The organism is Oceanobacillus sp. FSL K6-2867 (assembly GCF_037963145.1).
GTDB lineage: Bacteria > Bacillota > Bacilli > Bacillales > Amphibacillaceae > Oceanobacillus.
The window spans coordinates 3,919,756-4,035,098 of the sequence record NZ_CP150144.1 but is presented as its reverse complement, the minus strand read 5'-3'; the positions used below and the strand labels follow the sequence as shown (position 1 = coordinate 4,035,098).

The 115,343-nt window shown below is 37.8% G+C and carries 118 protein-coding genes (2 of these 118 only partly in view); 6 read left to right on the top strand and 112 right to left on the bottom strand.

Annotated elements, in window-relative coordinates; translation table 11 throughout:
• From rimP to smc, 66 genes are all read right to left on the bottom strand, one after another.
• Positions 1 to 94, bottom strand: partial view of a ribosome maturation factor RimP gene (gene rimP / locus NSQ77_RS19520; protein ID WP_339231101.1) — the beginning only. Its footprint begins 377 nt before the window's first position; the window shows 94 of its 471 coding nt (coding positions 1–94); its start codon is at positions 92 to 94; its stop codon lies off the left edge, out of view.
• A gap of 255 nt (positions 95 to 349) precedes the next feature.
• On the bottom strand, positions 350 to 4,639 hold the full coding sequence (locus tag NSQ77_RS19515) for a PolC-type DNA polymerase III (RefSeq protein ID WP_339227741.1): 4,290 nt from the start codon (positions 4,637 to 4,639) through the stop codon (positions 350 to 352).
• A gap of 427 nt (positions 4,640 to 5,066) precedes the next feature.
• Positions 5,067 to 6,341 carry an RIP metalloprotease RseP gene (gene rseP, locus NSQ77_RS19510; protein WP_339227740.1) on the bottom strand — a complete coding sequence of 425 codons (1,275 nt, stop codon included), beginning with the start codon at positions 6,339 to 6,341 and terminating at the stop codon, positions 5,067 to 5,069.
• A gap of 162 nt (positions 6,342 to 6,503) precedes the next feature.
• A complete protein-coding gene (locus NSQ77_RS19505; protein WP_339227739.1) occupies positions 6,504 to 7,295 on the bottom strand; it encodes a phosphatidate cytidylyltransferase in 792 nt (263 codons plus the stop codon).
• Between the two features lie 15 nt (positions 7,296 to 7,310).
• The gene (locus NSQ77_RS19500) at positions 7,311 to 8,069 is read right to left on the bottom strand and encodes an isoprenyl transferase (RefSeq protein WP_339227738.1); all 759 of its coding nucleotides are present in this window, start codon (positions 8,067 to 8,069) and stop codon (positions 7,311 to 7,313) included.
• A 247-nt stretch (positions 8,070 to 8,316) separates the two neighbouring features.
• On the bottom strand, positions 8,317 to 8,874 hold the full coding sequence (frr, locus tag NSQ77_RS19495; protein ID WP_339227737.1) for a ribosome recycling factor: 558 nt from the start codon (positions 8,872 to 8,874) through the stop codon (positions 8,317 to 8,319).
• A gap of 3 nt (positions 8,875 to 8,877) precedes the next feature.
• Positions 8,878 to 9,600 carry a UMP kinase gene (pyrH, locus tag NSQ77_RS19490; RefSeq protein WP_339227736.1) on the bottom strand — a complete coding sequence of 241 codons (723 nt, stop codon included), beginning with the start codon at positions 9,598 to 9,600 and terminating at the stop codon, positions 8,878 to 8,880.
• Between the two features lie 133 nt (positions 9,601 to 9,733).
• Entirely contained in the window at positions 9,734 to 10,618 is an 885-nt protein-coding gene (gene tsf, locus NSQ77_RS19485) for a translation elongation factor Ts (protein WP_339227735.1), read from the bottom strand.
• A gap of 97 nt (positions 10,619 to 10,715) precedes the next feature.
• On the bottom strand, positions 10,716 to 11,495 hold the full coding sequence (gene rpsB, locus NSQ77_RS19480) for a 30S ribosomal protein S2 (RefSeq protein ID WP_339227734.1): 780 nt from the start codon (positions 11,493 to 11,495) through the stop codon (positions 10,716 to 10,718).
• A 184-nt stretch (positions 11,496 to 11,679) separates the two neighbouring features.
• Entirely contained in the window at positions 11,680 to 12,105 is a 426-nt protein-coding gene (locus NSQ77_RS19475; protein WP_339227733.1) for a hypothetical protein, read from the bottom strand.
• Between the two features lie 31 nt (positions 12,106 to 12,136).
• Positions 12,137 to 12,919, bottom strand: a complete 783-nt coding sequence (locus NSQ77_RS19470) for a FliA/WhiG family RNA polymerase sigma factor (protein WP_339227732.1) — start codon at positions 12,917 to 12,919, stop codon at positions 12,137 to 12,139.
• A 251-nt stretch (positions 12,920 to 13,170) separates the two neighbouring features.
• Entirely contained in the window at positions 13,171 to 13,668 is a 498-nt protein-coding gene (locus NSQ77_RS19465) for a chemotaxis protein CheD (protein ID WP_339227731.1), read from the bottom strand.
• Positions 13,661 to 14,296 carry a chemotaxis protein CheC gene (locus NSQ77_RS19460; protein WP_339227730.1) on the bottom strand — a complete coding sequence of 212 codons (636 nt, stop codon included), beginning with the start codon at positions 14,294 to 14,296 and terminating at the stop codon, positions 13,661 to 13,663. The genes NSQ77_RS19465 and NSQ77_RS19460 overlap by 8 nt, the downstream gene beginning before the upstream one ends.
• 3 nt (positions 14,297 to 14,299) lie before the next feature.
• Positions 14,300 to 14,770: a chemotaxis protein CheW gene (locus NSQ77_RS19455; RefSeq protein ID WP_339227729.1), complete on the bottom strand. Its 471-nt coding sequence runs from the start codon at positions 14,768 to 14,770 to the stop codon at positions 14,300 to 14,302.
• A 22-nt stretch (positions 14,771 to 14,792) separates the two neighbouring features.
• Positions 14,793 to 15,836, bottom strand: a complete 1,044-nt coding sequence (locus NSQ77_RS19450) for a chemotaxis response regulator protein-glutamate methylesterase (RefSeq protein ID WP_339227728.1) — start codon at positions 15,834 to 15,836, stop codon at positions 14,793 to 14,795.
• Positions 15,837 to 15,841: 5 nt separating this feature from the next.
• A complete protein-coding gene (locus NSQ77_RS19445) occupies positions 15,842 to 16,702 on the bottom strand; it encodes a MinD/ParA family protein (protein ID WP_339227727.1) in 861 nt (286 codons plus the stop codon).
• Positions 16,692 to 17,795 carry a flagellar biosynthesis protein FlhF gene (flhF, locus tag NSQ77_RS19440; RefSeq protein ID WP_339227726.1) on the bottom strand — a complete coding sequence of 368 codons (1,104 nt, stop codon included), beginning with the start codon at positions 17,793 to 17,795 and terminating at the stop codon, positions 16,692 to 16,694. Before flhF ends, NSQ77_RS19445 begins: the two co-directional genes overlap by 11 nt.
• Entirely contained in the window at positions 17,792 to 19,828 is a 2,037-nt protein-coding gene (gene flhA / locus NSQ77_RS19435) for a flagellar biosynthesis protein FlhA (RefSeq protein WP_339227725.1), read from the bottom strand. Before flhA ends, flhF begins: the two co-directional genes overlap by 4 nt.
• A gap of 87 nt (positions 19,829 to 19,915) precedes the next feature.
• Positions 19,916 to 20,995, bottom strand: a complete 1,080-nt coding sequence (flhB, locus tag NSQ77_RS19430) for a flagellar biosynthesis protein FlhB (RefSeq protein ID WP_339227724.1) — start codon at positions 20,993 to 20,995, stop codon at positions 19,916 to 19,918.
• 1 nt (position 20,996) lies between these two features.
• The gene (gene fliR / locus NSQ77_RS19425; protein WP_339227723.1) at positions 20,997 to 21,776 is read right to left on the bottom strand and encodes a flagellar biosynthetic protein FliR; all 780 of its coding nucleotides are present in this window, start codon (positions 21,774 to 21,776) and stop codon (positions 20,997 to 20,999) included.
• Between the two features lie 3 nt (positions 21,777 to 21,779).
• The gene (gene fliQ / locus NSQ77_RS19420) at positions 21,780 to 22,049 is read right to left on the bottom strand and encodes a flagellar biosynthesis protein FliQ (RefSeq protein ID WP_339227722.1); all 270 of its coding nucleotides are present in this window, start codon (positions 22,047 to 22,049) and stop codon (positions 21,780 to 21,782) included.
• 32 nt (positions 22,050 to 22,081) lie between these two features.
• Positions 22,082 to 22,747: a flagellar type III secretion system pore protein FliP gene (gene fliP, locus NSQ77_RS19415; protein WP_339227721.1), complete on the bottom strand. Its 666-nt coding sequence runs from the start codon at positions 22,745 to 22,747 to the stop codon at positions 22,082 to 22,084.
• Complete coding sequence (locus NSQ77_RS19410; RefSeq protein ID WP_339227720.1) at positions 22,740 to 23,408, bottom strand: flagellar biosynthetic protein FliO; 669 nt, start codon at positions 23,406 to 23,408, stop codon at positions 22,740 to 22,742. Before NSQ77_RS19410 ends, fliP begins: the two co-directional genes overlap by 8 nt.
• 7 nt (positions 23,409 to 23,415) lie before the next feature.
• Positions 23,416 to 23,778 carry a response regulator gene (locus NSQ77_RS19405; protein ID WP_339227719.1) on the bottom strand — a complete coding sequence of 121 codons (363 nt, stop codon included), beginning with the start codon at positions 23,776 to 23,778 and terminating at the stop codon, positions 23,416 to 23,418.
• A gap of 18 nt (positions 23,779 to 23,796) precedes the next feature.
• Positions 23,797 to 24,969, bottom strand: coding sequence for a flagellar motor switch phosphatase FliY (fliY, locus tag NSQ77_RS19400; RefSeq protein WP_339227718.1), 1,173 nt, complete (start codon positions 24,967 to 24,969; stop codon positions 23,797 to 23,799).
• Positions 24,959 to 25,954 (bottom strand): flagellar motor switch protein FliM, encoded by a 996-nt coding sequence (gene fliM, locus NSQ77_RS19395; protein WP_339227717.1) that lies wholly within the window; start codon positions 25,952 to 25,954, stop codon positions 24,959 to 24,961. The genes fliY and fliM overlap by 11 nt, the downstream gene beginning before the upstream one ends.
• Before the next feature lie 33 nt (positions 25,955 to 25,987).
• The gene (fliL, locus tag NSQ77_RS19390) at positions 25,988 to 26,407 is read right to left on the bottom strand and encodes a flagellar basal body-associated protein FliL (RefSeq protein ID WP_339227716.1); all 420 of its coding nucleotides are present in this window, start codon (positions 26,405 to 26,407) and stop codon (positions 25,988 to 25,990) included.
• Positions 26,400 to 26,618 carry a flagellar FlbD family protein gene (locus NSQ77_RS19385; protein WP_339227715.1) on the bottom strand — a complete coding sequence of 73 codons (219 nt, stop codon included), beginning with the start codon at positions 26,616 to 26,618 and terminating at the stop codon, positions 26,400 to 26,402. Before NSQ77_RS19385 ends, fliL begins: the two co-directional genes overlap by 8 nt.
• Before the next feature lie 44 nt (positions 26,619 to 26,662).
• Positions 26,663 to 27,454: a flagellar basal body rod protein FlgG gene (gene flgG / locus NSQ77_RS19380; protein ID WP_339227714.1), complete on the bottom strand. Its 792-nt coding sequence runs from the start codon at positions 27,452 to 27,454 to the stop codon at positions 26,663 to 26,665.
• A gap of 83 nt (positions 27,455 to 27,537) precedes the next feature.
• Positions 27,538 to 27,909 carry a TIGR02530 family flagellar biosynthesis protein gene (locus NSQ77_RS19375; protein ID WP_339227713.1) on the bottom strand — a complete coding sequence of 124 codons (372 nt, stop codon included), beginning with the start codon at positions 27,907 to 27,909 and terminating at the stop codon, positions 27,538 to 27,540.
• Positions 27,910 to 27,922: 13 nt separating this feature from the next.
• On the bottom strand, positions 27,923 to 28,393 hold the full coding sequence (flgD, locus tag NSQ77_RS19370; RefSeq protein WP_339227712.1) for a flagellar hook assembly protein FlgD: 471 nt from the start codon (positions 28,391 to 28,393) through the stop codon (positions 27,923 to 27,925).
• Between the two features lie 9 nt (positions 28,394 to 28,402).
• Positions 28,403 to 29,743: a flagellar hook-length control protein FliK gene (locus tag NSQ77_RS19365; RefSeq protein WP_339227711.1), complete on the bottom strand. Its 1,341-nt coding sequence runs from the start codon at positions 29,741 to 29,743 to the stop codon at positions 28,403 to 28,405.
• 27 nt (positions 29,744 to 29,770) lie between these two features.
• Positions 29,771 to 30,346 carry a hypothetical protein gene (locus NSQ77_RS19360; RefSeq protein ID WP_339227710.1) on the bottom strand — a complete coding sequence of 192 codons (576 nt, stop codon included), beginning with the start codon at positions 30,344 to 30,346 and terminating at the stop codon, positions 29,771 to 29,773.
• A gap of 17 nt (positions 30,347 to 30,363) precedes the next feature.
• On the bottom strand, positions 30,364 to 30,810 hold the full coding sequence (gene fliJ / locus NSQ77_RS19355; RefSeq protein ID WP_339227709.1) for a flagellar export protein FliJ: 447 nt from the start codon (positions 30,808 to 30,810) through the stop codon (positions 30,364 to 30,366).
• Positions 30,810 to 32,132, bottom strand: coding sequence for a flagellar protein export ATPase FliI (fliI, locus tag NSQ77_RS19350; RefSeq protein WP_339227708.1), 1,323 nt, complete (start codon positions 32,130 to 32,132; stop codon positions 30,810 to 30,812). The genes fliJ and fliI overlap by 1 nt, the downstream gene beginning before the upstream one ends.
• Positions 32,129 to 32,887 (bottom strand): flagellar assembly protein FliH, encoded by a 759-nt coding sequence (gene fliH / locus NSQ77_RS19345; RefSeq protein ID WP_339227707.1) that lies wholly within the window; start codon positions 32,885 to 32,887, stop codon positions 32,129 to 32,131. Before fliH ends, fliI begins: the two co-directional genes overlap by 4 nt.
• Positions 32,880 to 33,893, bottom strand: a complete 1,014-nt coding sequence (gene fliG / locus NSQ77_RS19340) for a flagellar motor switch protein FliG (RefSeq protein WP_339227706.1) — start codon at positions 33,891 to 33,893, stop codon at positions 32,880 to 32,882. The genes fliH and fliG overlap by 8 nt, the downstream gene beginning before the upstream one ends.
• Before the next feature lie 10 nt (positions 33,894 to 33,903).
• Entirely contained in the window at positions 33,904 to 35,493 is a 1,590-nt protein-coding gene (fliF, locus tag NSQ77_RS19335) for a flagellar basal-body MS-ring/collar protein FliF (protein WP_339227705.1), read from the bottom strand.
• An 80-nt stretch (positions 35,494 to 35,573) separates the two neighbouring features.
• Positions 35,574 to 35,879: a flagellar hook-basal body complex protein FliE gene (fliE, locus tag NSQ77_RS19330; RefSeq protein ID WP_339227704.1), complete on the bottom strand. Its 306-nt coding sequence runs from the start codon at positions 35,877 to 35,879 to the stop codon at positions 35,574 to 35,576.
• Between the two features lie 19 nt (positions 35,880 to 35,898).
• A complete protein-coding gene (flgC, locus tag NSQ77_RS19325) occupies positions 35,899 to 36,348 on the bottom strand; it encodes a flagellar basal body rod protein FlgC (RefSeq protein ID WP_339227703.1) in 450 nt (149 codons plus the stop codon).
• A 3-nt stretch (positions 36,349 to 36,351) separates the two neighbouring features.
• Positions 36,352 to 36,747 carry a flagellar basal body rod protein FlgB gene (flgB, locus tag NSQ77_RS19320; RefSeq protein WP_339227702.1) on the bottom strand — a complete coding sequence of 132 codons (396 nt, stop codon included), beginning with the start codon at positions 36,745 to 36,747 and terminating at the stop codon, positions 36,352 to 36,354.
• Between the two features lie 439 nt (positions 36,748 to 37,186).
• A complete protein-coding gene (gene codY, locus NSQ77_RS19315) occupies positions 37,187 to 37,966 on the bottom strand; it encodes a GTP-sensing pleiotropic transcriptional regulator CodY (protein WP_339227701.1) in 780 nt (259 codons plus the stop codon).
• A 27-nt stretch (positions 37,967 to 37,993) separates the two neighbouring features.
• Positions 37,994 to 39,388 (bottom strand): HslU--HslV peptidase ATPase subunit, encoded by a 1,395-nt coding sequence (hslU, locus tag NSQ77_RS19310; protein WP_339227700.1) that lies wholly within the window; start codon positions 39,386 to 39,388, stop codon positions 37,994 to 37,996.
• A gap of 21 nt (positions 39,389 to 39,409) precedes the next feature.
• On the bottom strand, positions 39,410 to 39,955 hold the full coding sequence (gene hslV, locus NSQ77_RS19305; RefSeq protein WP_339227699.1) for an ATP-dependent protease subunit HslV: 546 nt from the start codon (positions 39,953 to 39,955) through the stop codon (positions 39,410 to 39,412).
• A gap of 10 nt (positions 39,956 to 39,965) precedes the next feature.
• Positions 39,966 to 40,883: a tyrosine recombinase XerC gene (xerC, locus tag NSQ77_RS19300; RefSeq protein WP_339227698.1), complete on the bottom strand. Its 918-nt coding sequence runs from the start codon at positions 40,881 to 40,883 to the stop codon at positions 39,966 to 39,968.
• A 307-nt stretch (positions 40,884 to 41,190) separates the two neighbouring features.
• Positions 41,191 to 41,508: a hydrolase gene (locus tag NSQ77_RS19295; RefSeq protein ID WP_339227697.1), complete on the bottom strand. Its 318-nt coding sequence runs from the start codon at positions 41,506 to 41,508 to the stop codon at positions 41,191 to 41,193.
• A 148-nt stretch (positions 41,509 to 41,656) separates the two neighbouring features.
• Complete coding sequence (gene topA / locus NSQ77_RS19290; RefSeq protein WP_339227696.1) at positions 41,657 to 43,735, bottom strand: type I DNA topoisomerase; 2,079 nt, start codon at positions 43,733 to 43,735, stop codon at positions 41,657 to 41,659.
• A gap of 123 nt (positions 43,736 to 43,858) precedes the next feature.
• Entirely contained in the window at positions 43,859 to 44,521 is a 663-nt protein-coding gene (gene dprA / locus NSQ77_RS19285) for a DNA-processing protein DprA (protein ID WP_339231098.1), read from the bottom strand.
• A 318-nt stretch (positions 44,522 to 44,839) separates the two neighbouring features.
• Positions 44,840 to 45,742, bottom strand: a complete 903-nt coding sequence (gene sucD, locus NSQ77_RS19280) for a succinate--CoA ligase subunit alpha (RefSeq protein WP_339227695.1) — start codon at positions 45,740 to 45,742, stop codon at positions 44,840 to 44,842.
• A 45-nt stretch (positions 45,743 to 45,787) separates the two neighbouring features.
• Entirely contained in the window at positions 45,788 to 46,948 is a 1,161-nt protein-coding gene (gene sucC, locus NSQ77_RS19275; protein WP_339227694.1) for an ADP-forming succinate--CoA ligase subunit beta, read from the bottom strand.
• A 249-nt stretch (positions 46,949 to 47,197) separates the two neighbouring features.
• Positions 47,198 to 48,052: a peptidoglycan-binding protein gene (locus NSQ77_RS19270; protein WP_339227693.1), complete on the bottom strand. Its 855-nt coding sequence runs from the start codon at positions 48,050 to 48,052 to the stop codon at positions 47,198 to 47,200.
• 116 nt (positions 48,053 to 48,168) lie between these two features.
• Positions 48,169 to 48,456 carry an EscU/YscU/HrcU family type III secretion system export apparatus switch protein gene (locus tag NSQ77_RS19265; protein ID WP_339227692.1) on the bottom strand — a complete coding sequence of 96 codons (288 nt, stop codon included), beginning with the start codon at positions 48,454 to 48,456 and terminating at the stop codon, positions 48,169 to 48,171.
• Positions 48,453 to 50,201: a hypothetical protein gene (locus NSQ77_RS19260; protein ID WP_339227691.1), complete on the bottom strand. Its 1,749-nt coding sequence runs from the start codon at positions 50,199 to 50,201 to the stop codon at positions 48,453 to 48,455. The genes NSQ77_RS19265 and NSQ77_RS19260 overlap by 4 nt, the downstream gene beginning before the upstream one ends.
• A 21-nt stretch (positions 50,202 to 50,222) precedes the next feature.
• Positions 50,223 to 50,993 (bottom strand): ribonuclease HII, encoded by a 771-nt coding sequence (locus tag NSQ77_RS19255; protein ID WP_339227690.1) that lies wholly within the window; start codon positions 50,991 to 50,993, stop codon positions 50,223 to 50,225.
• Positions 50,994 to 51,124: 131 nt separating this feature from the next.
• Positions 51,125 to 51,976 carry a ribosome biogenesis GTPase YlqF gene (gene ylqF, locus NSQ77_RS19250; RefSeq protein WP_339227689.1) on the bottom strand — a complete coding sequence of 284 codons (852 nt, stop codon included), beginning with the start codon at positions 51,974 to 51,976 and terminating at the stop codon, positions 51,125 to 51,127.
• Positions 51,977 to 51,979: 3 nt separating this feature from the next.
• Positions 51,980 to 52,549: a signal peptidase I gene (gene lepB, locus NSQ77_RS19245; protein ID WP_339227688.1), complete on the bottom strand. Its 570-nt coding sequence runs from the start codon at positions 52,547 to 52,549 to the stop codon at positions 51,980 to 51,982.
• A gap of 151 nt (positions 52,550 to 52,700) precedes the next feature.
• Positions 52,701 to 53,045, bottom strand: coding sequence for a 50S ribosomal protein L19 (gene rplS / locus NSQ77_RS19240; RefSeq protein WP_339227687.1), 345 nt, complete (start codon positions 53,043 to 53,045; stop codon positions 52,701 to 52,703).
• A gap of 172 nt (positions 53,046 to 53,217) precedes the next feature.
• Positions 53,218 to 53,961 carry a tRNA (guanosine(37)-N1)-methyltransferase TrmD gene (gene trmD / locus NSQ77_RS19235; protein WP_339227686.1) on the bottom strand — a complete coding sequence of 248 codons (744 nt, stop codon included), beginning with the start codon at positions 53,959 to 53,961 and terminating at the stop codon, positions 53,218 to 53,220.
• Complete coding sequence (gene rimM / locus NSQ77_RS19230; protein WP_339227685.1) at positions 53,961 to 54,473, bottom strand: ribosome maturation factor RimM; 513 nt, start codon at positions 54,471 to 54,473, stop codon at positions 53,961 to 53,963. Before rimM ends, trmD begins: the two co-directional genes overlap by 1 nt.
• Positions 54,474 to 54,488: 15 nt before the next feature.
• Positions 54,489 to 54,878 (bottom strand): YlqD family protein, encoded by a 390-nt coding sequence (locus NSQ77_RS19225; RefSeq protein ID WP_339227684.1) that lies wholly within the window; start codon positions 54,876 to 54,878, stop codon positions 54,489 to 54,491.
• Between the two features lie 169 nt (positions 54,879 to 55,047).
• Positions 55,048 to 55,275, bottom strand: a complete 228-nt coding sequence (locus tag NSQ77_RS19220) for a KH domain-containing protein (RefSeq protein WP_149476284.1) — start codon at positions 55,273 to 55,275, stop codon at positions 55,048 to 55,050.
• 9 nt (positions 55,276 to 55,284) lie between these two features.
• Positions 55,285 to 55,563, bottom strand: a complete 279-nt coding sequence (gene rpsP, locus NSQ77_RS19215; RefSeq protein ID WP_339227683.1) for a 30S ribosomal protein S16 — start codon at positions 55,561 to 55,563, stop codon at positions 55,285 to 55,287.
• Positions 55,564 to 55,722: 159 nt separating this feature from the next.
• Positions 55,723 to 57,066, bottom strand: a complete 1,344-nt coding sequence (gene ffh, locus NSQ77_RS19210) for a signal recognition particle protein (protein ID WP_339227682.1) — start codon at positions 57,064 to 57,066, stop codon at positions 55,723 to 55,725.
• A gap of 13 nt (positions 57,067 to 57,079) precedes the next feature.
• Positions 57,080 to 57,397: a putative DNA-binding protein gene (locus tag NSQ77_RS19205; RefSeq protein ID WP_339227681.1), complete on the bottom strand. Its 318-nt coding sequence runs from the start codon at positions 57,395 to 57,397 to the stop codon at positions 57,080 to 57,082.
• 80 nt (positions 57,398 to 57,477) lie between these two features.
• Positions 57,478 to 58,479, bottom strand: a complete 1,002-nt coding sequence (gene ftsY, locus NSQ77_RS19200) for a signal recognition particle-docking protein FtsY (RefSeq protein WP_339227680.1) — start codon at positions 58,477 to 58,479, stop codon at positions 57,478 to 57,480.
• A 13-nt stretch (positions 58,480 to 58,492) separates the two neighbouring features.
• Complete coding sequence (gene smc / locus NSQ77_RS19195; RefSeq protein WP_339227679.1) at positions 58,493 to 62,059, bottom strand: chromosome segregation protein SMC; 3,567 nt, start codon at positions 62,057 to 62,059, stop codon at positions 58,493 to 58,495.
• Between the two features lie 248 nt (positions 62,060 to 62,307).
• On the opposite strand from smc, the gene NSQ77_RS19190 reads away from it, so the two are divergent.
• On the top strand, positions 62,308 to 62,529 hold the full coding sequence (locus NSQ77_RS19190; protein ID WP_339227678.1) for a DUF1128 domain-containing protein: 222 nt from the start codon (positions 62,308 to 62,310) through the stop codon (positions 62,527 to 62,529).
• Positions 62,530 to 62,573: 44 nt separating this feature from the next.
• Here the strand turns inward: NSQ77_RS19190 and rnc are convergent, their stop codons facing one another.
• The 9 genes from rnc to sdaAB form a co-directional block, all read right to left on the bottom strand.
• A complete protein-coding gene (gene rnc / locus NSQ77_RS19185) occupies positions 62,574 to 63,260 on the bottom strand; it encodes a ribonuclease III (RefSeq protein WP_339227677.1) in 687 nt (228 codons plus the stop codon).
• A 98-nt stretch (positions 63,261 to 63,358) separates the two neighbouring features.
• Positions 63,359 to 63,592, bottom strand: coding sequence for an acyl carrier protein (acpP, locus tag NSQ77_RS19180; protein ID WP_149476277.1), 234 nt, complete (start codon positions 63,590 to 63,592; stop codon positions 63,359 to 63,361).
• A gap of 426 nt (positions 63,593 to 64,018) precedes the next feature.
• The gene (gene fabG / locus NSQ77_RS19175) at positions 64,019 to 64,759 is read right to left on the bottom strand and encodes a 3-oxoacyl-[acyl-carrier-protein] reductase (RefSeq protein ID WP_339227676.1); all 741 of its coding nucleotides are present in this window, start codon (positions 64,757 to 64,759) and stop codon (positions 64,019 to 64,021) included.
• Positions 64,759 to 65,697: an ACP S-malonyltransferase gene (gene fabD, locus NSQ77_RS19170; protein ID WP_339227675.1), complete on the bottom strand. Its 939-nt coding sequence runs from the start codon at positions 65,695 to 65,697 to the stop codon at positions 64,759 to 64,761. The genes fabG and fabD overlap by 1 nt, the downstream gene beginning before the upstream one ends.
• Positions 65,698 to 65,701: 4 nt before the next feature.
• Positions 65,702 to 66,700, bottom strand: a complete 999-nt coding sequence (gene plsX / locus NSQ77_RS19165) for a phosphate acyltransferase PlsX (protein WP_339227674.1) — start codon at positions 66,698 to 66,700, stop codon at positions 65,702 to 65,704.
• A complete protein-coding gene (gene fapR, locus NSQ77_RS19160; RefSeq protein WP_339227673.1) occupies positions 66,697 to 67,278 on the bottom strand; it encodes a transcription factor FapR in 582 nt (193 codons plus the stop codon). Before fapR ends, plsX begins: the two co-directional genes overlap by 4 nt.
• A 93-nt stretch (positions 67,279 to 67,371) precedes the next feature.
• Positions 67,372 to 69,405, bottom strand: coding sequence for an ATP-dependent DNA helicase RecG (recG, locus tag NSQ77_RS19155; RefSeq protein WP_339227672.1), 2,034 nt, complete (start codon positions 69,403 to 69,405; stop codon positions 67,372 to 67,374).
• A 15-nt stretch (positions 69,406 to 69,420) separates the two neighbouring features.
• The gene (gene sdaAA, locus NSQ77_RS19150; RefSeq protein ID WP_339227671.1) at positions 69,421 to 70,296 is read right to left on the bottom strand and encodes an L-serine ammonia-lyase, iron-sulfur-dependent, subunit alpha; all 876 of its coding nucleotides are present in this window, start codon (positions 70,294 to 70,296) and stop codon (positions 69,421 to 69,423) included.
• A gap of 21 nt (positions 70,297 to 70,317) precedes the next feature.
• Positions 70,318 to 70,980, bottom strand: a complete 663-nt coding sequence (sdaAB, locus tag NSQ77_RS19145) for an L-serine ammonia-lyase, iron-sulfur-dependent subunit beta (protein WP_339227670.1) — start codon at positions 70,978 to 70,980, stop codon at positions 70,318 to 70,320.
• A gap of 197 nt (positions 70,981 to 71,177) precedes the next feature.
• Between sdaAB and NSQ77_RS19140 the strand changes: the two genes are divergently transcribed.
• Positions 71,178 to 72,434, top strand: a complete 1,257-nt coding sequence (locus NSQ77_RS19140) for an NCS2 family permease (protein WP_339227669.1) — start codon at positions 71,178 to 71,180, stop codon at positions 72,432 to 72,434.
• A 58-nt stretch (positions 72,435 to 72,492) separates the two neighbouring features.
• Here NSQ77_RS19140 and NSQ77_RS19135 read toward each other — a convergent pair whose 3' ends face one another.
• From NSQ77_RS19135 to NSQ77_RS19075, 13 genes are all read right to left on the bottom strand, one after another.
• Positions 72,493 to 72,957 carry a HicA family toxin-antitoxin system gene (locus NSQ77_RS19135; RefSeq protein WP_339227668.1) on the bottom strand — a complete coding sequence of 155 codons (465 nt, stop codon included), beginning with the start codon at positions 72,955 to 72,957 and terminating at the stop codon, positions 72,493 to 72,495.
• 245 nt (positions 72,958 to 73,202) lie between these two features.
• Entirely contained in the window at positions 73,203 to 74,021 is an 819-nt protein-coding gene (locus NSQ77_RS19130) for a polysaccharide deacetylase family protein (protein ID WP_339227667.1), read from the bottom strand.
• 89 nt (positions 74,022 to 74,110) lie between these two features.
• The gene (locus NSQ77_RS19125; RefSeq protein ID WP_339227666.1) at positions 74,111 to 74,986 is read right to left on the bottom strand and encodes a DUF3298 domain-containing protein; all 876 of its coding nucleotides are present in this window, start codon (positions 74,984 to 74,986) and stop codon (positions 74,111 to 74,113) included.
• The gene (locus tag NSQ77_RS19120) at positions 74,970 to 75,506 is read right to left on the bottom strand and encodes an RNA polymerase sigma factor (protein ID WP_339227665.1); all 537 of its coding nucleotides are present in this window, start codon (positions 75,504 to 75,506) and stop codon (positions 74,970 to 74,972) included. The genes NSQ77_RS19125 and NSQ77_RS19120 overlap by 17 nt, the downstream gene beginning before the upstream one ends.
• A gap of 336 nt (positions 75,507 to 75,842) precedes the next feature.
• Positions 75,843 to 76,667, bottom strand: a complete 825-nt coding sequence (locus NSQ77_RS19115; protein ID WP_339227664.1) for an urease accessory protein UreD — start codon at positions 76,665 to 76,667, stop codon at positions 75,843 to 75,845.
• Positions 76,660 to 77,280: an urease accessory protein UreG gene (ureG, locus tag NSQ77_RS19110; protein WP_339227662.1), complete on the bottom strand. Its 621-nt coding sequence runs from the start codon at positions 77,278 to 77,280 to the stop codon at positions 76,660 to 76,662. Before ureG ends, NSQ77_RS19115 begins: the two co-directional genes overlap by 8 nt.
• A 32-nt stretch (positions 77,281 to 77,312) precedes the next feature.
• Positions 77,313 to 77,999 (bottom strand): urease accessory protein UreF, encoded by a 687-nt coding sequence (locus NSQ77_RS19105; RefSeq protein ID WP_339227661.1) that lies wholly within the window; start codon positions 77,997 to 77,999, stop codon positions 77,313 to 77,315.
• Positions 77,992 to 78,447 carry an urease accessory protein UreE gene (gene ureE, locus NSQ77_RS19100; protein WP_339227660.1) on the bottom strand — a complete coding sequence of 152 codons (456 nt, stop codon included), beginning with the start codon at positions 78,445 to 78,447 and terminating at the stop codon, positions 77,992 to 77,994. Before ureE ends, NSQ77_RS19105 begins: the two co-directional genes overlap by 8 nt.
• 10 nt (positions 78,448 to 78,457) lie before the next feature.
• On the bottom strand, positions 78,458 to 80,170 hold the full coding sequence (gene ureC, locus NSQ77_RS19095) for an urease subunit alpha (protein ID WP_339227659.1): 1,713 nt from the start codon (positions 80,168 to 80,170) through the stop codon (positions 78,458 to 78,460).
• A complete protein-coding gene (locus NSQ77_RS19090) occupies positions 80,167 to 80,490 on the bottom strand; it encodes an urease subunit beta (protein WP_339227657.1) in 324 nt (107 codons plus the stop codon). Before NSQ77_RS19090 ends, ureC begins: the two co-directional genes overlap by 4 nt.
• Positions 80,491 to 80,503: 13 nt before the next feature.
• Positions 80,504 to 80,806, bottom strand: coding sequence for an urease subunit gamma (locus NSQ77_RS19085; protein WP_339227655.1), 303 nt, complete (start codon positions 80,804 to 80,806; stop codon positions 80,504 to 80,506).
• A gap of 692 nt (positions 80,807 to 81,498) precedes the next feature.
• Complete coding sequence (locus NSQ77_RS19080; RefSeq protein ID WP_339227654.1) at positions 81,499 to 83,157, bottom strand: DAK2 domain-containing protein; 1,659 nt, start codon at positions 83,155 to 83,157, stop codon at positions 81,499 to 81,501.
• Positions 83,158 to 83,187: 30 nt separating this feature from the next.
• Positions 83,188 to 83,550, bottom strand: a complete 363-nt coding sequence (locus NSQ77_RS19075) for an Asp23/Gls24 family envelope stress response protein (RefSeq protein ID WP_339227652.1) — start codon at positions 83,548 to 83,550, stop codon at positions 83,188 to 83,190.
• A 350-nt stretch (positions 83,551 to 83,900) separates the two neighbouring features.
• Here NSQ77_RS19075 and rpmB point away from each other — a divergent pair, with 350 nt between their 5' ends.
• Positions 83,901 to 84,089, top strand: a complete 189-nt coding sequence (gene rpmB, locus NSQ77_RS19070; RefSeq protein ID WP_095308553.1) for a 50S ribosomal protein L28 — start codon at positions 83,901 to 83,903, stop codon at positions 84,087 to 84,089.
• 128 nt (positions 84,090 to 84,217) lie between these two features.
• Here rpmB and spoVM read toward each other — a convergent pair whose 3' ends face one another.
• The 15 genes from spoVM to NSQ77_RS18995 all read right to left on the bottom strand — a co-directional run bounded on the left by spoVM (position 84,218) and on the right by NSQ77_RS18995 (position 101,748).
• Positions 84,218 to 84,301 carry a stage V sporulation protein SpoVM gene (gene spoVM / locus NSQ77_RS19065; protein WP_095308552.1) on the bottom strand — a complete coding sequence of 28 codons (84 nt, stop codon included), beginning with the start codon at positions 84,299 to 84,301 and terminating at the stop codon, positions 84,218 to 84,220.
• 39 nt (positions 84,302 to 84,340) lie between these two features.
• Complete coding sequence (locus NSQ77_RS19060; RefSeq protein ID WP_339227651.1) at positions 84,341 to 84,991, bottom strand: thiamine diphosphokinase; 651 nt, start codon at positions 84,989 to 84,991, stop codon at positions 84,341 to 84,343.
• 5 nt (positions 84,992 to 84,996) lie between these two features.
• A complete protein-coding gene (rpe, locus tag NSQ77_RS19055) occupies positions 84,997 to 85,653 on the bottom strand; it encodes a ribulose-phosphate 3-epimerase (RefSeq protein WP_339227650.1) in 657 nt (218 codons plus the stop codon).
• A gap of 2 nt (positions 85,654 to 85,655) precedes the next feature.
• Positions 85,656 to 86,537, bottom strand: coding sequence for a ribosome small subunit-dependent GTPase A (gene rsgA / locus NSQ77_RS19050; RefSeq protein WP_339227649.1), 882 nt, complete (start codon positions 86,535 to 86,537; stop codon positions 85,656 to 85,658).
• Between the two features lie 4 nt (positions 86,538 to 86,541).
• Positions 86,542 to 88,725, bottom strand: a complete 2,184-nt coding sequence (gene pknB / locus NSQ77_RS19045) for a Stk1 family PASTA domain-containing Ser/Thr kinase (protein WP_339227648.1) — start codon at positions 88,723 to 88,725, stop codon at positions 86,542 to 86,544.
• Positions 88,722 to 89,480: a Stp1/IreP family PP2C-type Ser/Thr phosphatase gene (locus NSQ77_RS19040; RefSeq protein WP_339227647.1), complete on the bottom strand. Its 759-nt coding sequence runs from the start codon at positions 89,478 to 89,480 to the stop codon at positions 88,722 to 88,724. Before NSQ77_RS19040 ends, pknB begins: the two co-directional genes overlap by 4 nt.
• 106 nt (positions 89,481 to 89,586) lie before the next feature.
• Positions 89,587 to 90,930: a 16S rRNA (cytosine(967)-C(5))-methyltransferase RsmB gene (gene rsmB, locus NSQ77_RS19035; RefSeq protein WP_339231093.1), complete on the bottom strand. Its 1,344-nt coding sequence runs from the start codon at positions 90,928 to 90,930 to the stop codon at positions 89,587 to 89,589.
• Position 90,931: 1 nt separating this feature from the next.
• A complete protein-coding gene (gene fmt, locus NSQ77_RS19030) occupies positions 90,932 to 91,876 on the bottom strand; it encodes a methionyl-tRNA formyltransferase (protein ID WP_339227646.1) in 945 nt (314 codons plus the stop codon).
• A 259-nt stretch (positions 91,877 to 92,135) separates the two neighbouring features.
• Positions 92,136 to 94,544 carry a primosomal protein N' gene (gene priA / locus NSQ77_RS19025; RefSeq protein ID WP_339227645.1) on the bottom strand — a complete coding sequence of 803 codons (2,409 nt, stop codon included), beginning with the start codon at positions 94,542 to 94,544 and terminating at the stop codon, positions 92,136 to 92,138.
• Positions 94,545 to 94,546: 2 nt separating this feature from the next.
• Positions 94,547 to 95,749 carry a bifunctional phosphopantothenoylcysteine decarboxylase/phosphopantothenate--cysteine ligase CoaBC gene (coaBC, locus tag NSQ77_RS19020; protein ID WP_339227644.1) on the bottom strand — a complete coding sequence of 401 codons (1,203 nt, stop codon included), beginning with the start codon at positions 95,747 to 95,749 and terminating at the stop codon, positions 94,547 to 94,549.
• A 448-nt stretch (positions 95,750 to 96,197) separates the two neighbouring features.
• The gene (gene rpoZ / locus NSQ77_RS19015) at positions 96,198 to 96,401 is read right to left on the bottom strand and encodes a DNA-directed RNA polymerase subunit omega (RefSeq protein ID WP_339227643.1); all 204 of its coding nucleotides are present in this window, start codon (positions 96,399 to 96,401) and stop codon (positions 96,198 to 96,200) included.
• Positions 96,398 to 97,018, bottom strand: a complete 621-nt coding sequence (gene gmk, locus NSQ77_RS19010) for a guanylate kinase (protein WP_339227642.1) — start codon at positions 97,016 to 97,018, stop codon at positions 96,398 to 96,400. Before gmk ends, rpoZ begins: the two co-directional genes overlap by 4 nt.
• A 40-nt stretch (positions 97,019 to 97,058) precedes the next feature.
• On the bottom strand, positions 97,059 to 97,319 hold the full coding sequence (locus tag NSQ77_RS19005; RefSeq protein ID WP_339227641.1) for a DUF370 domain-containing protein: 261 nt from the start codon (positions 97,317 to 97,319) through the stop codon (positions 97,059 to 97,061).
• 363 nt (positions 97,320 to 97,682) lie between these two features.
• Positions 97,683 to 98,561, bottom strand: a complete 879-nt coding sequence (locus NSQ77_RS19000) for a YicC/YloC family endoribonuclease (protein ID WP_339227640.1) — start codon at positions 98,559 to 98,561, stop codon at positions 97,683 to 97,685.
• Between the two features lie 532 nt (positions 98,562 to 99,093).
• Complete coding sequence (locus NSQ77_RS18995; protein WP_339227639.1) at positions 99,094 to 101,748, bottom strand: calcium-translocating P-type ATPase, PMCA-type; 2,655 nt, start codon at positions 101,746 to 101,748, stop codon at positions 99,094 to 99,096.
• A gap of 94 nt (positions 101,749 to 101,842) precedes the next feature.
• On the opposite strand from NSQ77_RS18995, the gene NSQ77_RS18990 reads away from it, so the two are divergent.
• Both NSQ77_RS18990 and NSQ77_RS18985 read left to right on the top strand, forming a co-directional pair.
• Positions 101,843 to 103,549 (top strand): NFACT RNA binding domain-containing protein, encoded by a 1,707-nt coding sequence (locus NSQ77_RS18990; RefSeq protein WP_339227638.1) that lies wholly within the window; start codon positions 101,843 to 101,845, stop codon positions 103,547 to 103,549.
• A gap of 138 nt (positions 103,550 to 103,687) precedes the next feature.
• Positions 103,688 to 104,236, top strand: coding sequence for a hypothetical protein (locus NSQ77_RS18985; protein ID WP_339227637.1), 549 nt, complete (start codon positions 103,688 to 103,690; stop codon positions 104,234 to 104,236).
• A 253-nt stretch (positions 104,237 to 104,489) separates the two neighbouring features.
• On the opposite strand, the gene NSQ77_RS18980 is transcribed toward NSQ77_RS18985, so the two are convergent.
• The 4 genes from NSQ77_RS18980 to NSQ77_RS18965 form a co-directional block, all read right to left on the bottom strand.
• Positions 104,490 to 105,272: an alpha/beta hydrolase gene (locus NSQ77_RS18980; RefSeq protein ID WP_339227636.1), complete on the bottom strand. Its 783-nt coding sequence runs from the start codon at positions 105,270 to 105,272 to the stop codon at positions 104,490 to 104,492.
• Between the two features lie 355 nt (positions 105,273 to 105,627).
• Positions 105,628 to 106,563, bottom strand: coding sequence for a hypothetical protein (locus NSQ77_RS18975; protein WP_339231090.1), 936 nt, complete (start codon positions 106,561 to 106,563; stop codon positions 105,628 to 105,630).
• A gap of 835 nt (positions 106,564 to 107,398) precedes the next feature.
• On the bottom strand, positions 107,399 to 107,821 hold the full coding sequence (locus tag NSQ77_RS18970) for an organic hydroperoxide resistance protein (protein ID WP_339227635.1): 423 nt from the start codon (positions 107,819 to 107,821) through the stop codon (positions 107,399 to 107,401).
• A gap of 106 nt (positions 107,822 to 107,927) precedes the next feature.
• On the bottom strand, positions 107,928 to 108,791 hold the full coding sequence (locus NSQ77_RS18965) for a LysR family transcriptional regulator (RefSeq protein ID WP_339227634.1): 864 nt from the start codon (positions 108,789 to 108,791) through the stop codon (positions 107,928 to 107,930).
• A gap of 124 nt (positions 108,792 to 108,915) precedes the next feature.
• Here NSQ77_RS18965 and NSQ77_RS18960 point away from each other — a divergent pair, with 124 nt between their 5' ends.
• On the top strand, positions 108,916 to 109,680 hold the full coding sequence (locus tag NSQ77_RS18960) for a class I SAM-dependent methyltransferase (RefSeq protein WP_339227633.1): 765 nt from the start codon (positions 108,916 to 108,918) through the stop codon (positions 109,678 to 109,680).
• A 425-nt stretch (positions 109,681 to 110,105) separates the two neighbouring features.
• Here the strand turns inward: NSQ77_RS18960 and pyrE are convergent, their stop codons facing one another.
• The 5 genes in view from pyrE to carB are tightly spaced (each overlapping or abutting the next) and all read right to left on the bottom strand, a layout consistent with a single transcriptional unit that may run on beyond the window.
• Entirely contained in the window at positions 110,106 to 110,720 is a 615-nt protein-coding gene (gene pyrE, locus NSQ77_RS18955) for an orotate phosphoribosyltransferase (protein WP_339227632.1), read from the bottom strand.
• Positions 110,704 to 111,417: an orotidine-5'-phosphate decarboxylase gene (gene pyrF, locus NSQ77_RS18950; RefSeq protein WP_339227631.1), complete on the bottom strand. Its 714-nt coding sequence runs from the start codon at positions 111,415 to 111,417 to the stop codon at positions 110,704 to 110,706. Before pyrF ends, pyrE begins: the two co-directional genes overlap by 17 nt.
• Complete coding sequence (locus tag NSQ77_RS18945) at positions 111,414 to 112,331, bottom strand: dihydroorotate dehydrogenase (RefSeq protein WP_339227630.1); 918 nt, start codon at positions 112,329 to 112,331, stop codon at positions 111,414 to 111,416. The genes pyrF and NSQ77_RS18945 overlap by 4 nt, the downstream gene beginning before the upstream one ends.
• On the bottom strand, positions 112,328 to 113,080 hold the full coding sequence (locus NSQ77_RS18940; RefSeq protein WP_339231088.1) for a dihydroorotate dehydrogenase electron transfer subunit: 753 nt from the start codon (positions 113,078 to 113,080) through the stop codon (positions 112,328 to 112,330). Before NSQ77_RS18940 ends, NSQ77_RS18945 begins: the two co-directional genes overlap by 4 nt.
• Positions 113,080 to 115,343: the 3' portion of a carbamoyl-phosphate synthase large subunit gene (gene carB / locus NSQ77_RS18935; RefSeq protein ID WP_339227629.1), read on the bottom strand. 937 nt of this gene lie beyond the right edge of the window; only the last 2,264 of its 3,201 coding nucleotides appear in the window; its start codon lies off the right edge, out of view — the gene reads right to left on this strand; the stop codon is at positions 113,080 to 113,082. The genes NSQ77_RS18940 and carB overlap by 1 nt, the downstream gene beginning before the upstream one ends.

The window sequence follows — 115,343 nt, the reverse complement described above, 5'->3', positions numbered from 1 at the left end:
CTTTCACATATTCGATATCGACGAGTTCAAGGTTTTTTTCTTCTACAATTGGAAGTACCAATTCCTCTGTTGTTTTAATTACATGGGAGCTCAATTTCCATCCTCCTTTATTAACTTCAATTGTATTACTCATTATGAACTATCTTCTCCAACTTCATCTGAGCGCATCCAAATCAATATAAAACCCCTGCCTAAAATTGGGGCGAGGGGAATTGTACGGGTGGATAATCAGATATGAAGAAAGAGTGGGTGTGCACCCACTCTTTAGACCGTTCGTATCCTTACTTTCCAAAAAATAGTATAGCATAAAGTGTTAGCTTGTGCAAGAATAACAGCGCAGGCTAGACTGCTAAAACAACGAAAGCTGGTTTTTTTCTTCCATTCCTTCAAGGCATCCGTGATTATCAAGATATTCTAATACAGTTTTAGAGATTTTACTTCTTTCTCTTAAATCTTCTTTTGATAAAAATTCTCCCTCTTCACGTGCTTTTACTATATTCAATGCTGCATTTGTTCCTAATCCATCTACAGCATTAAATGGAGGAAGCAGCGAGTTGCCATCTACAATAAAGTCTGTTGCGCTTGACTTGTATAGACCTACTTTTTGGAATGAAAAACCACGCTCACACATTTCAAGTGATATTTCCAATACTGTAAGCAAACTTTTTTCCTTAGGTGCAGCATCATTGCCTTTAGCAACGATAGTATCTATCCGATCCCGAATTGCCTGAGAGCCTTTAATCATTGTATCTAATTCAAAATCATCTGCACGTACCGTAAAATAAGCAGCATAGAACAGAATAGGGTGATGCACTTTAAAATATGCTATGCGAACTGCCATCAATACATATGCAGCTGCATGGGCTTTCGGGAACATATATTTAATCTTCTTACAAGATTCAATATACCAGTCCGGAACACCATGCTTCTTCATTTCTGTAATCCATTCGTCTTTCAGCCCTTTTCCTTTACGTACGAACTCCATAATATTAAAAGCAAGGGAAGGTTCCAAACCTTTGTGCATTAAATAAACCATAATATCATCTCGACACCCAATAACATCTGGCAACTCACATATGCCATCATTTATCAAGTCCTGAGCATTGCCTAACCATACATCCGTGCCATGCGATAGACCTGAAATAATTAGCAGCTCCGCAAATGTACTCGGCTTTGTGTCCTCTAGCATTTGCCTTACAAACTTGGTCCCAAATTCCGGAACTCCAAGTGTACCGGTCTTACAATTAATCTGCTCTGGTGTAACTCCGAGTGTCTCTGTTCCTGAGAATATTTTCATTACTTCATCATCATCTGTCGGAATCGTCATTGGATCAATGCCACTTAAATCCTGAAGCATACGGATAACTGTTGGATCATCGTGTCCGAGAATATCTAGTTTTAACAAATTATCATGAATGGAATGGAAATCAAAGTGTGTTGTTCGCCATTCACTGTTACGATCATCTGCTGGGAACTGTATTGGTGTAAAATCAAAAATTTCTTTGTCTTCAGGTACAACAATAATACCACCCGGGTGTTGTCCTGTAGTCCGTTTTACACCAGTGCACCCTTGGACAAGACGGTCCACCTCTGCATTTTTATAAACTAATTGTTTATCAGAAGCATAGCCTTTTACGTAACCATAGGCAGTTTTTTCAGCAATTGTACCAATCGTTCCGGCGCGATACACGTAATCCACTCCGAATAATTCCTTCGTATAGTTATGCGCACGAGGTTGATATGCACCAGAGAAGTTTAAGTCGATATCCGGAACTTTATCTCCCTTAAATCCAAGGAATGTTTCAAATGGGATGTCCTGTCCATCTTTTTTCAGAGCTGCATCACATTGCGGGCAGTTTTTATCTGGCAAATCAAAACCACTCGCAACAGAGCCATCTGTAATAAATTCATGGTAATGGCAGCCCCCGCATACATAATGCGGTGGCAGAGGATTTACTTCTGTAATTTCTGTCATCGTTGCAACAAAGGAAGAACCTACAGAACCCCTTGACCCTACAAGATAACCATCATCTAATGACTTTTTAACAAGCTTGTGAGAAATTAGATAAATAACAGCAAATCCGTTACCTATAATACTTTCCAGTTCTTTTTCAAGACGATCGATTACGATTTGTGGCACAGGGTCCCCATAAATTTTCTTGGCTCGTGTATAACATAAATCACGCATTTCCTGTTCTGCACCTTCGATTGTTGGTGTATATAAACCATCTTTCACAGGTGAGATATCCTCTAGTTCATCTGCAAGTGCATTAGTATTCGTTATAACAATTTCGCGTGCTACTTCCTCCCCTAGAAATTTAAAGCAATCTAACATATCATTTGTCGTACGAAACGGTGTATCAGGTAATGTTTGTCTGTTCAAAGGATTACCAGCCTGTGATGCAATCAATATTTGCCGGTATAATTTATCATGGTCATCCCTATAATGTACATTTCCTGTAGCAACGACAGGTTTGTCCATTCTCTTTCCAAGATCAACAAGCTTTTTAATAATGTCAATAATTTGCGACTCGTTTTGCACAAGGTCTTTTTCCACGAGATGTGCATAATTGGCCGGCGGCTGAACTTCAATATAATCATAAAACTCAGCTACCTCTTCTGCTTCCTCCGTAGATTTTTGCATCATTGTTTCAAAAACTTCACCTTTATCACATGCTGTTCCGACGATAAGCCCTTTGCGAAATTTTTGTAAAAGGGATCTTGGTATCCGTGGTACTCGGTAAAAATAGTTAATATGTGCATAGGAAACAAGTTTATATAAGTTTTTCAGACCCTCTTGTGTCTTAGCTAGAAGCGTAGCGTGAAATGGGCGAGAACGCTGGTAAGCATTCCCCTCACCCATATGATTATTTAATTGGTTATGATTCCGAATGTCTTTTTCTAATAATTTTTGAACAAGCTTCCATAGTAAGTAACCGGTAGCTTCCGCATCATAAATAGCACGGTGATGCTGAGTTAGTTCAATATCTAAATGCTTGCACAGTGTATTTAATCGATGATTTTTTAATTCGGGCAGCAGGAATCTAGCAAGCTCCAGCGTATCCATAACTGGGTTTGCAGCCTTTTCATAATTAATTCGTTTCAGACCCTGGTTTAAGAATCCCATATCAAAGCTTGCATTATGAGCAACAAGTATGTCTTCTCCCATCCAAGCATGGAAATTCATTAAAACATCTTCGACTTCTGGTGCATCTTTAACCATATCATCCGTGATACCAGTTAATTCAATGGTCGTTTGCGATAATGGATGGTGCGGGTTTGCAAATGCCTCAAAACGATCAACAATTTCACCTCTATGGATTTTTACTGCTGCAAGTTCAATAATCGTATCATATACAGCTGATAGCCCCGTTGTTTCAACATCAAAGACAACGAACGTATCGTTCTCTAAGTCTCTATCTGAGTCGTTGTATGCTATCGGCACACCATCATCAACAAGGTTCACTTCAACCCCATAAAGCACTTTAATATTATTTTTCTTTCCTGCCGCATGTGCTTCTGGGAATCCCTGTACACCAGCATGGTCAGTAATTGCAACTGCACGATGTCCCCATTTTGCAGCTTGTGTGACTAATGCTTCTGCGGAAATAACAGAATCCATTTGGCTCATCGTTGTATGTGCATGCAGCTCTACTCGCTTTTCATCAGCAGGAGCGCTATCCATCCGTTCGTCTACTTTGATTTCATGGATATCATTAGCCATCATTGCAAGTTCATTCGTATACATATCTGTCTGAATACTGCCTCTTGCTTTAACCCACATCCCTTTCTTAACAGCTGCAAATTTTGCTGCGTCCTCATCGTTTTTAGAGAACATTTTTATTTGTAATGAATCTGTATAGTCAGTTGCCTTAATAATTAAAAGACTTCTTCCTGAACGCAATTCACGAACTTCTGCTGAGAAAATATAACCTTGTACTGTAATTCGGCGCTCTTCTTCCAAAATCTGCTCCATCGTAATTGCTTCATCTTTAATGTTATATCCAATCATGAAAGGTCCATTATCTTCAGTATCTTTTTGCTTGTCACGTTTTACTTTCTCCTGTACGGTTTTTTGAACTAGCTGTTGGTCTTCAAGTGCTTTTTGCTCTCTAAACTTCTGCATATCCATCGCATCCGCTTTTACTTGAACATCAAGACTATAGGAGAGTGAACCAATTCGTGAACAAAATGTTTTGAACTCTGGTTCTAATTTTCGTTTAAGCGCAGTTGCTTCAGCATCATTTCTTGCGGTTAACATAATCTTGTTATTGTTAACTTCAGGAGTTTGCGTTTGTACAAGCTCTTTATAGGCCGGTGATATTTGTGTCATTGAGGTAACAAAATGCTTCCAGTAGCCGGTAATCGTATTGCTATCACAAGCTTGTTCATTTGTAATCAATGTCAGCTCCACTTTAGCTATCTGCTGGAACGATTCTCTTAGCTTAACTGTAAAAATTTGATATACTTCAATTGGCAAAATACGTGCTACACAAATATAAAAATGCCAAGTCTTTGTTTTTTTGTAGACTTCTAATTTATCTAGGTAGCTATCTTGAAAATAGTTTACTATGTAATCATCGGATAATTGCAGCTGCTTCAATAATAAACTCATTTTCTCTTTTTTCGATATATCCATTTATTATGCCTCCTTCAGCTAAACAATTACATAGGTCGTATACACTTACAGTAACAATGTAAACCCTTGTCAGAAATAAGACAAGGGTTTTAATTCGTGACGTACCTATTTATTTTATCATGCATTAAGAGGCTGGGACAAAAATATTTTTATGAAGTAAAAACCGAACATGATTGGTGTAAATAATTCGCACCGGAAAATATACTCCGCGCATCAAATAGCAGCTGGTAAGACCCCTTGTTCTATCGAACTACGTTGTCTCACCTATGCTTTTCCTCTCGCAGGGGTCTACGTATATTTCTACACTAAGTTTGTGCATCGTTCGTCTTTAACATGAAACACTTTCGATACGTCCCAACCTCCTTCTAATCGCTTAAAAACTTAAAAACATGGATAGGGATAAGAAATCCCTACCATAAAAGTTATTTTATAAAAATAATCTTTGGATGTCATTCCAGGTTACCACAATCATCAGAAGCATTAGAAATGCAAATCCAACGAAATGGAATATACCTTCCTTTTCTGGTGCAATTGGTTTTCCACGTACAGCTTCCAAACCAACGAACAATAGTCTTCCACCATCAAGCGCAGGCAATGGAACAAGATTTACAATTCCAAGATTGACACTTAACATTGCAGTCCACAATAAGAGGTTCATAAAACCTGTCTGTACTACTTGATCTGTTGTATCATAAATTCCTACTGGACCTGATAGTAAATCAAGCGAAACCTGACCTGTTACAAGCATCAGTAAATTCGTTAAAATTAATCTTGTTATTTCATAGGTTTGTTCAAAGCCATATGTCAGTGTTCCGAGAACTGTTTTTTCAAACGCCTGATAGACTCCTATTTGACCAACAGTAATCGGTTCCCCCTGCTGATCTACTGTCTCAGCTGAATTTGGAACAACGGTTAACTGTTCTTCAGCTCCATTACGCAATACAACCATGCTTAATTCTTGGCCAGGATTTTCTCTAACGATTGAGGTAAACTCTTCCCATGTTGAAACTGAGGTCTCTCCAATCCGAATCACTTCATCATTCGCTTGAAAACCTGCTTCTGCAGCTGGGGAGTCAGCCTGGATCTCTCCCATTTGTGCTTCATCAACTGGAGTACCTTGTACGACCCCTAAGATAATAAAAATAACAATCGCTAAAATAAAGTTCATCATTGGCCCTGCAAATAATTGCATTGCTCGCTGACCGATGGACTTCGAAGCAAACTGACGATCATACGGTGCAATTTGCGTTTCTCGCTCGTCCATAATAAAAAATGCTTTTTGGTCAACTTCAAAGTGCAGTTTCTCATCTTCTTCACCGATTTCATATCCCTCAATAAACAAACGATGATCAAGATCAACATGCTCTACTTCAATCACTCTGGCATTTGGATGTTTGGATTTGTTATTGACGATTATTTTGTTTACCTTACCCTCATCATTAAACTCAAGTCCAATATGATGTCCTGGCTTTAACTCAATGATTTCTGGGTCTTCGCCTGCTACTCGTACATAGCCACCTGCAGGAATAAGACGAATCGTGTATAACGTTTCATTCCTGACAAATGAGAAAATCTTCGGTCCAAATCCAATTGCAAATTCACGAACAAGCATACCTGCTCGTTTTGCAAAAATCATATGTCCCCATTCGTGGATAAAAACGAGTAATCCAAACATAAAAATAAATGCAATTACAGTCGTCAATAGAAGCACCTTCCTTTATTGGAGCAAATCTATTTTTACACATTTGTAATGTTACTTGTACTCCGATAAAATTATATTCTTACTTTTAGTTAAGTTTAACCTCTTTTTCACAAGTTGTACAAGTTTTTCTGTGAAACATGCTTGCTCTTTACTCCATTCCGCCTAAACAAAATGAATAAAATGAAGCAAAGGAATAACAAATAACATGCTGTCAAACCGGTCTAGTATACCACCATGTCCAGGTAATATGTTACCAGAATCTTTAACGCCATAATTACGCTTGAAGGCAGATTCAACAAGGTCACCAATCTGTCCAAAAATAGAAGCGAGAATCGTAACACCTACAACTGTCACCAACGAGTGTCTAAATGGTTCCACAAGGTGGAAAACGATAGCGACAGCACATGCAAGCACAATTCCACCTAATGCACCTTCAATCGTTTTATTTGGGCTGATTGTTGGCCATAATTTACGCTTTCCAAAAGCACGGCCAAATAAATAAGCGCCTGTATCAGTAGACCAAATAATGAAAAATGCGTAAAGAATATTGCTTAAAGCATGATTTCCATCTCTCGTTTCCAGTAAATAATAGAAACCGAGTCCTACATAAAAAGAGGCTAAAAGAATAAAACCTACATGATCAAATGTGAATTGGTTTTTAACTAATACCGTATACGCCAGCAACAACAAAATGATTAATGCAATCATTTCAAATTTAGAAAACCAGCCTATTGTTAGCAAGATTGACGAGCCAGGTATTAAGATTAGCCACAATAATAGAACAGCTAGTAGGTAAGGAACAATATAGCCTCCTATGTTGCGCATCCTAATTAACTCCACTAGCCCTACTGATGCCATCACATACACAAGTATTGTAAAAGGAAGTCCGCCAAAAATGACGAAGGGCAAAAATATAGCTAGTGCAATTAATGCGGTTATCGTTCGTTGCTTCATAAACCTTTCATCACCTTAAATACCTCCATATCGTCTTTTCCGCTGCTGATATTCATACAGTGCGTTAAAAAAGGTTGTTTCATTAAAATCCGGCCATAGGGCATCTGTAAACCAGAATTCAGTATATGCCAGCTGCCAAAGAAGGAAATTACTCAATCTTTGTTCGCCACCAGTGCGAATAAGCAAATCAGGATCTGAAAGACCATTGGTATATAAATATTTTGAGAATAGATTTTCATCCAGTGAGTCAATCGATATTTTAGAGCAATCTAAATCATTCATTATTTGCTTAACGGCATGCATGATTTCAAACCTGCTTCCATAATTCAAAGCAAAGTTTAAAAGCAGTCCATCATTATCTTTAGTTTTTTCCTTCGCATACTGAACTGCATCTCTCGTATGTTTAGGCAGTGCATCAAAATCACCAATTGTTTCAATACGAACATTGTTTTCGATAAGCCCCGGTAAGTATATATGTAGAAACTCTTTTGGAAGCTTTAAAATAAAATCAATCTCCGATTTTGGCCTTTTCCAATTTTCTGTGGAAAACGTATATAACGTAAGGATTTTAACATTGGCTTTCACTGCTGCTTTTACAATTTTATTAACTGTACTAACGCCTTCTTTGTGTCCTGCTATTCGTGGAAGCCCGCGTTTTTGTGCCCAGCGTCCATTTCCATCCATAATAATTGCAACATGATCCGGAGCGCTTTCCAGATTTGCCATTTCTGTTTCTTTCAATTGTTTATTAAAAAAAGGAATTTTCATCGACATAGTCTGTCCCCCGAATGTTGTTCATCTATACAATCCTTTTAACATCATTATTACGAATGAAAAGGAATAATTACATAGTTCCAACAGGTTGAATCTACATTATAACATGATAATACTTTTTTATTATACCGATAATCAAGCCAGAATACAAAAGCTCTCTTAAATAAGAGAGCTTTTATACCTTACTCTGAAATTTAATAAATCATACATCCAAAGAAAATGGATTAAAATGTCTAACAGACAACCATTAAACTTCCATAATTTCTTTTTCTTTGTTTTTTGCCAGCTGATCAATTTGTTTAATATGATCATCTGTTGATTTTTGGACATCATCCTGTAGACCTCGCAGATCGTCTTCTGTAATTTCACCATTTTTCTCTGATTTTTTTAAGTTATCATTTGTATCACGACGAATATTACGAATTTGAACACGAGATTCTTCCGCATACTTACCAACAACTTTTACTAAATCTTTTCTTCTTTCTTCCGTTAGAGGCGGAATGCTTATACGAATCATATTTCCATCATTGGAAGGTGATAAGCCAATGTCAGCAATCTGAATTGCTCGTTCAATATCAGCTAGTGCTGTTTTGTCATAAGGAGTGATTGTTAAGAGTCTTGCTTCTGGAGCTCCAACATTCGCTAACTGGTTTAATGGTGTTGACGCACCATAATAGTCAACATAAATACTGTCTAATAGACTTGGGTTTGCTCTTCCAGCTCGAACAGATGCTAGATTTTTGGAAAACGCTTGGACAGCTTGTTCCATCTTTTCTTCCATTTGATTTAATATTGTTTTTGACATATTCTATTTCCCCCTTATTGTCGTGCCGATGGTTTCCCCTTCGACAACTCGTTTAATATTTCCTTCTTCCGTTATAGAAAATACAATTAATGGGATATCATTATCCATACATAATGAAGAAGCTGTAGAATCCATTACTCCAAGACCTTCATTAAGCATTTCCAAATATGTTAGGCTATCATACTTTTTGGCATCCTTATTTGTTTTTGGATCAGCTGTGTACACTCCATCAACATTATTTTTAGCCATAAGAATCACTTCTGCTTCGATTTCAGCAGCTCTTAATGCTGCAGTTGTATCAGTTGAAAAATAAGGATTACCTGTTCCTGCCGCGAAAATGACAACACGCTTTTTCTCTAAATGGCGAATTGCTTTTCTCCTTATGTATGGTTCAGCAACTTGACGCATTTCAATGGAAGTTTGCACTCTTGTCTGAATCCCAATTGTTTCAAGACCGTCTTGCAATGCAAGTGAGTTCATAATTGTTGCTAACATTCCCATGTAGTCAGCCGAAGCACGATCCATCCCCATTTCGCTTCCTACTTTTCCGCGCCATATGTTTCCTCCACCGACGACAATAGCTACCTCAACACCGAGTTCTGCTACTTCTTTAACTTGTTCTGCGATGGACCCGATTGTTTTTGGGTCAATTCCATAGCCTTGCTCACCACTTAAGGCTTCACCACTTAATTTTAACACAATTCTACGGTACCGTGCTGTTGTCATAATAACCTCCATAGAAAATTAATAATTATTTTGCTGATTATGTCTAAAAATGTTTGTAAAACGGTTGTAAAATAGGGAACACATACATGTTCCCTATTTTAACCTTGTCCTTGTATAGTAAATCATTTAAGCCTTATTTTTTAATTTGGCTCATTACTTCATCCGCAAAGTTTTCTTCGCGTTTTTCCATTCCTTCTCCTACTTCATAGCGAACGAATGATTTAACTGTTGCACCTTTATCAGCAACATATTTTTTCACTTTTTGATCTGGATCTTTAACAAAGCTTTGCTCTAATAGAACGATCTCTTCAAAGAATTTCCCTAAACGGCCTTCAACCATTTTTTCAACGATATTTTCAGGTTTTCCTTCGTTAAGTGCTTGTGTTTTTAATACTTCACGCTCACGATTTACTTCTTCTTCAGAAACTGCATCACGTGACACATAACGAGGATTTACAGCTGCAACATGCATAGAGACATCTTTTCCAACTTGCTCATCTGTTGTTCCCTCAATTAATGATAGTACTCCAATACGGCCACCCATATGAAGGTATGCACCAAATGCATCGTTATCCGTTTTTTCTACAACTGCAAAACGGCGTAGAGAAATTTTTTCTCCAATAGTAGAAACTGCAGTATTGATGATTGTTTGCAATGTTTCTCCTTCACCATTTAGCTTTTGTTCTAAAGCTTCTTCAACATTTGCTGGTTTTTCTTTCACAATATGCTGTCCTAATTGTGTTAGAAGGTTTTTGAATTGATCATTTTTCGTAACAAAGTCTGTTTCACAGTTGACTTCAAGGATTGCTGCTGTATTGTTATCAATCTCAATATGTGTTAATCCTTCAGCTGCAATACGGTCTGCTTTTTTTGCTGCTTTTGCAATACCTTTTTCACGCAGGTAGTCAATTGCTTTATCTATGTTACCATCAGTTTCCTGAAGTGCCTTTTTACAATCCATCATCCCAGCACCTGTTTTTTCACGTAATTCTTTAACCATTTGAGCAGTAATAGCCATTGCTTTGTCCTCCTTCGAATAATAACCCTTTTAATTTCAGTCTTTAAAAAAGGTGATAAAAGGTTTCCATCCTCTTATCACCCCACCTTTTCTAAGATTACTCTTGAGTTGATTCTGCAGTTGCTTCAGCAGCTTCTGCTACTCCTTCAGTAGCTTCCTCTGCTTTTGCTTCCTCTACTACTTCTTCTGTTTCTTCACCCTGTTTCACTTCTAAAATAGCATCTGCCATTTTTGAAGTCAAAAGTTTAACCGCACGGATTGCGTCATCGTTTGCAGGGATAACATAATCGATTTCATCTGGATCACAGTTAGTATCTACAATTCCGATGATAGGAATGTTCAATTTATGTGCTTCGGCGATAGCGATACGTTCTTTACGTGGATCAATCACAAACAAAGCATCTGGAAGCTTTGTCATTTCTTTGATTCCACCTAAGAATTTCACTAAACGATCTTTTTCTTTTAATAAATTAACAACTTCTTTTTTCGGCAGAACTTCGAAAGTTCCATCTTCTTCCATACGTTCAATTGATTTCAAACGATTGATACGTTTACGGATAGTTTGGAAGTTAGTAAGTGTACCACCTAACCAACGTTGGTTAACATAGTACATTCCAGAACGAATTGCTTCGTCTCTCACAGAATCCTGTGCTTGTTTTTTTGTACCTACGAATAGAATAGTACCGCCATTTGCTGCGATATCTTTCACGTAGTTATATGCTTCATCAACCTTTTTTACAGTTTTTTGTAGGTCAATGATATAAATGCCGTTACGCTCTGTGAAAATATATTTTTTCATTTTCGGATTCCAACGGCGTGTTTGGTGTCCAAAGTGTACACCCGCTTCTAACAATTGCTTCATAGAAATTGCTGACATGTTAATTCCTCCTAATGGTTTTTTTCCTCCGTTCAGATCATCTTCGCATGTAGACCATTTTTAATAGCACCAAACATACAAATTACTGAACGTGTGTATTATAAAACTTGTTCATTCTATGAAAATGGACATAGTATTTACACCAAAAGTTACTATACCATAATGATTTGTTGATATCAAGCTTTTACTGCATTTTTTCATGTAATTTTATAATTATTTCCGCCTCTGTTTTACCACAATTTAATTTCCTAGCTATTTCACCAACAGGAACACCTTGATTATGCAATTGCAAAACTCTCGATTCCAGCGATGCTTCCACTGTATCGCCAGCATCTTCAGGAATGGGGAATATTTCAGGTTCCTCCATTGTATCTGCCTCTGTTCTTGCCTGTCCCATATTCGAGTTTTCATTTGTTTTTTCATTATCCCGTAATACTCTTTGTAATCGGTTATTTTCAGCTTTTACTTCTTGTAAATACGTATCAAACAGTTTGATTATCTCATCCATATCTTGTTTCTTTACGTTTTGCAGCTGTTGAAATAGCATATAGATTGCAAAAAATGCAATAAAGTGCAATAAAAAACTAATGATGATTAAGAGTGAAATCATATACTTTCTCCTTTAGAATACTTCCCTATTTTTAATTAGCAAATACTTGCATTTTATTGAGCGTTTTTCGCAGCTTAAAGATAGATCTTTTATGTATTTGCGATATTCTTGAGGTTGTTAACCCGAGAACCTGTCCGATTTCAGTAAACGTTAATTCTTCATTATAAAAGAGGCTGACAACAAGCTGTTCATTTTTATTTAACATCTTTATTCCTTGAATGAGTTCATTGTTAAGTTCGTTTTTCATGATATGACTTTCAGGTAATATTGAGGAATTATCGGGGATCGAATAACCTACCCCTTCTTTCAATTCACTTGAACTACCTTTTGGTTTTTCTTCAATTGAGAGAACATTGCTGAAAAGAGAATCTTTAATCGCTGTTTCTACTTCCTCTGCTTTAATTCCCAGCATTACAGCTATTTCGCCTGAAGTCGCTTCTCGCTGATGCGTTTGTTCGAATTGTTCTGCTGCCTGTTCTACTTTTTTAGCTTTTTCTCGTATTGATCTAGGAAGCCAGTCTTCTTTTCTTAATCCATCAATTATCGATCCTCTTATTCGAAAGGAAGCATACGTATCGAATTTCAAATCACGAGTTGGGTCAAACTTCTTCAACGCGTCATAAAGCCCAAGCAGCCCAAGGCTTCTAACATCTTCTTTACTTACACTTTTGGGGAGTTGGCTTGAAATACGTTCTGCATGAAAATTGACAAGATACATGTAATTGACAATTAATTCGTTCGCTGCTTCACTGCTTTTATTCATTATCCAGTCATCCCAAAGCTTGTCTTCAAGAGGAGAATTCCCTGATTTCATTTTGTTTGCCCCTCCTTTTCCGTTAATATATAAGTATTTACTCAATCATTTTGTGCAATAAAATAAGATGAAACAACTCGTTCCGCCACACTTCAAATGGTTTATCAGCAGATATACGCTCCATCCATAATTGACACTAGTTCGGAGTTTCTTTCAAATACGAATTTAAAAAGTTAACCGAAATCAAGTGAAACTGGAATTGGGTATTGTTTTGCGTACTTAGTTTGTTTACTCATTAAGATAGTTGTGTTTTAAATATAGAATTCTTCTTTATTTACTTTACGTATTTTTAATTGGCCTGTTTCTGGATCAAATTCAATTGTTCTTCCAGCGTTTCCACCAACATCAGAGGCGATAACAGGAATCCTGAATTCCGCTAGTTGTTTCTCAACTGCTTCCACATTTCTTGGACCGATTCGCATAATATCTGAACCAGAATTCATTTGAAACATTTGTGCACCGCCTGCTATTTTCGCCTTTAGTGCATATTTTCTTGCACCTTTTTCAAGGAGCAGATTAATTAAATAAGGAATTGCTGTATCCGCATATTTATACACATTCAGTTTAGATTGCTTTGCCAATGCTGAATCTGGAAGCAAAACATGGGAAAGACCCGCAATTTTTTTTGAAGGATCGTACACGATTACACCAACACATGAACCAAGGCCTGAAGTTCGAATTAAATCGGGAGCTATTATAACTTTTAAGTCAGCAATTCCCACTTTCACTACTAAGCTTGTTTCATTCATAATCGTAAATTCCTAACGCACTAAATATTTTGGCGAAAGACTCTGGGTCTGGTAACAAAAAGAAATTTCCTTGTATATCTTTATTTGTTCCATCATGACTAATTTCTGTATTTATGACAATGGCGTAATCTGAAATCTGAGAGAGTTCCAGTAAACCAACTGTTAATACAGCTCCTGCCATATCAATTCCCAAATATGGCACAGAAGGCTTCATATTAATACTTGTAAAATCTGATAAAGCGGTAAGATAAGATCCTGTAACAATATTCCCGATTTCCTGTAGTGCTGATAATGCCATCTCATTTTCTTGTTCAGAATGAAACAAAGAAAAGTCTGGATCATTTGTCAATTCACTAACAAAATACTCAGCTTCTTCAATTGTAAATATTAAATAAACTGTTCCTGGAGCTTCTCCTTGAATACGAAACAATAAACACACAATTGTATTCTCAGAACCACCTGTTAATTCCATAATTTCATCAAATCCAGCAATACTTACAGAAGGAACGTTCATTTCAATTTTCTTATTTAATAATGCGGATAGGGAAGTAGCTGCATTCCCTGCACCTATATTTCCGATTTCTCTAAGCACATCTTTCTGAATCGTTGTTAACTGTACAAATTCCATTGTTTAGCCTTCCACAACGTTCATTGCATTTTTTTCCTGTGATGATAATACTTTTTCCAAATCAAGCAAAATGAGTAATCGGCTGTCAATTTTAGCAACACCTTCAATATAATCCGCATTAACCGTTCCAATAACTTCTGGAGCCGGTTCAATCAGTTCTTTCGAAATATCGATTACATCATTTGCTGCATCAACAATCAAACCTACTTCTATTTCGTTCATTTGAGCAATAATAATCCGTTTCTTCTCATCAAAATCCGTTTCTTTCATCCCGAATCTTAAACGTAAATCAATTATCGGAATGACAATTCCACGCAGATTTATTACACCTTTTACATATGGTAAGGTTTGAGGCACTCTAGTTATTGGCTGGTGTCTCTCAATAGATCCAATTTGACTAACCGGAACCGCATATTCTTCATCTTGCAATTGAAACACAATCATTTTTTGATTGGATGACAATCCGTTTTCCAATTCAATTCCCCCTTATAAACCTTTATTTTGTTAATTTATTAAGCATTGATCCAAACTGATTTAATAAAAGCTCCTGGTTAACATATCCTGTTTGGACAGCTGCTTTTGGCATACCATATACAATTGATGTTTCCTCCGCTTCAGCGAGAACTATTGTATTGGGATCCTGTTTTTTCATTTCGACAATCCCGGCTGATCCATCATTGCCCATTCCGGTTAATACAATCGCAATCTTGTTTATTCGTTTTAAACCAGCTGCCGAGCAAAATAATGTATCTACTGATGGCCTGTGTCCTTTTACAGGCTCGTCCTTTGATAGACTGATAGCATGAGCAGTACCAATTCCATTAATTGACATATGAAAATCTCCAGGAGCAATATAAGCAGTACCATTTTCAATAATTTCACCATGCTCAGCCTCTTTCACACGAATCGGGCTAAGAGTATTTAAACGTTCCGCTAACGATTTTGTAAATCGAGCTGGCATATGCTGAACAATTAAGATTGGTGCAGTAAAAGAATCGGATATATTAGTAAGTACTTGCTGGAGTGCTCTAGGCCCTCCAGTCGATGTGCCTATCGTAATGATTGTCTTATCAAAGTTTTTTGGAACTGGAGTTTTTATATGATAATCAGCCGCTTTGCGCAATGGCTTTTTATGCAATTTAACTTGTGAAGCTGTAATTACTTTCGATATAATTTCTTGTTGGATTTTCCGTATATCTAATGAAATTGATCCAGATGGTTTTGCAATAAAATCTACCGCTCCATTAGATATTGCCTGAATCGCCTTTGTGGTACCCTCTTTCGTTTCACTTGAAAGCATCACAACTGGAGTTGGCTGTTCTTTCATAATGATTGAAAGTGCTTTAATCCCATCCATTATGGGCATATGCACATCTAATGTTACGACATCTGGCTGAAGTTTTTGTATCTTCTTTATTCCATCTTCTCCATTACGCCCTGTTGCAATCACGTTCACTCGTGGATCGCTTGCGAGGATATCAGAAATTATTTTTCTCATAAAGGCAGAATCATCGATAACGATAGCACGAATTTGTTTCATAATAACTACATCTCCATCAATTGTTTTAATCGCTGAACGAAGGAAGAAGTTGTTCGATTCACTTGTTTTGTTTGCGTTACATAATTGTATGTAATCTCTTTTAATGCTTTAGCTGCTTTAGATTTTTCATTGTATAACGTATAAGGTATTTGTCTTACAATCGCCTGTGCAACAACCTTATCATCAGGAATAATCCCCATTGAATGAATTTTCACATGTAAAAATTTAGTCACAACAGCTTTAAAACGTTCTAATGATTTCAGCCCATCTTGATAATTCGGAGCACGATTTAGAATGACATGGAGCCGCATATCGTGCTTGCGATTAACAACGTGCTTAATCATGCCATAAGCATCTGTTACAGAGGTCGGTTCCGGTGTTGTTATAACAATACATTCATCTGAAGCTAGAATAAAAAATAAACTCTCCTCTGTAACACCTGCCCCCATATCAAACAAAATATAATCATAAGTCTGAGCTAACTCCATGTATTGTTCGTAAAAATAGGAACGGTCCGATTCATCCATTTGGAAGAAATTTGATAATCCGGAACCTCCAGCTATGTAAGACAGACCATTTGGTCCTTGTTCAATAACTTCGTGAATGGATAAACGTTCTTCAAACAGATTAACAATTGTTTTCTCTGCACGGTTACCTAACAAAATATCAATATTCCCCATCCCTACATCCAAATCAATAAGCAATATTTTTTTGCCATTGTTTATAAGCTGCAGGGAAAAATTCAAAGCAAAATTGGACTTGCCTACACCGCCTTTTCCGCTAATAACTGCCAGTGTTTTTGCTTGCCCTGATTGATTGCGGCGATCAAGCTTTCGTCGCAGTCCCTCTGCCTGATCATGCTTCAACATAATCACCTACCACAAGCTTGCGAATTACTGGATTATCTGCTTCAAGCAAATCATCAGAAACATCTTGACCATTTGTTAAATAAGCAATTCCAATCTGCTTTTCCAATGCAATATTTAGTAAACTTCCATATTGTCTCGTTTCATCAAGTTTTGTGAAAATAACACCTGATATCGATAGATGCTCGAATTGCTCATATATTTCTAGAATGTCTTTTGGCTTTGTCGTTAAAGATAAGACTAGATAGGTTTCCATTATCGACATATCAATGGTTGCTTTCAGCTCATTTATATATTTCGGATTACGGAAGTTTCTGCCTGCTGTATCAACAAAGATTGCATCATAGCTTGAAAGTTTAGTAATCGATTGGTGATAATCATCGATACTGTAGGCAACCTCAAGTGGGACATTTAAAATCCGTGCATATGTCTTTAATTGCTCCACTGCAGCAATTCGATACGTATCAGCTGTTATAAAAGCAACCTTTTTATTGTTTTCCAGCATCATCTTCGCTGCAATTTTTGCAATGGTTGTCGTCTTTCCCACCCCTGTCGGCCCAACAAATTGAATTATCTTCTTTTCTAATGGTTTAGGTGCTAAAACGCTATTTAACTTCTCCTCTATTTCTAAACCAATAGCATTCATAACAGAGTCAACTTCAATACCATCTTGTTTTTCTAATACTGATTCCACAATCTCCTGAGCCAGCTTAGGGTTAACCTCTTGTTCAATCAAATGCTCATAGGCAACTTGATAGGAAGGAGAAAAGTTTAACTCTTCCTGTCTAGACTGCACTTCAATCATTTTTTTCAAATTTTTAATTTCCTGCAGCACGTCATCGTTTTTTAACTTCATTGCAGTTGTTTTATTTATTCTAGGCAATTCTTCCACTTTTTTAGGATGTTTTTTCGGCATTATCAGATTAGGATCAAGAGCTGCAACAACTTCAATCTGTTTCTTTTTAAAAATACCAAACATCCCACGCTGCTGGATTTCTTTGGAATTAAGAATTACTGCATCAGAACCTAATTCTTTTCGAACCTGATTCATCGCTTCAGGCATAGTGGCAGCTATATATTTTTTTACCTTCATGCTACATTCACCACCCCAACACTTTGTACCTGAACATCTGGTTCAAGTTCGTTATAGGAAAGCACAATTACTTGCGGTAAGAATCTATCAAGCAATTGCTTTAAATACATTCGAACAGCAGGTGAGCAAAGTACAATGGTAGACTCTTCTTGAAGTGCAAGCTTCTCTGCTTCTGTATGAATCGTCTTAATAATCTCCTGCTGGGAGTCTGGATCAAGCGCTAAGTAATTGCCATGTTCCGTTTGTTGTATATGATCAGCAATTAACTTCTCAACTTTACCCGAAACTGTAATTACCTTCATCTGCATATCATCACCCGCAAACTGCTTCGTAATCTGTGAAGAAAGTGCTTGTCTCACATATTCCCCCAGAAGCTCAGTATCATTCGTCATTTTTGAAAAATCAGCCAATGTCTCAAAAATAATCGGCAAATTACGTATGGAAATATTTTCTCTCAGCAATTTAGCAAGCACTTTTTGTATATCACCAATTGCTAGTGGTTCAGGCGTTACTTCATCAACCAAAATTGGATAGCTTTCCTTCATATGATCGATTAATTGTTTCGTTTCCTGTCTGCCCAGCAATGTATGTGCATGTCGTTTAATCACTTCAGTTATATGCGTAGACACTACGGAGGGTGGATCTACAACCGTATAGCCTGATAGCTCTGCTTCATCCTTATGTTCTTCACTAATCCATTTTGCAGGTAGTCCGAATGCCGGTTCTTTCGTATCAATTCCTTCCATCTCATCATCACTGAAATCTGGTGCCATTGCTAAATAATGATCTAATAAAAGTTCACCGGCGGCGACTTCATTACCCTTAATTTTTAACCGATATTCATTTGGGTTTAATTGAATATTATCTCGAATCCGGACCACTGGAATAACAATTCCTAGTTCAATAGCCAGCTGTCTTCGAATCATTATAATTCGATCCAATAAATCGCCACCTTGATTTGTATCTGCCAATGGAATAAGTCCATAACCGAATTCGAATTCAATTGGGTCCATGCTTAGAAGACTGACTACATTTTCAGATGACTTCATTGCAGAGCTCTCTGTCTGATCCTCTTCTTCTTCTGTTTGTATTTCCGGCGGCGCTTCAGATTGCTTCTGCAGGAAGTATCCACTGAATGCTAATATAGCAGCTAACAATGTGGTTAAAAAGAAATTGATTGGGGTTAGACCGAGAAGGAAAATCGTACCCGCTGCTATATATAATAATTTTGGGTATTGGAGTAATTGTCCTGTCACTTCTGTGCCAAGATTTCCATTACCAGCTGATCGCGTAACAACAATTCCAGTAGCTGTTGACATGAGCAATGCTGGAATCTGGCTCACTAAACCATCCCCAACAGTTAAACGGATAAAAGTATTAACAGCTTCTCCAAAAGGCATGCCCATTTGTACAATACCAATAATTAATCCAAAAACAACATTGATTAAGACGATAATGATTCCCGCTATTGCGTCACCTTTAACGAATTTGCTCGCACCATCCATCGAGCCATGAAAATCTGCTTCACGTTCCACTTTTTCACGACGTTCTCTTGCTTGACTTTCGGAAATCAAACCAGCATTTAAATCTGCATCAATACTCATTTGTTTACCTGGCATCGCATCTAGTGAAAATCGTGCAGCTACTTCGGAAACACGCTCCGACCCTTTTGTAATAACAAGAAAGTTTATTATTACTAATATAATAAATACAACAAAACCAACAAGTGGATTATCTCCAATTACAAATGATCCAAAAGTATCGACAACCCCACCAGCTTCTGCATCTGCTAAAATCGATCTTGTAGTCGAAACATTTAACGCAAGGCGAAATAGTGTTACGAGTAAGATAATCGTTGGAAATACAGAAAACTGTAATGGCTCCTGTGTATTCATTGCTACTAAGATAACCATTAGCGCTAATGTGATATTTATTAAAATCAGCACACTTAACAGCCATCCCGGAAGTGGAATGACTAACATGATAATTACTAATATAACTGCTAAAAGTACTGATAAGTCCCGCGCTTTCATTTATGTCTCTCCTTACTTGTTGTTTCGACTATTCTCAACTTTAAAACTGTATATTCTAGGACATCAGTAGCTGTCCACTTATAATGTTTAAATCTTTTTCTCTAATCGGTACACGTATGCCAAAACTTCTGCAACCGCTTGGAAGAATTCTTCTGGGATAACATCGCCGATCTCTGCTGCACGATAAAGTCCTCTCGCTAATGGTCTGTTTTCTACAGTAATAACGTCATTTGCTTTTGCTATTTCTTTTATTTTCAATGCTGTTTGGTCAGTACCTTTTGCAAGAATATATGGGGCATTAGCCTTTTCTTCATCATATTTAATTGCTACTGCATAATGCGTAGGGTTTGTAATGATGACATCTGCATTTGGTACCTCACTCATCATTCTCCTCGTTGCAATTTGTCTTTGTTTTTCCTTGATTTTCGATTTAATTAAAGGATCCCCTTCAACATTTTTATATTCATCTTTTATGTCCTGCTTTGACATCCGCATGTTTTTTTCAAAATCAAACCGTTGATATGCATAATCAAATACCGCTAATAATAATAGAGCAATAATTGCAGCAAACGCCATGACACTTGTAACTCTTCCGAAAAATGCTAATGCATTTTCAGCGTTCGTAAATGCTGTCATCAGCATTTCATCTTTATACAGCCAGATAACAGAGAATGTTATCGCACCTATACAAACGATTTTCAATAAAGACTTAAGCAGCTCTACAAGTGCACGGATTGAGAAAATCCGTTTTGCTCCTTGAATTGGATCTATTTTCTTTAAATCAAATTTTAAGGGTTCTGCTGTGAATAAAAACCCTACTTGCATCAAATTAGAGGCAAAACCTCCAACAATAGCAATTAACATAATAGGAGCAAGCATTTTTGCTGCTTCTATTGTTGCACTGTTAAGTATTTGCTGAACAGTATTCTCGGTTAATTCCCAATTTATATACTCAATAAATGTACGTTCATATATACCAGTCATATGCTCTAAAATAAACCTGCCAAATAAAAAAACGCTAGAAAAACAAAATAATAATAAAATTGCAGTATTTACATCTTGGCTTTTGGCTACCTTTCCTTTTTTTCGTTCATCAAGGCGCTTTTTGGGGGTAGCTCTTTCTGTTTTTTCACCTGCAAAAAATTGTAAATCCAGTTTCAAGTGCAAATTAAGCACCTCCAAAAAGCTGCATTAGCCCGCGCATTGTTTCAAACATCGATGTAAATAAGGTTTTTGCCAGCGTCACATACAGAGCTAGAAACACTAGGATTGCGAGAAAACTAACTAATATTTTAAGTGGCAGCCCAACAACAAACACATTCATCTGTGGCACGGCACGAGCAATAATTCCAAGCGCCACATCAACTAAAAACAAACAGCCGACAATTGGAATCGCAATTTGAAAAGCAATAATAAACATGCTATTAAAAGAAGTAATGACAAATTCTGCAATTGAATCATCGTGAAATGGAATAAATGTTTCCAGCGGAATAAAACGATAACTATTAAATATCCCATCAATAATCAAATGATGCCCATCAACTGCTAATAAAAATAATAGTGCAATCATATATAAATACTGTCCCGTTAATGGACTTTGCGCCCCAGTTTGCGGGTCCATCACATTCGCTATCGCAAATCCCATTTGGAAATCAATAAAACCACCAGCTACCTGTATTGCAGATATGATAATAAATGATATAAGTCCAATTAGCACACCAACTAATACTTCTTTAACCAATAAAAAAATATACATTTCATCGACAGCTATTTGAGAGGAATCGACTGTATAAAACATAATCATCGCTAGAAAAAAGCTGAAACCTATTTTAAAAGGCAGTGGCACTGTTCGATAAGAAAATAACGGCATCGTAACAAAAAATGCCAATACTCGTACTAAAATAAGCAAAAAAACGGGAAGACTTGTAATAGAAATTAAATCAAGCATGCTTTACCCTACAAACTGATTAATATTTTGAAAAATAGATGATGCAAATTCAACCATTGTTGTAAGCATCCACGGCCCAAAGAAGATAAGTCCTAAAAAAACAGCAACAATCTTTGGAATAAAAGCTAGTGTTTGTTCTTGTATTTGCGTCGTTGCCTGAAAAATACTTACCAATAAACCGACCGCAAGAGCTAATATAAGCAATGGGCCTGTAACAAGTAATATTGTAAAAATACCTTGCTGAGCCAAGGTCAATACGAATTCACTGCTCATAAAAAGAAGCTCCTTTCCTTCCTATACTTGTACTAAAAACCATTTAATAAGGATTGTGTTATTAAATACCACCCATCGACCAACACAAATAGTAATATTTTAAACGGCAGCGAGATCATAACTGGTGGAAGCATCATCATACCCATTGACATCAATATACTCGCAACAGCCATATCAATAATCAAAAATGGGATAAAAATCATAAATCCCATTTGAAAAGCTGTTTTTAACTCACTGATCGCAAAAGCAGGAACTAATGTCGTCAGCGGAATGTCTTGAATCGTTTCAGGTGTCTCCGTCTGCGTATAGTCAAGAAACAGAGCTAAATCCTTTTGCCTCGTATGTTTTGCCATAAAATCCTTTAAAGGTGCACTCGCATTCTCATATGCCTCATCCAGTGTGATTTCTTCATCAAAAAGCGGCTGCAATGCTTCCTGATAAACCTCACTGAATGTAGGAGCCATAATAAAAAAGGTAAGAAATAACGCTAAACCAATGAGTACTTGGTTTGGCGGCATCTGTTGCGTGGCTAAAGATGTTCGAACAAATGAAAGCACAATTATAATTCGTGTAAAGCTTGTCATTAAAATCAATATCCCTGGCGCCAGTGAAAAAATGGTAAGTAAAAGTATTAACCGAACAGACGTGGATACATTAGTTGGATCTGAACTAGAAAATATATCGATAAATTCATTCATGTGTATCTTCCTTGTGCTTATTGATCATATTTTTTCGGTTTTGCTTCAGATTGTTAAGTTCGTTCGAGAATAAATTCTTAAATTCGCTTCCAGAAGATTTATTTGTCTGATCTTTTTTGGAAGAAACAAATGATAATAACAAAGAACCGATTGGAAAATTATCCTGTGATTCCTCTTGATGTCGTAAAATATCTTGTTTGACGTCTTCGTCTGTAATCTCTTGAAGCATTTCAACGTTTTCGCCTACACCCACTAAATAAAGTCTGTCTCCAATTCGAATGATTTGAATGGATCGATTTTGCCCTACTGATATACCGCCTAAATTTTCGAGTGCTTTTACCTGATTAAAGATCTTGTTTCTTTTCTTGAGAAATTTAAGCAGCACATAAATTAAGCCAAGAACAAGTAATAATGCAAAAAACATTTTAACCAATTCAAATGCCATGGAACTGGGCCGATTATTATTTGCTAGTAAATCACTTTCATTTTCATTTTCTTCCAATTCATTATTGGTAATTTCATCTTCTTTACAATCATTTTCACCCCCCAGACAGTCCATCACACTGTTTGGTGCTGCATCTGTCTGGCAGGGAAAAAATGAAAGAGTAAGAAGAATGCTCAAACAGAGACTGTAAAGAACTTTTTTCTTCAACCCGCTCACTCGTTTCTTAGTTTAAAGCTTTTTGAATTGCTTCGATTACTCTATCTGCTTGGAATGGCTTTACAATAAAATCTTTTGCTCCAGCTTGAATTGCATCAATTACCATCGCCTGCTGCCCCATTGCAGAGCACATTATGATTTTAGCATCTGGATTAACTTTCTTTATTTCTTTTAAGGCTGTAATTCCATCCATTTCTGGCATTGTAATATCCATAGTCACTAAGTCCGGCATCACTTCTTTATATTTTTCAACCGCTTGTGCTCCATCCTGTGCTTCACCAACTATTTCGTAACCATTCTTGGTAAGTATATCCTTGATCATCATTCGCATAAAAGCTGCATCATCTACAATTAAAATTCGTTCTGCCATTTTGGTTATTCCCCCTAATTATTTTAAATTCCTGATCCTGTCAGACTGACTAATGATATCTGTAACACGAACGCCGAAGTTTTCTTCAATTACAACAACTTCTCCTTCAGCTACTAATTTATCATTTACTAAAATATCAACCGGTTCTCCTGCTAATTTATCAAGCTCAATAATAGACCCTGAGGCAAGTTCAAGAATATCGTTTATTGATTTTTTCGTTCGACCTAGCTCAACAGTTACTTTTAGTGGTATATCCAATAACATATCCAGGTTACGCTGCTGACCGGAATTCAACTCAACTTTCTCAAAATCAGAGAAAGCCGCTTGCTGTGCCTTTGCATCTGTGCTTGTAACTCTTTGACCCAAATATTGTGGTCCAGATGTTTCATTTCTCGTCTCTGTTTGGGAGGAGTCATAATATGCAATCTGTTTTTGCTGATTCGTCAGACTATCCTGCAAAACAGGACTTTCAGCTGCAAGTGTCGCAGCTGCCTCATCATTATTTTCATCGGCGCGATCGTCCGAATCCTTTAAAAGCTCATTAACCAGCTCTTTTGCAAAGCGCAATGGAATTAATTGCATCATATTGGAATTGATTAGTGTTCCAACAGTTAGTTTAAAAAACACCTTTATATAGACTTCTTCATCAAAAACGACTTCATTATCAGCTCCAGAAACTTCCTCATCTAAAATTGAAGGCGGAGATATGTCAACACGTTTATTAAACACAGTAGACATACTTGTTGCAGCTGCACCCATCATTTGATTCATTGCTTCCTGAACCGCACTTAAATGGATTTCATTCAATTCACTATCTGGATTTGTTCCATCACCGCCAAGCATTATATTTGCAATAATCGCTGCGTCTTTAGCTTTTATAACAAACACATTTTTTCCTGTAAATCCCTCTATGTAATTCACTTGAATACTTACAGGTTCAAAGGTAAATTCATCACCAATTTGATTTCTTTCAATGATGTCTACTACTGGTGTCGTAATTTCCACCTTTTGGTTTAATAAAGTGGAAAGCGTGGTGGCGGAGCTGCCAAAAGAAATATTGCCGATTTCTCCTAGCGCATCAATTTCAATATCGGAAAGATAGCTTTGCTTATTTTCTTCTGACGTATTATCATCAGAAATATTCAATAGCGCATCAATTTCTTCCTGTGAAAGCATGCCATCATTCATCATATTGCTCACCCCTTTTTAATTCATCTAATATTTGTACAGACATTTTATTTTTATACTTGCCTGGTTGCACTAGAAATTTAACTTCATTATTAATAGCAAGTTTTAATGGTAGATCGATTTTCTGATCCAGTGTAATAATATCATCTTGTTTCAATGTTAAAAACTCATTGATAGAAATCTCGCCCTCACCAAGCAATGATTTTACTTCAACTTCAGTTTGCTTTAAATTTCTTGACATTTTATTAAATGCTGTTGCGTCCCGGTTTTTTTTCTCTGCTTGCATCCAATAATGGGCAGAGAGCTTTGGAATAATTGGCTCCAATATAATATGCGGGATACAGATATTAATCATGCCAGTTGTTTCCCCAATTGCAGCTGTCATCGAAACGACGACAACCGTGTCATTTGGTGCAACCATTTGTAAAAATTGAGGGTTTTCTTCAAACGCCTCTAACCGTGGATCTATTTCTGCTACAGAAGTCCAGGATTCTTGCAAAGTATACACAGCTTTCTCGAAAAATTGACGGAGCAGCAGCTTTTCAATTTCCGTTAAATTGTCGTTTTTATTAATTGTGTTACCTTTTCCTCCGAGAATTCGATCAAGCAATGCATAAGCAATATTAGGATTAACCTCCATGATTAAATTGCCATCTAACGGTTCTACACTATATATATTTAATACTGTCATTTTTTGAATCGAGCGCACAAACTCTTCAAATGGCACCTGATCAACAGATGTTACCGAAATATTAACATATGTTCTTAGCTGCGATGAGAAATAGGTTGTTAGCATTCTTGCATAATTTTCATGAATTCGAGAGATACTTCTTATCTGATCTTTTGAGAAACGCAATGCCCGTTTAAAATCATACACACGCACTTTTTTCTCTTGTTCTTCTTTTTTTAATTCTTCAGCATCCATTTCACCTGATGTAATCGCAGATAATAATGCATCTATTTCATTTTGTGAGAGAACTTCATCCATTAATCACACCACCTCCTGCTAGGAGCTTTCATTCTATTGAAGTATCTTATTGATAGTATATACTTCTGTAATTTGTCCTTCTTCCATTAGTTCATTTAATCTTGTTTTTATAACTTCCTCTAGCTCAGAAAGTCCTGACTTAAAATCTTCCTCTGTTTTCGTTGCAAGCTCTTTAATAATAATATTTTTCAGCTGAAAATCACGTTTTTCAACCTCTTTTAATGCTGATTTCCCGTCTGTTACAATCTGAAACTGAATTCTAACAAAAACTCCGTCTTCTAAATCAGTAGTAACTTCAGGTGATTCATAGGAATAGTTTGCAATGTCATCAATCGATTGTGCATCACCTGATTCATTTTCGCCTGCCACATTGAGTACAACTACTAGTGAAGCAATTGCAATAACTAATAATACAACAAGTGATGTGATCATTGTCTTTACTAACTTACTCATCCTCTTCACCAGCCTTTACTTGAACCCGTGCCAATCCTATATCCTGGTAGTAATCCGTAACCATCTGTATAACATCACTGGCATTGTCTTTTACAACAATTTTCTTTCCATTAATTAAGGAGATCGTTGTATCCGGCAGCGACTGAACCTGTTCAATTAAAATGGCATTTAGTACAAATTCATCGTCATTCAGCCTTTTTAAAGTAATCATGTATATGGCGGGAGTACGACTTAGGTGTACCCCCTACCTCCTTATTATCGTTTTAAGTTTACTAGCTCCTGAAGAATCTCATCAGAAGTTGTAATAATTCTAGTATTCGCCTGAAAACCGCGCTGTGCCGTAATCATTTCTGTGAATTCTTCTGAAAGGTCTACGTTTGACATCTCAAGTGAACCACTAATAATGGATGCAGCACCATCCTCCTCAGGTGTAACGGTACCGTTATAACCAGCGTTTGGTGAATCTAAGTATAAGTTGCTGCCATTCTTTAATAACCCGGCAGGATTCGAAAAGCTTGCAAGCGTTATTTGCCCAGCTTCTTGTGTGGCGCCTGCAGCATCAATGTAATTTATCGTCCCGTCTGTTTGAATACTGAAGCTTTGTGCATCAGTTGGTATTGTTATATTTCCATTAGCACCTTGAAGATATAATCCATTAGGGTTAACAATCGCTCCATCATCATCTAAATAGAAATTTCCAGCTCTTGTGTAATAGGTTGTACCCCCTTCTTCCTGTAATACAAACATTCCATCACCTTCAATTGTCAAATCAAGCGGGTTATTTGTCACCTGCTGAAACCCTTGCGTATGGATATTGCTAATTGTACCGAGCTGAGAACCAAGCCCAACCTGTATTGCATTAACTCCTCCGCGCGCGTCAGTTGCACCTTGCGCACCAGATGTTGTCTGACTCATTAAATCTTGAAAAGTCACGTTTGCTTTTTTATATCCTGTCGTATTTACATTAGCGATATTATTTCCGATAACATCTAATTTTGTTTGAAAGTTCTTCATTCCTGAAATTCCTGCATACATTGAACGTAGCATGTTTTTATCCCCTTTTTATGGTTATTGTAGTTAGCTGTATCTATCAGTCAACAGCTTATATTGGCTTCCCATTAGGGTCCAGCCTACTCATTAATCAAAATAGTTCCATTTATATTGGTAAAAATTCTACTCGTTGCTTCCTCGCGGTCCATTGCTGTCACTACAGTGTGATTCTTCGCATTAACAAGAAGTGCCGCATTGTTCATGACGACAAGTGAATCAGTTATCCCCTTATTCCTAGCCTCTTGCATTTTCTCACTGATCAATTTCCATTGCTGATCATCAATTTGAATATTTCTTTCTACTAATCGCTGTGATGCATGTTTACTAATCTTTAAGCCCTGTTCTTGTGATAAAATATCCTTAAAAGAAATTGATGATTGTTTCGGCCTGTGTTCTTTTATTGTTGGAAACTGTAATGCATGCTGCGGGATTTGATGAATTCGGTGATCCATATCATTCCCTCCCTTATTCCGCTATACCATCACCTGTGTCTTTTTTTGTATCTGGATCACTGACTTGAATAATTGCATCCGCATATATTTTTTCTCCATTTTCAAGCTCCAATATTGCCCATCCTTCATGTTGACTAACAGCCACTACTTTGCTTGTGACTTTACCTAGTTCCTCACCTGTTTCTTGATTAACATCCATATAAGAGACTTCCTGCCCTATCATATTACTATATTGGATTACAGGAGAGACCAATTGACTTTGTACTAGCATTTCAATTGAATTAGACATATTCATCATTTGTTCCAATGATGAAAAGGTAGCCATCTGTGACACAAATTCACGATCATCCATAGGATTAGTAGGATCCTGATTCTGTAATTGTGTCATTAATATCTTTAAAAATTCTTCCTTGCCAAGGCTAGCGCTCGGTGTTCTAGTTTTTGGCTGGTTGCTTAAATATAACGATGGATCAATTGTTGTCATTTCCTCCACCTACACTTTCTCATTCAGAAGCAGCTCTTTAAACTGTTTTTCAAAGCTTTCTTCAGTTTGTTTTTGATTATTCTCATGATTGGACTGATTCGAATGCTGTTCTTCCTGTTCTTTTAACTGTCCATTCCCTTGCTCTTTCTGCAAATCTGACGCTGACTGAGCAATTGCATCCTGCTTTTCCACAACAACTTGGTGTGGCGAAAACATATTCTTCAGCTGATGAATGTTTGATTCTAACATCTCTTTTGCAGCAGCAGTGGTTACTAATATTTTCACCATTATCTCGCCGTTTACCTGTGTAAACCGAACCATTAATTCCCCCATATTATCGGGTCTTAAAGTAATTGTTAGATGATTTCTTTGATTCGGCAAAACCGACAGTTTTGCTGATTCCATAATTTTTTCTAACTGGTTCATGAATTGCTGATCCTGGCTATTCGACGGCTGTGGTTGATTAATATGAATGACATGCTGCTCCAATTTAGAAATTGGTACGGTCTGATTCGTCTGAACGGTCGTAACAGTCAGGCCTTCTTGTTCAACTGCGTTTCCAAGCCACTTTGCTACATCCTTAATGGTTACGTTCGATTCTGTATTATACCGTTGCTTTCCGGAAAGTTGTTCTCTTTTTTGGAACGTATCCAATATGGTATGCCACATTCTTGCTTCTCTTGTTTCTTGTTTGCGCCACGCTTGTAATCCATTCATTTCATCACTATCCACCGGGGTTAATCCTGCTATTTTAGCATGTTGACTTTGATGCTTAATAACTGTTGGATTTTCATTAGTATCCGACATTGAATTTAATGGCACCAGCTTAGCTTGTGGCTTCGTCAATTTCTGCCAATGATGAAGTAGCTCTAATATCTTTGGCGATGCATTCCGAATATCTTCCTCTGTTTTCAACTGTGAAAAAAGGGGTTGAATCTGAGTAAATAATTCGGCTAGTTCTTTATCAATATTTGGACTACTGATTCCATTTTGTTCGGCACCTAGTACGAAGCCCTCAAAGTGAAGTAAATCATGCATTAATTCAACATTATTCACCACATCAGAAGAAGTTAAGCCTATATGATCATCTTGATTTTTCATCTCATTTTGAACAATTGCTTTTAATAAAGCCTCTTCATCACTGCTAAACTGTTGTATCACATCGTCAATCCCAGCCCCGTTTTTCAACACACCTTGTTCAGGATTTTGAAAATCGGATACATTAACTATGTTCTCATCTAATAATTGGTGAAATGATTCTGATATTTCCTCTCGTTTATTGGACTTTAATGGTGTATTTGTCGAATTGGATGACTGTACGTGTTGCAAAAACATCGCGACACCATTCATTTTCTCCCCCCTTTCGGTGAATCAATTTTAATTCGCGCTCGAAAAAAGCAATTGTGTTAGCTTGGCTGCCTTTTCCGGGTCCATCGAACTGAGTATTGATGCTCGATGATCTTTAGATAGTTCCTGCAAAATTGCCACTGCCGTATCTGTTTCTAGATTTTCAACAATAGGCGCCGCTTTAGAGCCTTTCATTTCTTCAAATGAATCAATAATGGAAGTAAGCGAATCATCTGGAGAATTTTTTTCTGATGATTCTCCATCCTCAAGAGCTGTTTCCAGACTATTCTCCAGACGGACAATATCCTGTTTCTGCTCGTTTATTGTTGCTTCCAACTCACGAATTGTTTCATTTAAACTTGTAATCTCCCCATCCTTCTCATCTACAATTGCTTGTTCGTGCGAATCATTTTGGACAGGTGCTGCCTTTTCTGAAGCTACTAGATTCGATATAACAGGTATTGTACTAGCTTGGTGCTTTGTCCAATCCATAACATTAAAGCCAGCAACCTCCATAATAGTAACTACTATTGCAACAATGATAATCAGCGGGATTACTACTGCAAATAAAAGTCGAAGGATCGGATTCTTTTTTTTCTTTTTCATATTATCAACCATTTACTTCACCTATTTTTATGGTTTAAAAATTGTGTAATTGATATTTCATCCATAAACGCATTTTCCATTTTTTTTTGTAAATTTGCTTTTGTTTCGTTTCTCATTTCAATTATTTTCTCAAATTTCTTTACTTCTACATGGGCATCTGAAAGTTGATGCTGTTTCGATTCCATTTCTGATCTAGCCTTCTGAACACGGAACTGCAAGTGATTAATTTGTCTATTTAATTGTTCAATGTAAACAGCTTGCTCTTTTATCCGATCAATCGGTGTTACGGAATAAAGAAATTGATTATACGAATCCTCGGCTCGCTCTTTTTTCTGTAAGATGTGATACAGTTCCGTTGCTACTTTTTCAAAAGAATCAAGCGACTGATTATACGCTCTCTGTGCAATTTGCTTTTCATTTTCACGAATGTCCAATATTTTGGATAATGCAATCATCTCGGCCATCAATCAATTCCTCCATTAAGAAGTGATTTCATTAACTGAATCGTTTCATTTAGCGTATTTGTTTCATATACATCTTGTCTTAAAAATTCCTGTATTTTTGAATAATAGGAAATAGCTCGATCAATCTCTTGATTGGTACCCCGTTTATAAGCACCAATGTTAATTAATTCACGATTATCCTCATAAACAGCCATCAGCCTGCGAAGTTCCTGTGCAATTTGCTTTTGTTCAGGAGTTGCAACCATATTCATGACTCGGCTGACGGATTTTTGCACATTAATTGCCGGAAATTGACCTCGTTCCGCTAACTTTCTATCCATCACAAAATGACCATCTAAAATACCGCGAACTGCGTCTGCAATCGGCTCATTCATGTCATCTCCATCAACAAGAACCGTATAAAAGGCGGTGATTGATCCAGCCTCATTTGTTCCTGTTCTTTCTAGCAATTTAGGAAGGATAGAAAATACGGATGGTGTATAGCCTTTGGTGGTTGGTGGCTCACCAATCGCTAAACCAATTTCTCTTTGCGCCATTGCAACTCTCGTAACAGAGTCCATCATTAAATTCACATCATAACCAAGATCCCTGAAATACTCACTAATTGAAGTTGCAGTATACGCTCCTTTAATCCGCATTAATGCTGGCTGGTCTGAAGTCGCAGCTACAACAATTGATTTTTTTAAGCCTTCTGGCCCAAGATCGTGCTCGATAAACTCGCGGACCTCACGGCCACGTTCACCTATTAATGCAATAACATTAATATCAGCACCACTATTTCTTGCAATCATTCCTAATAATGTACTTTTCCCAACACCACTACCAGCAAAAATCCCAACGCGTTGTCCTTTTCCCATTGTCAAAAGAGAATCAATTGCTTTGACTCCTACTTGAATCGGCTCGCGTATTGGCGGCCGTGTCATTGGATTGGGCGGAGCTTGATCGGTCAGGCAGTTAGACAGTCCCTTTGGCAGTGAAGATTGATCATCCAAAGGTTGACCAAGAGAGTTCACAATGTTACCAATCAACGACCTTCCAATCTTAACAGTTAATGGTTTTCCGGTTGCTTCGACCAGGCACCCAGAACCAATCTCTGTTACTTCTGCATATGGCATCAGAAGGATTTTTTCATTATTAAAACCTACCACCTCTGATACAATTGGTGGTCGATTTTTGGAAGCAGAATGAATGTAACAGACTTCTCCTATGTTGGCTGCCGGGCCTTCTGATTCAATCATCAGCCCTACAACTCGCAATACTTTACCGTAATGTTTATATGTAGCAGCATTTTTTATAACAAATTTGTAATCGGATATATTCATTGCCTTTTCTCCATTAGGTAATCCTGCAATGCTTCCCGGATTTTTAATAATTGCGTGTCAACACTGGCATCAATTTGCCCAAATGCATGCTCAATCAAGCACGTATTCTCCTGTAACTTTTCATCTAAGTAGATAGATAGTGCTGAATCATCTTCTAAAATCCGCATTAATTCATCCTTTTGACTTATCACATATTCATAATTTACAGGGTGTAAATAAATCGTTACAGTCGATTGATCTTTCAATTCTTGAATAGCATGTCGAATAATTCCCAGAAATGTTTCTGGTTCTTTAGAGACTTTATCACCAATAATTTTCTCTGCGATAGCAAGTGAAAGCTGTAAAATCGTTTCCTTGCTTTTTTCAATCGTTGTGTGATAATCATTTGTTGTTGCATCAATAATTAAGTTGGCTTGATTCAGCTTTTCTTCATATGAAGCTTTACCTGCATGTTCACCTTGACTAAACCCTGCTTGAAAGCCTTCATGCTTTGCATTGTCAATCAATTGCTGTTTCGTTTCTTCCCAATTTCTTTTTTCATCTTCAATGGCTAGATTAGTTTGTTTAAGTAACAATTCTTTTTGCTGAGCTAGATTCTTCAATTCCTGTTGCATTTGTTCAATTTCCAGCTGAATTGTCTCTATCTCTTTATTTCTTTCAGATGGTTCATCTTCGATAGCATGCTGTATCGATTGAATTGGTTTAATTTTTATCAATTTCTGATTAAAGGGCTGCTTATTTTCTAAATCAGACAATGATATCGTCTCCTCCACCTCTGGCGATGACAATTTCTCCAATATCTTCGAGTCTGCGAATAATAGCTACAATTCTCATTTGCGCTTCCTCTACGTCTCTTAGACGAACTGGCCCCATATATTCCATTTCTTCTTTGAAGGTTTCTGCCATGCGCTGTGACATATTTGTGAATACAACGTCTTTAACCTCATCACTTGCAACCTTAAGTGCCAGTCGAAGATCTTCATTTTCCACTTCACGAATGACACGTTGTATCGCTCGATTATCGAGAATGACAATGTCTTCAAACACAAACATCCGCTTTTTAATTTCATCAGCCAGTTCTGGGTCCTGGATTTCAAGCGAATCAAGAATTGTTCGCTCCGTACTGCGGTCCACTCCGTTTAATACTTCAACAACCGCCTGAATACCACCGGTTTGTGTATAATCTTCAGAGACGGAAGCGGAGATATTTTTCTCCAATACCTGCTCTACCTGACTTATAATTTCAGGAGAAGTAGAATCCATTGTAGCTATCCTTCTAGCTACATCAGCCTGCAGCTCCTGTGGCAATGAAGATAAAATCTGCCCCGCCTGTTCTGAGTCAAGATAAGAAAGTACTAACGCAATTGTTTGCGGATGTTCTCCTTGAATAAAGTTTAAAACTTGTTGAGGATCCGCTTTTCTTGCGAAGTCAAACGGTCTTACCTGCAGGGATGAGGTCAGACGATTAATTATATTCGATGCTTCCTGTTTGCCGAAGGCCTTTTCCAAAACAGTTTTCGCATAACCAATACCGCCCTGTGTAATATAGTCTTGCGCTACTGCAATTTGGTGAAATTGCTCCATCACATTTTCTTTTAAATTTGAATCTACTTTTTTTACAGAAGAAATCTCCAAGCTCAGCTTCTCAATTTCTTCCTCTGATAAGTATTTATATACTTGCGCCGATACATCTGGACCTAGTGAGATTAAAAGAATTGCTGCTTTTTGTTTTCCAGTTAAAGCGCCCTTTTGCCTTACCATTTTTCCCCTCCTAATCTTCTCCAATCCAGCTTCTCAGCAGTTTAGCAAATTCCTCTGGTTTTTCTTTCGCAATTTTTTCTAACTGCTTCCTTCTTACAACTGCTTCTGATTCTTCTTCCTGCGGTAAATCTGGAACTTCTAGAGCTGGACTTTCCGTAACCATTTCTTCTATTATTTCCTCATCACTATTCCTATTTCGGATTAATAGAATGATTAGAATAATAATCGCTGTCAATAGTGCTCCACCGACAATATACATCCACAATGGAATAACAGAAGTAGTGGCACTAACTGTTGCAGGAGTTTCTGTGAATTCCTGGAACACAATCGAAATCTTATCTTCTGGAATTACTTCACCATAGTCTTCATCAATTGTCGCTCCTACAATTGAATTTAAAATCGAAGAAACCCCTTGTTCAACTGCACTCTGTTCCTGCTGACTCAAAAGCTCTGCATTATTACCATCCGTACTTCGTGTGCTATCAATGGCAACTTGAATTCCAAGATCACGAACTTTATATGGACTCTCAACAATCTCTTTACGAATTCGATTATATTCATAATTAATTGTTTCCTTATCTAGTTCATAGTCACCAGCTCCAGCATCTCCAGCAGGATAGTTGGTTACATCCTCATCAGTGGCTCCGCCGATACCGCCTGTGGCATTTTCTCCACTATAGGATTCCTGTATAGTTTCGAGACTGACAGGTATTCCTTCTACATTTTCGATATCAACTGGGTCGACAAGTTCCTCTGTGCGATTCTCCTGAGTGAAATCAATATCTGCAGTCACAGAAACAATGACATTATCCATTCCTACCATTGTTCCGAGCATTTGCTGTAATCTCTTTTGAATGTCACGTTCGGTATCTTTCTTCACAGTCTGCTGATACGTATAAGCATCCTGAACTCCAGAAGCAGTTTGTGAATTCCGGTCAAAGTACTCAAAATATTGATTCATAATAACAATATTTTCAGCAGGTAAATTCGGTACCGCTTTTGAAACAAGGTGATAAAGTGATTCTATTTGATTGCCTTGAAATTGGTAGCCTGGCTGTGTATTTAATACAATTGATGCACTAGCTTCTCCAGTCACATCACTTACAAATACCGGTTCTTCTGGCATATTAATCATTACTTGTGCATTATTGATACCTTCAATACTCTGCATTAAATTAGCAAGCTCTGTTTGCATAGCATCAAGTTTCATAATATTAAATTCATTATCTGTTATTCCCCAAGATGTGTTCTCACTAAAAAAGGAATAATCAATATTCCCGCTGTTTGGCAAACCCATCCCCGCTAGATCAACGAGCAACGATTCTACTTGCCCTTCTGGTACCGTAATACTTGTACCACCATTATTTAATTCGTAGGGAATCCCCCTTGTATCCAGCTCTGCTTTAATCTGTCCAACCTCTTGAATAGTCAAATTATTATATAATGGAACGAATCGTGTATTGGAACTGAAAAAAGCAATACCTACTATAAATAAAATTACGATAATAATAGATCCAGCAAAGAGACCTTTTTGGCTTTTTGATCGATTCTGCCAGAACAAAATTACCGATTCTTTCCATTTTAACAATGTTTCCTTCATAATTTCCCCCACCAAAGTGCATTAAGTAATCGATATTTACTACTGAACTACTATTAATTTTCCGTTGCTGGATTATCCATTTATATCGACATTCTCATTATTTCGTTATAAGCATCGATAACTTTTTTCTGAATTTGCACTGTAGTTTCGAGCGTAATACTTGCTTTTTGTGCAGTAATCATCACATCATGAAGATCATCGATATTCCCGTTAGCCAATGCCTCTGTTTTATTATCTGATTCCATCTGAATGGAATTAAGGTTGTCAATTGCCCCTTTTAACGTTTCCGCAAAATTTGCTTGCGCCTCTCCAGGTGTTATCTGCGCATTCGAAACTTTCGGTAAAGATTGTATAGGCTGCGACACATTATTTATGAAAAAATCCATTTTTAAAACTCCTTATTATCTATTTACCAATCTCTAATGCTTTCATTAACATACCTTTACTAGCGTTTAAAGCAGTAACATTTGCTTCATACGATCTCGTTGAACTCATTAAATCCACCATTTCCTGCAGAGGATCCACATTTGGCATCTCTACATAACCAGCTTCATTTGCATCTGGATGAACAGGGTTATAGACAAGTTTAAACGGCTCCTCATCTTCAACGATGGCAGCAACTCGTACGCCACTATGGTTTGTTCCGCCAGATGCATGTTGCAGCATCGTTGTGAAACGGTTGTCCCGCGCTTCTAAAACAGTCATTTTCCTCTGATACGGTTCAAATTCGCCATTCTCATTTATAACCGCTCTGGTTGATTGGGCATTCGCAATATTGGAAGAAACCACATCCATTCGAAGTCTTTGCGCAGTTAACGCACTGGCGCTTGTATTAATTGAATTAAATATTGACATCGACTAGTTACCTCCTCTAATAACCGTTTGTAAGCTACCAAACTTTCCATTAATTCGATCAACCAAACCATTATAATAGATTTGATTCTCCGCTAATTCTGCCATTTCCTTATCAATATCAACATTATTTCCATTATGGCTGTACATCGTATTGGGCTGTGAAACGACACGATAAGATGAATTTAGGTTTGAGTTAAAGGGGGTGTGCTTCTCATTCGTACGCTTAGCTTGAATTGAGGAAGTGAGTGTATTATGTAATATGCTTTTAAACTGAACATCCTTCGCTTTATACCCAGGTGTATCTGCATTTGCAATATTATTTGATATAGCATTATTCTTTGCTGCAGCATAGTTGATAGATTGTTCTAATCTGTTTATTGTACCTCCAAATAAATTCATTACAAGCACTCCTTATGTAAGTTGTAAAAAGTCCGGTAAAAATGACATGTCGAGAACATTGGACTTCTATCCTATTTGTACTTGCAGTTCTATGTAATTTCCAATCGACAGTCATATTTACATCCTGTTCTACGAACATTGTAAGTTATAAATTAGACAAAGTCTATTACTTTTCGACATTTTCTCCTAAAAGAAAATAAAACAGTAAAAAAAGACTAGGTATTTAGTAATATGAATGTACTATTTTATGGAATTAACTAGCAATTCAAAAACATTTACATACCGTTTACAATTGATTTTTAGCCTATTTATGTATTTCACTCCTTCCTCACATACAAAAGTCCCACGTTTGATTATAAGTATAATTAACTAGAAAAAGACACAAAAAAAGCCAATTTATTTGGCTTTTTTGTGTCTTTTTTCGTATCGTTTTATGAACTTATCTTGAACGAAGTTTTTCTAGCTCAACTAGGAATTTGTCATTCAAGACTTTAATGTAAGTACCTTTCATACCAAGTGAACGAGATTCAATAACCCCTGCACTCTCTAACTTTCTTAGCGCGTTTACAATTACAGATCTGGTTATTCCTACGCGGTCTGCAATTTTACTTGCTACTAATAATCCTTCATGTCCGTTCAGTTCTTCAAAGATATGATCGATTGCTTCCAATTCACTGTAAGAAAGTGAGCTGATTGCCATTTGAACGACAGCTTTACTACGTGCTTCCATTTCAATTTCCTCAGTCTTTTCATGAAGGATTTCCATCCCTACAACAGTTGCACCATACTCTGCAAGTAATAAGTCATCATCGTTAAAGCTTTCGTTCACTCTTCCAAGAACTAATGTACCAAGACGCTCTCCACCGCCAATAATCGGAATAATAGTAGTCAAGCCATCTTTAAATAAATCTTTATTTTCCACAGGGAACACAGAATGTTGACTATTAATATCAAGGTTTGCAGTTGTTTCATAAATATTGTACAGCCCTTGTGTATACTCTTCCGGGAATTGTCTTTGTTCAAGCATTGTTTTCATACGCTCATTTTCAATTTCCTGGTTTACAGCAAATCCTAGTAACTTCCCGCGTCTGCTAACAATATAAACATTTCCTCTGATTACATCTCTTAGAGAAGCAGACATTTCATTAAAGTTTACTGATTTACCTGTTGCTTTCTGTAACATTGCATTAATTTTTCTTGCGCGATTTAATAGATCCATGATGATCCTCCATTTCATTATTATGAATTATAGTATAAACTGGCTTAAGTCTTTGTTTTGTACAATTGTCTTGAGTTTTTGATCTACATAAGCAGGAGTAATTTCTATTTCCTCCAACGTAATATCCGGTGCTTCAAACGACAAATCTTCCAGAAGCTTTTCTAATATTGTATGAAGTCTTCTTGCACCAATATTATCGGTATCCTGATTCACCTGAAAAGCAATCTCTGCAAGCCTTTCTATAGCATCGTCTGTAAAAACAACATTTATACCTTCTGTTTTCAACATTAATTGATATTGTTTAATCAATGCATTAGAAGGCTCGGTAAGTATTTGTTTAAAATCCTCTACAGATAACTTTTCTAATTCTACCCGAATTGGAAATCTTCCTTGTAATTCAGGAATCAAATCAGAAGGTTTCGCCATATGGAATGCTCCGGCCGCAACAAAAAGCATATGATCTGTTTTCACTGGTCCGTGTTTTGTAATAACTGTTGAACCTTCTACAATGGGCAAAATATCACGTTGTACACCTTCTCTGGAAACATCTGCAGTTCCTTCTTGTTTCCCGGCAACCTTATCAATTTCATCGATAAACAGTATACCTGTTTGCTCAGCCCTTTTAACAGCTTCTCCTGCAACTTCATCCATATCTACTAACTTCTGGGCTTCTTGCTGTTCCAGCACTTTTCTAGCTTCAGATACAGTTAGCTTGCGCTTTTTCTTCTTAGTTGGCATGAACTGTCCGAGTGCATCTTGCATATTCATCCCCATCTGTTCCATGCCAGAACCCTGCAGCATATCAAACATAGAAGGAGGGATTTCCTCAATTTCAATCGTAACCATTCGGTCTTCCAGTTCACCTAAAGCTAATTGATGTTCAATTTGCTGCCGTTTGCTTCTTACTTCTTCATCTTTTTCGATTTCGTTATCGGTACTATCACTTGCCGATTGATTTTGGAAAAGCATTTCAAATGGATTTTTAACACCGGATTGCTTTTTGGCTTCTGGCACAAGCAACTTAATGAGGCGTTTGTTCGCTTCTTTTTCCGCTGTTGCCATTACTTCACTCATCTTCTCTTCCTTAACCATTCGAACAGCCATCTCTACTAGATCCCTTACCATCGATTCCACATCTCTGCCGACATAACCAACTTCGGTAAACTTAGTTGCTTCAATTTTCACAAATGGAGCACCAACAAGTTTTGCCAGTCTTCTGGCAATCTCCGTTTTCCCAACCCCGGTCGGTCCAATCATTAAGATATTTTTTGGAACGATTTCTTCTTTCATTGAATCTTCAAGCTGCATCCGCCGATAACGATTTCTTAAAGCGACTGCTACAGATCGCTTTGCCTGTTGCTGACCAATAATATATTTATCTAGCTGACCAACAATTTGTTTTGGAGTGTAGTCAATTCCCATCCTTAGGAAAAACCTCCCTTATTAATCAAGTACTTGCAATGTAATATGATTATTTGTATATACACAAATTTCACCTGCAACCTCCAAGGCTGTTTGAGCAATTTCCTTTGCAGTCAGGTTACCAGAATGTCTAACCAAAGCTCTTCCTGCACTTAATGCATAGTTACCACCTGAACCAATAGCCAAAATACCATCATCTGGTTCGATAACTTCACCAGTACCAGAAACCAAGTACATATTTTCTTTATTCATGACAATCAGCATTGCTTCCAATTTGCGTAGCACCTTATCTGAACGCCATTCCTTGGCTAGCTCAACCGATGCCCGGGTCAAATTTCCATTATAGGCTTGAAGCTTACTTTCAAATTTCTCAAAAAGCGTGAAAGCATCTGCAACAGATCCAGCAAAGCCCGCCAGCACTTTACCATTGTACAAGGTTCTTACTTTTTTAGCTTTATGCTTCATTACAATGGCATTCCCTAATGTTACTTGCCCATCTCCACTCATGGCGCACTGTCCATTATGCTGGATAGCAAAAATTGTAGTAGCGTGCATTTCAGTAGCCATTCCCCTCACCTCACTCATTACGGTTTTGACCATTCGCTCTCGGATGGCTTTTCATGTACACTTCACGTAAATGATCCTTTGTTACATGCGTATAAATTTGTGTAGACGATAGATTTTCATGTCCAAGTAATTCCTGTACCGTACGCAGATCTGCACCTTCGTTAAGCATATGTGTCGCAAATGTGTGACGAAGTTTATGTGGATGAATTTCCACGGTCATTGCAGCCCGTTCTACAATCTTATTTAGAATTACTCGTATTCCTCTTGTCGTCAACGGTTTACCGCGAGCATTTAAAAAGACTGCATCAGAGTCTTGGGATTTTTCCAATATCTTCATTCTGCCGTCATGAATGTAAGTTTCTAATGCAATTTCTGCAAACCTGCCAAATGGGACATATCGTTCTTTTCGACCTTTACCTTTTACAAAAATGGTTCCAATCGAAAAATCAATATCTCCAAGCTTTAAACCTTGACATTCACTAACTCGAATACCGGTTCCATATAACATTTCCAGTATAGCTTGATCACGTTGGCCAGTTGGGCTATTCAAATCATTTACTTCAAACAATTCTTCCAATTCCTCCATGTAGAAAAAGCCTGGAATTGGTTTGTCAGTCCTTGGTAAATGGATATGAACAAACGGATTTGTCTTAACCCATTCTTCTCGCTCCATAAACTTATAAAAGCTTCGCAACGATGAAAGTTTCCTTGAAACTGACCTTCTGGTTAATTTCTGCTCATACAATCTCGTTAGAAAAAGCCTCACTTCTCGATGTGAAACAACGTGCAGATCGTCAATCCCCTCTTGACGAAGAAAATCAAAAAATACTTCCAGATCATTCTGATAATACTTTACCGTATAAGGTGAAGCATTCTTCTCAATCTGCAAATATTCAATGAACGCTTCACTGTATGCGAATGTATTCAATTCTTCACCCCATCGAACAGCGGATAAATCATAGCATACTTCAAATAATTATGCAATAAACTTAACTAAATTGCAACAAAATTCTGAATCGAAACCACACTTATTATATCATAATAATTTGATTTGTCATGCTATTTTGTTAAATTTAATAAAAACTAATATTAGTCTGTAAAGTGAATTACCTTTCCAATGCGTAATTATATCCATTTAGAATAGTATAGTCAACAAACAAATATAATTTTTTTCACGAAAATGCAATACAGTGAAAGTTTTGTGAACAATGGGTATTATCTTTATTGCCAAATTGTTACTCAATTATTCCTGTTTCTTGAATTTTTGCTTTTGTTTCTTCTGTTCCAAGTTCATATATTTTCCGATATACTTGCTGTAGGTTTTTTTCGTACTCATTTCTCTCTAGATCTGCTCTGCGGTCATTAAATGGATCTTTAATAATAAAACTTGTGGCTTCATTAGCATGATCTTTCATATTTAAAAATAATTCGCGCACTATACTTAACTCATCATCATCTGCAATGATTTCAAATTCTTCTTCATTATCGTCTACCGGTATCTCTCTAATTTCTCTTTCCTTTACAGCAATAAAGTAATGATTTTTGTTTGTCATTTTCATAGCCTCCTTGTTTGTTGGCATTCCCTTTTGACTAACAAGTGAAACTATTATGCTTTTATGCAGGCTTTCAAAGGATATAGATTCTCAAACACGATTAATTGTTTTTTGCACACAAAAGTATTAGCTGTCCAATAATGAACAGCTAACTTTGTGCTACTTCTTTATATTCACAATTTGTACATTGAACCTGTGTCTCTTTTTTACCTTTTTTCTCTACCAGTAAGGAATCACATTTTGGACAAGGTCTTGAAATAGGTTTATCCCATGAGACGAAATCACAGTCAGGGAATCGGTCACAGCCGTAAAATATTCGGCGTTTTTTCGATTTTCTTTCGACGACATTTCCCTCTTTGCATTTCGGACATTTGACACCAATTTCTTTTAAAATTGGTTTTGTATTACGACATTCCGGGAAGTTGGAACAGGCAAGGAATTTTCCATAACGTCCCATTTTATAGACCATTTCATGTCCACATTCTTCACAATCAATGCCAGCTGGCTCATCTCGGATTTCAATTTTTTCCATTTCTTTCTCAGCTACATCAAGTCGCTTGCTGAAACCATTGTAGAATTCATCTATAATCTTCATCCATTCAACTTTTCCATCCTCTATTGAATCGAGATCATTTTCCATTTTAGCAGTAAAATCAGCATCAATAATTTCTGGGAAAAACTCTTCTACTAAATCCGATACGATTGTTCCCAATTCAGTTGGAACAAAGCGTTTATTATCCATTGTAACATAACCTCTTCGCTGAATCGTATCTAAGGTCGGTGCATATGTTGAAGGTCGGCCAATACCAAGCTCCTCCATTGCCCGTACAAGTCTTGCATCTGTATACCTTGGTGGAGGCTGAGTAAAGTGCTGGTTTGGTTTAATTTCTTTCGACTCTACGACCATGCCTTCAGCTAAATCAGGCAGCAGCTTATCCTCCACCTTTTTATTATCATCCGTTCCCTCAATATAAACCCTCATAAATCCTTTAAATTTAATCTTTGATCCGGTAGCACGAAACTCTACGTTATTATTTATTAAATGCACGGTCATTGTATCCATTACTGCTGGCGACATCTGACTAGCAACGAATCGCTCCCAAATCAGTTTGTATAATCGAAGCTGGTCACGTGATAATACATCCTTTAATGATTTCGGATCCCTTAATGTTGAGGTTGGCCGAATTGCTTCGTGTGCATCCTGCGCACCCTCTTTATTTTTAGCAGCTCTTACATTGCCAAGGTATTCTTTACCAAAGTTTTCTTCAATGTAACCTTTTGCTTCTTGCTTTGCTGTTTCAGAGATACGAGTCGAATCTGTACGCATGTAGGTGATTAGCCCAGTAATCCCACCCGCTTTTTTGCCCAAATCAATTCCTTCATACAACTGTTGGGCAATCATCATGGTTTTTTTCGCACGGAAATTCAGCTTCCGTGCAGCTTCTTGCTGTAGAGAAGAGGTAATAAAAGGCTGTGCAGGGTTTTTCTTCCTTTCCCGTTTGTTTACTTTTGTTATATCGAACGAATTTCCTTTTAATTTTGCTTTTACTTCTTTTACGTCGTCTTCCGATTTTAATTCTTTCTTTTTCCCATTGATTCCATAAAAAGAGCCTTCAAATAACTCTTGTTCCTTTTGAAAAGCTGCGTCAATGGACCAATATTCCTCAGGAACGAAATGTTCAATTTCCTTTTCTCGATCTAAAATCATTTTTAATGCTACTGACTGTACACGACCAGCACTAAGTCCTTTTTTTACTTTTTTCCAGAGCAACGGACTAATATTGTAACCTACGAGCCTATCAAGAATCCTTCTAGCCTGTTGTGCATCAACTAAATCTAAATCGATTGCACGCGGATGTTTAAATGATTCTTTTATTGCATCTTTTGTAATTTCATTAAAAACAACTCGGCATTTCGAATTTTCATCCACACTCAAAATATGTGCCAAATGCCAAGCAATTGCTTCCCCTTCTCTATCGGGGTCGGCTGCGAGATAAATTTTTTTCGCCTTTTTTGCTGACTTCCTTAATTCTTTCAATACATCGCCTTTACCGCGAATCGTAATATATTTTGGTTTATAATTTTCATCGACGTCAACACCCATTTGACTCTTCGGTAAGTCCCTTATGTGTCCCATCGATGCTTTTACTGTATATTTTTTTCCCAAATAACGTTCAATCGTTTTCGCCTTTGCAGGCGACTCAACGATTACTAAATAATCTGACATGATCGTTCCTCCTAGAATGAGGTTGACAATTTACACTTGAAATCTTTACTAATACTAAATTTATCCTATGAATTTGTCAAACATACTTTATTTTATTTACTTTATTTTTAAAAATTTATTCTGTTATTCATTTTGAATTGGCATCCAATCTTCGAGGATATCCTGAGCGTTATGGACAAGCTTGGCCCCGTCCTGAATCATCTGATGACAACCCTTTGTTTGTGGATGTGCAAGTGATCCCGGTACTGCATATACCTCTCTTCCTTGATCAAGAGCTTGATCAACTGTTATCAGTGTACCACTTCTTTCAGTTGCTTCAATCACTAACGTTCCAAATCCAAGCCCGCTTATAATACGATTCCTTTCTGGGAAATGGTATTTTACTGGCCGAACGTCTGGAGCATATTCGGATAAAACGAGACCATGTTTCACAATTTGCTTGAATAGGGACATGTTCTGCTTAGGATAAACATGCATGAAACCGCCTCCTAAAACAGCTATTGTTTTCTGTTTATAGCTTAAAGCAATTTTATGCGCTAAACTATCAATCCCTTTAGCCATCCCACTTACAATTAGCCATTGTTTTTTTACAAGCGGCTTTACAACGAGATCTATCTTTTGTGCTGCTTCACTTGAAGGGTTTCTTGTCCCGATTACACTGATTGCCGGGTTATACGACAATAATGAAATATCACCAAGAGCATACAGCACAAGTGGAGCATCTTTAATTGTATTTAACATAGGTGGATAACTTTCGTCAACTATTGTGATGATTTTATAATTCATTATGTCCCGTAATATTTGCTGTCTTATAGCCAAATTATGAAGATCGGAATAAAATAATGCGGCATTTTTACTTGGGAGAGTGAATCGGTTCGTGATTTCTGAGGAAGAAAAATGATAGGTTTGTTCAAGTGAAGGGTCAAACTGAAGAAGTTTACGGATAAACCTTCTTGTAATTCCACGACAGCGATGTAAATGTATCAATCTTAAACGAAGAGTATCCAAATATATATCAATCCTTTCACCATTTAAATTTGTAAGGTAAGCCTGAAGAAGTTGTCTCTTCAGGCTATAAAGTTTGCTAAAATTTTGGTTTTGGTATTAATGTGTTTTACACTTTTCTTCAAGTCCATTTTCTTTTAGAACTTTAATCATGGTTTCGCCCATTACGGCAGGTGTTTCAGCAACTGTAATGCCGCATGCTTCCATGATGCGAGTCTTCTCTTCTGCTGTGCCTTTCCCACCGGAAATAATTGCGCCGGCATGTCCCATACGTTTTCCTGGAGGTGCAGTTGCTCCGCCGATAAAGCCAACAACAGGTTTTTTCATATTAGCTTTAACCCACTCTGCAGCTTCCTCCTCAGCTGTACCGCCAATTTCACCTATCATTATAACTGCCTCTGTTTCTGGGTCTTCATTAAATTCTTTTAGTACATCAATAAAGTTTGTCCCGTTAACAGGGTCTCCACCGATACCGACTGCCGTTGTTTGCCCGTATCCAGCTTGGGTTAATTGGTGTACCGCTTCATAGGTTAACGTTCCAGAACGCGAGACAACACCAATGTGTCCTTTTTTATGAATATAACCTGGCATTATTCCAATTTTTGATTCGTCTGCCGTGATAACACCAGGGCAGTTAGGTCCAATCAGACGTGTTTTCTTGCCTTCCATATAACGTTTTACTATTACCATATCTAAAACTGGAATATGCTCTGTAATACAGATAACTAAGTCTAACTCAGCATCTGCAGCCTCTATAATCGCATCAGCTGCGAATGGAGCAGGCACATAAATTACCGATGCTGTTGCACCAGTCGCATCTACAGCATCTTTTACTGTATTAAAAACAGGTACACCTTCAACTTCCGTACCAGCTTTTTTCGGTGTTACTCCCCCAACGATTTTCGTGCCGTACTCAAGCATTTGCTTCGTATGGAATGTGGCTGTTGAACCAGTAATTCCTTGGACAATTACTTTCGTATCTTTATTTATATAAACACTCATTTTCGTCCGTCCTTCCTAAATTAAAAGTTTAGAATTGCTTCTCGATTAGTTCACCATTGATACAATTTTTTCTGCGCCATCAGCCATTGAACTTGCTGATGTAATATTTAAGCCTGATTCTTCAAGAATTTTCTTCCCTTTTTCCACGTTTGTCCCTTCCAGACGAACGACAAGTGGAATTTCAAGGCCTACTTGTTTGGTAGCTTCTACAACACCTTCTGCAATAACGTCGCATTTCATAATACCGCCAAAGATGTTAACAAAAATTCCTTTTACATTCGAATCAGATAGGATAATTTTAAATGCTTCAGTTACCTTTTCAGCAGTTGCACCGCCTCCCACATCAAGGAAGTTAGCCGGATCACCGCCATAGTGTTTAATAATGTCCATTGTTGACATAGCAAGTCCAGCACCATTTACCATACAACCAATATTTCCATCTAAGGAAATGTAGCTCAAGTCATATTTGGATGCTTCAATTTCTTTTTCGTCCTCTTCCTCTAAATCTCTTAATTCGACAATGTCTTTTTGACGGTATAATGCATTATCATCGAAGTTTAACTTTGCATCTAGTGCTAAAACCTCTCCGTCACCAGTTGTGACAAGAGGATTGATCTCTGCAATAGAACAATCTTTTTCGACAAAAGCCTGATAAAGACCTGTCATAAACTTAACGGCTTTTCCAATTAATTCATTTGGTATATTTATGTTAAATGCTAGTCTTCTAGCTTGGAAAGGTGTTAGACCAACTACTGGGTCAATAACTTCCTTAAAGATTTTCTCAGGAGTTGCTTCAGCTACTTCTTCAATTTCTGTTCCGCCTTCTTCAGATGCCATAAAAACGACACGTGAAGTTGCGCGATCCAGAACAACACCTATATAATATTCTTTCTTAATGTCGCAACCCTCTTCAATAAGTAAACGTTTAACTTCTTTTCCTTCAGGACCTGTTTGATGGGTTACCAATGTTTTTCCAAGAATTTCATCCGCATATGTACGAACTTCATCTAAGTTCTTTGCTACTTTAACGCCTCCAGCTTTACCTCTTCCGCCGGCGTGAATCTGCGCCTTGACAACGGTTACAGATGTGCCCAGTTCTTTTGCTGCCTTAACCGCTTCATCCACTGTATATGCTACATAGCCAGTTGGAACTTTCACACCAAAATTGCGTAAGACTTCTTTCCCCTGATACTCGTGAATGTTCATCTTCCATCCTCCTATTCAATTTGAATGCATCTCCATTGTATTAAAAAAAAACAAATTTCACAAGAATTAGTGAAAATTGTTTAAATAGTAATTCGTATTATAGGTTTAGTAATTGTTTCAAATCTGTTTGAAACAGATTGATAGGGACAAGAAAATCGGAGCTATCCAGCTTTGTTTTGCGTGTTTGTTCATAATACATAATTAATTATAATCCGCATAAGCCGACAGGTTAGGGGGATGTTTTTTCTATCATCCAAACATTTTAGCAAAGGTATTTTTTCCAGCTTTCCCGTCTGTTTTCATTTTGTTATTACGCTGAAAGTCTCTTACCGCCTTTTCTGTGCCTCCTCCAAATATTCCATCAAGCCCGTTCGGATTATAGCCTAACGCATATAATGCTGCCTGCAGTATCCAGGTTAAATTACCTCTGGCATTTTTACTAATTGTAACGGTAGCAGATTTCGTTTTCGGTCCCCATATCCCATCAACGCCTAACTTGGCATTGAATTGCTTGTTTAGTTCGGTCTGATAACCTTTAATTAAAGCTTTTTTAGTCTGTGGCCCATAAATACCATCGACAGTTAAAGCCGTGTTATACCTTTTATTTAAAGTAGACTGAATAGTACGGACACGACTAGAGTTATTTTTAGCCGGAGCTGCATGAAACGATTCCAGATAAGTGGTCGGATTTAAACAATTGTTTGCTCTGTCTGCAATCCATCCATATGGCGGTTTGCTTGATGCTGTTTTTCGTACTTCGTAATGCAGATGAGAACCAGTAGTATTCCCTGTATTCCCTTGTCTGCCAATGATGTGACCTTTATTGATTCGTTGACCTCTTCTTACGTTTACGCTATCTAGGTGGGCATATACTTGCCCTCTTCCATTTTTATCATGAATAAACACTACATTTCCATATCCGCCAAATCCTGATCCTGCTTTTCCCTTCCCTGCAAATAGAACAATGCCCGCAGTAAAGGCGTTAATTGGTGCCCTGTGGTATTTAACAAGATCGATTCCAGTATGAAAAACACCTCTTATTCCCGTTATAGGGTGTGTGCGGTATCCAAATGGGGAAGTTACTCGATATCCTTTAAATGGCATAATAAACCCTCCTTTAACATTATTATGCAAAATAAAAGACATCCTCTTGGATGTTTATAACTTGTTATTTTTAATTTTGTTGCACGCGGAGCTTCCTCGTTTTGGATTGTATAACTTTAACGGCCATTTGGATTGTCCTTTTGCAACTGTTTATCAGCACGATAGACAAATGCAAATACTTCAGCTACTGCCTGAAACAATTCCTCTGGTATTGTTTCATTAATATTTAATTCCGCCAACAGTTCAACAAGAGAAGCATCCTCTAAAATCGGTACATTATTTTCTTGTGCCTTTTTTAAAATTTCCTCTGCTACAAGCCCTTTCCCTGTTGCTGTAACTTTAGGGGCAAAATCTTTTCCCTGATCATAGCGGAGTGCTGCCGCTTTCTTTCTTGTCTCGGTCATACTCGATAATCAACTCCTCGATAGGATGAATATGCTTTTCCTGCTCCTGCCTTAACAGATTGCCCTAATTCTTTCAGCGATTTAAAGTCTACCGCAGCTAGCTTATAATCTAAAGCTTCTAATCCCTGTTTTAGTACAGGTATTAATTGCATTGTCTGCCCCTTCAATTCCTGTATATCATTATAAATCGTTACTGTTACAGAACGCTTCTGGATATGCATATCAATAATGGTCTGCTTCAATTGATTTAATTCTAAATAAAATAAAATGCGGCAGTAATCCGGATTTACGTTTCCGTCCTCTGTTTTCCTGCTTTCGAATTCAAGCTCTAAGTCATTGACTAATCCAAGCTTTTCAGCAGGGATTTGAAGGGATGCTTGAATCATACTTTCTGTTTCATTGATTGCATTGAGCTGCATCCCATTAATAAAATGCAGCAACTGGCCAGCCTTTTCCTGAACAGCACCGTTACTTTGCTGTACAAATTGAAGCAGCATTGCCTTTAAGCTTTGCTGATCGAAGTTTTTTTGTGCAAGCTGTTGTTCATAATCCAGCCCTGTATGTGTAAGAACTTGCTGCAGTTGCAGCATAAATTGCTCATTCGGTGCTTTTGACAGCATAAGATTATTAAAATGAAACTCTTTTAATAGTATATCTATTTCTTTATAGATATTTGGATTAAGGAGCGTCTCTAACATATTCTTTACATTATTTAATGAGACTGGATTGTTTGCCGATTCGTGAATAAACTTCCCCTGTTTTGCTGGAAGGAACGGAATAATAGTTTGCCGTAATTGTTTTTTAAACTGGGCAAACTCATGCTGTTCTAATACAGGTTTATTTTTGGTACTTTTCCATGCTTGCAAAAACTGCTGTGACTGGTCCATTAATTCAAATTGATTGGTGCGAACTTGCTCTAAAACCTGTACAACATCCTTGGGATTTAAAGCAAATGGTAATCTTAAGTTCTGTTGATCTACTTTTAGCGTTTGTTCAATCTGCTGCCATTCAGATATCCATTTATCAAAACCAACTTGCTGATTCAGCATCCCTAATCCTTTTATAACATGAAACAGCTGCTGTTTATTTTGTTCATTAAGTATATTTATTTGTTTCGCAAAAGAAGCATCCTCATTAATAGGACGTGCTATCATTTGTTCCAAACTTGTCAAAAGATTTGTTTGATTACTCGTTGTTTTCAATTGATGTAATAGCTCGTTCAGTTGACTGGAGAATTTTACCGTGTTTTTTACCGATAAAGCATGGAAAATAGATTCTGTCATTGGTAACCTTCTGGTAATCATTTCTAGCAAAGCTTGCTTAGCGGTCTTTTTATCTTTTGATTGCCCCAATAGCTGCAGTGCTTCTTTTAGCTGAGACTTATCAAAGGGAATATTTTCTTGCACTAAAGCTTGTATAAAAGCATGGTTCATTTTATTTGGTTTCACATTCAGCTGATTCATTAAGGATGCTAAACTTGCTTTTGATTGTGATTTTATGTATTCACTGAGTACTTTCAAATAAATCATTTCATCTGATGCTTGCACTTGAAAATGATATGTATTACCGATTGAAAGAGCGGCCTCCAATTTAGCAATCATTTTTTGTCCACCAAGCTGTATTTGTGCTTTATTTTCAGGAAATAATTTCAAAATTTCCCCTTGCACAATTTGTCCAGGTCTTAATCTCTGTTCAGCTTGCATAATCCTAGCCAGCCTATCTCCAGTAAGCTTATGAATACTCATCAATGAACACCTCTCAATTCTTTAAAGAATGATATTCCTCACAGGGGCATATGATCTTCTATGATATGGTGAAGCGCCAATCTCACGCAATTTTTCCAAATGATGCTTTGTCCCATACCCCATGTTAGAGATAAAATCATAATCAGGATATTCTTCATGCATTTCTTTCATTAAATTATCCCGTGTCACTTTGGCAAGTATACTTGCCGCTGCAATCGAAATGCTTTTTGCATCTCCTTTTATCAGTGACTCTGATGTATAAGGTAAGGCCTTTAACTGAACAGCATCTAATAACACATGGTCCGGACTTGGGTTCAGCTGTTCTATCGATTGTTGCATTGCAAGCTTAGTCGCTTCAAAGATATTCATTTCATCGATTTTCCGATTATCAATAATTCCAATTCCATAACTAACTGCTTGATCTTTAATCATTTTAAAAAAATGATCCCTTGTCGCTTGATTTAATTGTTTGGAATCGTTTAAACCATACAATTTAAAATCTTTAGGTAAGATTACCGATGCTGCCACAACTGGTCCCGCTAAAGGTCCTCGTCCAGCCTCATCAACCCCTGCAATATGTTCGCATCCCTTTGAATAAGCAAATTGTTCATAACGGGACATTTCGGCAAACTTTTCTGCTAACTGCTTTTCTTTCACTTTTTGCTTTTCATAGCTTTTCAGTAATTGCTGGACCCCTTTTCGTTCGTCTGCCATCAATTCCTGTACCATTTCATCTGTTAGTTCGTTATTTTTAATTTGTTGTTTTATAACAGCAATCGATTGCTTTTCCATCCTATCACCTTACTCTCTCTATTATATCGGCACATTTTTACGTTTGTTTTACATTACCTTTCTCGCTTGCATTCATGAGCTGAACATTTTACTGAAAAAAATAGGACACACATCTTTTTTAGATGTATGCCTTATGATTCTTCCGGAGTTTCCAGTGTGATTTTACCTAATCTTCCAGTTCGAAGGTCTCTTAATACAATTTCAGCAACCTTGTCAAAATTAATATTTCCACCACTTAGAAGTGCACCTCGCTGCTTTCCGATTATATTAAATATTTCCAGCATATCTTCCATATCCCGGGCAATTTCATACCTTTCTCCGAGCTGAACAGGATAATGTTTTTGCATATACTGGATAACAAATACCGTAATATCCTGTAAAGAAAGCAGCTGATCTTTAATTGTTCCTATTGCCGCTAGCCTGTAACCAACAGCCTCCTCTTCAAATTTCGGCCACAGAATCCCGGGTGTATCAAGTAATTCGAAGTCTTTTTTCACTTTAATCCACAGCTGTTGCTTTGTAATCCCTGGACGATCACCGGTCTTAGCAATTTTTTTATTTGCAAGTCGATTAATAAGTGTTGATTTACCAACATTTGGTATTCCTACAATCATCGCTCTTGCAGCTCTTGGCTTAATACCCTTTTTCAAAAGCTTATCTAATTTTGCTTGTCCAAGCCCTTTTGCCATTTGAATGACATGTTTAATATCCGTCTTATTATTGACATCAACAGCGATTGCTGGAATTTGTTTCTCTCGAAAGTATGCTATCCATTTTTCTGTTTGACTCGCGTCAGCTAAATCCTTTTTCATCAAAACGATCATTTTTGATTTTTGCTGCAATACTTGCTGGAGCATTGGATTCTGCGAGGAGAGTGGAGTTCGTGCATCAACTAACTCCATCACGAAATCTACAAGTTTCAGCCTCTCTTCTACTTCTCTTCTCGCTTTTGCCATATGCCCCGGAAACCATTGTATTGTCATGTTTTATTCCTCCTTTCCAATTAATTGCATTCGATCAAATGGCCAATAAATTAATCTTGTCTTTCCGATAATTTCATCAATCGGTATGACACCAAGCATTCTGCTGTCTGTCGAATTGCCACGGTTGTCGCCTAAAACAAAAACATGTCCCTCTGGAACCACTTCATATCCTCCTGGCAATTCTTCTAATGTAAAATCATTTGTCAGCATTTGGTATGGTTTCATTTGATCCTTTTGTTCATCCAAAAAAGGCTCTTCTACTGGTTCGCCATCAATATAAAGCTCATTATCCTCCACCGCTACATGTTCGCCTGGAAGACCGATTACGCGTTTAATAAAATCCTTTTGAGCGGAAGCATGAAAAACAACAATATCAAATCGTTCTGGTTCTTGAAAAAAATAAGAGAATTTATTAACAATCATTTGATCCCGGTCATGCAGTGTCGGCAGCATAGAAGGTCCATCTACTACAATCGGAGCAAATAGAAAGGCGCGGACGATAAACGCCAAACCAAACGCCATCAGCAGCGCTTTTATCCAATCTAACCATTCGTTTTTCTTTTTTTTCGCCATATTTTCCCCTCCGACCGATTCTATGTATATAATTTATTGTAAGCCAGCTTAAAGTATTCATACAAGCTTTAACCAGTTAAATAGCAAAAAGGAGCTTGTGCACATTTGCCAAGCTCCTTTCCAATAACGTTTTTCGGTCAGCCCATGTCGATTAGCGACGTTCTTTAATACGAGCTGCTTTTCCGCGTAGATTACGAAGATAGTATAGTTTCGCACGACGTACAATACCGCGACGAGTAACTTCGATTTTATCAACTCTAGGTGAATGTAATGGGAAAGTACGTTCAACACCTACACCATAAGAAATTTTTCTTACTGTGAATGTTTCACTAATTCCACCATTTTGACGTTTGATTACAACACCTTCGAACACCTGAATACGTTCACGAGTTCCCTCAACTACTTTCGCGTGTACTTTTACAGTATCTCCAGCGCGAAACTCAGGATGATCAGTACGAAGTTGATCTTTTGTGATGTCTGCAATAAGTTGTTGCATTATCCTTCACTCCTTCCAAACCAATGCTCATTATTTAATTAGCAATAAGCGGAACATCGTTTATATGTACCTAAGCGTACCTAAGCACAATAATAAATATATCATATTGAAAATAATTGTTCAACACTTTTTTAGACAAATTGAAGGGTTTTTAGCTATCATTTGCAGTAACTTATTCTTTTCCTTCATTTATTCTTATCTCATCTATCATTTTTTGCTCCGCTTCGTTCAATTCATAACTCCGCAGCAGATCAGGACGGCGATTATAGGTGCGTTTTAAAGATTCCTCTTTGCGCCAGTTTCTTATTTTGGCATGGTCTCCTGATAGCAATATGTCCGGAACCTTCATTCCGCGGAAATCTGCAGGTCTTGTGTAATGAGGGTGCTCCAATAGTCCAGTAGAAAATGAATCTTCTGGAGCTGATTCTTGATTTCCCAGTACATCTGGAAGCAATCGGACAACACTATCAACAACTACCATTGATCCGAGCTCTCCGCCAGTCAAGACATAATCTCCAATCGAAATTTCATCGGTAACAAGGTTTTCCCGGATACGCTCGTCGTATCCTTCATAATGACCACATATGAAAATAAGATGCTCTTCTTTTGCCAGCTCTTCTGCTTTTCTTTGCGTAAAAGTTTCACCTTGCGGACACATAAGGATAATACGTGGTTTTGTCTGCCTGTCTTTTTTCACAGCGGATACAGCGTCAAATACAGGCTGAGGAGTTAGTACCATTCCTGCACCACCGCCATATGGATAATCGTCTACCTTTAAATGCTTATTCTTCGTATAGTCCCGAAAGTTTACCATATTATAGCTGAATTTTTCTTTTTCAGCAGCTTTTTTTAAGATGGATGATTGAAAAACACCAGTAAACATTTCTGGAAAAAGCGTCAAAATATCGATATGCATTAATCAAGCAGTCCTTCCATTGGTTCAACCACAATTTTCTTGCTCGCTACATCAACTTTTGTTACAACGTCATCAATGTATGGGATGAGAATATCTTTTCCGACTTTCTGTTTCACAACCCAAACATCATTTGCTCCAGGAGATAATATTTCTTTGATTTTCCCTATATTTTCTCCAGCAGCAGTAAAAACCTCACAGCCAATGATTTCGTGATAATAATACTCATCTTGATCAAGCTCGGTTAATTGCGTTTCATTGATTTTCAACTTGCAGCCTTTGAAGTCTTCCACCTCATTAATATTTGTATAGCCTTCAAACTGCAGAAGGTCAAACCCTTTATGCACCCTGTGGGCAGCAATTGTAAGTTCAATGGTCTGTTTATCCTTGATTACACATAGCTTCTCGCCGGGCGCAAAGCGCTCTTCAAAATCACTAATGCGCAATACTTTGACTTCCCCGCGGATACCATGTGTGTTGACTATTTTCCCTACATTAAACATGCGTTCATTCATCTTGTCACCTACTCATTATTCGTCAATTCGTATAACAACGTCATCTTTAATGACGATTACTTGTTTCTCCATAATCTCTTTCCAGTCAGAACCTACATTTACTTCAACAAGAGCATCAACTTCTTTTTCAGTAATTTCACTTCCAAGCTCCAGCGTTTCTAATTGACTTATTTTAAAATCAAGCAGTTTAATCTTTTCTTTACGATTATTTATTTCTTGCTGGAAACGTTGTTCAATTTCTTGCTTTGTGCTGCCAGCTTTATGCTGTAATTTTCTTTTTTCAAAAAGGAGCTGTTGACACTCTTGTTCAAGTCGCAATTTATGATCGTGAAAATTGCGATAAATCTTCTCTTTACTTTTCTCTGTGACGATTTGCTTAATTACAACTTTTTTAATGATATTCACTGGATTTCCTCGCTCCCGTATGAAAACTTGGTACTCGCCGAGTATGTTGACAGGTTTCTTAGTTGCTTCTATGCAGGAAGAAAAAATTGTAAGTTTATTGTCTGTCAAAAGCAATCATTATAAGATGTGTAAAAGGGAAAGAAGAACCCTTTGGAGGTCCGCTTTCCCTTTACATAATGTCCAAATAAATACGTTTATTACCATCCGTTTTAGCAGCATAGACAACCGTGCGAATCGCCTTTGCAATACGTCCATTTTTTCCAATAACCTTTCCGACATCCTCCTGATGAACAGTAAGATGATAAACGATCTTTGCATCTTCTTCTGTCTTCTTAACAACGATGTCCTCCGGGTGATCAACCAATGGGGTAACAATCGATTCTATTAGGGCTTTCATGATATCACACTACTTCTCTACCTGGTTTTTTTGGTCGTGGAATTTTTTCATGATGCCTTCATTTGAGAAAAGATTACGAACTGTATCACTTGGTTTTGCACCTTTTGTCATCCAATCAAGTGCTTTTTCTTCATCTATTTTAACTTCAACTGGATTAACCACTGGGTTATAAGTTCCAATTTGTTCAATAGAACGTCCGTCACGAGGAAAACGTGAATCAGCTACAACGATACGATAAAATGGGTTTCTCTTAGATCCCATACGCTTTAAACGAATTTTAACAGCCATTATTTTGCACCTCCAATAAAAATGTTATTCACAATTTAAGATTCTAACAGAAAAAAATAGGTCTGTAAAGTGTTTTTACATTACAACAATAAAAAGGTATATTTTTATTGTAATAGCTCGTTCATTTCGGGCATCTTATTGCACTTCTGCTTCCGAAACTTACATAAACGGGAATTTTAAGCCTTTTCCTTTTTTCCCTTTTTGCATGTTTGTCATTTGCTTCATCATTTTTTTCATTTCACTGAATTGCTTGATCAAGCGGTTTACTTGGGATACGGATGTACCGGATCCTTTGGCAATCCGCTTTCTGCGACTACCGTTAATAATACTTGGGTCTTGTCTTTCTTTTTTCGTCATCGACTGGATGATTGCCTCAACCTGTGTTAGCTGTTTTTCATCCAATTGTGCGTTTTTAAGACCCTTCATTTTATTTGCACCTGGAATCATTGCCATTAAATCATCCAATGGTCCCATTTTTTTAACCTGTCCCATTTGTTCGAGAAAATCATCAAACGTGAAGGACATCGTACGCATTTTTTCTTCCAATTCTTTTGCTTGTTTTTCATCAACATTCGTTTGTGCCTTTTCGATTAAAGAAAGCACATCACCCATGCCTAGAATTCGAGATGCCATCCGATCTGGATGGAATGCTTCCAGCTCGTCCAGCTTTTCCCCCATTCCAGCAAACTTAATTGGCTTGCCGGTAACAGCTTTTATCGATAATGCTGCACCTCCACGTGTATCCCCATCCAATTTCGTTAGCACCACACCTGTAATGTCAAGCTGTTCATTGAAGCTTTCTGCAACATTCACCGCATCCTGACCTGTCATAGAATCTACTACCAGGAAAATTTCATTTGGATTAACAGCAGATTTAATTTGTTGTAATTCTTCCATTAAATCTGTGTCAACGTGCAAACGACCTGCAGTATCGATAATTACATAATCACGGTGCTCTTCCTTTGCCTTCTCAATGCCCTTTGTTGCAATATCAACTGGTTTTGTTTCTGTTCCCATGGAGAAAACAGGCATGTCCAGCTGTGTACCCAATGTCTCTAATTGTTTAATTGCTGCGGGGCGGTACACATCACAAGCAACCAATAGCGGGGAACGATTATGTTTCTTCCGTAATAGATTCGCTAGCTTTCCAGTTGTTGTTGTTTTACCGGCGCCTTGTAAACCTACCATCATAATGACTGTTGGTGGTCGATCGGCTACAGCAATCTTGCTTTGCTCGCCGCCCATCAACGCTGTCAGTTCTTCTTTTACTACTTTTATAACCTGTTGACCAGGTGTTAGGCTTTCCATTACTTCCTGACCAACTGCCCGTTCCTTGATGCGAGCGATCAATTCTTTAACCACTTTAAAGTTTACATCTGCCTCCAGTAATGCAAGACGTACTTCACGGGTCATTTCTTTTACATCTTGCTCAGAAACCTTGCCCTTACCAGTAATCTTCTTTATTGTACTTTGCAGGCGGTCGGCTAATCCTTCAAATGCCATAGAAGGTGTCCTCCTAATCTAATTCTTTTAGTTGCTGAAGCATCTTCAAAATAGACTGATCTGATACTATGTGCTCCAGTTTTTCAATAAGTGCTATACGCTCTTCAAATTTCTCATATAAATGCAATTTTTTTTCATATGATTCAAGCATTGCCTCTGTACGTTTGATATTATCATATACTGCTTGGCGCGACACATGAAACAACTCGGAGATTTCCCCAAGAGAATAATCTTCCAAGTAGTACATTTCCATATAATTACGTTGTTTAGGCGTTAAAAGCGTTTGATAAAAATCAAATAAATAATTGATGCGGGTTGTTTTTTCAATCATGAGTCACACCCCTTGTTAAGTGAAATTCCTTTACATTATCATAGCGAATAATTTTGTTTATTGTCAAGGAATTTCAAATTCTACTCTTCACCTGCTTCTGTTCCTAGGTCTGCAAATAAACCATATACAAATGCATTGGCATCAAATTCCTGCAAATCCTCCACCTGTTCTCCCAGCCCGACAAATTTCACAGGGATATGAAGTTCATTTCTTATCGCAAGTACGATACCACCTTTGGCTGTCCCATCAAGCTTCGTTAATACAATTCCAGATACATTCGTTGCCTCTGAAAATGTTTTGGCTTGGCTGAGGGCATTTTGACCAGTTGTCGCATCTAACACGAGGAGAACTTCATGTGGCGCACCTGGTATTTCTCTTTCAATGACACGTTTCACCTTTGAAAGCTCATTCATTAAATTCACTTTGTTTTGAAGCCTGCCTGCAGTATCACAAATCAACACATCTGCCTGGCGAGATTTCGCTGCTTTAATAGCATCAAAGATTACTGCTGCTGGATCACTGCCTGCATTATGTTTAATAACATCAACTTCAGCTCTTTCTCCCCACACTTCCAGCTGTTCAATTGCTCCTGCACGGAATGTATCGCCTGCTGCTAGGATAACATTTTTTCCTTCCTGCTTAAGTTGGTGTGCTAGTTTACCGATAGAGGTTGTCTTCCCGACACCGTTAACTCCAACCACGAGAATAACAGAAAGACCTTGTTCCTGGATGTTCAATTTCTCGATTTCTGCTTGATCATCACCATAATAAATTTCCACTAGCTTTTCAGATATAATATCTTTTATTCCATTTGTATCTTTAATGTTCTGACGTTTCACTTCCATTTTCAGTTCTTCAACCAAGTCCATTACAGTTGTAACACCCACATCAGCAGTAATGAGTACTTCTTCCAGCTCTTCAAAAAAATCCTCATCAACTTTTCGATAGCGCGCAATTAAATCATTAATTTTTGATGAGAAAGAATTACGTGTCTTTGTCATACCTTCTTGGTATTTTTTAGAAACCTCTTCTTTATTTTCATTTTGCTTAAATTTATTTTTTAACTTATTGATAAAGCTCATATTTATCTGCCTCCTAAGAATTAATTAATTCTTTCGTATCCTCTAATCGAACTGAAACAAGTCGTGATACACCTGATTCTTGCATCGTTACACCATATAAAACATCTGCTTCTTCCATTGTACCTTTTCGGTGCGTAATCACAATAAATTGTGTGTTATCACTGTATAATTTAACATATTTCGCAAAGCGAGCAACATTTGCTTCATCAAGAGCAGCTTCAACCTCGTCAAGAATACAAAATGGAACCGGTCTGATCCTTAAAATAGCAAACAAGAGAGCAATTGCTGTCAAGGCACGTTCACCACCAGATAACAAACCTAAATGCTGCAATTTTTTCCCTGGTGGCTGAGCGATGATATCCACCCCTGTATCCAGCAAGTTTTTCGGATTAGTAAGTTTCAGCTCGGCATAGCCGCCTCCAAATAATTGTTTGAACACGTCATGAAATTCGTCCTTGATTTTATTAAATGTTTCGTCAAACCGCTTTTTCATTTCTTCATCCATTTCATCAATCACCGTATACAGTGTCTCTTTTGCTTCAACAAGATCGTTTCGCTGTTCGGACAAGAAGGTATAGCGTTCGGAAATACGTTCATATTCTTCAATAGCTCCCAGATTAACAGTTCCAAGACGATCTATTTGTAATTTTAATTCATTGACAATCGTTTTTGCTTCTTCCGCATCTTCCGCCTTCTCATAAAGCTGTTTTGCCTTTTCGTATGTGATTGTATATTCCGTCTGCAGATGATTTAATCGGCTCTCCAGTCCAACATCAAGGCGGCCTGCATGGACTTCTTTTTGCTGAATGGCTTCTTGCAGTATTTGAAGTTTTTTGCTTTCTTCCTTTCGCTCTGTCTCTGCGTCTTGAACGAACTTAGTTTGTTCAGCTCTTTCAGTACGCTTCTGCTGAATTTTATTTGTTAACATTTCCTTCTCTTGCTTAGAAGCTGCAATACCTGCGTCCACCTCTTCTTCTGTTTCTATCGATTGCTCAATTTCCAGCAGATTGTTCAATTCCTTTGCATACTGATGATGCTGTTCTTTTATTTTTTCTAATTGCTCCTCAGTCGTACTTGTTTTTTCCCGCTGGAACTTCACTCGTTCTTCTTGTTCAGCGATTTGGATTTGCAATTGATGTAAATTATCCTGCATCATCTGTTTATTCTCTTTAAATGCAGCTTCTTCATTTGTTAGAGAATCAATTTTCTTTTGTATAGAATCCAGCTGTACTTTAAGTGCAGCTAATTCCTCTGTTAAACTTTTTGCCCGTTGTGTCAGTTCTTCACTATCTTCTGCAAACTGTTGTTTGTCCTGATCATAAATCGATAGGCTGTCATTAATAGATGAGAGTTTCATTTCTACTTGCTTCCACTCCGAATGCAATTTCTGCAAGGTGGCTTGTTCGGAAGAAATCATGCTCTCTTTCGTTCTCAGATCATCTTCCAATTCTTTAATCAACTGCTTCTTACCTTGAACGATTGATTCAAATTGGAATATCTTTTGCTGGAATCCTTCGATTTTTTCCGTTATCTCCTGCAAATCCTGTTCTCTGGTAAACAGAGACTGGTTCGTTTTCTTTTGAGCTCCACCAGACATTGACCCCCCGGGGTTTACGACATCGCCCTCAAGTGTAACTACGCGGAAACGCCGGTTCACAAGTCCTGCAATTTCATTCGCCTCTTTTAAATCTTGAGCAACAATGACATGTCCCATTAAATGATTTACAGCTTTCTGATAAGGCTCATTTGTATGTACGAGGTTGGAAGCTATTCCATGGAATCCCGGATGACCATTAATTTTGACTAGCATATCCTGTGTAATAAACCGCTCTTGAATGGAAGCAAGCGGTAAAAAGGTCGCTCTGCCATTATTTGTTTTCTTTAGCCAAGCAATAGCCTTTCTTGCTGCAAGATCATCTGTTACAACAATATGCTGTGCTTGTCCACCAAGTGCAGTTTCAATTGCTGTAATAAACTTTTTCGGGACATCAATTAATTCGATTACTGCACCGTATATGTTCTCAAGCTTTTTATCTTCCCGGGCTTTCAAAATTGCTTTTACTCCATGAAAAAACCCCTGAAAGTCCTCTTTCATTTCTTCCAGCATTTCTTTTTTTGATTTTAACTTTTCGATATATTGATAACCTTGATATAGCTTTGTTTGTGATTCTTGGAAAAGAATTCGCTCGGATTCTAAATTCAATTTTATTTGTTTTACATCAGATTCAATTACTGAAAAGCTAGACTTTTGATTTTTATAACTAGCCTCTAAGCGATTTTTTTCTTTGCTTAATTGCTCCCTTTGTTCAATTAAATCTTGAAATTTATTTGCCTGTTTTTCTTTTTTTCCATCTATCTGCTGTAATTGCTGTGCGATGGATTGTTTTTCATTCCGTTTCGCTGCTTGTTTGTTAAGTAATTCTATGTAATCCGATTTCAAATCTTCAATTTGTTCCGAAATACTTTCTTGACTTGTATTTAGTTTAGAATCCAGCTCTCTTGCTTGTTCTTTATATTTTTTTCGGTCACGCTGTAATTGTACAAGCAGCTGCTTTTCTTTAACTAGCTGTTTCTCTAACTCTCCAATCCTCGAAGTGCTTTCTTTTTTTTGCATCTCTAATTTATATTTATTTTCTCCAAAATGCTTTGATCGTTCATCAAGCAACTGTTTCTTTCCTTCATACTTCTCTAGCTGCTCTGTAGCAGTTAAAAGATTTTCTTGCATTGCTTCTATTTCTTCGTCCAGCCTCTGTACTGCTTGATTCTGTTTCTCAATCTCAGCTTCTTTTTTTTGAATCATGGATTTAAGGGCACTTTCGGTTAGCTTTTCTTTTTCAAGCTGATTTAACTGCTTCTTCCACTCGTAATGCAACTGTTCAATTTCAGCTAATAAATAGGAAATTTCCTTTTTTTTAAGCTTATCCTTTAATTCCAGATACATTTTTGCAGTTTCAGCCTGCTGTTTTAAAGGGTTTATCTGCTGTTCAATTTCATGGATAATATCTTCAACCCGATTAAGATTCTCCTGGGTTTCTGCTAATTTATATTCAGCTTTTTTCTTACGTTGTTTATATTTCAGTACTCCTGCAGCCTCTTCAAAAATCGTTCGTCTTTCTTCAGCTTTTGAGCTGAGAATTTCTTCGACTTTTCCTTGGCTTATTATGGAAAATGCTTCTCTTCCAAGACCAGAATCCATGAAAAGATCAATAATATCCTTTAATCGGCATGACTGCTTATTAATATAGAATTCACTATCACCAGAACGATAAACCCGACGTGTAACACTAATTTCTTCATAATCGAGCGGTACTCGTTTATCTTGATTATCAAGCACGAGTGTAACTTCAGCGACATTTAATGCTTTTCTTGTTTCACTGCCTTGGAATATGATATCTTCCATTTTGGAGCCACGTAATGATTTAGCTGATTGCTCACCGAGCACCCAACGGATCGCATCGGTAATATTGCTTTTTCCGCTTCCATTCGGACCAACAACCGCTGTCACACCTGGGACAAATTCTACATTGATCCGTTCTGCAAATGATTTGAAGCCTACACTTTCCAATCGTTTTAAATACATATACATTCTCCTAATTCCAAAAGAACCCTATTCCTTGCGTTCCTTGCTAAATTTCTTTTTATAGTTTAACTATTATTTTAAATGAGAGCATGCGCTTCTCATCGCTGTATTCCATTATTTATTTGTTTAACTAAAAAATAGATTGGCTTTTTAACCTATTTATTTTATCATAAACTTATGAACAAAAGAAGTGCAGAACCGTTTCAGGCTTCAACAATTGCAAGTGTTTTGCCAAAAAGGAGGATAATATGAGTTTAGAAGTCAAATCAGTAGAAAATATGGAAATATTGCTTGAGGAGCTAGCTGATAAATTACAGGTTGTCAATCGGTCAATTATGGATCCAGAGGATTATGACCTTGAAAAATATGATGATTTAAAATTTATGTATGATATCGTTGCCAAAAAAGGAAAGTTAAGTGCATCCGAAACACAGGCATTTATTGAAGAGCTTTCTTTAATCAGGAAATAGACTTTAAAAGGCTGTGTCCTCTAAGGATAACAGCCTTTTCTTAATTAATGCGGAATAATGGAATCCAGCGCATATTTTGCTGCTCGCTGCTCTGCTTCCTTCTTCGTTCTTCCAATTCCTTGACCAGCGTTTTCCCCTTTTATAATAACCTGGGCAATAAATTCCTTATTATGGGACGGGCCTTTTTCATCAACAATTTTGTATTCAATGGTTTGATTTTTGTTTTGCTGCACTAACTCTTGCAGCTGACTTTTATAATCCATCGCATGCGAAAAAGCACCTTTTTTAATTTTAGGAAATACATGCTCTTCTAAAAAGTTTAATGCCTTATCAAATCCTTGATCTAAATAAAGTGAACCAAGAAAGGCCTCAAACACATCTGCCAATATAGCGGGTCTATTTCTCCCTCCTGTTTGTTCCTCGCCTTTACCAAGTAAAAGATACTTACCAAAGTTTAATTCTTGAGCAAAATTCACTAAAGATGGTTCACAAACAATTGCAGCACGTAGCTTTGTCATTTCTCCTTCAGGCATGTTTTTATTTTTTCGATATAAATACTGGGAAACACCTAGTTCCAGAACAGCATCGCCAAGGAATTCAAGACGTTCGTTATCTGAAAAAGCGACATTACGATGCTCATTCACATACGATGAATGTGTAAAAGCCTGTTTTATCAAGTTATGATTGTTAAATGTAAGATTAAGCTCTTTTTGTAATTGATCCACGTCCATTGTCTTCACCTCCATCATGTTTTTAGATACAGAAAGTCCCGCTTTCAGCGAGACTTTCTTTCATATTACGAACAAGCTTTTAAGCTTTAGTAATTTGTTTAAGCTTTGCTGTTTATGTAGTTTACAGCATCACCAACTGTATTTATATTTTCAGCATCTTCGTCAGCAATTTCCATGTCGAATTCATCTTCTAATTCCATTACTAGTTCTACTACATCTAGTGAATCAGCTTCTAAATCTTCTTTAAAAGAGGCTTCCATTGTAACTTTAGACTCTTCAACATCAAGACGGTCAACGATAATAGCTTTAACACGATCAAATACATCTGCCATTTTGCTTCACCTCCCTTCAAGTAGTATAAAATATTTGCCTAGGAAATTCTAGCAGAAACCGAAGAAAATAGCCACTTATACTTTTCTGGATAGTTAGGCATTTTATTCATAAAATATATAGAATGCGAACTAATTGCTTAGTTGGAGCATTCCTCGCCGTCCGGAATCGCTTCGGGAGGGTGCGCACCTTAGGGCACAGCTTCAGCCTCTTCGGAAGAAAACCACTTCCGATGGGTCTTCAGACACGTACTGTTCCCACTGGAGTCACTGCCACTATGCTCACTCGGACTGGTCTTAGCAATGTTTCTGTTTTGATTAACTTTGTTAGTAATAGCCAGGTGAGCCAGTACTAGCCTAGTATGTTTCCGTAATGGTATATGTCACAATCCATTTTGCACATTTTTCGCCAGTAATTTACGACAAGTATTACATCACCATTCCGCCATCGATGTGGATGGTTTGGCCGGTGATGTAGTTCGCGTCATCGGATGCCAGGAAGCGTACGACTTTTGCTACGTCTTCTGGTGAACCCAACTTTTCTAATGGAATCACGCCTAAGATTGCCGCCTTTTGTTCTTCATTTAATTCGTCTGTCATGTCAGTTGCGATAAATCCTGGAGCAACAGCGTTTACTAAGATATTTCTTGTTGCCAGCTCTTTAGCAGATGTTTTTGTAAGTCCAATTACTCCTGCTTTTGCAGCAACATAGTTTGCTTGTCCAGGGTTTCCGCTTACTCCAACAATGGAAGCAACATTAATAATTCTGCCTGCACGTTGTTTCATCATTTGCCTTGTAACAGCTTTTGTACAAATAAAGACGCCTTTCAAATTCGTATTTATAACTTGATCGAATTCTTCTTCTTTCATACGCATTAACAAATTATCTCTTGTAACCCCTGCGTTATTGACTAAAATATCTAAGCTGCCGAATTGTGAAACAACTTCCTTAACCATTGCTTTTACACTGGCTTCATCTGCAACATCTGCCTGAATTTTAAAAGCCTTTACGCCGAGCTGTTCTACTTCCTCTACTACTGCTTGTGCTTTCTGTTCGCTGCCAGCATAATTAATCGCTACATTTGCACCTTGGCGCGCAAGCTCTAATGCGATTGCTTTGCCAATTCCTCGAGATGCTCCTGTTACTAATGCACTTTTTCCTTTTAGCATTATGCATCCTCCCTATACCATGAAATAAATTCGTCCATTGATTTCAGATCCTGAACGGCAAACGTTTTGACCTTTTTATCAATTTTTCTTAGTAAGCCTGATAGTACTTTTCCATTACCTACTTCCACAAATGCATCAATGCCTTGTTCATTCATATGGTTAATTGATTCTTCAAATCGAACTGGTGAATACAATTGCTTCAAAAGCAAGTCCTTAATCTCTAAACGATCTGTTACAGCATCAGCTGATACATTCGCGAATACTGGAATATTTGCATCTTCAATCGATGTTTTATCTAAATACCCGGCAAATTCTTGGTTTGCGGATTTCATTAATCGAGAATGGAATGGTCCGCTCACATTTAACGACAAGACACGCTTTGCGCCTTTTTCTTTTAATAAATTTGAAGCAAGCTCTATTCCTTTTTGGGAGCCAGAAATAACAACTTGACCAGGACAGTTCAAATTTGCAATATCCACGATTTCATCCGTAATGTCAGTCAATACTTCAGTAATTTCAGCTTCGGATAACCCAAGAACAGCTGCCATTGTACCCTGCCCCTTTGGAAATGCTTCTTCCATTAGCTTCCCTCTTACAGCCACAAGCGGCAGTGCATCCTCTACAGTTAATGCTCCAGCAGCAACTAGTGCACTATATTCTCCAAGGCTATGACCTACTGTCATTATCGTTTCGACGTTTTCCTGCTCAAGCAATTGATGGATTGCAATACTGGTCAGAAGAAGTGCTGGTTGTGTGTTTTCTGTCTCTGTTAATACTTCGGCAGGACCTTCAAATATAATTTCCTTTATATCCTTACCTAATACATCATTTGCTTTTTGGTACAGCTCTTGCACTTGCGGAAATTTATCATAGAATTCCTTCCCCATGCCAACAGACTGTGAGCCTTGGCCCGGAAACATTAATGCTATACGTTTCATTAAATCACTCCTTATCTGATTCTATCGACTCTACTGTTGTCTTAATTGTATGTGTTACATCATTTTCTACCATATAGCTTGCTTGCTTGATTGCACTTAAAATTGCTCTGCTATTAGAAGAGCCGTGCGCCTTGATTACAGGAGCCGCAAGTCCAAACAACCCGGCACCGCCATATTCTGAGTAATCAAGCTTACTTTTCAGCCCGCGCAAATCATTTTTCGCCAGTGCTGCTGCGATTTTCGTTTTTGTTGAGGCCATAAAGGTTTCTTTTAATAACGTAAAAATTGTCTGGGCAGTTCCCTCAATCGTTTTTAGTGCAACATTGCCACTAAATCCGTCTGTAACAACTACATCAGCAGCATGATTTAAAATATCACGTGCTTCCACATTCCCAATAAAGTTTATTGGGGCCTTTTCCAGCAATTCAAACGTTTTTTTTGTTAAATCATTCCCTTTACCGCCCTCCGTACCAACATTTAGTAAACCAATTGTTGGACGTTGGATTTGCCTCACTTTTTCTGAATAGATTGATCCCATCACGGCATACTGAACTAGATGATCAGGCTTTGCATCAATATTTGCACCGACATCAAGCATAAGAAAACCTTCCCCATTTACGGTCGGTAATGTGGGGCTTAGTGCTGGGCGATCAATTCCCGGAATTCTTCCGATAACAAATAATCCTGCACTCATTAACGCTCCCGTATTACCAGCAGATATACATGCATCTGCATAGCCATCCTTAACGGCCTTTGCCATTAATACAAGTGAGGAATTTTTTTTGCGTCGCACTGCCCGGACAGGCTCATCATCACCAGTAATAATTTCATCTGTATGTACAATTTCAATATTTTTATCATTTGTTAAAAGTGGTTTTATTTGTTTTTCGTCACCATAAAGGGTGATATTTAAATTTTCAATTTCTGAAATAGCATCCATTGCACCTAACACTACTTCTTTGGGTGCATTGTCTCCACCCATGGCGTCAATTGCTAATCTCATTTATTTTTATCCCCTTTATTTTCATTTGATTGATACATATAAAATACACCAGAAAATACTTTTTCATTATCGACATAACTATGGACCCTTACAATGGTCCGGCTCTTTTCATCTTTCCCCTCAACTGCTGCCTTGGCTATCACACGCTCACCTTCGATCACTTGGCGTCTGAATTTAACCTCAGATTTAGCAGTGAGTGCAAGCTCATCATTAATCACTGCAACTGCCAATGAATTTGCCTGCGCGAATAAATTATGCCCTCTTGCAATTTTATTCCTGGAGAAAACGAGATCTGAAGTAATATCGAGAATAGAGATTGCACGCTTGTCCAACTCTAAATCAATAATCTCACCTATAACCTCGTCCAATGATAAAGCTTTAACCGTTTCATTCCATTGATTTGTCGCAACATGTTTAATTCGTTCTCTTAATTCAGGAATAGCTAATTCCATTCGATCAAGCCGAATCGTTTGTATACTTACCTGAAACTCTTTTGCTAAATGTTCATCCGTAATAAACGGCGTTTGTTCTATTTTTTCTTTTAACAGCCGCTGACGTTCCGCTTTTGTTTTTCTCATTGACCGCACCATCCACCATTCATCATATTTTCACTTTATGACTTGGTACTAATAGTAATATATAATAGCTACTTTATTTATGCAAGCATACTTTTAATCAATTTTATCTGCAAACGAAAATTCACGCTCCAAATAATGTTTGAGCGCAAAATACTCTTCATCTTCTTCCAATTGATTTGTTTCCACAATTTCCTGTGCATCATTTCTTGCAGTTTCCAGAGCACGGTAATCATGTATCATATCTGCTACTTTAAACTCAGGAACCCCACTTTGTTTTTTGCCAAAGAAATCACCTGGTCCCCTTAGTTGCAGGTCCTGCTCTGATAATTCGAACCCATTCGTTGTTTCAGTCATAATTCGCATCCGTTCTTTTCCAACCTCGCCCTTTGGTTCTGCAATCAAGATGCAATAGCTCTGTTTATCTCCTCTTCCTACTCGTCCTCTTAACTGATGCAGCTGTGATAACCCAAATCGTTCTGCATCATAAATAACCATTACTGTGGCATTCGGTACATTCACACCTACTTCTACTACTGTCGTTGAGACGAGGACTTGGACTGTATTTGCAGCAAACTCCTTCATCACATTATCTTTCTCCTGCGCGGATAGTCTGCCATGCATTAACCCAACATTTATTTCATCCGGATAATACGAATCAAGCTGATGGAACAAATCAACTGCGTTCTGAATATCAAGCTTATCTGACTCCTCAATTAGTGGACTAATAACATAGGCTTGCTCACCTGCAGCGACACGCTTGGCGATAAAATCCAGGATTCTTTCAAAGGTGTTTTCCTTTGCCCAAAGAGTTTCAACCTCTTTTCTTCCAGCAGGCATCTCATCAATAACTGAAACATCCATATCCCCGAATGCCGTAATTGCCAAAGTACGTGGAATGGGGGTTGCTGTCATAAATAACACATCTGGATTTAGTCCTTTATCCCTTAATGTTCGTCGTTGTTCAACCCCGAAGCGATGTTGTTCATCAACAATCACAAAGCCTAAATCATGAAAGAAGACATCATCTTGTATTAGTGCGTGGGTACCTATTACAATATCTACTTCACCATCTTGAACAGCTTGTAAAATCTCTTTTCGTTTTTTTCCTTTGACAGAACCTGTTAACAATACTAATTCAGCTCGTTCACCAAATAATTCTGTTAAAGACTGATAATGCTGTTCTGCCAGGATCTCTGTGGGCACCATTAGTGCACCTTGCTTTCCTGCAGTGATTGAAGCGTAGAGACCAATTGCTGCGACGGCTGTTTTTCCTGAGCCAACATCTCCTTGCAATAGTCGGTTCATTCGGTATGGAGATCTTAAGTCCGCCATTATTTGTTGTAACGACTTCTGCTGAGCTCCTGTCAGTTCAAAAGGAAAACTGGAAATAAATGCTTTTACTTTTTCTGTATCATAATGCTGAGCATTTCCTTCAGTTGCCTCCCGCTTCAGTTTACGCAATAGCTGCATTTTCAGCTGAAAAACAAGAAACTCTTCATATGTAAAACGACGACGTGCATGCTTTAATTCAACTCGGTTGGCTGGAAAATGCATCGCCTTAATGGCTTCCGCTCTTCTTGGGAGCTTATAGGACACCAAGATGTTTTCAGGCAATATTTCTGTAATTGCATCGCCGTAATCGTTTATTGCTGCTTCCATATATTTTTTTAACTTATAATTGGTTACATCACCTTTTACCGAATACATTGGCTGTACATTAGCCTGTTCATCAGCTCTTCCTTTTTTATAATTACTAACCGTAATTTGTAATCGATGTGCATCCCATTTACCTGTAAGTGTCATTGTATCACCAGCATGAATTTGTTTTTTCGCAAATGCTCGATTAAACATAACAGCTTTTATTGCTACACCTTCTACTTCGACCGTAAATGAAAGCCTAGATTTCCGTTTCCCATAAAAAGTAAGAGAAGGATCATGTACCACCCTTCCCTCAATCGTTGCTTTATCATCATGAATTAATTCACTCAGTGGTTTAATTTCATACACATCGTAGCGGTATGGGAAATACAGCAGCAAATCGGCAATTGTATAGATTTTTAATAATGCCAAATCTTCTGCTGCCTTCTCACCAATACCTTTAACGTGCGTTACAGGCTCGTTAAGCACAGTAAATCACTCTCTCTATAAAGTCATTCCAAATATTTTTTCTTTCAGCAATCTCCCTGTTGGTGTATCTGCTAATCCACCTTCACCTGTTTCACGCAAGCTGGACGGCATCTGTTTACCAATTCGGTACATTGCTCCAATTACTTCATCACATGGTATTCTGCTCGTAACACCAGCTAATGCCATATCAGCCGAAACAATTGCCAGTGATGAGCCTGCAGCATTGCGTTTGACACAAGGTACTTCAACAAGACCTGCTACCGGATCACAGACAAGGCCAAGCATGTTTTTCAAAGTTATTGCAAATGCTTCCGCGGATTGCTGAGGCGTTCCGCCAGCCATCTCAACTATAGCTGCTGAAGCCATCGCTCCTGCAGAACCAACCTCAGCCTGACAACCGCCTGCAGCACCAGATATGAATGCATTATTTGCTACAACAAACCCAAAGGCACCTGCTGTAAATAAATAACGGATCATTTGCTCATGTGTTGGATTCAACTGATTTTTTACAGCAAATAAAGTACCGGGAACACAGCCTGCACTGCCAGCAGTAGGTGTTGCACAAATGATTCCCATTGCAGCATTTACTTCATTTGTACCCATTGCTTTACTGACTGCATCTAATAACAAATGACCTGAAAGTGGTGTTTTTTCTCTCATATACGTTTGAATTCGGACTGCATCTCCACCGGTTAGTCCTGTCACGGACTCTGCCCCTTTTAGAGCATCATCAATTGCTCGCTCCATTACCTGCAGATTTTTCTCCATTTCTGCAAAAACTTCATCACGTGTTTTTTCTTTCACTTCCATTTCCTGGCGAATCATCACTTCAGAAATTAAAATATTTTCCTTCTCAGCTATTTCAACCAATTCTGCAACTGTTCGAAACATTGTTTACCCCCCTTTTAGAAATCAACTGTCAATTTTAGATATCTGTATGATATGGTCAGCACTTTCCAGCTCTCTTAATATAGTATCTTCAACGTTTTGATCAACTTCAATTACCATCAGTGCCTCTTTCCCGACATCTTTCCGGTTCACTTCCATATGACCAATATTAATCTCATATTTTGCTAGAATTTTCGTCACGGAAGCAATTGCACCGAATCGATCACTATGCATGATCAGAATTGCAGGGTGGTTGCCTGACAAACGGAGTACAAATCCATTCAGCTCCGTAATTTCAACTTTACCGCCACCAATTGAAATACCAACTAACTCCAATTGATCGGATTCATCTCCGATAACAAGGCGTGCAGTATTTGGATGATCCGCAGAAGCACTGTCTTCAATAAATTCAATATCAAGACCTTGCTTTTTTGCCGTATCTAAAGAGTTGCTTATTTTTGGATCATCCGTCTCCAGTCCCAGTAAGCCTCCTGCTAAAGCAAAATCTGTACCATGACCTTTATACGTTTTTGCAAATGATTCATACAAATAAATTTTTGCCCATGTTGGTTGCTTTCCAAAAAGATTACGGGCAGCTTTTCCAATCCGGGCAGCTCCTGCCGTGTGTGAACTGGAGGGGCCCACCATAACAGGACCAATAATATCGAACACTGAATTATATTTCATATGTTTCACCGCCTATTCTTTGCATAGTTATTGCTCTATTGTAAAGTATAACAAAAAAGTTTATAATTATCATTTGTGGATTATAGAACTATTGTCTATTCATAGAAGTTGAGCCATTTATTAACAATCGACTCAAATAGAATGACAATTCTATATATCGGGTGGGAGAGGGATAGCAAATCGTTAGAGGAAATCAAATGAAACAAAAAATTTCATTAAGAAACGAAATTATTGCAGGTATCATTGGCTACTTTACCACTGTTTATATCGTTGTAGTCAATGGCTCTATATTGAGTGAAGCAGGCATTTCGCTTGAAACAGGTATGATTGCTACTATCATGGCCAGCTTTGTCGGCACAATGATCATGGGATTCTTCGGTAGACTGCCACTAATTTTAATTCCCGGGATGGGTATTAACGCTCTTTTCGCCTATTCGATTATAAATAATAACGATTTTACGTTTCAAGAAGGTCTTGCTGTAGTGCTTATGGCAGCTCTCATTTTCCTTGTAACGGCATTTACAAAGATTGCAGTCATATTGAAAAATGCAATTCCAGAATCCTTGACGCATGCTATTACGGTCGGACTCGGTTTTTTCTTAATTTTAATCGGTTTGGAAAAAAGCGGCATCGTTGTTAGCGGGGACAGTACAATCATCGCTATCGGCGATTTTACATCAACACCTGTAGTTGTAGGATTGCTTACCTTATTTATTGCGATATTTCTTTTTGTAAAAAATGTACCTGCAAACTTTTTGATTACAATGATTATCGGCACCATACTTGCAGCTATTTTCGGTATAAAGCAACCGGAAGTCGATTCTGTTCATGTACACGTCAATGAATTGCTATTTATCCCTTCGTTTGGCGCAATGGGAGATTTTGCATTCTGGCTAGCAGTATTTCCACTAGCATTGATTCTTATTTTTGAAAACATGGGAATTTTAACAGGACAGCTTGGAATGCTGAAACGCCACGAAAGTTATAATAAAGCATATCGAATTACTGCATTTTCAACCGTTACATCCGCATTTTTAGGGACCTCGCCAACGGTTTCTGGCGCTGAAAATGCCGCAGTAATAGCATCTGGCGGTAAAACAGGACGGGCAGCAATAACAGCTGGTATTCTCTTTCTGGTTACCATTTTTATCATACCTTGGATATCGATGGTTCCATACACTGCCATCAGCCCAATACTAATTATTGTGGGATTTTTAATGGCGCAAAATATTAAGCACTTGCCATTAAATGACATAGCTGATTCAATACCAGCGCTTTTAATTGTTGTTATGATTCCATTCACCTATAGCATTGGTGATGGGATGGCATTCGGCTTTATTGCATATCCAATTGTTAAAATAGCTTTAGGTAAACTGAACGAATTGACAATACCGTTAATTATTATTTCCAGCCTATTTTTCCTTGAATTTATATTGAAAATAACAGGCATATAACAGTCAACCCCAGCTTAAGGAAACCGTATGAGAATCCTAAAGCTGGGGTGATCTTTATCTAGTTATCATCATCATTTTTTGACTCTTTAATATGCTGCTGAATCTTTTCCTGCACCTTTTCTTCCACTTCCTCAACTCGCTCATCTTTCAGATGTCTCTCTGGCTTTGGATGAAACCATTTAATTTCGTCATCAAGGAAAATCCCTTTGTATTCATTTCCTTGAATCATCAATTTAAATTGGTGCACAACGTTTGACTGATCAGCAAACAGAGGTGTTACTTCCATATCATCTGTTTCGTCTTTTATTCCATGCTCATCCAATAGCCGATGTACTTCCTTTTCAACAGCTTTTAAATAGATTTCTCCCAAATCTTGTTGTGGGTGTGGATGCAGCCATTGTATTTCCCCATCATGAAAGTTACCGACATAATTATTCCCATCAACTTTTAGCTTGAATTGATGTCTTTCATATGTCCGGTCTTCAAAAATTTGTTCTACTTCAAAATTATCGACCAGTGTCAACGCCTCCTTAAATTGATCCTTTAAATACGGTATTCCCATATTTCATAAAAAAAACACATAATCGAATCAATTACTAAAATTTTCACACCAACCATCATGGACTATTCCATTCAGTTTGTAAAGACTTGTATTTCTGAATAAATATTTCAATTTATTTACCAGAGGTAAAAAAGCTGCATCATCAACATTTATCATGTACATAAATTGGTTTACATCTTTAGCACCTATAGAATTAGCTTTAAGTTTTAATATTTCACTTTGTAATATGGTCCAGCACCCAAATCTACAGGCAAAGATAAAATCTCGCTGACAGTTACGAATTGATAACCATCTTTGATAAGCACAGTTAATAATTCAGGTAAAGCATCAGCTGTTGCCTGATGGATATCGTGCATCAAAACAATTGCACCGGGAGTGATACTGTTCAGAATTTCCTCCTTTATCATTTTAGCATTTCTCGTTTTCCAGTCCATGGAGTCAACTGACCATAAAATAAGAGAGGTTCCTAATGCTGTAGCTGTTTCCTCAACTCGCTTATCAAATATGCCATAGGGAGGTCTAGTCATCATTGGATACTGTCCGCTCGCTTCTTCTATGTTTCTAGCAGATTCAGAAATTTCTTCTTCAATATCATATGTATCTAACTTAACTAAATTTTGATGTAAATTTGTATGATTACCAATTTCATGACCTGCCATAGCAACCTCCTTGGCCATCGATGGGTTCGCTCTCGCTTGACTGGCAAGCATGAAAAATGTAGCTTTAACATTATACTCTGCTAGAGCCTTAAGTACTTGAGGAGTAACGTTTGAATTAGGACCATCATCAAATGTAAGTGCAATATATTTCTCATTCCGGTCCAAACTATTTACTACTTTTGAATCCTTTTGTGCGAGATACTGTTTATCATGTAATAACGTTTCTTTCAATTCATGGTCCGCCTCCTTTTTCACTATCAAAGCAGTTTGTGAACTACTCCCAACCGACACACCTGAAATGAAAAAAAGGGTTACCGCAATAAGTATAATCAATACCCACCCCGGCCAACGAATTCTTCTATTCATTTTTTATTTATCCTCTCTAGCAGGCTATCAGCAGAGCTAATAGCCTTACCTTACCTACATGCTATACTTATTATTGATGGTCAGAGTAATTAATGAATGTATTCATTACTAACGAGTACTTCACTTAACACTTCAGTTGGAATTATGAATTCAACAGTCCCCATATATCCTGGTGCAACCTCATATTCATTAAAAGAGATAACAAGCTTGCCATCATTATTAATATAAAATTGCTGTTTAGCTTGTATTGTTTCAAAGAAATCACCAAAGTCTTCCAAGCCAGCACCTTCCACCCAATACACTTTATCAGTACCTGAATTCATTTGTTCACGCATCTGATCTTTGATATTTTCGCTGATTTTCTGAATATAGCTGTCGTTTTTGAACAACATTGGTAGTGACAGCAAGATTTCATTCTTTTTATCAATCGTGTCGTATTGAAGCGTCGTTGAACCCGATGCAGCAATTCTATCGACATACCTTTCTAACACAAGGATTTGTTCATTTTCTGTCTTCACTTCGAAGCCGCTAGAAATCGAATAATGCCCTGATTCTCCCTCGTTAACCATTTCCATGATAGCTTCAAACTCTTTATAAAGGGTTTTGCCTTCCTCTAAGTAGTCCTCATTTAGACTATCTTCAAGTTTTTTGTTTTCCAAGTCTTTTACTGCAGGTACTTTTATATCTGCAGATAAAAGTTTATCACCCTCCTCAAATTGTGTAACCGTTATAACCTTTACAACCTCTCCAACTATAGGTACCTCAGATAAAGCTTGAGCCATTGCTGGACTGACATTGACACTCGTTGTAAATAGTAAAGCAGCTGCTGCTACACCAGCAGACCATTTAGCTGTAAGTCTTTTAGTTCTCCGTTTTTTCAGTGCATCTTGTACAACACTATCAAGTTCTTTTGGAATCACAATTTCATCATACTTTTTCTTTAAGGATTTAAAATTTCTTCCCATGTTTAACCTCCTCCTCAATAGTTGGATCTTCATCCAGTTCAACTTTCAATATTTTCAAAGCTCTGTACAGCCTTGTTTTAATCGTATTAACATTTTCATCCATAATTTTAGCGACTTCTTCTATTTTCATATCCTCAAAATATCTTAGTATGATTATTGTTCTGTACTTATCCGGAAGGTGATTAATCGCCTCTTGTAAATCTAAATGGTGATACTCATCTTCTCTGCCATTTGCTAAAACCTCCATCACAGTATCATCTACTACACTCACCCGTTTATACTTTCGCAAATGATCCAAGGAAGTGTTTACAACTATCTTATAAAACCAACTTCTTAAACCAACTTGATTCTCCAATGTGCTGATGCGAATTAGGGCTTTATGAATCGCATCCTGTACAATGTCAAGCGCATCCTCTTGATTTCCTACATAGCTATAGGCAATTCTATAAAAACGCTCCTTATTTTCTATAATAAACGCGGTTAATTCTTTTTCTAATTTTGATTTTTTAAACAAACCCATCTAAAAGAGCTCCTTTTCAGCGGTTAATAAGCTTATACATAATAGACGTACGAACAGCTTAAAAAGTTTGCACATTTATAATATATTTTTTAAAACAGTGATTTTAATCATACATTGTCGTTATAGGTATCCCTTTATTAATTAATCTATTCGCAGAGAGGTGACAAAAGTGAATACCTGTTTTAACGATAAACTAGTTGCTTAGGTTTAGTAGTCTTAAATTACAAAGAGAGTGCTTCTTGTAAAAGAAACACCCTCTTTATCCAATACGCCTCATCTATATTAAAATGTGATGCACTAAAAAAACCGACAACCTTTTTGGTTGTCGGGACGATGTTAATATTTTCTTAGAAAACTTGGCTGCATTTGATACCATTCATCACTTATCACACGGTGGCAAGCGGTAAAAATCCGTTCAATCACTTGCGTTGAGTTAGCTAATACTCTAATTGTAAAACCTGGCACATGAAGTTCTGATAAACCCGCTTTAATATCGGCTGTTTCTTTTTCAATCGTTTCATACAATGTATCAAGCAAGGCTGCCTTCGTTTTATCCCCAATTACAATAAACGAACCTAGATGGGTATAACCTTCCATAAAGCCTAACCCATCAATTTCTTGGGCTGCAGGGTTTAGATTAATATGATCAAAGGCAATCAATTCATTATCTAGATAGATTTCGTTGATAAGCCGTAATTGATTATAACTAAACTGTTTCCCTTCCGGGGACCAGCCCGGTGTCAAAATATCGGAATATAGTAGTGTTGCACCTTTTTCCATGTACACCGTGTTCTTTTGAAAATAACGCGCATTCTGATAAGCAATCAGCGGATCTGGAAGATATTCTAAATAACTATCTTTTTTTAAGTGGAATTCCGTTTCCTGGTACGCTTCTTTATTTGGCGTTTTATATACTTTAGTTGCAGATTGTGTTGTTAGCGTAACCTGTGCGCCTTCATCAAGGGTCACTTTCATACGATACGTATCTCCATCCAAATAGCCGCCACCGGGATTTAACAGGTAATAGCAAGGGTAGCTGTAATTATTTAGATATACAGGACGCTGCACTTTAAAAGCGCCTTGAAAATAGACATTTTTAGCTACTGTTCTTCCTTGCCTCTTTTCCAAATCAAGCTCTAGGATCCCAGTCCAATCAGTCATGTTGCTCCAATCCTTTTAGCAATGCATGCTTTTTAATCCAGTCGACAACCTCATCGAGTCCTTCATTATCCTTTAAATTCGTAAAAATAAACGGCTTATTGCCACGGAATACTTTCGTATCCGATTCCATGATTTCAAGGCTGGCGCCAACGTATGGGGCTAAATCTGTTTTATTAATAATAAACAAATCTGATTTAATCATCCCTTGTCCACCCTTGCGCGGGATTTTCTCCCCTTGTGCCACATCAATAATATAAATAGAAAAATCTACAAGCTCTGGACTAAATGTTGCAGCGAGGTTATCCCCACCACTTTCAACAAAAATAAGTTCTACATCAGGATGTTTCTCTTTCAATTCTTCAATTGCAGCGAAGTTCATTGATGCATCTTCGCGAATCGCTGTATGCGGGCATCCGCCTGTTTCCACTCCAACGATTCGATCATCCGGCAAAATACCATTTGCTACCAGAAATTTCGCATCCTCTTTCGTATAAATATCATTTGTAATTACCGCCATGCTGATTTCTCCATCTAACGCACGAGTTAGTTTTTCTACGAGCATCGTTTTTCCGGCACCTACAGGGCCGCCTACTCCAATTCGAATTGGTTCCATAAAAACACTTCCTTTACAAAATTTCTTAAAAACTACGACATAAAAATTCGAACATTTACACGTTCATGCTCCATCTGAGCTAATTCTAAACCTGGCGAAACAATGCCAAATTCAATGCTATCGAGCTTCATTATTTTTTCCGATGCTATAACAAGCTCTTTTTGAAAATCGTGGATTATTTGTTGTCCTGTCGTTTGTCCCAATGGGATTGCACGGACAGCATTTTGAACAAGCGCCGCAATCGTTGAATATAAGTAATATCGAATCGTCATTTCCTTCTCAACTTGCAAATAATGCCCTACCATTGTAAACACAAGTGCAGAGTGACCAAACGAGCGTTTTTCTTTTATACGACCGCGATATTCCGCCGTAATTGGAATTTTATATAATTCCTCTACAATAGTCAGCATCCTTTCGCCCATTCGCTGTGTACCTTCTCGTGATTCACGCGCAAGGTTTTGGACAGTCAATAGCCTGTCCAATTCCCACACCTTATCAAGATCTCCCTCAACCAGCGCCTCATATGCTAACCTCGATGCTAAGCCATCTGAAAAAACCAGCTGTTCATGTAAGTACACCTTTAACCACTTTGAGAAAGATTTCTTATCATGAACAAGATTTTCTTGGATATATGTTTCCAATCCAAATGAATGACTGAAAGAACCCGTTGGGAAATTCGAGTCGCATAGTTGAAATAATGCCAGTGCACGATCAATCATGGCTATGCCCTATATGTCGGAAGGCTTGTTTCACTTTACGATCTTCTCGTTTGAAAGGGATGGCAAGCTCTTGCAGTAATTCTTCAACTAAGTAATCATATTGGACGAGCATGTCATTTCCCTCGAACTGGGCAGGAAGATGACGATTTCCAAGCTGATGGGCGATTGTTCCCATTTCATGTATACTTCTTGGGCTGATAACTAACAAATCATCCGATAGCACATCTACTACAATCATGTTTTTATCATCCATATAAAGCACATCACCAGCTACTAAATCCCGTGGATCCTTTAGACGAATGCCAACTTCGTTTCCATGATCTGTTTCAACGCGCTGAATCCGCTTGACTAAGTGAGCACTTTCAAGGTAAACCGTTTCTTTATGTCGCTTATTTATTTCTTCTTGATCCATTTCATTTATATTGCCGACTATTTTCTCGATTATCAATCATTTCACCTCAAAATAAGAAATATCGCTGCCCCATTGGTACCGTGTCAACAGGATCACATGTAATTAATTCACCATCTATTCGCACTTCATATGTTTGTGGGTCAACATCGATATCTGGAGTTTCTGTATTTAATTTCATATCTTTCTTTGTAAGATTACGGATCCCACGAACTGGTCTTACCATTTTTTCAAGACCAAGCTTTTCTTGAATGTTATCGTCATACGCAGCTTGCGATACAAAGGTAAAAGAGCTTTTGGCTAATGCTTTTCCGGTTGAAGCATACATTGGACGATAAATCATTGGCTGTGGTGTTGGAATCGTTGCATTGGCATCACCCATCAGACTTTGAACAGCAAGACCGTTTTTTAGTATCATCTCCGGCTTCACTCCAAAGAAGCGTGGCTCCCATAATACAAGGTCAGCAGATTTCCCTACTTCAATCGAACCGACATATTCGGAAATTCCGTGTGTAATTGCAGGGTTAATCGTATATTTGGCGATATATCGTTTAGCACGATTATTATCAGCATACTTGCTGTCGCCTTTCATAATTCCCATTTGCTTCTTCATTTTATCAGCAGTTTGCCATGTTCTCAGGACCACTTCACCAATACGTCCCATTGCTTGCGCATCGGAACTCATCATACTAAATACACCCATATCCTGTAAGATGTCTTCAGCTGCAATCGTTTCTCTTCGTATACGGGAATCCGCAAAAGCAATATCCTCTGGTACGGATGGATTTAGATGGTGACAAACCATCAGCATATCAAGATGCTCGTCAATTGTATTAACTGTGTAAGGCATCGTTGGGTTCGTTGAGGATGGCAGAACATTTAACATGCCCGCTGACTTAATCAAATCTGGTGCATGTCCACCGCCAGCTCCTTCTGTATGATACATATGAATGACACGGTCTTTTACTGCTTTCATCGTATTTTCGAAAAAGCCCGCTTCATTTAATGTGTCTGCATGCAGGGCCACTTGCACGTCAAATTCATCCGCAACACGTAATGAATGGTCTAATGCAGACGGTGTTGCGCCCCAATCCTCATGCACCTTCAAGCCGATTGCGCCCGCGCGAATCTGCTCTTCAAGCGGACCTGCTGTTGCTGCGTGCCCTTTCCCTGTCAAACCGATATTAATCGGAAGTCCCTCGATAGCTTGAAGCATTCGATGCATATTCCATATTCCCGGTGTTACTGTAGTCGCTCGCGACCCAGCACCTGGTCCTGTTCCTCCACCTATTAAAGTTGTTAATCCTGCAGTAAGAGCAACATCTACCTGTGCAGGGTTAATAAAGTGAACATGTGTGTCAATGCCACCAGCTGTCAGAATTTTACCTTCACCAGCAATTACCTCTGTTGCAGCACCGATTACAATATCTACATTGTCCATGACAAGCGGATTTCCACTTTTCCCAATAGCAAAAATCAATCCATCTCGCAATGCAACATCTGCTTTATAAATCCCTGTATAATCAAGCACAATCACGTTTGTAATAACAGTATCCGGAACATCCTGATCACGTGTAGCAAGTGGATGCTGTCCCATACCGTCACGAATAACCTTGCCACCACCAAATACGACTTCTTCTCCGTAGGTCGTATAATCTTTCTCAATCTGGATAAACAAATCTGTGTCAGCTAATCGGACCGAATCTCCTGTTGTCGGACCATACATTTGTGAGTATTGCTCTCGTGACATCTTAAAACTCATTTCGAATCCCTACCTTCTAAAGGCCCATCGACTTTATTATTAAAACCATAAACTTCCCTTGTACCTGCAAAATCGATTAGTTCGATCTCTTTTTCATCACCAGGTTCGAAACGCACGGCGGCACCTGCTGGAACGTTTAATCGTTTTCCATAAGTATCCTCACGATTAAATATCAATGCTTCATTCACTTCATAAAAATGATAATGTGAACCAACTTGTACTGGACGGTCACCCGTATTGATTACAGTAACCTTGGAACTTATTTTATCTTCGTTGCAGATGATTTCCTCATCTTTTAATATCAATTCACCAGGTATCATTTTGTCACTCCTTTTAACGAATCGGGTTATGAACCGTTACTAATTTTGTTCCATCTGGAAATGTCGCTTCAACTTGAATATCATCAATCATTTCCGGCACACCAGCCATCACATCTTCACGCGTTAAAATAGTTGCTCCAAATTCCATTAACTCAGCAACGGTCTTGCCATCGCGTGCACCTTCTAATAGCTCATATGTAATCAGCGCCATCGCTTCTGGATGATTCAGTTTTAGTCCACGATCTCTTCTGCGCCTCGCTAGGTCAGCTGCTACTACAATTAAGAGCTTATCCATTTCACGCGGTAATAATTGCATTTATAAATTTCCTCCTTTGACTCTTATGTGTAATAACTAGTTTCCCCATTTATCACTAGTTCAAAACCATACTTGAATTTAAAAAGCAGAAAAAGAAATAGTTTTAATTATTATTGGGAATTTTCACATGGAATAATACCTAATTAACTAGATTATTTATTCAGAAATAGGCCTACACTCCATATAACACTTGGAAGTAATGTTAATCCAGCTATGAAGCATCATTCACCTGTGTTCTTTACGCATTACACATGTATCATTTTCGTATGTAAATTAATCCTTGTTACCGATCAAACTTAAATATTTGTGAAAACAATCACAAATAAGCGATTCCATATTAGAACCACATTGCATGTTGTATTTAATTTTTAAAGGTTTATAAAAAGTTTGTCATACATGCTGTTCATTTTCAGTTAGGAACTGATGAAGATGGTGGATCTTCTGAACAACGAAAAGAGAGGGTAGTCTACTTCGTCTGTTAGTAGATTAACTAAAGACAAAATAGTTTGAGAGTGTAACTAAATTCTTTAATCGATTCATGATTAATTTAATACTATACCTATATTACAGATTTTTGGCAGAAAATCAAGCATTACGTTTACCAATGCAGGACAATTTGATTATGCAACTGTTTTCCATCCAATTATAAGAAAAAAAGACCATGCATCATTCACACGATCTTTTTCAAAGCATCATTCTACAGAGAAAATATAAGAATAGATAGGCTGGTTGCCATTATGAACCTCAACCTCGATATCTTCATATGTTGCTTCAATGTAGTCCACAAGCTCTGTTACCTCTTCTTCTTCTACATCTTCACCTTGTAAAATAGTCAATATTTCATCTTCGTCTGTAATTAATTCTTTTAATAACAATTTAACTGCTTCGACCTTCTCTTTATGGGTTGTAACAATTTTACCTTCATTAATACCCATAAAGCTATCTTTTTCAATTGTAATACCGTCAATTTGCGTATCTCTGACCGCATAGGTTATTTGTCCAGTTTTTACATGTTTGCGTGCCTCGTCCATCGCAGTTTGATTATCATCAATACTTGCTTCCGAATTAAATGCCAGCATCGCACTAATCCCTTGTGGAATTGTTTTCGTAGCCACAACAGCCACATTTCCTTCTGCAAGCTCGGCTGCTTGGTCAGCTGCCATCAGAATGTTTTTATTGTTTGGTAAAATAATTACATTCTCAGCATTCGTTTTTTGAATAGCATCCGTAATATCCTGTGTACTCGGGTTCATCGTTTGTCCACCTTCAATGACTACAGACACTCCCAGGCTTTCGAATAAAGCTTTAAGTCCGCTTCCCATTGCAACTGTCACGACACCGTATTTAGTTTTTTGTTTTGGAACTTCTTCAGATTTATCTCCAACAATTGCAGCATGCTGCTCTCGCATATTCTCGATTTTCATATTGATCAAGCTTCCGAAACGCTGTCCCATTGTCAGACATGTTCCAGGCTGCTCCGAATGAATATGAACTTTTATGATCTCATCATCAGATACAACTAATAATGAATCTCCAAGCTCGCTTAATTCATTGCGAAATTTCTCTTCATTAAATGGATGCTCAGCTAATTTATCATTTTCAAGCTTCACCATAAATTCCGTACAGTATCCAAAATTGATTTCCGATGTATCCATAAAGTCCTGGCTAATCTTATGATGCTCAGCGTTCACCATTTCTTCCATCTTTACTTCCGTGGAATCAGCGGGTAAAGCTTCCCCTTTTAAAGCAGCTAAAAAGCCTTCATAAATCGTTACGAGTCCTTGTCCGCCTGAATCAACTACCCCTACCTCTTTTAAAACGGGCAATAAATCTGGTGTGCGTTTTAAAGATGCTTTCGCCTCAGCGAGCACTCTTTCCATAAAAACGGTAATATCATTTTCTGTTTCAGACACTCGCAATGCTTCTTTGGCTGCATCCTTTGCCACAGTCAGTATGGTTCCTTCGACAGGTTTCATAACTGCTTTATAAGCGCTAGCAACACCGCCATCAAAAGCTTCAGCTAAATCAGCTACCGTTAACGACTGCTTCTTTCCCATGCCTTTTGCAAAACCACGGAAAATTTGGGATAAAATCACACCAGAATTTCCCCTTGCGCCCATCAGTAGTCCTTTTGCAAAAGCATTTGCTACTTCAGATGTATTATTGCTTGCAAGATGTTTCACTTCATTAGCTCCTGAAGTAATCGATAAATTCATATTTGTTCCCGTATCTCCATCTGGTACGGGGAATACATTTAACGCATCTATTTTCTTGGCATTATTTGCTAAATGATGTGCTCCAGTGAGTATCATCTGTGCTAACGTAACGCCATCTAACTTTTCTACCGTCACTGAATTTCCTCCTCCAAAGCCGAAACAAAACTAGTCTTTTGCTACACGGACACCTTGAATATAAATATTTACTGAGTCAATCGATAAACCTAATGATTGATGCAAAGTATATTTGACTTGTGATTGTACATTATTTGCTACTTCAGAAATCTTCGTTCCATAGCTTACGATAATATACATGTCAATATGCAGCTTATTCTCTTCTTGACGAACTACAATACCTCTTGAGTAATTCTCTTTTCTAAGAATTTCTGCAATGCCATCTTTAATTTGGCTTTTCGATGCCATTCCTACAATTCCATAACATTCAACTGCAGTTCCACCTGCAATTGTAGCGATAACTTCATTTGTAATTGTTACTTGACCATCAGTTGTATGAAGTTCAATGGACATAATAATCCTCCTTAACGTACATATCAAAAAGCATCGAATGAAATGTAATTCATAATTTGATGCCTTGTGTTTCCTTATTAACCTTTAAACAGAATATAATCAAATTATACTATATACGGCTCATATTTAAAAGCAACTACAGTATGACACGATAAATATAAAAATACCTCATACTACAATGAAGTATTTCTTTTAATCTGTCAAGTATTTTCGCTTTATCCCATGGAGCTTGTGCATTATGCAGCTCTCTTCTCGACTTGACATAAAAAAAGATTCGTTGCATTATTAACTTACTTGTGATAAATTGTATAAGTAATAAATGACACATGATAGAGTAAGGAGTGAATAATATGGCTAGAAAATGTGTTGTAACTGGACGTCAAACTCGCAGTGGTAACCTTCGTTCTCACGCTATGAATTCCAACAAACGTAATTGGAAAGCTAATGTACAAAAAGTACGTATTATGGTAGATGGTAAACCTAAAAAAGTTTATGTTTCTGCACGTGCCCTTAAGTCTGGTAAAGTAGAACGCGTATAATATACCAAACACCAGATTAACATTAGAAAACTAAAAGCACCGGATGCAATGCATCTGGTGCTTTTTAATGTTTAGTAAACTATAAGTGCGCATATCATAGATGTAAAAAAACATGTTTGCTAAGGCAATTATTTTTCCTTCTTAAACATCCCAATTACAACTTTTACAAATCCACCGACAAATCTTGGAAGTTTAATCGTATAGAATTTCATAAGTAGGGACCCCTCCTGTTTTACAATTCAAACGTACGTTCAAATCGTATCACAACTCTTTACTAGTAATACTATGCCCTTATCAAATGAAAAAGTACCTTTTTTTGAAAGAAGCTTGTTTGAGACGCAAAGTGTCGATCCCCATGTAATAGTTGTATTCGTTAGTGGATAATAAAACCCAGATAAACTAATCCCCTCCACCTGATTTGTAAAAGGAATGAGAGAGATATACGGGTATGCTTCTTGATATTCTATTGTATGTATACCAGGAGATAGCATTTCCATTTGATTGGATTGATCCACTATAACAGCCTGAATATCTTTATTCCGAATAACATATAGAAGCTGTATATTTATTAATTCATGATCAAGTCTGCCGCCAGTAACACCAAATAAATATATTTTACTGGGGTTCATCGCATATGCTTGGTTCAATGCAATCTCCATATCTGTTTCATCTTTTTCGGTTGGGTGTTTTTCCATATTTGCAGCATTTCTGGAAATTACTTCCTTTTCATATTCATCGATAGAATCAAAATCCCCAACAGCATATTCTATGGGGATTCCATGCTCTGCTATCAAATATGCTCCACGATCTGCACCTATCCAGCTATCAATCTCATCCTTAAATAAATCAAGATTAGGAACCAAACCAGCAGGTCCGTTTCCCACTATTGCTACTGCTTTCATTATGATTATCCTTTCGTTTCATTACGTATCGCTTCTATTGCTTTACGCCTATCTGCTTGTCCAAAAATCGCGCTGCCGGCCACTAAAACATCAGCCCCAGCATCTGTACAGATTTTCGCAGTTTCAGGATTGACACCACCATCTACCTCAATCTCAAAATCCAAATTTAATTCCTTACGCCATACAGATAGCTTTTCAATTTTCTCTACGGCTTCATGGATAAACGATTGCCCACCAAAACCGGGATTAACCGTCATAATCAAAACAAGATCTACTTCTTGTAAAACTGGCTTAAGCATTTCTACTGGTGTTGCTGGATTAATAACTATCCCAGGCTTTGCGCCATTTGCTTTAATTAGTTGAATTGTACGATGGAGATGTGTACAAGCCTCCTGATGTACCGTTATGATGGATGCTCCAGCTTCTGCAAACGCCGGTATGTATGAGTCTGGATTTTCAATCATTAAATGGACATCCAGTGGCAGGCTTGTAACTGGCTTGATTGCATTGACAACTAATGGACCTATTGTAATATTAGGAACAAAATGTCCATCCATTACATCCACATGGATATAATCTGCTCCACCCTTTTCTACATCGATAATTTCCTCTCCCAGTTTGGCAAAGTCTGCCGATAAAATAGAAGGTGCAATTTTTGTCATATTCAGTACCTCGGCTTTCGGGATTGTATTTCTTCTAGAAAACTTAAATAATGATCATAACGGAAACGAGCAATTTCATTCCTTTCCACAGCATCCTTTACAGCACATTTAGGCTCTTTATGGTGCATGCAGCCTCGGAATTTACAATATTCCTGAACTTCTTTCATCTCAGGAAAACAATTTGATAATGCCTCTGCTTCAATTTCATTAAAGTCGAGCACACTGAATCCAGGTGTATCTGCTACAAGTCCGCCATTTACCTGCATCAGTTCAACATGTCGTGTCGTATGCTTTCCTCTTCCTAGACTTTTAGATATTTCTGCAGTCTTTAACAATAAGGATGGCTTTAATACGTTTAAAAGCGTTGATTTTCCAACACCAGACTGTCCAGCGAAAACAGATATTTTATCCGTAAAGTAATGCTTTAATTCTGGCAGTAAATCCTGCTGCTTGGATGAAATTAATTCAACAGCATAACCGATATTCTTATAGATATCTTGATAAGCTTCAATTTTTTGCCGTTCATCTTCAGAAACTAAATCAATTTTTGTTATAAAAATAACTGGTTCAATTTCCTTAGATTCTATTAACACAAGAAATCGATCCAATAACAACGTACTGAAATCCGGAGAAGCAGCAGAACTGATGATTATCGCTTGATCGATATTTGCAATTGGTGGCCGAACGAGTTCATTCGTCCTTTCTTTTATTTCCATTATATAGCCTTCACCAGGATTGCTTTCCTCGAACTCAACAAAATCCCCTACAAGCGGGGTGATTTTTCGATTTCGAAAAACACCCCGACCTTTACAAGAGTAGATCCTATCATTTGATTTAACATAATAGAATCCACTTAAAGCTTTAATAATTCTTCCTTCTGCCATCGATTCACTCCTCTTCACCATCATAAGAAACCGTTCTGTTTCGTATGACTTCATCATCTCTAGTAATCGTATATTCCGCTTCACTATCAGGGGCAATCGTTAATGTAAATTCAAACTCTCGATCTTCTGTAATTACCTCTTCTCTGTATACATCTGTTATTTCATTGTTTGCATCACCAATATAAATGCGAACAATTTGTTCTACAGGTTCTGAATCTTCCTCTTGGTTTCCATTTCCTTCGTTCCCTTGATTTTCGTTTCCTTGATTTCCGTTTCCTTGATTTCCATTTCCTTGATTTCCATTTCCTTGATTTCCTTGATTTTCCTGGTCTTCATCGCCCTCCTCCGTTTCCGGATTATATGGGACAGTTAAACTTATTGTGTGTGACCGTGGCGGTCTTGCTTCTGGTCCACTGGATATAAACACATTAACCGTAGAGCCTTCTTCCACATTAGCTCCAGATGCTGGGTCTTGTCTGATAACTTCTCCTTCTGGGACCGTTTCAGAATTCTCTTCTACAACATTCATACCAAGGTTTTCACCTTCTAAATATGACCTCGCCTCTTCCTCTGTCATACCTACAAGATTATTTAAACTAATTGCTTCTGGTCCAATGCTGACCTCAAAAATAACTCTCTCTTCACTTGGGACAACTTCATTTCCAGGTTCTGGCTGTATTTGGGTAATAATTTCCCCCTCTGGACTATCAGAATGCTTATCAATGGTAATTATATTCGTAAAGCCTTCATCCTCCAACATTCGATTAACTTGACTGAAATCACGGCCGACATAATCTTCAAAAGTCACCCGCTCTTTCCCTTGGCTAACAAAAAGTGTAACAGTACTGCCTTCCTTTGCTGATCTCCCAGCTTTTGGATCTGTTTGTACAACTAACCCCTCTTCAATTTCATCGGAGTATGTCTCCTCTTCTTCTACAATAAATTTATCCCCTTCAAGAATTTCCCGTGCCTCTTCAACTTCCATCTCCGAAACATCCTGCACAATAATGTCTTTTGGCTTCATTAGATCGGGTACAATAAACATTGCTGCTGCACCTGCTGCAAGAAGAATTAACACAATGAGTATGAAAATCCATTTTTTCTTGCCACGTTTTTTCTTAGCTGGCTTCTTTTTCCCAGTTTTTTTATCCTTTGTTTTCTTCGTTTTCTTAGCTTTCTTAGCTTTTTTGCCTGTATTCTTTTCTGCTGGAGGATCTTCCGGATAATTTTTGGTCCCGTCATCAAATTGATGAACTAAAGTAGCCTGATCCATATCCTCCTCTATTTGCTGATCCGTAATAATCGGGATTGCTTTTGTTTCTTCGCCCACCTCAGCAGGTGGAGCATATGGGGGTTCATTTAGTTTATCTGGATGTAATGCATTTTCAATTGCTTCTTCTAGCTCATAAATATTTTCATATCGATGAAACGGATCCTTAGCTGTAGCTTTTAATACAATGTTTTCTACACTTTGTGGAATATCTTGATTAAATCTTCTTACAGATGGCGTACTCGTCTGTAAATGTTTTAATGCAATCGATACAGGAGACTGTCCAGAAAATGGAAGTTTACCTGTTAATAGCTCATAGAGTACAATTCCAATTGAATAAATATCTGATTTTTTCGTTGCCATACCGCCTCTGGCCTGTTCCGGAGATAAGTAATGAACCGATCCAAGTATTGAGTTTGTTTGGGTTAAAGATGTTGCACTTAACGCAATTGCAATTCCAAAATCGGTTACTTTCACTTGACCAAAGCTGTTCATTAAAATATTTTGTGGTTTAATATCCCGGTGTACAATATCGTTTGCATGTGCATGAGCGATTGCTGAAATCAATTGCTTCATAATATCCAATGCTTCCTGTACATCTATTGGTCCATAATTTTGTATGTATTCCTTCAGTGTCATTCCATCCACATATTCCATAACCATATAGAGGACCTGATCCTCTTCACCCACATCGTAAATATTTACGATATTCGGATGAGAAAGACTTGTAGCAGACTGTGCCTCCCGATCAAAGCGCGCAATAAATTCATCATCATGGATATATTCCATACGTAATGCTTTTACTGCAACATCTCGGTTCAAGATCGTATCCCTTGCAAGGAATACATTAGCCATTCCGCCTCCGCCAATTTTCTCAATTATTTTATAGCGCTCATTTAAAAGGTGACCGCTTCTCATTCATCTTCACCTGCTTTCAACGAAGAATCATGCTGTAAGAGAATAAGTGTAATATTATCTTCTCCGCCTCGTTCATTGGCAAGGCTAATCATTTCCAGGCCTGTTTCTTTCAAGTCCTCCGTATTTGTTAAATAAGCAGCCATTTCCTGTTCATTCAGCTTGTCGGATAAGCCATCAGAACAGAGGAGCAATTTATTACCTGACTCCCATACCACGGTTACTATATCTTCTGATACAGTTTCTTCTGTACCCATAGCTTTCAAAATAATATTTTTCCGCGGATGCCATTCTGCATCTTGTTCGGAAATTTGTCCTGAACGTAACAGCTCGTTCACTAATGAATGGTCTTCTGTCACTTGATTGAATCCATTCTCATTAAAAAGGTAGCCACGGCTGTCACCGACATGTGCAATTGTTAAAAATTCGTTTGTACAAATAGCAGCTACAATTGTCGTGCCCATGCCCTCACATTCCTTATTTTCTAATGAATGTTCATATATGGACTGGTTTACTTCAGAGATAGTAGCAGATAACCAAGCTTCTGCTTCATCTGGAGCATTAATGCGGGCTGTAGATTGCCATTTTTGTTTCATTAATTTTGTAGCAAGCTGACTCGCTACATCTCCTGCTTGATGACCGCCCATCCCGTCAGCGATAATAGCGATTAACTGGTTTTCTGTATTATAAAATAAACCACCTGAATCTTCATTATGGGCCCGAATTTTACCGCGATCCGTTAGAAAATAACCTTCCATCTTATTCCCCCCTTGCTTTTAAATAATATATTCATCAACCATTGTAATCAGATTTACATTATCCTCTAAAGTATTGCACAATTTTCCCAATAAAAGAACCAGTATATTAATTTTTTTTCATGCGTGTTAAGAAGAAACCATCTGTTCCATCATGAGGAAATAACTGCAATCCACTTTTCGTTATCCCTGCTGAATGTTTTAATCCGGCTGGTAATGTTTCAAAAAAAGCTTTGTCGATTTGAAAGTCCGGTTGGTTAACAAGGAAGTTTTGTACTACTTTTTCGTTTTCCAGTACATCAACCGTACACGTGCTATAAATTAACAACCCATCCTTTTTAAGCAATGGTGCTACGTGTTCAAGTATTTCGGATTGAATTTCCGCCAACCGTTTGATGTCTTCTTCTTGCTTATGGTATTTAATTTCTGGTTTCCCGCGAATAACTCCCAATCCTGAGCATGGAGCATCAATCAGAATCCGATCAAAGCTAGCTGTCTCGTAATGTTCATCAAGTTTCCTGGCATCACCAGGCTTAGCATCGATTATGGTTAAATTAAGTTGCTGTGCTTTATCATCAATTAGTTTTACTTTCTTTTTATGCAGGTCATATGCATGGATTACACCTTTATTCTGCATTTTTTCGGCAATATGTGTTACTTTCCCGCCAGGTGCACTACAAGCATCCAGCACTTTCATACCCGGCTCTGCTTCTAACATTTCAGCAACAAGCATCGAACTTTGATCCTGAATGGTTACATAGCCCTGACGAAATAATTCGGTATGAAGAATGTTTCCTTTTTCCAAAATAATGCCTTGTTTTGAGAATGCAGATGCTTTTGTCTGGAAGCCAAGTTCATCTAATATATGCATTGCTTTCTCACGTGTAATTTTGAGTGGCTGAATCCTTATAGAAATTGGCTTTCTTGTCAAATTAGCTTCACACATTGCTTTAACCGTTTCATAGTCATACATCGACAACCACCGTCTTACAAGCCATTCTGGATGGCTTGTTTCAATCGATAGCCTTGATGCATCATCAGTAATTACTTTTGTATCTGATACGCCATTACGCTGGATATTTCGCAGCACGCCATTAACAAAAGAAGCGATTCCTTTATGCCCACGCTGTTTGGCAATTTCCACTGCCTCATGAATTATTGCATGATCTGGGACTTTATCCAAGTAGATCATTTGATACACAGACATTCGTAAAAGCATACGAACCCAAGCATCCATTTTTTTATTCTTCTTCACAAAATTGTCCAAATAATAGTCTAACGTCAATTTTCGTTGAATTGTACCGTAAACAATTTCCGTTAAAAGACCTTCATCCTTTGGAGAAATTCGTTTAGACTTCATTTCATTGTCGATTAATAAATGACTGAATCCACTGTCCTTCTCAATGCGGAGCAGTAAATCCAGAATCGTATTTCGTAGCTGATATGCTGTCATTCTATTCACCTAATATCGTTCCAATTTTAATGCGATCATCCGAGCCTTGCAGATAATCCTTTACTAACATCCGTTTTTTGCCTGCAGGCTGGATTTCTGTCACTTTTAACCCTTTTTGGTTTCCGCACACCACGACAAATCCGTCTGCATCTATTTTTTCAGCAATCTCACCTGGGGTTTTCCCTTCGTATACTGTATCAACTGGTTTTCCCCACCAGATTTTCATCACATTTCTCTCATATGTCGTAAATGCAACCGGCCATGGATGCATGCCACGGATCTGGTTGTAAATAGTTGTATTTTCTTTATTCCAATCAATTTCTTCTTGCTCTCGTTTAATGTTCGAAGCAAATGTTGCTTTTTCATCGTCTTGCTTTTGTGGCTGCAATTCATTTAAAAAGAGCTTTGGCAATGTATCCATCAATAATGATGCACCTGTTTGCGATAATTTTTCATGCATGGAACCAACATGATCATCATGCTCAATCGGTACAGCCCGTTGCGTGAGAATATCTCCAGCATCCAGCTTTTCGACCATGTACATAATCGTAATTCCTGTTTTCTTCTTACCTTCCATTATTGCATAATGAATTGGAGCTCCACCACGCAATTCCGGCAATAACGATGCATGTACATTAATACAGCCGTATGGCGGTTTTTCAAGCAATGCGTTTGGAAGCAGCTGCCCATATGCAGCAGTTACAATCAAATCTGGTTCATAAGATAAAATTTCCTCGTATTCATTTTTAAGTTTTTCCGGCTGAAACACTGGAATATTTGCCTTCTCTGCTTCTACCTTAACTGGCGGAGGGGTAATGACACGCTTTCGTCCTTTTGGACGGTCTGGCTGTGTAACAACAAGTACCACCTCATAATCAGATTCAATTAATGTTTGTAAAACCGGAACAGAAAAATCCGGTGTGCCCATAAAAACAATTCGTTTCATTTTATTGCCTTCTTTCTATAAAGGTTGTTCAAAAAGTCCGTTGAAAAGAATACATCGAGAGCAGCAGACCTTAGATTGCTAACTACTCACGGTCAAAGTTAATGTGTTAAACGACCAAATCACCACATCCTGTAGAAGCCCGCCACTCAAAACTTCGGTGCCCAGGACGTCGCCCGAAAAAAGACGTTTGGAAATAAGCCGATCTTGGATCTTTTCATCTTCCTCTTGAACGTATTATTACAAATTACAGTAGCTTGTCTTACATCATATGGTATGGTTGCATATCAACGGAAATTAGCAAATCATTTTTTCGTATGTCGTCTGCAAAAATAGTTTTTATTTTATTTAAATAGGTTCTTAAGTTTGGTTCATTTCTATATTTTATCATGCATTGATAGCGATATCTATCTTTGATCCGTGGAATAGGCGACGGTGTCGGCCCTAATAATACCGTTCTATCCCCGACATGCTGTGAAAGCATTTGAACAATTTGTTGTGTTGTCTGAACTGCTTTCACTTGATTCTCATGAGAAACCGTTACGAGCGATAAAAAATAATAGGGTGGATATTGAAATGCTTTACGCATAGCCATTTCCCGTTTATAAAAGGATTGAAAGTCATATTGACTAGCCAGCTCGATGCTATAATGCTCTGGTGTATATGTTTGAACGATTACTGTTCCTGGCAGTTCATGCCTGCCGGCGCGACCACTTACTTGGGTTAACAGCTGAAACGTTTTTTCCGATGAACGGAAGTCAGGAAGATGCAGCATCGAATCCGCTGTCAGAACTCCTACTAATGTAACATTTTCAAAGTCTAGCCCCTTCGCAATCATCTGTGTTCCTAATAAAATATCAGCCTTTCTTTCTCCGAATTGCTTTAACAGCTTTTCATGCGCGCCTTTTCTCCTGGTAGTATCAACATCCATACGAATAACCCGGGCTTCAGGTAAAAGCTTTGTTAACGATTCCTCTACCCGCTGTGTTCCCGTACCGAAATAGCGAATCAAATCACTTTCACATTCCGGGCAGACTACAGGTACACGTTCTTCATAAGAGCAGTAATGGCATTTCATTTGATTACTGTTTTTATGATAAGTTAATGCTATATCACAATGTGGACATTCTTTTACATGTCCACAGTCTCGACACATTATAAAGGTTGAATACCCTCTGCGGTTAAGCAATAATACAATTTGTTCCCCATTTTCAAGACATTGCTCCATCTTTTCCATTAAATCCCTGGAAAACATAGTTCGATTTCCCGCATGTAATTCCTGCCGCATATCCACAATTTTTACTTCCGGCATATCCATTTGATTCGTCCGCTCGCTTAATGTTGCCAGCTTATAAACATCCTTACTGGCTCTTGCATATGATTCTAAAGCTGGCGTCGCACTTCCTAATATCACTGGGCAGCTATTAGTTTGTCCACGGTGGATAGCAACATCGCGCGCATGATAGCGTGGCTGATCTTCTTGTTTATAGGTCGTTTCATGCTCTTCATCAATAATAATAATTCCTAGATTCTCAAATGGAGCAAAAACGGCAGAACGGGCTCCAACAACTACTTTCACTTCTTTTCGCTGTACTTTGCGCCACTCGTCATACTTTTCTCCTGCTGAAAGCGCACTATGCATTACAGCAACCATAGAGCCAAACCTGCCTTTAAACCGGTTGACCATTTGCGGTGTCAATGAAATTTCCGGTACAAGTACAATTGCTTCTTTCCCTTTGTTCAAGACTTCTTGAATTGCTTGTAAATAAATTTCTGTTTTCCCGCTGCCTGTAACTCCATGAATCAGGAAAACGTTATGCTTGTCCGCTTGAACCGCTTCATTAATCGGTGCAATTGCTTCCCCTTGCTGTTTGGTTAAAGTCAGGGGTGTTGTTCTTTCGAATTCACGATTTTGATATGGATCACGCATTACTTCCTGTTGATAGGTTTCCAATAAACCTTTATCAACGAGCGTTTTTACCGTATTTGTTGTAGTCCCTACTTTTTTTAAAAGCTCCTGCTGCTCAATTGGCTTTTCATGTTCCATAAAAAACTGAAGAAGCAGCTTTTGTTTTTTCGCATTTTTATTTAAATCATGGACTGCTTCTTCTAACAAGTGTATGTCTTTTATAGGTTTAACCATTGTCACATGCTTTTTTGTAATTCGGGATTTCACAAGATAATCAACGGCAATATCCCCTGCTTCAATTAACTTTTGAAGCTGATAATATCGAATAGTAGCTGCCTCAAACTCTGCAAACGGAATGTAGTCTCGACCAGCAAATAATAGTTCAAACACTTCTGGAAGCCGCTCCTCTGTCATACGCACAAGTTCCTTCTCGTAGGTGGACTTTAATACTTGCGGGAGCATTGCTTGTAATGCAGTAATGTATAAACTAAGCGTTTCATTGGCTACCCATTTACCGAGTTCAAGCAGCTCCTTGGTTAACACTGGTGTAAAGTCTAATACATCTAGAATTTCTTTCAGTCTAGCGAAAGAAGATTCACTGACTCTTTCTACGACAAAGCCCATGATTTTTCGTTGACCAAATGGGACAATTACTCGCATCCCGACCGTAAGTATTTCCTGAAATTTTTCTGGTATTGCATAGTCAAACGTTTGGTTTGTAGAACTTGCCGGTACATCAACAATAACTCTTGCTATATTCAAATTCATTCATCCTTCATATCACGATCAATAAATTCTAGGATTCTTGTAGCTACTTCCCTTTTTGAAGCTAAAGAAACCTCATCTTGCTGCATAGCTTTATTTACATAGGTCACCATGTTGGTATCACCTTCAAAGCCCGCCCCGTCAGCAGAAACATCATTTACAACAATGGCATCCAATTGCTTCTGTATTAATTTTTTCTCTCCATACTCAAGTGGGTTATTTGTTTCTGCAGCAAATCCTACTAAAAATTGATTTGTCTTCACTTCACCAAGTGACTTCAGAATATCTTTGGTGCGCTCCATTTCAATTTCCCAATTCCCATCCTGTTTTTTTACTTTTTGATCATGTACAAGCTTTGGCCTGTAATCTGCTACTGCAGCAGCTTTTATTACAATATTCTGGTTTTCAAAATGAGCGTGCATCGCTTCATACATTTCTTCAGCGGTCAATACGTTAATGCGTTTAATATTTGGGTGTGTAACACTTTCAGAAACCGGACCTGATACAAGTGTCACTTCAGCACCTAATTCCGCAGCAACTTCAGCGAGTGCATAGCCCATTTTCCCTGAAGATCGGTTAGTAAAAAAACGGACAGGGTCAACTTTCTCTCTTGTTGGACCAGCCGATATAAGCACCCTTTTTCCAGCAAGCTTTTGTTCTTTGCGCTGATGATGTTCAACTGCTTGGATAATACTTTCAGGCTCTTCTAACCGTCCCTTTCCAACATAGCCACAGGCTAAATAACCTGCGCCAGGTTCAATAAAATGGTAGCCCCAATCCGCAAGCTGCTTCATATTTTGAATAACTGCTGAATGTGCATACATATGAACATTCATTGCAGGGGCAATGTAAACATCAGCTTCAGTCGCCAATAATGTTGTTGATAACATATCATCCGCAATGCCATTTGCTAATTTACCGATTATATTTGCAGTTGCTGGTGCAATAATAGCAATATCAGCCCAATCTGCAATATCGATATGAGCGATTTTCTTTGGGTTTTTTTCATCAAATGTATCAATATATACTGGATTTCTTGATAACGCCTGAAACGTAAGCGGCGAAACAAATTTAGTTGCACTTTCTGTCATCATGACTTTCACATTTGCGCCTTTTTGTGTTAACTTACTGGCTAGCGCACATGCTTTATATACAGCAATTCCACCAGAAACCCCGAGTAGAATATTCTTCTGATTAACCATTTATTTTACCCCTTTCGAACCTAGTAACTGATTGAAAAAATGTCTAAAGCTTTGCAGAATCAGACACGGAGAATTCTGCGGGATACGTGGCCAAAGTGAGACTTCGTAGAACGATAGTTCAAGAAGTCTCACGGGTCACCCCGCAGCGGTATACGCACACTTAATCCATAATTGCAATAGTCCGCAATTTCTTGCAAACGTGATGATATGTATACACTACTTATATAAATTTGTTTATGGAAACTGCTCTCCTTTAGTTCATTCGCTTTTGTGTCAATTAGGGAGCAGCATATCATGTGCCTCTCTGACGCTCTTTCGACTTATTGCTACAAATATTGCATTAGTTTAGTTATAACATATCGCTTTACATATATCTTGTAAAAAGCTACTTAAAAATGTCATCATGACAACAATACCCTCCGCAAGAAAAAGCGGAGGGTATTGTTAATTATTTATTATCTTCCGCCAAATATAATTTTTCAGCGGCAATTTCTTCTAATGCCATTCCAACATACTTATGAGATTTTGGCTTTTCAATCATTACATCCTTTGTATCACTCAACTCTCTTGCCCGTCTTGCTGACAAAGTAACGAGTGTATATTTAGACTTAATTTTTTCTTGCAATGCATCAATTGATGGTTCTAACATCATTTTAACTCATCCTCCAATATTTTTTTATACTGCTTGGCAACTCGTTCCCGTTTCAAATGCTCACTTTTTATAATTGCTTTAACCTTGTCTACCGCATGCTCAACACGGTCATTTACAACAACATAATCATAAGCATCCATCATTTCAATTTCCTTGCGGGCTTCCTTCAACCGATTGATCACTAATTCCTGTGATTCCGTTCCGCGATTCACTATACGATTTTTAAGTTCTTCCAGGCTTGGTGGGAAAAGGAAAATAAATACGCCTTCAGGAAAGTTCTCCTTTACCTGCAAGGCACCTTGTACTTCTATTTCCAAAAAGACATCCTGTCCTTTGGCTAACGTTTCTTCTACATATTTACGTGGAGTTCCATAATAATTACTTACATATTTCGCATATTCTAATAGCTGATTTTCTTCAATCAGCTTCTCGAATTCTTCAACAGATTTATAGAAGTAGTCTACCCCGTCCACTTCACCTGGACGTATATTTCTTGTTGTCATCGAAATGGAATATTGCAATTTCGATGCTTCTTCAAATAACTTTTTCCTTACTGTTCCTTTACCAACACCGGAAGGGCCAGAAAGAATAAATAAAATTCCTTTCTCTTCAATCAACATAGTACCTCCTAAAGCTCAGGTAGAATAGATGGATTATCTATTCGTCTGAAATTTCTTCATTGCTAATCACCCGTTGTCCAACTGTCTCCGGTTGAACAGCAGAGAGAACGACGTGATCACTATCTGTTATAATCACAGCACGAGTTCGTCTTCCATATGTAGCATCTACTAATTTATTATTTTCTCTAGCCACTGTAATAATCCGTTTTATCGGCGCAGATTCAGGTGATACGATCGAAATAATTCGATTTGCCGACACCACATTTCCGAAACCGATATTAATTAAACTCAAGCTCAACTGACTTCCCCCTTGCAAAAGTTCTTAGAAAACTTGGCATTCACTATTACGTTAGGTGATTGCCTTAGTTGCACTTATGCAAATAAGAAAGTTTTAGACTTACTTATCTGCCAACAAATTTCGCTTTGTCTTTTTAATATATTTTATTCACAAACCGTAAAAAATCTATATTCAATCTTATTATCAAGGCAAGATTATCTATATTATACTTTATCCCCGTAGAAATTTACACTAAAAAGTTAAATAGCCTATGTTTAATTACTTATTTTTAAGTAATAAAGTAGGTCAGAAGCAATTTTTAAAGGTAGTTTGAATATGGTCATACGTTATACATTCGCAGTGGTTTCTTTGACAAGGTCTTGATTATTCTAAATTCTGCACTTGCTCTTTCATTTTTTCAATTAAACTTTTAAGCGAAACGTTCCACTCACTGATTGTAACATCAGTTGACTTTGAACCTATTGTATTTGCTTCTCGATGCATCTCCTGGATAATAAAATCAAGCCTTCTTCCTGATGCTTCAGGACTATTCATTGTTTTCTCAAAATGTTCGATATGACCTAACAGTCTCGTTATTTCTTCCGTAATGTCTCCTTTTTCTGCAAGCAAGACAATTTCCTGATAGAATTTCCCATCTTTTGAAACTTCGTCCCCTAGATAAGCACGAATTCGTTCCATAATTCTTTCTTGATATTCCTTGCGAACGATATCTCTTTTTTCACGCAGTCGTAACACCGTTTTATGAATTTCTTGGAGTCTTTGCGCCAAATCACTTGTTAAGTATTTTCCTTCCTCTTGGCGCATGCGAAAAACTTGCTCACATGCTTCTAATGTTCCTTCTATAATTAGCTGATGGGCGTGTTCCAATGAATCGCCAGTCTCTTTAATTTGAAAAAATTCTTGCTTAGATGATAAAAATGCTAAGGAAATTTTTTCATCTAAATAATATTTTTGCTTTGCCTCGTTTAAATGGTTCACATACTGGTCAATTAATTCCCAATCTGCTTCTAACGTCCGATTAGCAAACCCATCTCCTTCAATGTTAATATAAACATCTATTCGTCCGCGATTAAACTGAGTTTGAACAGTTTTTTTCAGTTTATCTTCCAAAAATAAAAATGTACGCGGCAGTTTGATTGCTATATCTAGAAAGCGATGGTTCACACTTCGAATTTCAATCGTAACCATCGTATTTTCGATATGTAATACTTTTCTTCCATAACCGGTCATACTTAACGGCATGTCAATCACATCCATCCTTCATTATACGTTAATCCCTAGAATTATAAACCTATTATACCATCCAAACCAACAAGCTTCCTTAATTTTACATTACATAATATATAAACTACGAACTAATGTGAAATGATGAATTGTACCCGCTACAGAAACACACTTCGCTAGTACTGGTTCACTGGCTAATACTAACAAAGTTTATCAAAATAAAATGTTGCTCTAACCAGTCCAGGTGAGCGTAGGGCGGTGACTCCTCGAAAATAAAAACCAATTTTCTTCGTGCGATGTAAATGCTGACGAAGCATTCCTTGTCCTGTGGGAATAGCACGTGTCTGAAGACTCGCAGGAAGTGTTTTTCTTACGGATAGGTTGAAGCCGTGCCCACGGAAAGCATCCGCCCGGAGAGATCCGGACGGCAACTATTGCTCAGATTAAGCAAATATTCATTAATCGGCAGTTTCTTTCAAATACGATCCAAAAAAGGCAAGGAAAAGCCCGAGAATGTGAGTTTAACACATTCTCGGGCAGTTTAGTGTTCTTATTTTTTTGTGAAGCCAAATAGTACGGTCGGGATTGCGCTCAAGCCAATAATCAGCAGCCAATCTCTTAGTGATAAACTGACCGTATGGAAAATCGGCTGTAATGGCGGCCAATAAATAACAACTAATAAAAGGAGCAAGGATGAAATCACTGCAAAAACCAGATATATGTTCTCAAAAGGATTTCGGGCAAATACGGAATGCTCACTCCGGCAATCAAACACATGAATTAACTGTGCCATAACTAGCGTTGAAAAAGCAGTTGTTTGAGCAAATATTAAGTTATCCGGGTTATTTTGATACGTAATCATAAATCCAATTAAAGTAACAATCCCAATCAAAATCCCTCTGCTAATAATTTTATAGCCCAGGCCTCTTGAAAAAATCCCCTCCCTCGGATTCCTGGGCGAACGTTTCATTACATCTTCCTCGGCTTTATCAAGCCCAAGTGCCATTGCTGGAAGACCATCTGTAACTAAGTTCACCCAAAGAATTTGAACTGGAATAAGCGGTAAAGGCATCGCAAGCAACATTGCAAACAGCATAACAAGTATCTCGCCTACGTTGGATGCAAGTAAATATCGAATGAATTTCCGAATATTTTCATAAATATTTCTGCCTTCCTGAATAGCAGACTTGATTGTAGCAAAGTTATCATCCATTAAGATCAGCGATGACGCTTCCTTTGTTACGTCAGTGCCTGTAACACCCATGCTAATCCCGATATCACTTGCTTTAATGGCTGGTGCATCATTAACTCCATCTCCAGTCATTGCAACAATGTGTCCTTTTTCCTGAAAAGCTTTCACAATCTTTAATTTATGCTCTGGTGTAACTCGTGCAAACACATACGTATCTTCAATTACGTTACTTAGCTCTTCAGATGACATTCGGTTAAGCTGCTGCCCTTCCAGGACAAGACCATTTGGTGGAAGCAGCTGCAAATTTTCAGCAATTGCTCTTGCTGTATTGACATGATCTCCTGTAATCATAACTGTTTTAATTCCAGCTTCCTTACACTCCCTGATGGCGGACTTTACTTCTTTCCTCGGAGGATCCATTAGCCCATATAATCCAATAAGTGTCAATTCATCTTCCAATAGAGCTGAATCTAGTGATACATTACTTGAAAGAGATCTCATACCAATGGCTATTGTTCGTAAAGCTTTATTCGCCATTTCATTTATTGCATCCTCGATCAGTGCTTTATTTTCCTTGTTTAATAGCTTTCGATTATCTTTGTCCATATAAAAAGCTGATCTAGGCAGAAGTACATCTGGGGCACCTTTCGTTATTAAAAAACGCATTTGATTTTCATCTTCTACTACAATACTCATTCGTTTACGGTCTGAATCAAATGGAAACTCTTTAATAATCCGGAACTTTTTGCTAAGCTCTTCTGACAGCCCTAACTTCTTTGCTGCAACTAGCAGCGCGCCATCTGTCGGATCTCCATCAATAAAATTTTTCCCCTTTTTAACGACTATTGATGCATTATTACAAAGCATTCCATATGAAAGCATTGTTTCTAAATTGGGAAATGAGCGTTTTATTTTCTCTCTGTTATGGAAAAAATCACCTTGTGTCTGGTAGCCATCACCTGAAACATATAGGTATTTCCCATTCAGAAAAATTTCTTTTACCGTCATTTGGTTTTCGGTCATTGTTCCCGTTTTATCTGAGCAAATAACAGATGCGCATCCAAGTGTTTCTACAGCAGATAACTTTCTTACGAGTGCTTTTTTACGAATCATACGTTGTACACCAAGTGACAATGCGACTGTCACAATTGCTGGCAAGCCCTCTGGAATCGCAGCAACAGCCAACGAAACCCCAGCTAGAAACATCTCATACATTGGATGGCCTTGTACTACTCCAAGTCCTACTACAAGTATTGTAAGGAATAAAGCAACAATGATTAATATCTTTCCGAGTTCTGCTAGTTTCAACTCCAGTGGTGTAATCATCTTTTTCGTATTCGCCATTAGGGATGCAATTTGACCCATCACCGTGTTCATTCCAGTTCCAACAACAATGCCTATACCTGATCCTCTTGTAACAAGAGTACCCATAAAGCCCATATTCACTTGATCCTGTACATCAAGTCCATCCTTAGTAATTGCTGTTGCATGCTTAGCAACGGGAAGAGACTCCCCTGTCAGGGCGGATTCCTCTGTTTCCATCCCATTTGATCGAATAATACGAAGATCAGCAGGAATACGGTCCCCGCTATTCACCCTGACAATATCCCCCACAACCACCTCTCTTGATGATATCTTCTCCCAGCTCTCGTTTCGCAGCACATTTGCCATTGGGGCCGATAACTCTTTTAGTTTTTCCAATGAGTTTTCTGCTTTTTGTTCCTGGAAAAAACCGATAAAACCATTAACCAATACGATGACCATAATCGCAATAGCATCAACAAATTCTCCAAGCAATCCAGCTATCAGTGTAGCAGCGAGTAAAACAAGGACCATAAAATCCTGAAATTGCTTTAAGAAGATCAACCATTTGGATGTATTTTTCTTTGCTTCCAGAATATTTTCACCATATTGCTTTCTTCGCTCATTTGCCTGATTTCCTGATAATCCTCTGTCCGCTGATACATGAAGCTTCTTCTCTACCTTTTCTGCATCTAACTGATACCAATTCATCTGCATTCCTCCGGCATTTAAATAGTACAAGCTATTTCCATATCTATGCATACTTGTCCGAAAAAATGCTATAATTGCTGGAAGAGGTGATGATATGGCATTCGATGGAATCGTAACACGAGCAGCAACGAAAGAATTACAAGAAAAACTAGTACATGGAAAAATCAATAAAATATATCAGCCAACACAGACAGAATTAGTATTTACAATAAGAAGTCAGGGAAAAAACCACAGTCTGTTGTTTTCCGTACATCCTACTTACGCAAGGTTGCATTTAACAGAAGATACATACACGAATCCAAAGGAACCACCTATGTTCTGTATGGTATTAAGAAAGCACCTTTCAGGAGCCATTGTTGAAGCAATCGAACAGTTTCGCATGGAGCGGATTGTGACCTTTACGTTAAAAACACGGAATGAAATCGGGGATATCAGTCATAAATTGCTTATTGCGGAAACGATGGGAAAGCATAGTAATGTGATGATTGTTGATAAAGAAAAAGGACATATTATTGACAGCATCAAGCATGTTTCCATGGCACAAAATCGCCATCGTACCATTCTGCCAGGGCAAATCTATAAGCTTCCACCTTCCCAAAACAAATTAAACCCGCTTGAAATGAATGGAGAACAGCTATTACGAAAATTAGATTTCAATGCTGGGAAAATTGATCAGCAAATGGTTGGGATTGTGGAAGGGTTTTCCCCTCTTATAGCAAAAGAAATTGTCACACGCGCGCATTTCGGACCCAATGAAGTTTATATGGAGAAGTTTGCCGAAGTACAGCAGCGATTAGTTGATCATAAATATACACCGACAATCTACCGGGCAGGCAAAGAAGACTTTCATGTCATTCCAATCTCAACCTTCAATGGTGAGACGATTAGATTTCAATCTGTTAATGAGATGTTGGATGCATTCTATTCCGGAAAAGCAGAACGCGATCGTGTCAAACAGCAAGCAAAGGACTTATATCGTTTTATAAAAAATGAAAAGAGCAAGAATGAACGAAAGTTAAAAAAGCACCAGCAAACAATTAAAAAAGCAGAAAAAGCGGAACACTTTCAAAAAATGGGAGAATTGCTTACCGCACATATGCACCTTGTTAAACAAGGAGATGTAAGCATCAATGTAGTTGATTACTATGATCCAGATCAAAAAGAGATAACAATTGAGCTCAATCCAAATAAATCACCAAGCGAAAATGCTCAAAGCTTTTATAAAACATACCAAAAGCTCAAAAATTCAAAACGGATGGTAGAAAAAGAAATCATTCGCACAGAAGAAGAAGTAAATTACTTTGATCAATTATTACAGCAAATTGATGTTGCAAGCGTCGAAGATATTGAAGGAATTCGTGAAGAACTGCGCGAAGAAGGTTATTTAAAAAAGCAAAAAATTAACCAAAAGCATAAAAATAAACCTAAAAAACCTGAACCCGAAAATTATATGGCATCAGATGGCACTGTTATTATGGTCGGTAAAAACAATAAGCAAAATGAATATGCTACCATGAAGCTTGCCCATCGCGATGACACGTGGCTGCATACGAAAGATATTCCAGGTTCCCATGTTATCATTCGAGCAAAGGAATTTAGTGAGCAGACCCTTATAGAAGCTGCTGAGCTAGCTGCCTATTTCAGTAAGTCCCAGAATTCTTCCTCTGTTCCAGTAGACTATACAAAAATAAGACATGTTAAAAAACCAAATGGAGCGAAGCCTGGATATGTGACGTACGATAACCAAAAAACAATCTATGTCACACCATCAAAGGAAACTGTCGATAAATTAAGGAAATAAACAAAAGCATAAAGGGCACCTAAATAAGTTAAATTGCCACAGATTGATAGCATAACCACCGGTTGCAGCTATTGATATTGATAAACAGCTGGGAGTATTTGAACTCAATGCTCTCAGCTGTTTTGGAGGTGAGAAATTATGTTAAAAAAACGATTTTCTGCTTTCATAACGGATAGCATTTTAACTGCCTTTTTGTGTGCTGGTCTGTCTCTGCTATCATTAATTACTATGGGGATTACTGGACTCCTTTTTCTTCCATGGGTAATAAGTGCTCCGGATACAGTAAATCCAATTCTATCTAGAATTGGAGATATTGTTTTAGTTGCAGGTGTAATTATTTATATAAAAATGCTTTCGAAAACACCCCAGCAAACACGTGGCTACAAGGCATATCAACTAAAAGTTATAGAAACAGATGAAATACGATTATTAATGAGATGGTTTATTCGAAAAGGAATTTTTGGACTAATGATTTTTGCAGCTGCATATTGTTGGTTCAACAATATTAACCTAGTTTACCTGTCGTTTATTTTGTACCCTTATGCAGCGTACATAATTGGAAATGGAGGTATACTTATTTACACAAAAGGAAAGAAAAATTTAACGGATATGTGGCTTGGGTCAAAAGTAATTAAAACAAATGAAGAACCTGAGGTAATTAGTATAATTAATAGAAAGGGTTCCTAATTCTGTCGTGCTGTTACTAGGTTATCTATTTTTTATTTAAATCAGGTTATTCTGGCATCTGAATATCTCATTTTGTTTTTATAATATTATAGTTATTGTACATAGAAAAAAACAATGTCAATTTGACTTTCAATTGCACTGTTAATTTTAAAGCAAACATCGTTATATTTAACACAAAGAGGACCTCTATTAAGAGATCCTGTTCTATTTCCTTATTTAATTAAAGCACCGAATTGTTAAACAGAAGTAAGGATCAACCAATAAATTGCCTTAATAGCTGATTAAACTTGTCGCGTTCTTCCCAAAAAAGGCCATGCCCGCTGTAATGAAACGGAAAAAGCTGTGAATTTTTTATTTGTTGATTTAATTCTTGAGCTTGTGTAAATGGAATAACCTTATCGTGAACACCGTGAACTATCAAGGTAGGGACACTTATTTTGGGCAAATCTGCATAAAGCTTCTCATCTCTTAGTGTAATTATGATTGCTGCGGTTGACCAACCTGCTGCTTGTAAGCCTAATTGAAAAAACCAATCAGAGAATGGGCTTGTTATATATTGAAAGAAAAAATTCTCTGTCACTTCACGCATCATCTTAGGACGGTCATTTAACGCTTGAGTAAGAAATTTAGCTGCTGTTTCTGCAGAGAAGCCTATGGGAGCTGCAGCGTCTATTAAGACAAGGTTGGATACTCCGTAACCATTATGTCGGGACATATACCGAATTGCAATTGCTCCACCTGTAGAGTGACCTACAAGAGTGAAATTATCTAATTTAAGGGCATCAACTATTGCACGAATATCATCAGCCAATCGGTCAAAATTGTATCCACCTATTGGCTTATCCGACTTTCCAAATCCTCTCCAGTCAATTCCGATACAACGGTACCCCATAAAGGGAAGAACATCAAATTGATATTCAAACTGTTTATGGCTTAACGGCCAACCATGTAAGAAAACGATCGTTTTACTGCCCTCGGGATTTACATCTTCTACATTTAATTTTACACCTGATTCTACAGTAACAAAGTATCCCACACCAATTCCCCCTAAATGACTTTATCAATAAGATATTCATTTAAACAGACATAGGTGAATACCTATTACTCATTCACTCGGTAAAAATGGATGGTGCTAACTCAACTGATCAGGTTGTTAAAAATAACACCGTATTGATGATCTCCTTGTCGTGTTAAAGCACCAGTTCGTGAAATAAGATAAAGATCATTCATCTTTATTGAACTATTCTTCATTATTCTTCTGCAGATATTCCACCTAAATCCAGAAAATCTATAATTGCATCATTTGATTGAGCAAAGGCAAATAGGTTAATATGTCACGTATAAATCTCCACGAGTACATTGGAACAATATTTAAAATATGGTATGCGGATTTAAGTTACTTTTTCTCTGCTAATGGCTCTGCGACGGTCTTGTATAACCATCAGGATGACAAATCCCATCATCACTCCTAAAACACTACCTAGCTCCGTAGTAACCACATGCGCTAGAGAGGACTCCAGTATAGGTTGTGCATCGGGGCGAGACGAGGAAAGTTGGTTGAAGAGATTAAATGAGAACAGCATACCGGATGAGACCCATGCTGCTGCCATGGGAGGATAAAAATTCTTCGTCCCACGGCGTGTAGCCAGAACCAATACTCCCCAAGCTCCCGCAAATGCCCATACTCCTGTACTAAGCGATAATAGATGCCACCATAAATCGCGGTTATCTGCCAGACTAGGATTAATTCCAATTGTTCCACCAGCCGACCAATATATTTTAATTATTCCTAATAAAACACAGCCTGTCGCAACAAGCCGGGCTATAGAAATTTGAAGATATTGGCTGTTACCTGGAAGTGACTCCATTTGTAATGGACCGATCATTGCCTCTGGCCAGCGTTTTCTAACGTAGCCTGCTACGGCGAAAGGCAGGCAGATACCGACACCAACCAGTGAAATCATTACCAAAACCTGCTCCACTATCCAAACATCAGCTGATCCTATTTGCTGATCACGCATCATAGCAGCAGGGCCAAGAATCGGTGCTAATAATACCATTGGGACGAGCAATCCAGTACCTATCCAGACAGGTAAAGCAACTAACCAAGCGGGCAGCTTTTCTCCCCATTTCATATTAAATGCCAAAGCTAATAGGATACCCACTAAAGCAAGAACCATGGTCACGGCATTTGCAATTCTCCAACTTGAGTCACCCATTTGTTCGGTTGGCATGAAGAATCCGAAGGTCCAAGCAATTTTTATTATCAGATAAGGTGTTACTGCTATTGCCGAGGCATATCCCCAATAATTTTTACGCTTTTTCATTGGCTTTTTCTTTTTTATTGACACGAGAATACCCCAACAGTCTGCCCTCGTCGGTTGAAAAAATCCACCACTATCATGCTTCGAAAATTTTCAATAAAACTTATTTCGTCTTGATTTTGTGTCACAAAATTAGATTTATAAGCCATTTTAGTCCTCCTTCATTCTTTTTCCTCTGACTGCACTTTCAGCTCAATATAACTGTATTTCAATTTTAACATAATATTCGAAAAAATATTTGGCCTTAAAATTAGAAAAAAACGATCATCGGAAGTGATCATCTTGCTCAACTATTGCTCCAATTCGTAACAAATCTCTTGGAAAATTATTTATTTGTAATCATTATTTCTTCCATTTATAAGGGTATTTCGAACATTTATGTAATAAAATAAACAAGAACATCATAAAACATACTCCTAAATTATCAACCCACTTAACCTCTTTATCAAAAATTAACTGGCAAATAATTGATAGTGTAACCCATCGTTTATTCAGCCTATTATTTAAAATTGCTACACCACTAATAAAATAGCAAACTTGTTCGTATAGGTAGCAATTTCTTATTGTAGTATTCTGCCATTATTTTAAGTACATTGTTTCATAAAGTTATCTTACCGTATATTTGTAATTTAAACATTAATAGCAAACAAACGTCGTCAGTTTAGACGACGTTTGTTTGCTATATTAACGGTCCATTTTAATGTCATTTCAGAGGTATTTTTTTTGAAAATGAACCTCATAATGTAACCCTTTAAGTTGCAGGAACCGCGTTGTTAATTCATTTATCTTTTATTGTTTATTGTTTTAACACCTATTACAGTACATTTAACAACACCAATTATACTACTTGTGGGTTTAATTTTACTTCAATATTTCCTCTTGTAGCTTTCGAATATGGACATGCTTGATGTGCTCGTTCTGCTAAATCATGGGCTTCCTCCGGGTTGACCCCTTCAATTTCAATATTCAGCGTTACACCAATTTTAAATCCATCATCTGTTTCATCCTTCATAAAACTTACTTCCGCTGTCGTTTCTGAATCAATTTTAAAATTTTGCTTAGACGCAACTAAATTTAATGCTCCATCATAGCAAGCTGCATAACCTGCGGCAAATAATTGTTCTGGATTTGAACCTTTCTTATCATCTTTATTAGTTGCAGGATTTACAAGTTCAAGATCGATTAAACCATCCTCTGATTTCACATGGCCATCCCGTCCATTTGTAGCGGTTGCTTTTGCAGTGAAAATTACATCACTCATTAACGTTCACTCCCATTTTCGTATTTATTAAACAATTCCTTTTTCATACAATTGTTAAACATAATACAGAATTAAAACTTTAACAATTAATAAAAATAATACTGCATTAAGCAAGAAAAGCCGTTTCCGTAAGTGCTGCTATAAATCTATCAACCTGTGGCAGTTTGCGGATTCCTTCCTGGTAGCAAAGCCACGTATACCGTGCTACAGTCTCTCCGTCTAATTCAAGTGGAATATGCGGATATGTATCCATCAATGAAGTGGAGACACTTTTCGGCAATACTGCCATCCCAATTCCCTGCTTCATAAATTGCTTGCACGTTTCAATTTGATCTACGGTCATTGTTTTCAATGGTTTAATTTGATCTTGATGATGATAAAGCCAATTATCAACTAGTTCATGCATACTGTCATCACTTTTAAAGGATATAAGCGGACGTTCCTTTACTTGATTATCGGGGAATGGCTCTGTGTCAAACATATACAGTGGATCATCAAATAGACGTATTGAGGTTGTCTCCTTTAACTTCTCTCCCCGAATGATACAAACATGATATTTTTTATGATCTCTTTTTATATCCTCACTGATTCCTGTTACAAGATCAATCGCCACTTTTGGATACGCTGCAGTGAATTTTCCTAGAATTGCTGGTAGAAATCGTTGGCTTATCAAGGAAGAACAAGCAATTGATAATGTTCCTTGAATATCTTTACCTGCTTCTGATAATTTATTTTTTAACTCTCTCTCTCGTTCAACTACTTGTTTGGCATGCTCTAAAATAATTTCCCCACTTGGAGTTGGCATCAGTCGTTTTGACGTTCGTATAAAGATTAATTCACCAAGGTGCTCCTCGATAAATTTTAAACGTTGTGTCACAGCTGGCTGTGAAATAAGAATAAGCTTTGCTGTCCCTCTAATTGTACCAACCTCATTTAATTTCAATAGTAATTCATAGTCATCGATTTTCATTAGAATCCCCCTGATAACTTTTTATAATTACTAATGATTATATATCAGTATTTTACTTATCGCATGTATAAGCTTAAAATAAATGTAGGAATAATCGAATTTTTTATAAAAGGAGAGAGATAAAATGGAAGAAAAGAATAAAGTGATGGAAGTATTCAGTAAAAATAAAGAAGCATATGTATCGAGCAGCACACATGCTGGCGGTTCAGATTTAGAGCTTTTAAAGGAATGGTTAGAGTTAAAGCCACATATGGTGGTATTAGATATTGCTACAGGCGGTGGGCATGTAACAAAAACTATATCTCCATACGTAAAAACTGTATTCTCCACTGACATTACAAAGGAAATGCTGGAAAATACAGCTGAGTATTTAAGTGATTTAATAAATACGCATTTTATTATTGCTGATGCTGAAAATCTGCCATTTATTGATAATTACTTTGATATCGTTACCTGTCGTATTGCTGCACATCATTTTCCGGATGCAGAGAAATTCATTGATGAGGTTCAACGCGTGTTAAATCCGTCGGGAAAATTTCTTTTCATCGATAATATTGCAGCCGAAAATAAACACTACGACGAATTCATTAACACGCTTGAAAAGATGCGAGATAATAGCCACGTGCGTTCTCGAAAAATATCCGAATGGAAGCCGATGCTTGAAAAAAATAAGTTAATGCTGTTAAAAGAAACAAATCGAAAAAAGATTCTTCCATATGCTGAATGGGTACACCGTACTCTTGATTCTATCGACGAAATCGAAAATGTTTCCCACTATCTGATTAGCGCACCTGAAAGCACTCAGAATTATTATCAATTTAAATTCGATGCAAGAAGCGGTATACAATCCTTTGCAATTGATGAATGGATGGCTTTGTATGAAAAGTAATCCGTGAATTAGCCTAATAACAAAATAAATATTTCTTTATTTATATTTTATATAAACTACAAACTAATTGCTGGGCTATGAGTAAGCCCCACCGTCCGGGATCGCTCCAGGCGGATGCTTTCCGTGGGCAAGGCTTCAGACACGTGCTGTTCCCACTGGATTCACCGCCCTTCACTCACCCGGACTGGTTAGAATGAAGGATTCGTTTGTCATTGTATTGTGGAAGGTAGCAAAACAAATTAGCGTAGGAAGCATGCGTAGATTCCTACGGGAAACGTGGCCAGAGTGAAACTTCGCAGAACGATAGTTCAAGAAGCGTCAGGTCCCCCCAAGGTGCGCGAAGTATGCTTCCGGTGCGAGTATACGCACAATCCATAATTGACACTAGTCCTCAGCTTCTTTCCTATATACACTTAAATCAAGCACTATAAGCTATCCCGCCACTTTAATAATTCGGCTTTATTAGTAGTAGTCAGCTTGCCGTCTTCTACAAGTGCTTCTATTAATTCATCAAAGTTTGTTATTGTATCTAAGGTAATTGCTTCAACTGCAAATTGCTCTGTTGCTTTTTTTAACCCATATGTAAAGATTGCAAAAACGGCTAGAATGTCGGCCCCTTCTCCTTGGAGTGCTTTTGCCGATTCGATGGAGGATCCGCCAGTGGAAATTAAATCCTCAATAACAAGTACTTTTTGTCCCTTGGATATTTTTCCTTCAATTTGATTTCCCTTCCCATGTCCTTTTGGCTTCGAACGCACATAAACCATTGGAAGGTCTAACTTTTCAGCTAGCCATGCTGCATGAGGGATACCTGCAGTTGCACAGCCTGCAATAACATCTGGCTTCTCTTCCATTGCGGCGATTTTTTCAACAAATGCATTTACGATTTTTTTACGAACAACCGGATAAGACATCGTTAAACGATTGTCGCAGTAAATTGGCGACTTGATGCCTGACGTCCATGTAAAGTAATTATCTGCATTGATTTGCACTGCCTTTATCTTTAATAAATCCCTCACTAACTCATCCTTTAATATCATGTTTCCACTCCTCTACTACTCGCTGATACGCTTCATATGGATTCACTGCCTGTGTGACACTTCTGCCAATGACAATGAAGTCTGAACCATTATCCCTGGCAAAGTCCGGAGTTGCAATGCGCTTCTGATCATTTTTATCCGATTCTGTTAAACGTATTCCCGGTGTTACAGTTAGAAAAGCATCACCGCAGCATGCTTTGATTGGGTTTGCCTCATGGACAGAACAAACAACACCGTCTGCCCCATTGTCTTGAGCCACACTTGCAAAATACACAGCATTCTCTACCACATTGCCCGAGATTCTTAACTGTTCATTTAGAACTTGCTGTTCCATCGAAGTTAAAATCGTAACAGCTATTAACTTAGGAATCTTCCCATTGCTGCCACTTACAAGTCCTTCTTTTGCATAGCGAATCATTTCACCACCACCGAGGGCATGGACATTAACCAAGTCGATCCCCAAGCTGGCAAGATTTTTCATTGCGCGCATTACTGTTGTTGGAATATCATGCAATTTTAAATCCAGAAAAATAGCATGATTCTGTTGCTTCAATTTCTCAATTATCAGTGGTCCTTCGCGATAGAAAAGCTCCATACCAACTTTCACAGGCACACCATGCAAGTGATTGGTATCCAGAAATAGCTTTGTTTCTTGCCAGCTTGGAAAATCTAATGCTAAGTAAATATTCTCATTCATACAGACACAATCCCCTTTCCAACGGCCTCTTCCACCGAATTAAAACCATAGTGCTCCAATGTTTCTGGCAGTGCATCAATAATTTCAGGACATATATACGGATTGGAAAAATTCGCTGTACCGACAGCTACAGCACTTGCTCCTGCTAATAGAAATTCAAGCACATCCTCTGCATTCGTCACGCCACCCATTCCAATAATGGGAATATCAACATGCTGCTTTACTTCATATATCATACGAATTGCTACCGGTTTTATAGCTGAACCAGATAAGCCGCCTGTTTTATTTGCTATCAATGGTTTTCTTGATGGTAAATGTATTTGCATTCCTGTTAATGTATTAATCATAGATAGCCCATCTGCACCTGCTGCTTCTACTGCTTTTGCCATTTCGACTATATTGGTTACATTAGGCGAAAGCTTCACATAAACTGGGAGATTACTAGCCTTTTTCACTATTTCAGTAACCGCCTGCGCCAAGCTTGGATCCGTTCCAAACTGGATACCGCCTTCTTTGACGTTCGGACATGAGATGTTTAATTCTAGCGCATGTACAAGGTCTGTTTCATTAAATGCGCTGGCAACTTTTTCATATTCTTCTAGCGTACTTCCAGCGATGTTGGCTATGATACATGTATCGTAGGCTGCAAGAAATGGAACTTCCTTTTCAATGATTTTTTTAACTCCTGGATTTTGCAACCCAATTGCGTTCAACATTCCAGATGCTGTCTCTGCAACCCGAGGTGTCGGATTGCCTATTCGTTCAGTGCCTGTTGCAGCCTTCATCATAACTGCACCAAGCTTGCCTAAATCATAAAACTGACTATATTCTTTTCCAAAGCCAAAACATCCAGATGCAGGCATAATTGGATTTTTCAAATCAAGACCAGGTAAGCGTACAGCTAAATTTGTCATAAGGATACCTCCTGCGCATGAAATACTGGCCCATCACTACAAATTTTCTGATACCCTTTCCCGTCTGCAGTAGGTATGATGCATGCCATACACGCACCAACACCACAGCCCATCCGCTCTTCTAAGGAAATTAATCCAGGTTTAGCAGGAAGCTTTTCCGTAATTGCTTTAAGCATCGGCACTGGCCCACAAGAAAAGTAAGCATCAAAATGACCTGCTTTTTCAATAATATCTGTTACAAACCCTGTTTCACCATAGGAACCGTCATTTGTCACAATAAACGTCTTTCCGAGTGCTTGAAATTTTTCCTCATAAAACACATTTGCTTCTGTTTGGAATCCAAGAATTGAAATAACCTGACATTGCTTTTCTACAAGTTTTTTCCCGTGATAATACAGTGGAGGGACACCAATCCCTCCCCCGATTAGAAGGTATGTTGCTCGTGTATCATCAATCTGGAAGCCATTCCCGCTTGGACCAAGCACATCAAACGACATCCCGGCTTGATAGGTTGCAAGCTTTTCCGTACCTTTACCTAAAATTTTAAATAAAATTGTAACTGTTTCTTTTTCTTGATCGATATCAGCGATCGAAATAGGTCGGCGTAATGTATGCCCTTCAATCGATGCATGTAGAAATTGACCTGGATTAGCAGTTTTGCTAATGTACGTATTTTCAAGTACCATTTCAATTGTATCCAGTGCTATTTGCTTTACTGATTTAATTACCATATTTTCTTTTTGTATTATCATATTATTGCCTCTTTTTCTCCTATTGGCTTTGCGCTGAATGTTGTTGAATCAATCACATTTAGAATAGCATCCGCAGTATCCATATTTGTTAAACAGGTGATACCATGCTCAACCGCCTGCCTGCGAATTAAGAAACCATCTGATCTAGGTTTTTTACCCGAATTAAGTGTGTTCACTACTAATTGAACTTCGCCATTCTCAATAATCGAAAGGACATTTGGTTCAGCCCGGCCAATTTTTGCTACTTCTATAACTGGGAAATTGCCTAATTCTCTCACATATGCTGCCGTTCCTTCTGTTGCATAAAGCACGAATCCAAGCTGATGAAAACGTTCAGCTACTTCTAGCATTTCCGGTTTATCTTTATCTGCCACTGTTAATAGCACACCACCCTCATGCGGAACGGTAAATCCTGCTGCAAGTAACCCTTTATATAATGCCTTTTCCAGTGTCTTATCATAACCGATTGCTTCTCCCGTTGATTTCATTTCCGGTCCTAAAATCGTATCAACGCTTCTTAGTTTCTCAAAGGAAAATACCGGTAGCTTCACGGACACATTGCTATCCTCTGGTAAAATTCCAGATTCATACCCGAGCTCTTTTAACTTTATTCCTAAAATACATTTTGTTGCGATAGCTGCCATCGTTACACCGGTTATTTTGCTTAGGAAGGGAATCGTCCTGCTTGCGCGTGGATTCACTTCGAGAATGTAGACATCTTCTCCTCGAATAATGAACTGAATATTTATCAACCCTTTTACCTGAAGAGCTTTTGCAATTTGATCAGCAGCATCCATACACTTTTGTTTAACCGCTTCACTGAGCCGTTGCGGTGGATAAACTGCCATGGAATCTCCAGAATGTACACCCGCTCGCTCAATATGTTCCATAATTCCCGGTACAATTGTTATTTCTCCATCACTTATCGCATCTACCTCTGCTTCAATTCCAGTAAGGTATTTATCGATTAAAATTGGATGCTCTGCGTTTAAATGATTCGCTTTTCTTAGATAGGCTTGTAACTCTTCGTCATCATAAACAATTTCCATCCTACTTCCACCAATCACATAAGAAGGTCTGACGAGCACTGGATAGCCAATTGCACTTGCTACCACCTGTGCCTGTTCGAGTTTCTGGACAGCTTTGCCTGTTGGTCTTAGTAAATTTAGTTCATCTAGTAACTTTTCGAATTTATCGCGATCCTCCGCACGATCAATTGCTTCCAAACTTGTTCCTAAAATGGCAACTCCTCTTCGCTCTAGCCCTGCTGCTAAATTAATTGCTGTTTGACCACCAAATTGTACGATAACTCCATCTGGCTGCTCTAAATCTACTACATGCATAACATCTTCAAGTGTCAATGGTTCAAAGTAAAGCTTGTCAGAGATACTAAAATCGGTAGAAACCGTTTCAGGGTTATTGTTCATGATGATCGCCTCATAACCCATCTCTTTAATCGCAAGCACTGCATGAACGGTCGCATAATCAAACTCAATCCCTTGACCAATGCGAATTGGGCCAGAACCAAGAACTAGAATTTTCTTCCGATTCGATGCAATTGATTCATTTTCATCCTCATACGTACTGTAAAAATAAGGTGTTACTGATTCAAATTCTGCTGCACATGTATCAACCATTTTATAAACTGGCTTCACATTTTCTTTCATTCGATACGTAAAAACTTCATCGATGGACGTATTCCATAGTCTTGCAATTTGTGCATCAGCCACACCTAGTCGTTTTGCCTTTTCTAAGATTTCTTTGGAAAAATGCTGTTCTTGCAATTCTTGTTCAAGCTTCACTAACTTCTCGAATTTCACAAGAAAGAAACGATCGATCTTTGTTAACTGAAAAATTCGTTCCACTGTAATTCCCCTATGAAGTGCTTCAGCAATAACAAAAATACGTTCATCATCTGCCTTTTCCATACGTTCTACGAGTTCTGTTTCGGAGACATCCGTGAGTGATTTTAACCAGAGTTCTTCTGTTCCAAGCTCTAAGGAGCGGATACCCTTTAATAAAGATTCTTCAAAATTACGTCCAATTGCCATCACTTCACCAGTTGCTTTCATTTGTGTTCCTAATTTGCGATCGCCGGCTGTAAATTTATCAAATGGAAATCTCGGAAATTTTGTTACAACGTAATCCAGTGCTGGCTCAAATAATGCATACGTTGTTCCAGTTATCGGATTGATAATTTCATCCAGTGTATATCCGACAGCAATTTTGGCAGCTACTTTTGCAATTGGGTAACCTGTTG

What these genes read in the sequence shown, in the direction of transcription:
- pknB (WP_339227648.1), bottom strand. Translation starts at nt 88,725, where the DNA reads ATGAGAAGCGGTCACCTTTTAAATGAGCGCTATAAAATAATTGAGAAA.
- rpmB (WP_095308553.1), top strand. Translation starts at nt 83,901, where the DNA reads ATGGCTAGAAAATGTGTTGTAACTGGACGTCAAACTCGCAGTGGTAAC.
- NSQ77_RS19205 (WP_339227681.1), bottom strand. Translation starts at nt 57,397, where the DNA reads ATGATTGAAAAAACAACCCGCATCAATTATTTATTTGATTTTTATCAA.
- fabD (WP_339227675.1), bottom strand. Translation starts at nt 65,697, where the DNA reads ATGAAACGTATAGCATTAATGTTTCCGGGCCAAGGCTCACAGTCTGTT.
- NSQ77_RS19360 (WP_339227710.1), bottom strand. Translation starts at nt 30,346, where the DNA reads ATGAAAAAGAAAAAAAAGAATCCGATCCTTCGACTTTTATTTGCAGTA.
- fliJ (WP_339227709.1), bottom strand. Translation starts at nt 30,810, where the DNA reads ATGGCCGAGATGATTGCATTATCCAAAATATTGGACATTCGTGAAAAT.
- topA (WP_339227696.1), bottom strand. Translation starts at nt 43,735, where the DNA reads ATGTCAGATTATTTAGTAATCGTTGAGTCGCCTGCAAAGGCGAAAACG.
- pyrE (WP_339227632.1), bottom strand. Translation starts at nt 110,720, where the DNA reads ATGATATTAAAGGATGAGTTAGTGAGGGATTTATTAAAGATAAAGGCA.
- rplS (WP_339227687.1), bottom strand. Translation starts at nt 53,045, where the DNA reads ATGCAACAACTTATTGCAGACATCACAAAAGATCAACTTCGTACTGAT.
- trmD (WP_339227686.1), bottom strand. Translation starts at nt 53,961, where the DNA reads ATGCATATCGATATTTTGACGCTTTTTCCAGAAATGTTTACTGGTGTT.
- NSQ77_RS19515 (WP_339227741.1), bottom strand. Translation starts at nt 4,639, where the DNA reads ATGGATATATCGAAAAAAGAGAAAATGAGTTTATTATTGAAGCAGCTG.
- NSQ77_RS19075 (WP_339227652.1), bottom strand. Translation starts at nt 83,550, where the DNA reads ATGTCCATTGAACTTCATACAACTGATGGTCAAGTAACAATTACAAAT.
- ylqF (WP_339227689.1), bottom strand. Translation starts at nt 51,976, where the DNA reads ATGACAATACAATGGTTTCCGGGGCATATGGCAAAAGCGAGAAGAGAA.
- NSQ77_RS18990 (WP_339227638.1), top strand. Translation starts at nt 101,843, where the DNA reads ATGGCATTCGATGGAATCGTAACACGAGCAGCAACGAAAGAATTACAA.
- NSQ77_RS19040 (WP_339227647.1), bottom strand. Translation starts at nt 89,480, where the DNA reads ATGGAAGGTTATTTTCTAACGGATCGCGGTAAAATTCGGGCCCATAAT.
- NSQ77_RS18960 (WP_339227633.1), top strand. Translation starts at nt 108,916, where the DNA reads ATGGAAGAAAAGAATAAAGTGATGGAAGTATTCAGTAAAAATAAAGAA.
- rpoZ (WP_339227643.1), bottom strand. Translation starts at nt 96,401, where the DNA reads ATGATGTTAGAACCATCAATTGATGCATTGCAAGAAAAAATTAAGTCT.
- rpsP (WP_339227683.1), bottom strand. Translation starts at nt 55,563, where the DNA reads ATGGCTGTTAAAATTCGTTTAAAGCGTATGGGATCTAAGAGAAACCCA.
- NSQ77_RS19000 (WP_339227640.1), bottom strand. Translation starts at nt 98,561, where the DNA reads ATGCCGTTAAGTATGACCGGTTATGGAAGAAAAGTATTACATATCGAA.
- NSQ77_RS19375 (WP_339227713.1), bottom strand. Translation starts at nt 27,909, where the DNA reads ATGGATCACCGAATTCATCAAATCCCGCAGCATGCATTACAGTTTCCA.
- NSQ77_RS19120 (WP_339227665.1), bottom strand. Translation starts at nt 75,506, where the DNA reads ATGGGTTTGTTTAAAAAATCAAAATTAGAAAAAGAATTAACCGCGTTT.
- fabG (WP_339227676.1), bottom strand. Translation starts at nt 64,759, where the DNA reads ATGCTAAAAGGAAAAAGTGCATTAGTAACAGGAGCATCTCGAGGAATT.
- NSQ77_RS19115 (WP_339227664.1), bottom strand. Translation starts at nt 76,667, where the DNA reads ATGACTGATTGGACTGGGATCCTAGAGCTTGATTTGGAAAAGAGGCAA.
- NSQ77_RS19105 (WP_339227661.1), bottom strand. Translation starts at nt 77,999, where the DNA reads ATGATTGATCGTGCACTGGCATTATTTCAACTATGCGACTCGAATTTC.
- fliL (WP_339227716.1), bottom strand. Translation starts at nt 26,407, where the DNA reads ATGAGTAAGTTAGTAAAGACAATGATCACATCACTTGTTGTATTATTA.
- sucD (WP_339227695.1), bottom strand. Translation starts at nt 45,742, where the DNA reads ATGAGTGTTTATATAAATAAAGATACGAAAGTAATTGTCCAAGGAATT.
- NSQ77_RS18995 (WP_339227639.1), bottom strand. Translation starts at nt 101,748, where the DNA reads ATGAATTGGTATCAGTTAGATGCAGAAAAGGTAGAGAAGAAGCTTCAT.
- NSQ77_RS19085 (WP_339227655.1), bottom strand. Translation starts at nt 80,806, where the DNA reads ATGCAATTATTACCGCGTGAAATGGATAAGCTCTTAATTGTAGTAGCA.
- NSQ77_RS19470 (WP_339227732.1), bottom strand. Translation starts at nt 12,919, where the DNA reads ATGAAATCAGGGAATTCTCCTCTTGAAGACAAGCTTTGGGATGACTGG.
- NSQ77_RS19460 (WP_339227730.1), bottom strand. Translation starts at nt 14,296, where the DNA reads ATGGAATTTGTACAGTTAACAACGATTCAGAAAGATGTGCTTAGAGAA.
- fmt (WP_339227646.1), bottom strand. Translation starts at nt 91,876, where the DNA reads ATGAAACGAATTGTTTTTATGGGCACACCGGATTTTTCTGTTCCGGTT.
- fliE (WP_339227704.1), bottom strand. Translation starts at nt 35,879, where the DNA reads ATGGATTTTTTCATAAATAATGTGTCGCAGCCTATACAATCTTTACCG.
- ffh (WP_339227682.1), bottom strand. Translation starts at nt 57,066, where the DNA reads ATGGCATTTGAAGGATTAGCCGACCGCCTGCAAAGTACAATAAAGAAG.
- NSQ77_RS19465 (WP_339227731.1), bottom strand. Translation starts at nt 13,668, where the DNA reads ATGAATGAAACAAGCTTAGTAGTGAAAGTGGGAATTGCTGACTTAAAA.
- NSQ77_RS19295 (WP_339227697.1), bottom strand. Translation starts at nt 41,508, where the DNA reads ATGACAAACAAAAATCATTACTTTATTGCTGTAAAGGAAAGAGAAATT.
- NSQ77_RS19130 (WP_339227667.1), bottom strand. Translation starts at nt 74,021, where the DNA reads ATGAATAGAAGAATTCGTTGGCCGGGGTGGGTATTGATTATACTTATT.
- NSQ77_RS19505 (WP_339227739.1), bottom strand. Translation starts at nt 7,295, where the DNA reads ATGAAGCAACGAACGATAACCGCATTAATTGCACTAGCTATATTTTTG.
- fliG (WP_339227706.1), bottom strand. Translation starts at nt 33,893, where the DNA reads ATGGTAAGGCAAAAGGGCGCTTTAACTGGAAAACAAAAAGCAGCAATT.
- rsmB (WP_339231093.1), bottom strand. Translation starts at nt 90,930, where the DNA reads ATGACAGCATATCAGCTACGAAATACGATTCTGGATTTACTGCTCCGC.
- pyrF (WP_339227631.1), bottom strand. Translation starts at nt 111,417, where the DNA reads ATGAATGAGAATATTTACTTAGCATTAGATTTTCCAAGCTGGCAAGAA.
- rpe (WP_339227650.1), bottom strand. Translation starts at nt 85,653, where the DNA reads ATGACAAAAATTGCACCTTCTATTTTATCGGCAGACTTTGCCAAACTG.
- NSQ77_RS19140 (WP_339227669.1), top strand. Translation starts at nt 71,178, where the DNA reads ATGAAACAAAAAATTTCATTAAGAAACGAAATTATTGCAGGTATCATT.
- sdaAB (WP_339227670.1), bottom strand. Translation starts at nt 70,980, where the DNA reads ATGAAATATAATTCAGTGTTCGATATTATTGGTCCTGTTATGGTGGGC.
- NSQ77_RS19405 (WP_339227719.1), bottom strand. Translation starts at nt 23,778, where the DNA reads ATGGCAGAACGAATTTTAATTGTAGATGATGCAGCTTTTATGCGAATG.
- sdaAA (WP_339227671.1), bottom strand. Translation starts at nt 70,296, where the DNA reads ATGTTTCGAACAGTTGCAGAATTGGTTGAAATAGCTGAGAAGGAAAAT.
- NSQ77_RS18945 (WP_339227630.1), bottom strand. Translation starts at nt 112,331, where the DNA reads ATGACAAATTTAGCTGTACGCTTACCTGGTCTTGATTTGAAAAATCCA.
- acpP (WP_149476277.1), bottom strand. Translation starts at nt 63,592, where the DNA reads ATGGCAGATGTATTTGATCGTGTTAAAGCTATTATCGTTGACCGTCTT.
- fliR (WP_339227723.1), bottom strand. Translation starts at nt 21,776, where the DNA reads ATGCTTGATTTAATTTCTATTACAAGTCTTCCCGTTTTTTTGCTTATT.
- fliF (WP_339227705.1), bottom strand. Translation starts at nt 35,493, where the DNA reads ATGAAGGAAACATTGTTAAAATGGAAAGAATCGGTAATTTTGTTCTGG.
- pyrH (WP_339227736.1), bottom strand. Translation starts at nt 9,600, where the DNA reads ATGACAACAGCACGGTACCGTAGAATTGTGTTAAAATTAAGTGGTGAA.
- smc (WP_339227679.1), bottom strand. Translation starts at nt 62,059, where the DNA reads ATGTATTTAAAACGATTGGAAAGTGTAGGCTTCAAATCATTTGCAGAA.
- sucC (WP_339227694.1), bottom strand. Translation starts at nt 46,948, where the DNA reads ATGAACATTCACGAGTATCAGGGGAAAGAAGTCTTACGCAATTTTGGT.
- flgG (WP_339227714.1), bottom strand. Translation starts at nt 27,454, where the DNA reads ATGCTACGTTCAATGTATGCAGGAATTTCAGGAATGAAGAACTTTCAA.
- NSQ77_RS18970 (WP_339227635.1), bottom strand. Translation starts at nt 107,821, where the DNA reads ATGAGTGATGTAATTTTCACTGCAAAAGCAACCGCTACAAATGGACGG.
- hslV (WP_339227699.1), bottom strand. Translation starts at nt 39,955, where the DNA reads ATGGCTACTGAAATGCACGCTACTACAATTTTTGCTATCCAGCATAAT.
- fapR (WP_339227673.1), bottom strand. Translation starts at nt 67,278, where the DNA reads ATGAGAAAAACAAAAGCGGAACGTCAGCGGCTGTTAAAAGAAAAAATA.
- rpsB (WP_339227734.1), bottom strand. Translation starts at nt 11,495, where the DNA reads ATGTCAGCAATTTCTATGAAGCAATTGTTAGAAGCGGGTGTACACTTT.
- ureG (WP_339227662.1), bottom strand. Translation starts at nt 77,280, where the DNA reads ATGGAACCAATTCGAATTGGAGTAGGCGGCCCTGTAGGTGCCGGAAAA.
- NSQ77_RS19190 (WP_339227678.1), top strand. Translation starts at nt 62,308, where the DNA reads ATGAGTTTAGAAGTCAAATCAGTAGAAAATATGGAAATATTGCTTGAG.
- NSQ77_RS19255 (WP_339227690.1), bottom strand. Translation starts at nt 50,993, where the DNA reads ATGGAAAAGCAATCGATTGCTGTTATAAAACAACAAATTAAAAATAAC.
- spoVM (WP_095308552.1), bottom strand. Translation starts at nt 84,301, where the DNA reads ATGAAATTCTATACGATTAAACTTCCAAGATTTGTCGGTGGATTTGTA.
- NSQ77_RS19220 (WP_149476284.1), bottom strand. Translation starts at nt 55,275, where the DNA reads ATGAAAGCCCTAATAGAATCGATTGTTACCCCATTGGTTGATCACCCG.
- flhF (WP_339227726.1), bottom strand. Translation starts at nt 17,795, where the DNA reads ATGAAGGTAAAAAAATATATAGCTGCCACTATGCCTGAAGCGATGAAT.
- NSQ77_RS18965 (WP_339227634.1), bottom strand. Translation starts at nt 108,791, where the DNA reads ATGAAAATCGATGACTATGAATTACTATTGAAATTAAATGAGGTTGGT.
- NSQ77_RS19365 (WP_339227711.1), bottom strand. Translation starts at nt 29,743, where the DNA reads ATGAATGGTGTCGCGATGTTTTTGCAACACGTACAGTCATCCAATTCG.
- hslU (WP_339227700.1), bottom strand. Translation starts at nt 39,388, where the DNA reads ATGGGAATTGACTACACTCCAAAACAAATTGTTGGTCAGCTAGATAAA.
- NSQ77_RS19500 (WP_339227738.1), bottom strand. Translation starts at nt 8,069, where the DNA reads ATGTCGATGAAAATTCCTTTTTTTAATAAACAATTGAAAGAAACAGAA.
- flgC (WP_339227703.1), bottom strand. Translation starts at nt 36,348, where the DNA reads ATGTCAATATTTAATTCAATTAATACAAGCGCCAGTGCGTTAACTGCG.
- NSQ77_RS18985 (WP_339227637.1), top strand. Translation starts at nt 103,688, where the DNA reads ATGTTAAAAAAACGATTTTCTGCTTTCATAACGGATAGCATTTTAACT.
- fliY (WP_339227718.1), bottom strand. Translation starts at nt 24,969, where the DNA reads ATGATGAATGATGGCATGCTTTCACAGGAAGAAATTGATGCGCTATTG.
- flhA (WP_339227725.1), bottom strand. Translation starts at nt 19,828, where the DNA reads ATGAAAGCGCGGGACTTATCAGTACTTTTAGCAGTTATATTAGTAATT.
- ureC (WP_339227659.1), bottom strand. Translation starts at nt 80,170, where the DNA reads ATGAGTTTTAAGATGTCACGAGAGCAATACTCACAAATGTATGGTCCG.
- frr (WP_339227737.1), bottom strand. Translation starts at nt 8,874, where the DNA reads ATGTCAAAAACAATATTAAATCAAATGGAAGAAAAGATGGAACAAGCT.
- NSQ77_RS19060 (WP_339227651.1), bottom strand. Translation starts at nt 84,991, where the DNA reads ATGAAAGCAGTAGCAATAGTGGGAAACGGACCTGCTGGTTTGGTTCCT.
- lepB (WP_339227688.1), bottom strand. Translation starts at nt 52,549, where the DNA reads ATGGCGAAAAAAAAGAAAAACGAATGGTTAGATTGGATAAAAGCGCTG.
- NSQ77_RS19090 (WP_339227657.1), bottom strand. Translation starts at nt 80,490, where the DNA reads ATGATACCTGGTGAATTGATATTAAAAGATGAGGAAATCATCTGCAAC.
- rsgA (WP_339227649.1), bottom strand. Translation starts at nt 86,537, where the DNA reads ATGGCAGAAGGAAGAATTATTAAAGCTTTAAGTGGATTCTATTATGTT.
- fliQ (WP_339227722.1), bottom strand. Translation starts at nt 22,049, where the DNA reads ATGAGCAGTGAATTCGTATTGACCTTGGCTCAGCAAGGTATTTTTACA.
- fliI (WP_339227708.1), bottom strand. Translation starts at nt 32,132, where the DNA reads ATGAATATATCCGATTACAAATTTGTTATAAAAAATGCTGCTACATAT.
- NSQ77_RS19125 (WP_339227666.1), bottom strand. Translation starts at nt 74,986, where the DNA reads ATGGGAAGAAATTTTAAATCCTTAAAGAAAAAGTATGATGAAATTGTG.
- NSQ77_RS19475 (WP_339227733.1), bottom strand. Translation starts at nt 12,105, where the DNA reads ATGATTTCACTCTTAATCATCATTAGTTTTTTATTGCACTTTATTGCA.
- NSQ77_RS19260 (WP_339227691.1), bottom strand. Translation starts at nt 50,201, where the DNA reads ATGAGTATTCATAAGCTTACTGGAGATAGGCTGGCTAGGATTATGCAA.
- NSQ77_RS19450 (WP_339227728.1), bottom strand. Translation starts at nt 15,836, where the DNA reads ATGAAACAAATTCGTGCTATCGTTATCGATGATTCTGCCTTTATGAGA.
- fliP (WP_339227721.1), bottom strand. Translation starts at nt 22,747, where the DNA reads ATGAATGAATTTATCGATATATTTTCTAGTTCAGATCCAACTAATGTA.
- flgB (WP_339227702.1), bottom strand. Translation starts at nt 36,747, where the DNA reads ATGAATTTATTTGGAGGTACAATAAACAGATTAGAACAATCTATCAAC.
- NSQ77_RS19270 (WP_339227693.1), bottom strand. Translation starts at nt 48,052, where the DNA reads ATGCCATTTAAAGGATATCGAGTAACTTCCCCATTTGGATACCGCACA.
- plsX (WP_339227674.1), bottom strand. Translation starts at nt 66,700, where the DNA reads ATGAGATTAGCAATTGACGCCATGGGTGGAGACAATGCACCCAAAGAA.
- coaBC (WP_339227644.1), bottom strand. Translation starts at nt 95,749, where the DNA reads ATGGTTAATCAGAAGAATATTCTACTCGGGGTTTCTGGTGGAATTGCT.
- codY (WP_339227701.1), bottom strand. Translation starts at nt 37,966, where the DNA reads ATGGATCTATTAAATCGCGCAAGAAAAATTAATGCAATGTTACAGAAA.
- NSQ77_RS19385 (WP_339227715.1), bottom strand. Translation starts at nt 26,618, where the DNA reads ATGATTACTTTAAAAAGGCTGAATGACGATGAATTTGTACTAAATGCC.
- rimM (WP_339227685.1), bottom strand. Translation starts at nt 54,473, where the DNA reads ATGAATGAACGCATGTTTAATGTAGGGAAAATAGTCAACACACATGGT.
- NSQ77_RS18975 (WP_339231090.1), bottom strand. Translation starts at nt 106,563, where the DNA reads ATGAAAAAGCGTAAAAATTATTGGGGATATGCCTCGGCAATAGCAGTA.
- tsf (WP_339227735.1), bottom strand. Translation starts at nt 10,618, where the DNA reads ATGGCTATTACTGCTCAAATGGTTAAAGAATTACGTGAAAAAACAGGT.
- ftsY (WP_339227680.1), bottom strand. Translation starts at nt 58,479, where the DNA reads ATGAGCTTTATCAATAAGTTAAAAAATAAATTTAAGCAAAATGAAAAT.
- flgD (WP_339227712.1), bottom strand. Translation starts at nt 28,393, where the DNA reads ATGACAACAATTGATCCATCGTTATATTTAAGCAACCAGCCAAAAACT.
- fliM (WP_339227717.1), bottom strand. Translation starts at nt 25,954, where the DNA reads ATGGATGAAGTTCTCTCACAAAATGAAATAGATGCATTATTATCTGCG.
- rnc (WP_339227677.1), bottom strand. Translation starts at nt 63,260, where the DNA reads ATGGACGTGGATCAATTACAAAAAGAGCTTAATCTTACATTTAACAAT.
- NSQ77_RS19265 (WP_339227692.1), bottom strand. Translation starts at nt 48,456, where the DNA reads ATGACCGAGACAAGAAAGAAAGCGGCAGCACTCCGCTATGATCAGGGA.
- dprA (WP_339231098.1), bottom strand. Translation starts at nt 44,521, where the DNA reads ATGAATTATAAAATCATCACAATAGTTGACGAAAGTTATCCACCTATG.